This window comes from Micromonospora sp. PTRAS2 (assembly GCF_054052245.1).
In genome coordinates this window covers 672917-784997 of sequence record NZ_JBSWBU010000003.1, presented here as the reverse complement: position 1 = coordinate 784997, position 112081 = coordinate 672917, and the positions used below count along the sequence as shown (strand labels likewise).

Genomic DNA, 112081 nt, shown 5'->3' with positions numbered 1-112081 from the left:
GATGCTCACGCAGACCGGCGAACCGCTGCCCACCGGCGCGCTGGCCGGCCTCCTCCCGGCGACGGGCCTCCGCCGTCAGCTCGTCGAGGAGGTCCAGCACGTACTCCCGGTCGGCGGCCATCCCCGCCGACCGCACCTGCGGCACCCAGGACCGGTCCCGCTCGGTCTGCAGGAACTCCGCGAACGACTCGCCGTCACCCAGGTCGGCCAGGTGCAGGACCAACTCGTCCGGGCCGTACCGGGCGGAGAGGCCGAGCAGCACGTTGCTGAGGAACGCGGCACGATCCGCCCCGGACCGCCCGCTGACCAGCCAGTGCGGGGTCAGCTCGGTGAACCCCACGGTCACCGGACGGCCACCCGCGTCGCCGACCGTGGTGGAGACGCCCTCCGCGGAGCCCACCGCCCACAGTGGCGCGGTCGGGTCGGGCAGCAGGTCGGCCAGGCTGAGCCGGGAACCGGCCTCGATCTCCGCGGCCAGCCGTCGGCACACGGCGTCGACCAGCTCCGACGGCGGATCGTCGTCGACGAAGACGGGGGAGTTCAGCCCGCCGGGTGGCTCCGCCCCCGGACCCGCCAGGGAACCACCCGGCGGGTCGCCCAGCAGTGCGTACGCGTTGCGCATTGCCAGCGGGGTGGCCTGCGGCAGGGGAGCCCGGGTCGCGTACGGGCCGGCCGGTGGCCAGCCGGCCACGATCAGGTGCAGGCCGGCAGCCCGACCCCGCGCCGCCAGCGCCTCGACCCGATCCAGATCGGCCGGATCCGTCGCCTCCGGCCACCCGGCCACGACCAGCAGCAGCGTACGGTCGTGCCGGCGCGGCCGGCCACTGCCCGGCGACACCCACTGCTCCGCCTCGGTGAGCACGGCCCGCAGCCCGGCGACGTCCGTGGCCGGCGGGGGCAGCAGGCCGGCGTCCGCGAGCCCGGCGAACGGGGCGAACGTGCCAGCCGGTGGTGCGGCCCGTCCGGTGCCGGTGCAGCTGGTGTCGGTGGTCGTGGCCGGGCTCGCGCCTGCGTTCGTGGCCGTGGCCGTGGCCGTGCGTGCGGCGGTGGCGGTGCTCGGTCCTGCGCCGGGCACAGTGTCCGTTCGCGCGCCGGTCGCGGTGCCGACGGTGGTGGTGCTGATGCTTGCGGTGCCGGTCCCGTCGACGACGCGGACCAGCAGGCAACCGGCGGGCGTCGCCGCCAGCAGGCGCAGCAGCACGGCCCGGAGCAGCCCTGCCACTCGTGGATCCCGGGCGTCGCTGTCGATCGTCAGATGGCCGGTGCCGAGCAGCGGCACGAGGGCGGGGAAGCGTGCGTCGTCCAGCGGCGCCGCCATGCCCACCCGGACGAACGGCGGTGGACCCTCGCCCGAAAGGGCCGCCACGGTGAGCGTCTCCAGTGACGCCCCCGCCCAGCCCGGTGCGAGCAGAGCCGCCGTGGACCGCAGCCGGTCCGCCAACTCGTACTGCCGGCGCTGGTCGGCTGGCGCGGGCCGGATCTCGTCGAGGATGGCGGCCGCCGCGGCGGCCGTCGCCTCCGCCCTGCGGTGCAGGGCAGCGGCGCGGTTGGTGCGTGTCCTCGGACCGAACACCGCGTCCACCCCCTCGTCCCGAGGTTGGGAACCCCTCCCCGAGCAGTGACGGTATCCCAGGTCCCGCCCGTCCTCAGGGATGCGGCACGGCGGGTGCGCCGGAGATGTCCGTGACCGGTCGGATTCTCACCGCTGGGGGTCGTCCTGTCACGATCCGCTGCATCCTGGGCATTGGGTACGAGGCGTCCAGCCGATAGCCTCAAGGGGTGGAATCAGTGCAGCCCCCCGCCGGTTCCCAGGTCTCCCGCGTACCGGCGCAGCGGACCCCGCCGGAGCAGTTGGTGCCCCCGTCGGGGACACCGACGCCAGCACGTCGGCCGGGGCGGGTGCGGACCATCATCACGGTGGTGGCCGGGGTGCTCGGGTTGCTGCTCGTCGGCGGCGGTATCACCGCCTTCGTGCTGTACGACCGCGCGACCAGACCGGATCGCAGCGCCCCGGACGTGGTGGTCGTCAACTACCTGCAAGCATTGCTGGTCAAGCGAGAGCAGAGCAGAGCGGTTCTCTTCAGCTGTGGTGATCGACTCCCTGAGATAGAGGCGTTTCGCGACCAAATGATGGCGAAGGAACGAGAACTCGGCGTCTCAATCTCAGTCAACATCGAAAACGTGCGTGTCGAAAGGAGCGGCTCCTCGAGCGCAACTGTGCATGCAGTGATCAGGAGAAGTGCTCAAGTCGATGGGGTTCAGCAGAGCCTGACAGATGACTGGCGCTTCGACCTGTCCGACCGAGAAGGATGGCGTGTTTGCGCAGCCCAGCCAGGTTGACCTCTACTCGATCCAGAGGAGATGGACCGGCACCTCCAAGGTGGTGGGCGGCTGACCTCGCCAGGCCCAGCGATACCACTCCAGTTCCGGCGTGACCCGAACGCAGATGTCCCCCTCGGCCCCCGAGTAGGTCTCGGTCACCGCGCGGAGGTCCCGCTGCTCACCGGAATCGGCTACGTGCACGACCCGGCGTCCCGTGACGGCGCCGGCCTCGAAGACGGGAGTCGGCGCCCGATGAGTCGGCGCGTCCAGGGAGACCAGGTTGACGCTGGAGACCCCGACCGGCGGGACGCTCGGCCGGTTTCCCAGGGTTTCCACCCACACCCGTTCGACCGGCACCAGCGGGGCAAAGACCTCGACCTGCTCGGACTCCGCGCGGTACCACTCCTGCTCGGGAATGACCGGCACGTAGGTTCGGCTGTTCTGCACGACGCGTTCGTCGGCGCGCAGGTCGCCGCGCCAGCCGAGACCAGGCAGCCCGACCAGCACCCGCCGTCCCCGCAGTTCGACCCGTCCGGTCGCGGGCACGATCTCGACCGGCCTGGGTGGCTGGGGCGCCCAGTCAGGCTGGTCGGCGAAGGGGTCGGGAAGTGGCCCGGTCATGCGTACCGGAGCCCTACGCCTTGCCGTTCAGCGGCGCGCCCCGGTCCCGCATGAAGGGCACCGGGTTTACGGCACCACGACTGGACCGGTCCCCGTCGAGGTGCACCTCGAAGTGCAGGTGCGGGCCGGACGAGTTTCCGCTGCTCCCGACCTCACCGATCACCTCGCCGGCCTTGACCAGTTGGCCGGGGACCACCCGAGGCTTGACGATCATGTGGCAGTACCGGGTCACGTAGCCGCCGGCGTGCAGCACGTCGACGAACCAGCCACACCCACCCTTGCCCGGATAGCCGTCCACATCGCAGCTCAGCTGGCCGTTGTTGGCAGGGTCGCAGCGGGCGACCAGCACCCGGCCCGTTGCCGCCACGCGGATCAGGGTGCGCTTCGGCGCAGCGATGTCCACCCCGTTGTGCCGGGGGCGACTGGCCGTCCGGAATCCGGAGCCGACGCCCCCCGGAATCGGCGCCGTCCAACCCGAGGCGGCGATCTGGCCGCGGGAGGCGGCATTACAGATGCTGCGCTGAGCCACCTGCACCGTGCGGGCCGCCCCGCCGGCGAGCGCGTCGACGATCTTGCTGGCCAGTTCCTCGTGCTTCGCGTAGGCGTCGGGGAACGCGCTCACCTGCACCCGTTGCGCGGCCCGGGTCAGCGAGAGCTGCTCCCATCCCGGGACCTTCACCAGCTTCTCGTAGAACTTGCGTGACGAGTAGGACGGATCCTGCAACTGCTCGGGAGACCCCCAGCCCTGGCTGGGACGCTGCTGGAACAGACCCACCGAGTCGTGGTCGTTGCGGCTGCCCAGGTGGGGAAGGTTACGTAGGCCGGACTCCTGCATGGCGGTCGCGACGGCGATCACCCACCCGCGAGGCGGGACCTTCATGTCCGAGCCGACCTTGATGATGACCGCGGCGTTGCGGATCTGGCTCTCCCCGTACTGTGCGAAGCGAGGCATCTTGCCGGAGACCTTGACCTGGTGGGACGAGCCGCAGGCGGACTGGGTCTCTGGGGAGAGATCGTCGCTGCCGCCGCTCAGTTCGGTGAGGAAGAAGGCCGCGGTCCCTCCGGTGCAACAGAGCAGCGCGAGCGTGGCGGTCAGTGCTACGGCCAGCGCGCCGAGCCGCAGCTTGCGCCGCGGGCTGTCGCCGTCTCCCATGTGCTCGCTCATGTCCGCTCCCAGTCCACGGCGTCGACCAGCCACTGCCCCTCGGGGGCCACCAGTTCCAGGCGTAGCCGCCCGGTGTCGAGCGGAACCAACACCTCGACGAAGCGTTCCGTCCGCGGGCGGAGGCTCGCTTCGCCGGCCGTTCGTTCCGCCGGAACACCCGCCGGATCGGCGCCCGAGAGCTTCTCGGTGAGCTCCGGGGTGGAGAGCGGGCGCAGGGCCTCGTGCCACTCGTCCGCGCTGTTCCCGCGGCCACCGAGCCACGCGGCGACGAACCGGTCCGCGATCTGCTCGGGGGTCGGTGCGCCGGGGCGGGTCACCGGCGTCGGGGGCGCGGTGCCGCCGAGTACACCGTCGTCACCTGAGGTCGGGTCGACGGTGGTGATCGGCTGCCGGGGCCGATTGCTCAGCCCTGCCGCCGGGTCCCCCGGACCGGACACCAGCCGGGCGGCACCGATCACACCGAAGACCAGAATCCCGATGGCCAGCGCGATGCCCAAGCGGGACCGCAACACCCGAGTGAAGAGATACTCCACCGCTCGTCGCATGGCCCTCACCGCGCTTCGGTGCGGATCCGCGGTGCGGAAGGCCGGGGCGTGGCCGGCTCGGCGGCGCCGGGCCGGTAGATGACGAAGGACGGGTTCTCCGCCGGAACGTCCGGCTCGGTCCAGGTCGAAGGCTGGCGGCGTCGTGGCCGGGGCGCGGCGGGCCGCGCGGGGCTGCGCTGTTCCGGCACGGTGGCCTCGTCGGGACGTTCGCGTCCGTCGGGCCGCTGCCGCTCCGCGGCGTTCGCGTTGCCGACGGCGGCGTGGCTCGGGTCCTCGTGCCGGGCCTCGGGCCGCAGAGTCGTCCGCTCGACCGTTGCGCCGCGCTTCCGGGCCACGGCCGGCTCGTTCGTGCCACCAGGCTCGGCCACGTCGAGCCTCGCAGCGGTGCGCATGTCCCGGAAGAACCGTCGGTGCCACGATCCCGCCGAGCTGACGGCCTCGCTGCTGTCCTTGCCGCCGAGTTGGGTGATCCGCCGGTACGGCCGCAGCAGCAGCCAACCGACCACCCCGCAGAGCCAGACGAGCACCACCTGGAGCCAGCCCGCCAGGGTCGCCGTGCTCATGATCAGGTCCACGGCGAAGAGGTAGATGGCGGCTCCGGTGCCGAAGATGGCGATGTTGAACACGGCGGCGACGACGGCGTTGGCCAGCCGGCGCAGCCCGGCGCTCGCCGGGCGCATCAGCCCGATCGTGCCGAGGATCGGCGCCGCGATCACCGCCCACCGGAAGATGAGGAAGCCCAGCAGCACCAGCAGCGACGCGGTGAGGTCGAACATCGCGAAGAGCAGCGCGGCGAGCACGGCGATGAAGCCGGAGCCGACCCGGTCCATGTCCCGGATGCCTTGGAGATACTCGTAGGCCTCCGGGTCTTCGACTCGGATCTGTTCGGCTACCTTCATCCATTGCTGCTTCTTGGCCTCGTTGGTGGCCGGCCTAGTGGCAGGATTGGCGCGCATTGACTGCGCCTCTCCCCAGGTGAGGGCGCGTGCATCGTAGAGAGCTGGGCCGTACTTCTTGGCCGTCTCGCTGTCGGCAGACCCCAGGACACCTCGTAGCCAATTGCGGTACAGCATGGTCTCGGTCGCAGTGTCGCTGGCTCGTACTGCGGGCGATCGGTTATCTTTGCAACGCTCAGGCGAGTCTATGCAACGACCTGGTGCCGGTTCCTTGGCTTGGGGTCCGACAGCGTCGTGTACCACTCCAAGAGTCGTGATCAATGTTCCGTCTGCCAGGTTGGCCGACTTGACGGGCCACGCAGCTAGTGCAGTTACGCTCACCATCACCAGGAGCGCCCAGCCCGCCGTGGTCATCGCATTGCTCATGTCTGACTGCCGCGAGCGCCAAAGTAGGTAGAGCCCCACTACGCAGAGCGTGATGATGCCAAAGACGCTGAACACCTTCTGGTAGACGGCTTTAGTGGCCTGATCCACGAGAGGGTCTGCCCAGCCCCACATGGACCGAGGGTCCCAGGCGCGTTCCCGCATCGCGTTCGAAGCGCCTATGATCGCGGTGGCGATCATGAATTCACCGTTGGCTACCGTCGTCGTGAATTTGTAGTCGGGATGGAGGACCGTGGAGGCACAGCCGCCGGGTATGTCGTAGGTGGTATAGCCGTAGCCGCCATATCCGTAGAGGCTGTACTGGCCAGTGACGCCGCTAGAGGCCTCCTTGGTTGGAGCGCTAGCAAACCATCCCGCCAAGCCGGAGTCGGGCGCACTTGGTGTCGGCGCCTCTAGACATTGGGCACGTTCAGCCGAAACGTCCTGCAATTTGCCGACGCAGGCTCGGAAGTCCGCCTGCCATTCCTGGGTGCTGCACAGGTCAGCCTTGGCCTGCGCGGTCGGCAGGGCGGCGTACGCGGCGTCGCCGCCCACGACCGGCCAGGAGACCGTGGCGCCGGCGAGTACGCCGAGCGCGAGCAGGAACGCCGCTATTCGGGCCCGGCCCCTCGCCATGTCACGCCTCCAGGTCCGCGATGGTCGGCAGTTGGCCCGCTGCCGCGGCGACCGCGGCGGGGGTGGTGTCCAGGTGGTCCAGCAGCCCGTCGACGTACGACACGTCCACCCGGACCTTCTGCACCCGCCCGTCGACGTCGCGCATGACGAACTCGCGGAAGCCGAGCCGGGTGGCGGAGGTGGCGTCCGCTGTGGACAGGGAGGCCAGTGTCGCCTCGTACCCGTCGTTGACGGGGACGCGGAGCAGCCGCAGCGCCTCGGAGGCGATCTCGGTGTCCTCGGCGATGCGGCCGACGAACACGGTGGAGACGAGGTTCTGCACGTCGAGGCCGAGGATGTCGCGCGGGTTCTGCGATGCCACCAGCGCGGCGAGGTTCCATTTGCGGGAGTCGCGGGCGAGGCGCACGAGGAACGACCGGCCGGAGCGCCAGCCCTCCATGAAGTGCGCCTCGTCCAGGCCGACCAGCTTCCTGGAGGACATCGACCCGCCGTAGCAGCGCCGCACCGCGAGCCGGTGGGCGGTGTGCAGCATGGGCAGCGCGAGCGCCTCCTCGGCCGACCAGTACTCGCGTTCGATCTTGAGGTCGGGCAGTCGCAGCCCGGCCATGGTGATCACGGTCAGTGCCGCGTCGGCGCCGAGCAGCCCCTCCGGCGGGCGGCCGAAGAAGAGCATGGCCAGCGGCATCTCGGCGGTGTCGAGCAGCAGGTTCGCCAGTTCCTTGCCGGCGTCGTCGTCGAGTTGACCGAGGCAGGCGACCACGTCGTCCAGCGTGGACGTCTCCTCGGCCGGCACCTGCCGGACCGCGTGCCGGAACAGGGTGGCGGTGGACGCCTCGCGGGCCACCTGCGGCGGCACGAGCATCATGCAGATGTCCTGCACCAGCATGCGCCGCTCGGCGCGGGCGTTGGAGACCGCGATCTCGAACTCCCGGTCGCCGGCCGCACCGGCGCTGAACTCGCTGCGCAGCGGCGTCGGGATGAGCGCGTACGGCGCCAGCGTCCCCTGCTCGGACCCGGTGAGGTTGAGCACCCGCGAGTATGGCCGCAGCTCCGGCATGCTGCACAGCCGGGCCAGCGGGCCGGACGGGTCGAGCAGGGTCACCTGCACCCCGCGCCGGGCGGCCAGGTAGCCCAGTGCGCCGAGCAAGGTCGACTTGCCGCCGCCGGGCTCGGCGACGAAGACCGCGAGCCCGGAGCGTTCCCGCACCTCCATCGGGAAGTGCAGGTCGAGGAAGACCGGCCGGCGGCAGGTGCCGGCGGTACGCCCGATCAGGTCGCCCCGCCGGTCGCCGACGGTGGACGCGGCCTGCGGCAGCGCGGCGGCGAGCAGGTTGACCGGCATCCGCCGGACGTAGCCGGTGTTGGCGATCGGCTCGCCGGGGATGAACTCGCGGGCCAGCCAGTCCTGGTTCTTCGGGTGCTGCAACGACACGCGCAGTTCCCGGGAGTAGAGCTGGATCAGCCGGCGGGCCCGCTCCAGGCACTCCTCGCGGGTGCGGCCGCCGACGGCGATGCGGTGCCAGCCGTGGGCCCGGGCGGAGTCGACCGGCAGACCGGTGGTCATCTCGTCGCCGATGACCAGCGCCCGCTTGGCCAGCCGCTCCAGCTCGGGCGGGGCGTCGATGCCGTGCTCGGCGTAGTCGAGCTGCTGGGAGCGGATCATCCGCAGCCGGTGTTCGAGGTTGCGGAAGGAGTCACCGGAGCCGAGGATGTCGACCCGGGTGGAGATCTCCATCGGCCAGGGCAGCCGCTCGTGGAAGTGCAGCCAGGGCTCGTGTCGCTCGGGGATCTCCAGCGGCTCCATCCGGCCGACGGCGAGCACGGCCACGTGCCGCTCCTCGCCGGTCATCCGGTTGACCAGCTTGACCGTCGACCCGTACGGGGTGCGGTACCGCTCCACCTGCTCGGTGAGGGCGAGCAGGTCGCCGCGTTCCCACCGGCCGTTGGTGACGGGGGAGAGGGCCCCGGGCGGGGCCATGCAGAGCGCCACCGAGCGGTAGAGCAGCCACTCCAGCTCCTGGGCCGTGACCCGCCGGCCGCGCATGCCGAACGCGCCCAGCACCTCGTCGAACTGCTCGACGGTGCGGCCGAGCTTGCGGCGTTCGCCCTCGGCGACGCCGCGGCCGAAGGTGCGCAGGAGCCGTTCGGTGAGCGAGTCGCCGAGGGAGCGCCGGGCGAAGGTCACCCCGAGGTACGTCTGCCCCTCGGCGTGGTTGACGGACAGCAGGTGCCGCTGGGCGGCCACCAGGTGGTCGCCCCAGCCGGTGGTGCCCGCCACGTCCGGCAGCGGGGACGCGGTGTGCGCGTCGATGGTGCGGGCCCACTCGTCGGCCGGGAACGGGCGGGTGGTGCGGCGCAGGTGCAGCCGGAAGCCGGCGAGGCCGGCGTACTGCTCCGAGATCGCGGCGAGCAGGGCCTCCCGCTCGGCGTCGGGCCGGAACGCCCAGCGCACCTCGGGCAGCCAGTACCACGCCGTGACGGTGTTGGGGGTGAAGGTCAGGTGGCCGGCGATCTCGGTGATGGCCAGCTCGACCGACGGGTCACGGTCCCCGAACTTGATCTTCGGCGGCTTCACCTGCCGCGCGGGGCGGGCGGGCTTCGCGGGCTTGGCCGGCTTGGCGGGTTTGCCGGCCCGCTCCCGCCGTTCGGCCGTCCGCTGCCGGGGTGCCGTCACCTCGCGGCCGGCCGGGGGCTGCGCCGGCTCCGCCGCCGGGCGTGCCGGTCGGTCCGGTTCCCGGCCCCGGGGCGGGGCCTCGGCGTTGCGCTGGGGCGACGAGAGGGAACCGCGCTGCGGGGCCGGCGTGGCACCGCGCTGCGGTGCGTGCCCGGCCTCCCGCCGTGCCGACGCCTCGGCGTCCCGCTGCGGGGACCGCTCGGGCTCCCGGCGCACGGGCGGCTCGGGGTCCTGCCAGCCGTACGTCTCGTCGTCGGGGTCGGTGGGCGGGGCGACCGCGACCGGGGGCGGCGGCAGGTCGGGCGCGGGCACCGGTCGCGCCGCCGGCAGCCGCTCGACGTGCTGCTGGGGGACCCGGGGCCGGCCGTGCGGCGTGGGGGCGGCGGGGGGCCGTTCGGCGGGGGCCGGCGGGATCTCGGCCCGCGCGGGCGGGGCCGCGACGGCCGGCGGCTGGTGCGGGATCGGGGGGTGCTCGCGGGCCGTGGGTCGGGGCGGCGCGGGCAGCGCAGGCCGGGGCACCGGGTGGGCGCCGCCGAAGAGGTCGAGGAACGGCGAGTCGATGTCGGCACTGTCGGCGACCATCGGCGGGCTCGGCTCGGGGCCGGCCGGCGCGGGACGCCCGGGCGTGGGTCGGGGTGCCTGGAAGACGCCGACGCGGCCGTGGCCGGGGGTGGTGGCCAGGGCGGGGTCGAGGGCGACCTCGTCCAGATCCTCGTCCGGAGGGTAGTCGAATGAGCGCGCACGGTTACCGTGCGTGGCCGCGTGACGTCCTGCCGGGGAACCCGGCGTGGAAGAGCGACTCATGCCACCGCCTCATCCGCGTGCTGCTTCGGCCCGATCGGCGTACGCCCGGTCATGCCAGTTCCTCCCGGATCCTGATCCGGCTCGCCACCAGGCGCGGGTCGCGCTGCTCGGCGGCCGACTCCCGGGTGCGCCGCCAGTCGGTCAGCGCGGTGCGGATCACCATGCGCGCGGGCCGGTCGGGGTCGACGTACCGGAAGATGAACGAGGTGCTCACGATGGCGAGCGCGATCTCCCAGGCGGGAAAGAGCTCGACCTGCAACGTGAACAGCCAGTGGATGAACATGTAGAGGGGTACGAGCAGCATGAACACGCCGTACTGGGCGTACGGCAGGTGGACGGGCAGGGTGTAGCCGGGCGGCCCGAGGTAGACCAGGCGGGCCCGGTAGATGTCGTCGTCGGTGCGCAGCCGCATCTGCCCGCGCCTATTCGAAGATCAGGTCGATCAGGTAATCACCGACGAAGAAGAGTGTGGCCGCTCCGGCGATGAAGGCCAGCCCGACGATCGCGATGGCGGAGCTGGTCAGGACCTTGGAGATCTCGCCGCGGCTGGCCCGGCCGATGAAGATGACGCCGAGCACGGCCAGCAGGATCGGCGCGATCTTGCTGGCGAAGAACGTGACGACGCCGTTGGTGTCGATGCCCTTGGGTGCCGGCTCGGCGAGTGGAGTCGACGCCAGGGTGTGGAGCGCGTGGGTGACGCCGGACGACGTCGCCTCCATGAGCTCGATGGCGATCACTGGAACCTCCCCTGTTGCGGCCGGCGGAGCCGCGGCGGTGCGGTGGTCAAGCCTGGCGGGATGGTGCTCACTCTGCGCAGTGTCGGCGACCCTGCGTTCGTCACCCACCACGCGGAGTAGTGAGCTTTGGGGGGATTTTTCCCGCTTCGGCCCTCCCTCCAGGCTTCGCCGTCTCGCTGCTGGGCAATTCCAAAGGGTACGGGCCGCCCCCCTTTGCGACAAGCCGCGAAGAGTCGGCCCGGAACGACCCGGACGACCGATCGTACACTCGTTCTAATTGGCATGTCAGGGGTGTCGCGGGCGGGGTGCACCGGGCTGCCGGAGCCCGCCGCCACGACCGGTACCGTGCAGTCGTGACCGATCTGGTACGGACTCGGACCCCGGTGGTGATGGGCGTCCTCAACGTCACGCCCGACTCCTTCTCGGACGGCGGCCGATACGCCGATCTCGACGCCGCCGTCGCACACGGGGTGCGACTGAAGGAGGAGGGCGCGCACCTGGTCGACGTCGGCGGCGAGTCCACCCGTCCGGGGGCCGACCGGGTGGACGCCGCCACCGAGGCAGCCCGGGTGCTGCCGGTGGTCCGGGAACTCGCCGCCGCCGGCATCGCGGTCAGCATCGACACCAGCCGGGCCCGGGTGGCCGAGGCCGCCCTCGCGGCCGGGGCGGCGGTGGTCAACGACGTGTCCGGCGGCCTGGCCGACCCGGACATGGCCCGGGTGGTCCGCGACGCCGGCTGCCCCTGGGTGCTCATGCACTGGCGCGGGCACTCGCGCGGCATGAGTGCGCTGGCCCACTACACCGACGTGGTGACCGACGTGCGGGCCGAGCTGGCCGAGCGGGTCGACGCGGCCCTGGCCGCCGGGGTGGCCGCCGACCGCATCGTCATCGACCCCGGGCTCGGCTTCGCCAAGACCGCCGAGCACAACTGGCAGCTCACCGCCCGCCTGCCCGAGCTGCTGGAGCTCGGCCTCCCGCTGCTGTTCGGGGCGAGCCGCAAGTCGTACCTGGGCCGGCTGCTCGCCGCCGCCGACGGCACCCCCCGGCCGACCGCCGGCCGGGAGACCGCCACCGCCGCGACCAGCCTGCTCGCGGTCGCGGCCGGGGCCTGGGGGGTACGCGTGCACGACGTGCTCGGCACCGTCGACGCCCTGGCGGTCTGGCGGGCCAGCGGCAGTCCGCGCCTCGCGCCCGCCCGCGAGGGTGGGCGGGCGGCCGGTGGGGGCCCGCGGGCGACGGCAGGAGTCGGAAGTCCGACGGAGGGGGAACGGTGACCGACCGGATCACGCTGACGGGCCTGCGGGCGCACGGCCGGCACGGCGTCTACGACTTCGAGCGGGAGCGGGGGCAGGAGTTCGTCGTTGACGCCGTCCTCGAACTCGACCTCGCGCCCGCCGCCCGTACCGACGAGGTGACCGACACGGTGCACTACGGGGAGCTGGCCGACCGGCTGGTCGCGGTGCTGACCGGCGAGCCGGTGAACCTGATCGAGACGCTCGCCGACCGGCTGCTCGCGATCTGCCTGGCCGACGACCGGGTGACGCGCGCGACGGTGACCGTGCACAAGCCGGAGGCGCCCGTGCCGCACGCCTTCACCGACGTCGCCGTCACCATGTCCAGGACGCGGACCGACCCCCCACCGGCCGGACCCGACGGGGGCGTCGCGTGACCCGCGCCCTGCTCTCCCTCGGCAGCAACCTCGGCGACCGGGCGGCCCACCTGCGCTCGGCGGTCGACTCCCTCGGCGAGGCGGTGCTGCTGGTCTCGGGCGTCTACGAGACCCCGCCGTGGGGCGACGCGGACCAGCCCGCGTACCTCAACGCGGTGGTGCTGGCCGAGGACCCGGCGGCGGCCCCCCGGGACTGGCTGGCGCGGGCCCGGGACGCCGAGCGGCGCGCCGGCCGCGAGCGCGACCCGGCGCGCCGCTTCGGCCCCCGCACCCTCGACGTCGACGTCGTCGCCGTCTGGGACGACGCCGGCGAGCCGGTGGTCAGCGACGACCCGGAGCTGACCCTCCCGCACCCCCGGGCCCACCTGCGGGCGTTCGTGCTCCGGCCGTGGATCGACATCCAGCCGTACGGGCGGCTGCCCGGGCACGGCTGGCTGACCGACCTGCTCAACGCCGAACCGGTGGCCGGCGACGCCCTGGAACTGAGCCCCCGACCGGATCTGGCGTTAGAGTCGTCGGCATGAGCCAGTGGAGCCGGCCGGCATGACCCAGGCGCAGTCCCGACCGCCGGGCGGGCCGGACCCCGACCGCTCCAGGATGGGCCCCACCCGGATCTCCACCCTGGTCGTCGCCGGCCTGGCCGCCGCGGCGGTGGCCTGGCTGCTGATCAGCACCCTCTACGGCGGCTTCCCGCGGCTGCCCTGGCTGCCGGTGGTCACGCTGGCCGCGTTGGCGGTGCTGGAGGCGTACGCGGCGGTCAACACCCGCAGCCGGATCGAGCGCCGGCCGGGGCGCGACCCGGTCAATCCGCTGCTGGTGGCCCGGTTCGTGGTGCTGGCGAAGGCGTCCGCCCTGGCCGGGGCGATCTTCGCCGGCTGGTGCGCCGGGCTGACCGGGTGGCTCTTCGTCGAGCCCACCCGGGCCGCCGCAGAGGACCGCCCGGCCGCCGGTGCCGGCCTGCTCGCGGCACTCGCCCTGGTGGCCGCCGCGCTGTGGCTGGAGCGGTCCTGCCGGGTGCCGGAGCGGCCCGAGGACGAGCGTGACGCCGACCGGCGGGAGGGCGGCCCGGGTCAGCGCTGAACACGGGGGGTTACGCCCGGAGCGGCGCGCAGGTACCGTGCCTGGCGACCGGAGAGCAACGGCCGCCCCGGTCCGCCCGGGTCGGACCCTGCGGCCGTGACCTGGGGAGGGCACGCGTCATGGGGCACGAGGATCCGGGCCGGCACCACCCCGTGGAGCCCTCGTCGGGCGTGCCCGCGTCGGTGCTGGAGAACGTCTTCGACGACCCGGCCCACGGCGAGCCGGGCCGCGACCGCGTCGCCGTGCACGTCGTCTGGGAACTGCTGCTGGCCGCCGCCCTCGCCGTACTGACCTGGCTGCTGTGGCAGGCGGAGCCGGCCGCGCTGCGTGACGACGGGCTGCGGTCCCTGCTGGTCGACGTGGTGGCGCTGGGGCTGCTCGTGCTGGCGGCCGGGCTGACCCTGCGGACCTCGGCCGTGAACCTGGCGGTCGGCCCGGTGGCGGTCGCCGCCGCCCTGCACGTCGCCGAGCAGGGCGACCGCGGGGTCGAGGTCGCGCTGGGCCACGCCGTGGCGGTGGCCGCCGTCGGCGGGCTGGCCGTGGGGCTCGCCGTGGTGCTGCTGCACGTGCCCGGCTGGGCGGCGAGCCTGGCCGGCGCGGCCGGCGTGGTGGTCTACATCCAGCAGCGCCCCGCGCCGGTGCTGGTGCAGGGCGGGTACGACCCCCGGGACACCGCGTTCTACCTCTTCGCCGGCTTCGCCGCCGTGGCCGTCCTCGGCGGACTGTTCGGGGCCATCCGCCCGGTGCGCCGCCTGGTCGGCCGGTTCCGCCCGGTGGCCGACCCGGCCCGCCGCCGGGGCGGGGTGGCGGCCACCATCGTCGTGTTCGCCTTCGTCCTCTCCACGGTGTTCGCCGCGCTCGCCGGCATCCTGTTCGCCAGCAACGGCGACGGGCCCGTCGTCCCCACCGAAGGGCTGGGCTGGACGACGCTCGCCGTCGGCATCGCGCTGCTCGGCGGCACGAGCGCGTACGGCCGGCGGGGCGCGATCTTCGGCACGCTGCTCGCCGTCAGCCTCGTCGTGGTCCTGCGGGCCTGGCTGGACGCCGAGGGCTGGATCGTGAGCCGGTGGGCCGTCGGCGGGGTGGCCCTCGGCGTCGGGCTGGTGGTCACCCGGCTGGTCGAGACGTACGGGCGGCCCCGGACGGTGGGTGCGGACCCGGAGCCGGTCCCCCGGGGCGACGGCACGATCAGCTCCGGCTGGTCGGTGCCCCGGCCGGCGCCGGTGGGCGACTGGCCCCCGGCCCTGCCCACCCGCACCGACGACACCCCGACCGACCCCTGGGACGCGTCGCGCTGGGACGACCGCCCGCCGCGCTGGGACGCCGGCGACCGCTGACCTGCACGAGTCGGGGGCGGCGGCGCGCCACCGGTGATCTCGCCGGTTAGGCTCGGCGGCATGACCGAGACACCTTCCACCGGCACCGGCGGGCACACGTTCGACGAGTTGGACGCGCTCTCCACGGAGGAGCTGCGGGAGCGGGCGTTCGCGACGGCCCGGGAGCGGCGCGACGTCGGGTTCTTCTGGTCGGTGCTGCGCCACCTGCCGAACGCCGACGAGGCCGCCGCGCTGGACGGCGCGCCGAACTCCGTCGGCCCGACCATCGACGAGGCGGCGGCGCTGTGGCGGGAGCTCACCGGGCACGGCTACGAGGAGTCCGCGCCGCTGCTGCGGGCCAAGTTCATCGACTACCTGATGAAGCACTGACCGGAGCGCGGTCACCGTGGTCCGCAGGTTTGCCCGCCGGGGCGCGCCGGGAACTGGTCGCCTCATGGCCGCCATCAACCGCTCGGGTGTCACCGGCCGGTCGGGCCCCGTCAGCCGGTACGGGACCGCGGCCGGCACCGGCACCCTCGCGGTGCTGCTGCTCGTCGCGGTCTGCGGCAGCCCGCTGTACGTCGGCTGGGCCGAGGACCACACCGACCCCGAGTCGGCAGGCGGCTGGTTCCTGCGGCTGCTGGCCTGGCCGGCGTGGCGGTTCGGCTCCGGCGACTCGGGGCAGGGCGTGCTCGCCACCGACCTGCGCGCCATCCTGCTGGTGGTCCTGGCGGCGGCCCTGCTCTACCTGCTGCCCGCGTCCCAGGTGGCCCGGGTGCAGGGGTCGGTGAGCCAGTTCTTCTCCGGCTGGGGCGCGTACGTGCTGGCCGCCGGCCTGGCCGCGCTGCTGAGCACGCTGCTGGGGCCGGCCCCGTCGCTGCTCGCCGCGTTGCAGGCCGCCGGCACCGGGGCCGGGTACGGCTTCCTCTCCGGCTGGATCATCGGCATGGCGAGCCTCGGCGGCCGGGCCTGACCGCCACCGTGCCGCCCCGCCGCCCCGCCTGACTCAGGCCGCCTCCCGGCCGGCGCCCAGCGCGCGTTCCCGGGTGAGCACGCCGGCCGGCCCGCCGTCGGCGGTCACCAGCACCCGGTCCGCGCCGGAGGTCAGCATCACCGCGAGCGCGTCGTACGCCGAGGTGCCCAGCGCGACCTGCGGCAGCCCGGCCGGGTCGGCGGGGGCCGGCTCCAGCGCCTCCCGGGTGACCGGGGTGACCGCCAGCGCCCGGATGCCCCGGTCCGCGCCGACGAAGTCCCGGACGAACTCGGAGGCGGGCGCGGCGAGCAGGGCCGCCGGGGTGTCGTACTGCTCCAGCCGGCCGCCCTGGGAGAGCACGGCGATCCGGTCGCCGAGCCGGACGGCCTCGTCGAGGTCGTGGGTGACCAGCACGATGGTCTTGCGCACCTCGGCCTGCAGGCGCAGGAACTCCTCCTGCAGCCGGGTCCGCACGATCGGGTCGACCGCCGAGAACGGCTCGTCCATCAGCAGCACCACCGGGTCGGCGGCGAGCGCGCGGGCCACCCCGACCCGCTGCCGCTGCCCGCCGGAGAGCTCGTGCGGGTAGCGCCGGCCGAACCGGCCCGGGTCGAGCCCCACCAGCTCCAGCAGCTCCTCGCTGCGGCGGCGGATCCGGTCGGAGGGCCAGCCGAGCAGCCGGGGGACGGTGCCGACGTTGGCCACGACCGTCTGGTGGGGGAACAGGCCCACGTTCTGGATGACGTACCCGATGCGGCGGCGCAGCGCGACCGGGTCGACGCGGGTCACGTCCTCGTCGCCGAGCAGGATCCGGCCGGCGGTCGGCTCGATCAGCCGGTTGATCATGCGCAGCACGGTCGACTTGCCGCAGCCGGACGGCCCGATCAGCACCACCAGCTCGCCGGCCGGCACCCGCAGGCTCAGCTCGCGGACCGCCTCGGTGCCGTCCGGGTACCGCTTGCCGATGCCCTCCAGCGCGATGGCCGCCGCGGGGGTTCCGGCCGCCTCGGGTCCGGCGCCGCTCCGGGTGTTCGGGGTAACGTCCACGCATGTCCTTCCGCCTGAGCTACCGGGCCGACCCGGGTAACCCGTGGTTCTCCTGGCAGTACGTGCGGGACAACTCTGACACGATCGTCGCCGCGCTGCGCGACCACGCCTCCCTGACCGCCCGGGCCGTGCTGATCGCCGCCCTGGTGGCCCTGCCGCTCGCGGTGGCGGCCCACTGGTTCCGCCCCCTCGCCGGCCCGATCCTCGCGTTCACCGGGGTGCTCTACACGATCCCGTCGCTGGCCCTGTTCGCGTTCCTCGCGCCCTACCTGGGGATCGGGGCGGTGACGGTGCTCAGCGTGGTGGTGCTGTACGCGCTGCTGGTCATCGTCCGCAACGCCGTCGCCGGGCTGAGCCAGGTGCCGCCCGAGGTCCGCGAGGCGGCGGAGGGGATGGGGTACGGCCGGTGGGGCCGGCTGCTGCGGATCGAGCTGCCGCTGGCGCTGCCCGGCATCCTCACCGGCCTGCGGCTGGCCACCGTGTCGACCGTGGCGCTGGTGACCGTCGGCGTGGTGGTCGGCCGGGGCGGGCTGGGCCAGCTCATCTTCGCCGGCTTCCAGAACAACTTCTACAAGGCCGAGATCATGACCGGCACGCTGCTCTGCGTCCTGCTCGCCCTGGTGCTGGACCTGGTCCTCGCCGGGCTCGGCCGGGCGGTCACCCCCTGGCTGCGCGGGCGGGCCCGGTGAGCAACCCGGTCGGCCAGGCGGTGCTCTGGCTCAACGACCCGCTGAACTGGACCAACCCGGGCGGCATCCTCGACCGGCTCGGCGAGCACCTCGGCATGTCGGCCGCGGCCGTGCTGCTCGGCTGCCTGGTGGCCTGGCCGGTCGGGCTGTGGCTCGGGCACACCGGTCGGGGCGGCGGGCTGGTCGTGCTGGTGTCCAACGTCACTTTGGCGATCCCCACCCTGGCTCTGCTGACCATCCTGCCGCTGACCTTCCTCGGGTTCGGCCGGCCCGCCGTGGTGGTCGCGCTGGCCGTGTTCGCGGTGCCGCCGCTGCTGGCCAACGCGTACACGGGGGTGCGGCAGACCGACCCGGAGGCCCGGGACGCGGCGCGCGGGATGGGGCTGTCGGGCGGGCAGGTGCTGCGCCGGGTGGAGCTGCCGCTGGCGGTGCCGTACCTGGCCGCCGGGTTCCGCACGGCGGCGGTGCAGGTGGTGGCGACGGCCGCGCTGGCCTCGTTCGTCAACGGCGGCGGGCTGGGCCAGATCATCCGGGCCGGCTTCGGCCTGGACATCGCCGCCGGTGGCGGGCAGATCATCGCGGGCGGCCTGCTGGTGGCGGGGCTGGCGATGCTGGTCGAGCTGGTGTTGGCCCTGGTCGAGCGGCTGGTCACCCCGCGCCCGCTGCGTCCGGCGCGGCGGCGGGCCAACCGCCGGGCCGCCGACGCCGTCGCCGGGAGCTGACGGCCCGGGTCACGCTCGGGTGACGATCCGGTGACGAACCTCGCCTCGGGTTGTCGGTCCCGGCGGGCAGGATGTTGGGTGGAAGATCGCGGGCGACGACAGGAGATCGTCCGTCGGACACGCGGCCGGCCCGAGGGCCGCGCCGGGACACGGAAGGCGGGCTTGATGCGCGCACGTACACGGCTGGCCATCGGCGCGGTCGGCGCCCTCGCGGCGGCCGGTTTCCTCACCGGCTGCGGCGACGCCGGCTCCTCCGGCACCGAGGCCCCGCAGCAGGGGGCGTCGGGGGCGGGGTGCGCCCCGGTCGCCGGTGACCAGCTCGTCGTCCTCGCCGACGACAAGAAGCTCCAGAACACCGACAATGTCATCCCGGCGGTCAACGCCAAGGCGGCCACCCCGGAGCTGCTCGCGGCGCTGGACAAGGTCTCGGCCGCGCTGGACACGCCGAAGCTGATCGCGCTCAACAAGGCCGTCGACGTCGACCGCAAGACCAGCAAGGTCGCCGCCGAGGAGTTCGTCACGGCCAACAACGTCACCCAGGGCATCGCCAAGGGGCCGGGCGGCACGATCGTCGTCGGCGCCGGCAACTTCACCGAGAGCCAGACCATCGCCGAGCTGTACCGCATCGCGCTCACCGCCGCCGGCTACCAGGTCAAGGTGCAGCAGATCGGCAACCGGGAGCTCTACGAGCCGGCCCTGGAGAAGGGCGAGATCCAGGTCGTCCCGGAGTACGCGGCGACCATGGCCGAGTTCCTCAACACGAAGGCCAACGGCAAGGACGCCCAGCCGGTCTCCTCGCCGGATCTGGACAAGACCGTCGCCGCCCTCAAGGCCGCCGGCGAGAAGGCCGGCATCGCCTTCGGCACGCCGTCCGCCGCCCAGGACCAGAACGCGTTCGCCGTCACCAAGGCGTTCGCCGACAAGTACGGGGTGGGCACGCTGTCCGACCTGGCGGCGAAGTGCTCCGGCAGCGCGACCGTGCTGGCCGGCCCGCCGGAGTGCCCGCAGCGCCCGAAGTGCCAGGCGGGCCTGGTGGAGGTCTACGACTTCAAGGCCGGCTCGTTCAGCTCGCTGGACGCGGGTGGCCCGCAGACCAAGAACGCCCTGAAGACGGGGAGCGCCAGCGTCGGCCTCGTCTTCTCGTCCGACGGGGCGCTCGCGGCCAGCTGACCCGCCCACCGGTCGCCGGTCTCCCCACCGGGCCCGGCGACCGGTGCTGGCAGGGCGTTCCCAGTAGGCGGAACTCTCGGTAGGCTGCACATCCATGCCCGCCCCGGTTGCCGCCACCGACAGGCGTGATCCCCGACTGCTGCCCGTGCTGTTCTGGATCGGCGTGGCGCTGGCCCCCGTCGCGGCGCTGATCCTGCTGGTCGCCGACGGCAACGGCCCGCTGCGGTTCGCCGCCGTGCTGGCGATCCTCGCCGTGGTGCTGATCGGCCTGTCGATCGCGCTGCGCGCAGACGGCGAGGGCGGGCACGGCGAGGCCGAGGAGCTGCGCGACGAGATCGACCAGCTGCGCCGGGAGTTGCGTGGCGAGATCGTGGCTGCCGCCCAGCGCGGCAACCAGGCGCTCGACGCGTCCCAGCGGGCCCAGGAGCAGGTCGGCGCGCTGCGTCGCCGGCTCGACGCCGCGGCGGCCGGGATCGCCGCCGACCCCGAGCCGCCGGCTGTGCAGCCGGCGGGCACGCAGCCGGCGGGAGCGGGCCGGGCCCGGGTCGCGCCCGCCGAGACGTACGCCGACGCCGGCCCGCCCGGCGACGCCGAGGCGGCCCCCGTGGCCCCGCTCCATGCGTCCGCCCGCCCGGACGACGCGTCCCCCGGCCACCGCCCCCGGCCCACTCCACGTCACGGCGCGGACGGCCCGCCCCGACCGGGCGTCTACGGCGGCGACCGTCCGGCCCAGCCGGGCGTCTACGGCGGCGACCGTCCCGCCCAGCCGGGCGTCTACGGCGCGTCGGCCCGCCCGGCCGAGCCGGGCATCCGGGTGCCGCAGCCGGCCACCCCCGACCCCGCTCCGGCCCCCGCCCCGGCCCCGCGCCCGGTCGGCATGGTCCGGCACACGGAGACCGTGCACGTCACCACCCGGCACACCGTCGTCGACGGGCCGGACCCGGCAACGGGCGGCTACGGCGGCTACGGCGGGGAGCGCTGGTCCCCGGCCCCCGGAGGCTACGGCGACGGGTGGTCCCCGGCTGCGGACGACCGGTGGTCACCGCCTACCCCGGAGCGGTCGTGGGCCGGCGGCCAACGACCGGCGACCGGCGAACCGGAGGGCCGGTCGTGGGCCGGGCACGCCGACCCGGCCGCCCACGTGCGGGGTGCCGACGCCCACCGGGACCCTGCCCCGGTCGACCCGGAGCCGTTCGACGATCGCGCCTGGGCGCGGCAGCAGCCCTCCCGGGACGAGCCGGCTCCCGCCCCCCGCCCCCAGGCTTGGGGCGTGCCCGTGCAGCCGGAGGCGCGGGGCGGCTACGGCGGTGTGCCGGCCGGCGGCGGCGCGGCGGGTAGGTACGAGGCGGACCGCGCACCCGCGTACCCGCCCGCGCCCGCCGCTTCCGGTCAGTGGTCCGAGGCGGCGGCCGGCGACCGGTGGGCGGAGGTACGCGACGACGACCGGGGCCGGGAGGTCCGGGTGGGTGAGCGCCGGGCCGCGGCGCACGCCGACGCGACCGGCAGCGGATACCGGGTGGAGGACCGCTGGGCGGCGGTCCGCCACGGCGACCCCCACCCGGAGGGCGGCCCGGCGGACCGCTGGTGGGACGCCGCCGCTGCCGGACCGGGGACCGACCGGTCGGGCGGTTGGCCGGACGCGGACCGCAGCGGCGCGGGCCCGGACGGTCGGCCCGGCCGCGCGGAGCCGGGCAGCGGCACGGACTGGGACCGCGGGACATGGTCCGAGCCGGCCTCTCCGGCGCTGCCGGCGGGCGGCGTGCCGGTGCCGGCGCAGTGGCGTCCGCCGGCCCCACGCGAGGCACCGTCGGCGGAGCAGTGGGGCGCGGCGGAGCAGTGGGGCGCGGCGGAACCCGAGCCGGCCCGGCCCAGCCGGCACCAGCGCGCCGACGGGCAGCGGTACGGGTATCCGCCCCGCGACGAGACGCCCCGCGCCGGCGCTGCCCGCCCGGCCGACCACTGGCGCTGACCGGCGGCACGGGCCGGTCAGGACCGGGAACCCGTTACTTGTCGATGTCTCCCACCACGAAGAACATCGAGCCGAGGATCGCGATCAGGTCCGGCACCAGGCACCCGGGCAGCAGGGTGGCCAGCGCCTGCACGTTCGCGTACGACGCGGTGCGCAGCTTCAGCCGCCACGGCGTCTTCTCGCCCCGCGACACCAGGTAGTAGCCGTTGATGCCGAGCGGGTTCTCCGTCCACGCGTACGTGTGCCCCTCGGGGGCCTTCACCACCTTCGGCAGCCGGGTGTTCACCGGCCCGGTGAGCCGGTCGACCCGCTCCAGGCACTGCTCGGCGAGGTCGAGCGAGACGTACACCTGGTCGAGCAGCACCTCGAACCGGGCGTGGCAGTCCCCGGCGGTCTTCGTCACCACCGGCACGTCGAGCTGGTCGTAGGCCAGGTACGGCTCGTCGCGGCGCAGGTCCAGGTCGAGCCCGGAGGCGCGGGCGACGGGCCCGGACGCGCCGAACGCGGCGGCGTCGGCGGCCGACAGCACGCCCACCCCGACGGTGCGGGCCAGGAAGATCTCGTTGTGCCGGATCAGGTTGTCCAGGTCCGGCAGGCGGCGGCGCACCTCGCCGATGGCGGCGCGGGCCCGGCCGGTCCAGCCCGCCGGCACCTCCTCCTTGAGCCCGCCGACCCGGTTGAACATGTAGTGGATGCGGCCGCCGGAGACCTCCTCCATGACCGCCTGGATGGTCTCCCGCTCCCGGAACGCGTAGAAGACCGGGGTGATCGCGCCGATCTCCAGCGGGTAGGACCCGAGGAACATCAGGTGGTTGAGCACCCGGTTCAGCTCGGCCAGGGCCATCCGCAGCCAGGTGGCCCGCTCGGGCACCTCCATGCCCATGAGCCGCTCGACGGCGAGCACCACGCCCAGCTCGTTGGAGAACGCCGACAGCCAGTCGTGCCGGTTGGCGAGCACGATGATCTGCCGGTAGTCGCGCACCTCGAACAGCTTCTCCGCGCCCCGGTGCATGTACCCGACGATCGGCTCGGCGGCGACCACCCGCTCCCCGTCGAGGACGAGTTTGAGCCGCAGCACGCCGTGCGTGGAGGGGTGCTGCGGGCCGATGTTGAGCACCATGTCGGTGCCGAGCTGCTCCCCGCCGGCCCCGGTGCCGACGGTCAGCTCGCGCAGGTCACCGGTGTCCGTGGTCATGCCCGTCATCGTGCCATGAGCGCATCGACGGCGACGCCGACCGGCTGGAGCAGCCACCAGTGCCCGCCGAGCCCGGCCGGATCGGTCAGCTCGGCCACCGCCGACGCGGCGGCGAGCGCCCGTACGTAGCCGGCCGGGTCGGTGCCGGCCAGGCTCAGCGGCGGTCGCCCGCCGTCGGCCCCGAGCGCGAGCAGCGCCTCCCGCTGAGACACCAGGGTGTACGCGCACCGGGCGACCCGCTCCCCGGCGGAGGCGACGGAGTCCATGGCCACGTGGGCGGTGACGTCGCACGACCCGTCCGGCACCGGTGGCACCTGCCGTCCGCCCCGGTATCCGGTCAGCGTCCCGCCCACCGGCCGCGCCTGACGCAGGTGCCCGTAGTCGACGGCAACAGCCACCCCCCGCCGCAGACACCCCACCACCCCGGCCCAGGCCAGATCCCGCCCCCGCCCCACCTCCACCCGCCCCCCGGGGCCGGAGGTGGGGTGCCAGCGGGTCAGCCAGGTGTGGTCCTCTGTGGTCAGTGGGGGGCCTGGGGCCTCCTCGCCCGTGCTCGGGTTCACCAACACGTAGCGCCAGCCGGTTTCGGTGGGGACGGCCACGTCGACGGGGACGTTGTCCAGCCATTCGGTGGCCAACAGCAGGCCGGTGATTCCCGTCGGGGTCTCGGTCGTCCAGTCGATGGCCGGAGGCAGGTCCGGCGGGCGGGGGGCCAGTTCCACGGCCGTGAGGCGGAGGCGGCTGCTGAGGGACCCGGCCGCCTCGTCGGCCAGGGTGGCCAGGGCGCGCAGCAGCTCGCCCCGGCCGGCACCCACGTCCACGATGTCGAACGGCGTGGGGAAGCCGAGGCCGGCGTCGAGCCGCGTGACGAGCCGGAACACCGCGGCCGCGAACGCCGGGGAGGCGTGCGCGCTCGTGCGGAAGTGACCGGCCGGGCCCGCCCCGGCGACGAAGAAACCCGCCGGCCCGTACAGGGCCCGGTCCATCGCGTCCCGCCAGCGCAGCGCCGTGGAGTTCATCCCGCGTTCAGGGTCCGTCACCGTGCCGACCCTACGGTCTGCGGGCATGAGACGAATCGCGATCCCCGCGCTGGTGGCCGTACCGCTGCTGCTGGCCGCCTCCGGTGCCGCCGCCGCGCCCGCCCGGGACGACGCGCCGCGCGCCGTGCGGGCGGTGGCCGAGACCCCCAGCCTGTACGACGACGAAGCCGGCGGCGACGCCGACGCCGACGACCCGGCGATCTGGGTGCACCCGACCGACCGGGCCGGCAGCCTGGTGATCGCCACCGCCAAGAACGGCGGCCTGCGGGTCTACGACCTGGCCGCCCGCGAGCGGCAGGCGATCGCCACCCCGCCCGCCCCGGGCCCCGACGACGAGTCCGGCCGGTTCAACAACGTCGACCTGGTGGCCGGGTTCCGGCTCGCCGGGCAGCGGGTCGACCTGGCGGTGGTCACCGACCGGGGGCGCGACCAGCTCCGGTTCTACCGGATCGACCCGGCCACCCGGCTGCTCACCGACGTGACCGCGCCGGGCGTGCCGTTCGCGTTCAGCCGGGACCAGGGCGAGGTCGACGAGCAGCGCACCGCGTACGGGCTGGGCACCTACGTCGACCCCGCCGGGGCCGCGTACGCGGTGGTGAGCCGGCGCAGCACCCCGGAGGTGGGGGTGTTCCGGCTGGTCGAGCGCGCCGGGCGGGTCACCTACCGGCCGGTGGACCGGCTGACGCTGCCGTCGGCGTTCACCCTGCCCGACGGCACCGCCTGGTCGCCGTGCACCGACCCGGGCGACGGCCCGCAGGTGGAGGGGACCGTGGTGGACCCGGACACCGGCGTGGTGCACCTGGCGCAGGAGAAGGTGGGCCTGTGGCGGACCCGGCTCGCGGGCGGCCGGTTCGCCGGCGCCCCGAAGCTGGTCGAGCGGGTCCGCGAGTACGGCGTGCCGGCCGCGTTCGACCCGGCGGAGGACGACTGCGTGACCGACTACCCTGCCGATCCCGGGTTCGGCGGCCGGATCGCGCAGGACGTGGAGGGGCTGACGATCTACCGGACGGGCCGCCTGACCGGCACCCTGGTCGTTTCCGCGCAGGGCGACGACACGTTCCACACGTACGACCGGCGCACCGGCCGCCCGACGGGCCGCTTCGCGGTGGTCGACGGCGCGGTGGACGGCTCCCAGGAGTGCGACGGCGCGGCGGTGACCGCCACCCCGCTGCCGGGTTTCCCCGGCGGGCTGCTGGTGGTGCACGACGGCCGGAACACCCCGGACACCCCCGGCGGGGACGGCGAGGCACGCCCGGACACCGACTTCAAGTTCGTCGACGCCGGCTTCCTGGGCGGCCGGTGACCGTGGCCGGGCCGGGCCGCCGTGGCACCCTGCGGCGGCCCGGCCCGCGTCGGCGGTGAAGGTTTTCACACCTTCTTGTTGCGACCTCTTCACCGCGGCGCATACTTGCCATCGACCGGTACCCCCTTCGAGGACTGGATCGTTGCCATGAGCGCACCGCTGCGCCCGCGTCCGGCTGCCCCCGCGCGGGCCGCCGCACCCTCGGGCGGCGCCACACTCTCCTTTCCCCGCGTGCTGACCGTCGGCGTCCTCGGCGCCGGCCGGGTCGGTGCCGTGCTGGGCGCGGCGCTCGCCGCCGCCGGGCACCGGGTGGTCGCCGCCTCCGGCGTCTCCGGGGCGACCAAGGCCCGCATCGCCCTGCTGCTGCCCGACGCCGCCAACCGTTCCGCCACCTCCGTGGCGCACGCCGCGACCGACCTGCTGCTGGTCGCCGTGCCCGACGACGAGCTCGCGGCGGTGGTGGCCGGCCTCGCCGAGACCGGGGCGCTGCGCCCTGGCCAGGTGGTCGCGCACACCTCGGGCGCGCACGGGCTGGGCGTCCTCGCCCCCGCCGCCGCCGTGGCCCGCCCGCTGGCCCTGCACCCGGCGATGACCTTCACCGGTACGCCCGACGACCTCGGCCGGCTCGCCGGCATCTCGTACGGCGTGACCGCGCCGGCCGAGCTGCGCCCGCTGGCCGCCCGGCTGGTGGCCGACCTCGGCGGGGTGCCCGAGTGGGTGGGGGAGGCCGACCGGCCGCTCTACCACGCGGCGCTGGCGCACGGCGCCAACCACCTGGTGACCCTGGTCAACGAGGCGGCCGACCGGCTGCGCGACGCCGGGGTGGGCCAGCCGGAGAAGGTGCTCGCCCCGCTGCTGCGGGCGGCGCTGGAGAACGCCCTGAGCCTCGGCGACGACGCGCTGACCGGCCCGGTGTCCCGGGGCGACGCCGGCACCGTACGCCGACACCTGGAGCGGCTGGCGTCGACCGCGCCCGACTCGGTCGCGGCCTACCTGGCCCTGGCCCGGCGCACGGCGGACCGGGCCATCGCGTCGGGCCGGCTGCGCCCGGCGGACGCCGCGCCGCTGCTCGACGTACTCGGCGGGACCCGACGAGAGGTGAGGCACGCATGACGGAGCTGGTGCGGACCCGCGCGGAGCTGGCGAAGGCGCGCGCCGCCCTGACCGGCACCGTCGGCGTGGTGATGACCATGGGCGCGCTGCACGCCGGCCACGAGACGCTGCTGCGCGCCGCCCGGGAGCGGGCCGACCACGTGCTGGTGACGATCTTCGTGAACCCGCTCCAGTTCGGGCCGAACGAGGACTTCGACCGCTACCCGCGCACCCTGGAGGCGGACCTGGAGGTCTGCCGGCGGGCCGGTGCCGACGTGGTCTTCGCGCCGGACCGGGGCGAGGTGTATCCGGACGGCGAGCCCCTGGTGCGGGTGGACCCGGGGCGGCTCGCCGCCGACCTGGAGGGCCTGAGCCGGCCCGGCTTCTTCCACGGGGTGCTCACCGTGGTGCTGAAGCTGTTCCAGCTGACTCGCCCCGACCTGGCGTTCTTCGGCGAGAAGGACTACCAGCAGCTCACCCTGGTGCGGCGGATGGCCCGGGACTTCGACGTGCCCGTCGAGGTGGTCGGCGTGCCGACCGTGCGGGAGCCGGACGGGCTGGCCCTGTCCAGCCGCAACCGCTACCTCTCGCCCGCGCAGCGGGAGGCCGCGCTGACCCTGTCCGCCGCGCTGCGGGCCGGCGCGGCGGCCGCCGACCGGGGCGAGCCCGGCGGCGAGGTGCTGGCGGCCGTGCACCGGGCGCTGGGCGACGGCCCGCCCGGGGTCGAGGTCGACTACGTGGCGCTCACCGACGCCGACCTGGAACCCGGGCCGCCCCCGGGGCCGGCCCGGCTGCTGATCGCGGCCAAGGTCGGCACCACCCGCCTGATCGACAACGTGGCGATCCGGCTCGCCCCCCGACCCTGACCCGTCCTCCCGCCCGCGAAAGGCAAGGCACCCCGATGTTCCGCACCATGCTCAAGTCGAAGATCCACCGGGCCACGGTGACCCAGGCCGACCTGCACTACGTGGGCTCGGTGACCGTGGACGAGGACCTGCTCGACGCGGCCGACCTGCTCCCCGGCGAGCAGGTGGCGATCGTGGACGTCACCAACGGCGCCCGGCTGGAGACGTACGTGATCCCCGGCGAGCGGGGCAGCGGCGTGATCGGCATCAACGGCGCCGCCGCCCACCTCGTGCACCCGGGCGACCTGGTCATCCTGATCTCGTACGGGCAGTTCGACGACGCCGAGGCGCGGGCGTACCGGCCCCGGGTGGTGCACGTCGACGCCGCCAACCGGGTGGTCGAGCTGGGGGCCGACCCGGCCGCGGCGGCCCCGGGCACCGCCGGCGACCCGGTCCCGAGCCCGCTGGCCGTCGTCGGCTGACCTGGGCCGCTCGCGCTGCGGCCTGCGCCTCAGACCGGCTGGCCGATCGGCCGGACCACCACCGTGTTCACGTCGACCCCGGCGGGCTGGCAGACCGCCCACGTGACGGAGTCGGCGATCTGGTCGGCGGTGAGCAGGTGGCCGTCGGGCAGCGCGCCCAGCCCGTCCCAGAACGGGGTCTCCACGCGGCCGGGGGCGATCAGGGTGACGCCGACCCCGTCGGCGGTGACCTGTCGGCGGGTGTTCTCGGCGAGGCCGGTGACGGCCCACTTGGTCGCGCCGTAGAGATTGCCGGGGGTGTTGACCAGCCCGGCGACGCTGCCGACCAGCACGATCCGGCCCCGGGTGGCCCGCAGCGCGGGCAGGGCGGCGTTGATCAGCAGCGCCGGGCCGAGCACGTTGGTGAGCACCATGTCCCGCCAGGCGGCCGGGTCGCCGTCGGCCACCGAGTCGTGGTTGGCGTAGCCCGCGTTCGCGACGGCCACGTCCAGCCGCCCGTACGCCTCGACGGTGGCGGCCACCGCAGCGGCCACCGCCTCGTGGTCGGCGGCGTCGCCGGGGAGCGTCAGCAGCTCCTTCGGCTCGCCGAGGGACGCCGCGAACCGGCCCAACCGGTCGGTGTTCCGGCCGGTCACGGCCACCCGGTGGCCCCGGCCGAGCAGTTGGCGGGCGACGGCGGCGCCGATGCCGGTCGAGCCGCCGGTGACGAGGGTTACGGGAGATTCGGTCATGCCGCGACGCTAGGTGTTCGAGTGCACTCCAGGTCAACCTCGAATGTCTGCCCGTACGCGGTATGTCACCGATGGTCATCCCTGGCTACTCTTGGGTCCCGTCGCGAGCTGGTGGTTGGGGAGGCCCGATGCGTCGTGCGTTGACGAGCGTGTGCGCCGCCCTGGTGACGGCGGTCGTGCTGGCCGGCTGTGGGGGCCCGGCGGGCCTCGACGGCGACCTCACCGACGACTGGGCCGCCCCGGGGCCGGCGGGTCCGTTCACCCCGGCCGCCGAGGTCTGCCAGGTCGCCGACTTCGTCGACGTGCTGCCCCTGTCGGCGTACGCGCCGGTCGACTGCGCGCTCCCGCACCGGGTGGAGACCGTGCACGTCGGCGCGTTCCCGGCCGACCGGGCCGCCCCGCCCGGCAGCGGCTCGCCCGAGCTGCGCGCCCCGTTCGCCGACTGCGACACGAAGGCCACCGCGTACGTGGGGGACGACTGGCGGGCCGGCCGGCTCCGGCTGGCCGTGGCGGTGCCGTCGAAGACGGGCTGGACGTCCGGGGCCCGCTGGTACCGCTGCGACCTGACCGAGGTCAGCACCGCCGAGGCGGGCGCGACGCCGGTCACCCGCACCGGCAGCCTGCGGGGCGCCCTGAAGGGGCCCTCCCCGCTGCGGCTGGGCTGCCAGCGCAGCGAGAACGTCGGGCGGCGCGGCGCGCAGGTGCTGAAGCCGGTGGAGTGCGCCACCCGGCACGACGCCGAGTTCGTCGGGGTGTGGAAGGCGCCGGACAAGCCGTATCCGGCCCGGGACGCCGACTGGCTTCCCTTCTACACCGGCTGCCGCACGGTCCTGGCCCGGTACGTGGGGGTGCCGGACGACGACGACCTGCGCTTCCGCAGCGGCCTGGTGGTGCGCCCGCCGGGCGCGGGGCGCTGGCGGGTCGGCGACCGGGGGGTCCGCTGCTACCTGTGGCTCAGCGACCGCACGGTGACCGCCTCCCTGAAGGGCGCGGGCCCGGCCGGCCTCCCGGTCCGGACGAAGTGACCGCCGCCCCGGCGGCCGGGCGCGGCGCCGCCGCCCCGCCCGACCCGGACGCAGGGCACGCCGGCGGCCCGGGGTAGCCCAAACCACTCGTCCCGCCCCCGCCGCCCGAGGTGAACGGCGTTCGGGTTGACTGTGCTCATGGACCTACCGACCGTCGACCTGCCCGTCCTGCCGACGCTGCTGGCCGCGCCCGCGCCCGGCTGGGTGGAGACCACCGACGTGATCGTGGTCGGCTCCGGGGTGGCCGGGCTGACCGCCGCGCTGCACCTGCGCGAGGCCGGCCTGCACGTCACCGTGGTCACCAAGGTCAACATTGACGACGGCTCGACCCGCTGGGCCCAGGGCGGCATCGCCGCCGTGCTCGACCCGGCGGACACCCCGTCCGCGCACGCCTTCGACACCGAGGTCGCCGGGGTGGGGCTGTGCGACCCCGCCGCCGTGCGGGTGCTGGTGGAGGAGGGGCCGACCCGGCTGCGGGAGCTGATGCGCATCGGCGCGGAGTTCGACCGCCACCCCGACGGCTCGCTCATGCTCACCCGGGAGGGCGGGCACCGGGCCGACCGGATCGTGCACGCCGGCGGGGACGCCACCGGCGCGGAGGTGCAGCGCGCCCTGCACGCGGCGGTCCGCCGCGACCCCTGGATCCGGCTGGTCGAACACGCCCTCGTGCTCGACCTGCTGCGCGCGCCCGGCGACGGGCCCGGCGGGCTCGGCCCGGCCTGCGGGATCACCCTGCACGTGCTCGGCGAGGGCAGCGAGGACGGCGTCGGCGCGCTGCTGGCCCGCGCGGTGGTGCTCGCCACCGGCGGGATGGGGCAGGTCTTCTCCGCCACCACCAATCCGGCCGTCTCCACCGGCGACGGCGTGGCGCTGGCCATGCGGGCCGGCGCGGCGGTCACCGACGTGGAGTTCGTCCAGTTCCACCCCACGGCGTTGATCACCCCGGCCGGCGCCGGCGTGCCGGGGGCCGGCCGGGCGCAGCAGCCGCTGGTCTCCGAGGCGCTGCGCGGCGAGGGCGCGCACCTCGTCGACGGCGACGGCAAGCGGTTCATGGTCGGCCAGCACGAGCTGGCGGAGCTGGCCCCCCGGGACGTGGTGGCCAAGGGCATCCACCGGGTCATGCTGGCCACCGGCGCCGACCACGTCTACCTCGACGCCCGACACCTCGGCGGCGACTTCCTGGCCGGGCGCTTCCCGACCATCGTCGCCTCCTGCCTGGCCATCGGCGTCGACCCGGCCACCGACCTGATCCCGGTCGCCCCGGCCGCCCACTACGCCTCGGGCGGCGTCCGCACGGACCTGCGCGGCCGCACCTCCATCCCCGGCCTGTACGCCTGCGGCGAGGTGGCCTGCACGGGCGTGCACGGCGCGAACCGGCTGGCCAGCAACTCGCTGCTGGAGGGGCTGGTGTTCTCCCGCCGGATCGCCGAGGACATCGCCGCCGGCCTGCCCGAGCAGGCCCGGCCCGCCGAGGGCGGCGCGTGGGCCGGCGGGGGCGGCTGGGTGGTGCCCGCCGAGGGGACGCCCGCGCTGCAACGGGCGATGACCCGGGGCGCCGGGGTGCTGCGCTCGGCGGGCACGCTCGCCGCCACGGCCACGGAGCTGGGCGAGCTGGGTTCCGGCCGGGGCACCCCGCGCACCGCCGACTGGGAGGCCACGAACCTGATCACGGTGGCGTCGGCGCTGGTCGCCGCCGCGTACGCCCGCCAGGAGACCCGGGGTTGCCACTGGCGGGAGGACCACCCGACGGCGGACGAGCGGTGGCGGGGCCACCTGGTCGCCGAGGTCGGGGCGCAGGGCAGGCTGACGTCTCGCTGGGAGGCTGGAGAGCGATGAGGGACACGACGGAGCAGGCGCTGCGGGCGGCCGGGCTGGACCCGGCCGAGGTACGGCGGGTGCTCGTCACCGCGTTCGCCGAGGACCTCGGCCCGGACTTCCTCGACGTCACCAGCGTCGCCACGATCCCGGCGACCCAGACCGACACGGCCGACCTGGTGGCCCGCGCCGACGGGGTGGTCGCGGGGCTGGCCGTGGCGGCCGCCGCGTTCGAGCTGGCCGCCGAGGTGACCGGCTTCCCGGCCGGCCCCGGTGCCGGGCCGGCTGCCGGCGCGAAGGCGGGCGGTGGCCGTACCGTCGAGGTGTCGGTCGTGGCCCACGACGGGCAGCGGGTGTCGCGCGGCGACGTGCTGGCCACGGTGGCCGGGCCGACCCGGCTGCTGCTCACCGCCGAGCGCACGGCGCTCAACCTGCTCTGCCGGATGTCCGGGGTGGCCACCCACACCCGGGCCTGGGCGGACGCGCTGGCCGGCACGAAGGCGACGGTGCTGGACACCCGCAAGACGACCCCGGGCCTGCGGGCGCTGGAGAAGTACGCGGTGCGGGCCGGCGGCGGCACCAACAAGCGGATGGGCCTGTACGACGTCGCCATGATCAAGGACAACCACAAGTTCGCGGCCGGCGGCGTCGCGGCGGCCTACCGCCGGGTCCGGGAGGTCTTCCCCGGTGTGGCGGTGCAGGTGGAGGTGGACACCCTCGCCGAGGCGCTGGAGGCCGTCGAGGCGGGTGCCGACTTCCTGCTGCTGGACAACATGACCCCGGCGACGCTGCGCGAGGTGGTGGCCGCCGTGGGGGACCGGGCGGAGCTGGAGGCGACCGGCGGGCTGACCCTCGACGTCGTGGCGGAGTACGGGGCGACCGGCGTGGACTACCTCTCGGTCGGCGCGCTGACGCACTCCTCGCCGATCCTGGACGTGGCGCTGGACCTGCGCCCCCGGTGAACCTCCGCGCGTCTAGGCTGCGTGCGTGCTGCTCTGCATCGACATCGGAAACACCAACACCGTGCTGGCGACCTTCGACGGCGACAAGCTGGTGCACTCCTGGCGGATCAAGACCGACGCCCGTTCCACGGCGGACGAGCTCGGGCTGATGTTCCGGGGGCTGCTCGCCGGTGACGCCGTGGAGATCACCGGGGTGGCCGCCTGCTCGACGGTGCCGGCCGCGCTGCGCTCGCTGCGGACGATGCTCGCCCGCTACTACGCCGACCTGCCGAGCGTCATCGTCGAGCCGGGGGTACGCACCGGGGTGCAACTGGCGATCGACAACCCGAAGGAGGTCGGCTCCGACCGGGTGGTCAACACGCTCGCGGCGTACACCCTGTTCGGCGGGCCGTCGATCGTGGTCGACTTCGGCACCACCACCAACTTCGACGTGATCAGCGGCCGGGGCGAGTTCCTCGGCGGCGCGTTCGCCCCCGGCATCGAGATTTCCTTCGACGCGCTCGCGGCCCGCGCCGCCCAGCTGCGCAAGGTGGAGGCGGCCAAGCCCCGCTCGGTGATCGGCAAGAACACCGTCGAGTGTCTCCAGTCGGGGCTCTACTTCGGCTTCGCCGGGCAGGTCGACCGGATCGTCGAGCGGATGACCGAGGAGCTGGGCGAGGTGCGGGCGGTGATCGCCACCGGCGGGCTGGCGTCGGTGGTGATCGGCGAGTGCCGCACCATCACCCACCACGAGCCGATGATCACCCTCATCGGCCTGCGCATGGTCTACGACCGCAACGTGTGAGGTGCAAGGAAGGGCCCCCTGTTAACGCTTTCGGTAGAGAAGGGCACCCCTCTCACCCCGTACCCGATGGGACGGCGGCCGTGCCGAGCGACCCGGCCGCCGTGGGGTCGGTCATGGCGGGAGGTCATCCCGCAACGACCGCCAGAGCCCTTGAGTACGCTCGGCCCTGACCCCGCCGAAACTCCTTAGCTGAGGAAGCGTGCCGTGACCGAGCAGAACGCCGTGCCAGTCGACCCCGCCGACGACCTTCCGGAGCAGATGAAGGTCCGCCGGGAGAAGCGGGACCGGATGCTCGCCGAGGGCGTCGAGCCGTACCCCGTCGGGTTCGCCCGGACCGACACCCTGGCCGAGGTCCGCGCGCGCTACGCCGACCTGCCCACCGACACCGCCACGGGCGACCGGGTCTCGGTCACCGGCCGGGTGATCTTCGTACGGAACACCGGCAAGCTCTGCTTCGCGACGTTGCGGGACGGCGACGGCACCGAACTCCAGGCGATGCTCTCCCTCGACCGGGTGGGGGCGGAGCGGCTGGACGACTGGAAGCGCCTCGTCGACCTGGGCGACCACGTCGGGGTGACCGGTGAGGTGATCACCAGCCGGCGCGGCGAGCTGTCGGTGCTGGCCGAGCAGTGGGCGATCACCGCGAAGGCGCTGCGCCCGCTGCCGGTGGCGCACAAGCCGCTCAGCGAGGAGGCCCGGGTCCGCCAGCGCTACGTCGACCTGATCGTCCGCCCGCAGGCGCGGCAGATGGTGCGTACGCGGGCCGCTGCCGTGCGGAGCCTGCGCGACTGCCTCCACGGGCAGGGCTTCGTCGAGGTGGAGACGCCGATGCTCCAGTTGCTGCACGGCGGTGCGGCGGCCCGGCCATTCGTGACCCACAGCAATGCGTTGAGCACCGATCTGTATCTGCGAATCGCGCCGGAACTGTTTCTCAAGCGCGCCGTGGTCGGCGGGGTCGATCGGGTGTTCGAGATCAACCGTAACTTCCGTAATGAGGGCGTCGACTCTTCGCACTCGCCCGAGTTCGCGATGCTGGAGGCCTACGAGGCGTACGGCGACTACGACACGATGGCGTCGCTGACCCGTAATCTGGTGCAGGAGGCCGCGATCGCGGTCGGCGGCTCGACCGTGGTGACGCACGCGGATGGCCGCGAGTTCGATCTGGGCGGCGAGTGGCGCTCCGTGACCCTCTTCGGGGTGCTTTCGGAGGCGCTCGGCGAAGAGGTCACCGTCCGCACCGAGCGGGCCCGCCTCGTCGAGTACGCCGACAAGGTCGGCCTGGCCGTCGACCCGAAGTGGGGGCCGGGCAAGCTCGCCGAGGAGCTGTTCGAGGAACTGGTCGTGCCGGGGCTCCAGGCGCCGACGTTCGTGCGGGACTACCCGGAGGAGACCAGCCCGCTGACCCGGGCCCACCGCAGCGAGCCGGGGCTGGCCGAGAAGTGGGACCTCTACGTCCTCGGGTTCGAGCTGGGCACCGCGTACTCGGAGCTGGTCGACCCGGTCGTGCAGCGGGAGCGGCTCGTCGCCCAGGCCCAGCTCGCGGCGCGCGGCGACGACGAGGCCATGCGGCTCGACGAGGACTTTCTCCGGGCCATGGAGTACGGAATGCCCCCGGCCGGCGGCATGGGAATGGGAATCGACCGGCTGTTGATGGCGCTGACGGGCCTGGGAATTCGGGAAACCATCCTCTTCCCGTTGGTCCGCGCGGAGTAGCCGACCGGCCACACCGCTAGGGGCAGTTACCGCATCCTATTGACGAGGCAAGCATCGGGCGGGTTATTGTGCTCTCAGTTTGCAGGATCACCCTGCTCGAAAGGAATGTGGGACGTGGCCAAGCAGATCATTCACAAGCTGGTCGATGACCTGGACGGCGGGGACGCTGACGAGACCGTCAAGTTCGCGCTCGACGGGGTTCAGTACGAGATCGACCTGTCCGCCACGAACGCCGAGAAATTGCGGGAGGTTTTCTCGCCCTACGTCGCCAACGGCACCAAGGTGGGCCGGGGCGGCGTGGTGGTCGGCGGGCGGGCTGCGCGCGGCCGGGGCGGCGCCACCGCCGACCGTGAGCAGAACAAGGCGATCCGGGCGTGGGCCAAGCGGGAGGGCAAGGAGATCTCCGACCGGGGGCGCATCCCCCAGGAGATCGTCGACGAGTTCCACGCGAAGCGCTGAGCGCCGAGGCGGTCCCGGGTGACCGCCGCAGTCGCCGGGTGCGACAAGGCCCTCGGCGGGACATCCCCGACACGGGCGACACCGACGCCGGACCGGAGCACACCTCCGGGCCGGCGTCGCCGTGTCACCCGCCGGGAAGAACCCGCTCCGCCGCGGCGTTGTCCACAACCGGTGGAAAACTCGTCCACAGCCTGTGGACAACCGGCCGTCGGCCTGGTCCGCTCGTCGGCCCGGCCGAACCGCCGCCCGACCCGGGTCGCCGGAGGGCGGCTGCGGGCCCGCGGGGAGGCCCGCAGCCGGGTCCCACCGGCCGTCCGAATTTCGCTCTGCGCGTACACGCGGAGACCCCGGAACACGCCCTGAGCGCGGACGGTTGGCTAAAACGACGCGTACCGGACCCCCGTGGAGGACACACGACCTCAGCGGAGTCGGTCCGCGGCGATAGAGTAATGAGGCAAGGACGCCCGTCCCGGACGTCCGCGCACCGGCCCCGCCGAGATCTGACCATCAAGGCGCACGGCACGTGAGGAGCACGAGGGCATGTTCGAGCGGTTCACCGACCGAGCGCGACGGGTTGTCGTCCTGGCCCAGGAAGAGGCCCGGATGCTCAACCACAACTACATCGGTACGGAGCACATCCTGCTGGGCCTGATCCACGAGGGTGAGGGTGTCGCGGCGAAGGCCCTGGAGAGTCTGGGGATCTCGCTGGAGGGTGTGCGTCAGCAGGTCGAGGAGATCATCGGTCAGGGCCAGCAGGCGCCGAGCGGGCACATCCCGTTCACGCCGCGGGCGAAGAAGGTCCTGGAGCTGTCGCTGCGCGAGGCGCTGCAGCTCGGCCACAACTACATCGGCACGGAGCACATCCTGCTCGGCCTGATCCGCGAGGGCGAGGGCGTCGCCGCCCAGGTCCTGGTGAAGCTCGGGGCCGACCTCAACCGGGTCCGCCAGCAGGTGATCCAGCTCCTCTCCGGCTACCAGGGCAAGGAGCCCGCGGCGGCCGGCACGACGACGGGCGAGGCCGCGCCGTCGACCAGCCTGGTGCTGGACCAGTTCGGTCGGAACCTGACCCAGGCTGCCCGCGAGGGCAAGCTCGACCCGGTCATCGGGCGGGAGAAGGAGATCGAGCGGGTCATGCAGGTGCTGTCCCGCCGCACCAAGAACAACCCGGTGCTGATCGGTGAGCCCGGCGTCGGCAAGACCGCCGTCGTGGAGGGCCTGTCCCAGAAGATCATCAAGGGCGAGGTCCCGGAGACGCTGAAGGACAAGCAGCTCTACACCCTCGACCTGGGCGCGCTGGTCGCCGGCTCCCGCTACCGGGGTGACTTCGAGGAGCGCCTGAAGAAGGTGCTCAAGGAGATCCGCACCCGGGGCGACATCATCCTGTTCATCGACGAGATCCACACCCTCGTCGGCGCGGGCGCGGCGGAGGGCGCGATCGACGCGGCGTCGATCCTCAAGCCGATGCTGGCCCGTGGCGAGCTGCAGACCATCGGTGCCACGACGCTCGACGAATACCGCAAGCACCTGGAGAAGGACGCCGCCCTGGAGCGGCGGTTCCAGCCGATCCAGGTGGGTGAGCCGTCCCTGGCGCACACGATCGAGATTCTGAAGGGCCTGCGCGACCGGTACGAGGCGCACCACCGCGTCTCGATCACCGACGCCGCCCTCGTGGCCGCCGCGACCCTGGCCGATCGATACATCTCCGACCGCTTCCTGCCGGACAAGGCGATCGACCTGATCGACGAGGCGGGCGCGCGGATGCGGATCCGCCGGATGACCGCGCCGCCGGACCTGCGGGACTTCGACGAGCGCATCGCGCAGGTGCGCCGCGACAAGGAGTCCGCGATCGACGCGCAGGACTTCGAGCGCGCCGCGCAGCTCCGCGACAAGGAGAAGCAGCTGCTGGGCCAGAAGGCGCAGCGGGAGAAGGAGTGGAAGGCCGGCGACCTCGACGTCGTCAGCGAGGTCGACGACGAGCAGATCGCCGAGGTCCTGGGCAACTGGACCGGCATCCCGGTCTACAAGCTGACCGAGGAGGAGACCTCCCGCCTGCTGCGCATGGAGGACGAGCTGCACAAGCGCGTCATCGGCCAGGAGGACGCGGTCAAGGCCGTCTCGAAGGCCATCCGGCGCACCCGGGCCGGCCTGAAGGACCCGAAGCGCCCGTCCGGCTCGTTCATCTTCGCCGGCCCGTCCGGCGTGGGTAAGACCGAGCTGTCCAAGGCGCTCGCGGAGTTCCTGTTCGGCAGCGAGGACGCCCTCATCCAGCTCGACATGTCCGAGTTCCACGACCGGTACACGGTGTCCCGGCTCGTCGGTGCCCCTCCCGGCTACGTCGGGTACGACGAGGGCGGGCAGCTGACCGAGAAGGTGCGGCGTCGGCCGTTCTCCGTGGTCCTCTTCGACGAGATCGAGAAGGCCCACCCGGACGTGTTCAACACCCTCCTGCAGATCCTGGAGGACGGGCGGCTGACCGACGGCCAGGGCCGGATCGTGGACTTCAAGAACACGGTCATCATCCTGACCACCAACCTCGGCACCCGGGACGTCGCCAAGGCTGTCTCGCTGGGCTTCCAGGCGTCGGAGGACTCGGAGTCCAACTACGACCGGATGAAGCAGAAGGTCAACGACGAGCTGAAGCAGCACTTCCGGCCGGAGTTCCTCAACCGGATCGACGACACCATCGTGTTCCACCAGCTGCGGCAGACCGAGATCCTCTCGATCGTGGACATCATGATCGCCCGGATCGAGACCCAGCTGCGCAACAAGGACATGGGGCTGGAGCTGACCGACAACGCCAAGAAGTACCTGGCGAAGAAGGGCTTCGACCCGGTCCTGGGCGCGCGGCCGCTGCGGCGCACGATCCAGCGCGACATCGAGGACAACCTGTCCGAGCGGATCCTGTTCAACGAGTTGATTCCCGGCCAGATCGTCGTGGTCGACTGCGAGGGCGACCCGGAGGACATCGACAAGTCCAAGCTGGTGTTCCGCGGCTCGGACCGACCTGCCGAGGTCCCCGACGCGGTGCCCGCCGAGCTGGGCGGCACCGAGGCCGCCTGAGCCGAGGCGCACGACGACAGAACGGGCGACGGCCCGGCGGCGAGAGCCGCCGGGCCGTCGCCCGTTCCTGCCTGGGTGGATGCCGGGGAGGCGCGGAAACCGCCATGTCGCCGACATGGCGTCCCCGCGCCGAGGGCTGGGCGTGACCCGGGCGGGCCCGGCTGGGTGGGACCCGGCCCGGCCCGGGGCGGGTCAGGCGTCCAGGGCCGGGGCCGGTATCGCCGGGCCGTCACCCGCGAGACGGAACGACTCCCCACCGGCCGGTTCCACCAGACCGTCGGTGACCAGCCCCGCCAACGCCCGGGAGCGCTGCACGTCGTCGGTCCAGACCTGGTCCAGCCGTTGGCGCGGCACGGGGCCGCTGGACTCCCGCAGCACCGCCAGCAGCAGCCCGCGGACCTGGCGGTCCGTGCCCGCGTACCGCTGGGGACGCCGCGTCGGGCCGGCCGGCGCCGCCTGACCGGAGGCCCGCCAGGCGCAGATCGACTCCACCGGGCAGACCGCGCACCGGGGCGACCGGGCGGTGCAGACGACGGCCCCCAGCTCCATGAACGCGGCGCTGGCGAGGGCGGCCTCGGCTGGCTCCGCCGGCAGCAGTTCCTCGGTGGCCACCAGGTCGGCGGGGCGGGTGGCCGGGCCGGCGTCCGGCTCCCCGGCGACCGCCCGGCTCACCACCCGCCGCACGTTGGTGTCCACCACCGGGTGCCGCTGCCCGTACGCGAAGGCGGCCACCGCCCGCGCCGTGTACGTGCCGACCCCGGGCAGGGCGAGCAGCTGCTCCAGCCGGTCCGGCACCTCGCCGCCGTGCCGCTCGACGATCGCCACCGCGCAGTCGTGCAGCCGCATCGCCCGGCGCGGGTAGCCCAGCCTCCCCCACATCCGGATCGCCTCGGCGGGCGGGTCGGCGGCGAGCGCGGCGGGTGTGGGCCAGCGGGCCAGCCACGCCTCGTACGCCGGCAGCACCCGCACCACGGGCGTCTGCTGGAGCATGACCTCGCTGACCAGGATCGCCCACGCGCCCACGCCGGGCACCCGCCACGGCAGGTCGCGGGCGTTGCGCTCGTACCACCGGCTGACGAGGGTGGCGAAAGTGTGCTCGGACATCGCGCCGTCGATCATGTCACGGGCCGCCTTCCCGCAGGTTGGGCGGGCCGGGCGGGGCGACGCGGAGGCCGCCCCCCGATCGGGCAGAATGCCCGGATGAGCGAGCTCGCGATCACCGTCATCGGCCGGGACCGGCCCGGCATCGTGGCCGACGTCGCCGAGGTGCTCGCCCGGCTGGGCGCGAACCTCACCGACTCCACCATGACCCGGCTGCGGGGCCATTTCGCGATGACCCTGATCTGTGTGGGCCCGGCCGCCGCCGACGTCGAGGCCGCGCTGGCCCCGCTCGCCGCCGACGGCCAGCTCCTGGCCACCGTACGGGCGGTCGCCCCCGACGGCGCGGCCGCGCCGACCGGTGAGCCGTACGTGCTGGCGGTGCACGGCGCGGACCGGATGGGCATCGTCGCGGCGATGACGCGGGTGCTGACCGACGCGGGCGGCAACGTCACCGACTTGAGCACCCGGCTGACCGGCTCCCTCTACGTGGTGGTCGCGGAGGTGGACCTGCCGCCGGGCACCTTCGACGAGGTGGCCGGCCGGTTGGCGCTGGCCGCGGCGGAGTTGGGCGTGGGGGTCAGCCTCCGCCCGGCGGACACGGACCTGCTGTGACGACGGAGTACGCGGGCCTGGCCGGCTGGACACCGGCGGCGCTGCCGGTGCCGGGGGAGGTGCGCCCGGTGGTGTCCGCCCCCGACCCGGTGCTCAGCCGGCCGGGGCCGGAGGTGGATCCGACCTCGGACGAGGTGGTCCGCCTGGCCGCCGACCTGATCGCCACGATGCGGGTCTCGCCGGGTTGCGTGGGCCTCGCCGCCCCGCAGGTCGGCGTGAGCGCGCAGGTGTTCGCGGTGGACGTCACCGGTCACCCGAAGGCGCTCACCGTGCACGGCACGTTCGTCCTGTGCAACGCCCGGGTGGTGGAGGCGACCCGGTGGAAGAGCGGCCGGGAGGGCTGCATGTCGGTGCCCGACCTCACCGGCGACGTCAAGCGGGCCAGCCGCCTGGTCGTCGAGGGGCTGCTGCCGGGCACCGGGGCGCCGGTGCGGCTGGTCACCGACGGCTTCGAGGCCCGCGCCCTGCAGCACGAGATCGACCACTGTCTCGGCCTGCTCTTCCTGGACCGGGTGGCCGGGGCGCACGCGATCTACCAGCGCAAGGTCTACCAGTGACCGGTCCCGGCACCGCCGGGCCGGGTGCCGCTGCGGGCGGGACCGTCGTCCCCGGCGGGGTGTCGCTGTCGTGAGTGGAGGGTCGTCACGGTGAGCCGAGGGTGCTCCGGCGCGTCGCGCCCGGCGACGGTGCGTCGCGCCGCTACGGTGGGGGCATCATGCGTCTGACGGTCGGCCCCCTGCCACCCGCCGTGTACTGGCGGCGTCGCGCCGTCGTACTTGGAGCGGGCCTTCTCTTCCTGATTGTCCTGCTCTATTCCTGTAATGGCGCGGGCAACACCGGCACCACGCCGCAGTCGAAGTCGACTCCGACCCCGACGGCAACCCCGGGTGCGGGCGACCCGTCGGCGGTGCCCGACCCGAGCGGCTCGGTGCTGACGCCGCAGACCGGCCTGCCGCCCGGCGGGTCGGACGACCCGGGCAGCGACCCGGGCTCGTCGGGGGGCGACGAGGGCGGGGCGAGCGGCGGTCCCTCCGGCGGCGACGGCGCTCCGGCCGGGCCCGGTGCGGACGCCGGGACGTGCACCGACGCGGAGATCTCGGTGACGCCGGTGGTGCTGCCGACGTCGGCGCAGCAGGGCACCGTGGTCAGCCTCCAGCTCAAGATCAAGAACAAGTCGGACCGCACCTGCAGCCGCGACGTGGGCGCGGACTTCCAGGAGCTGTTCGTCAAGTCGGGCGCGGAGAAGGTCTGGTCCTCCGACACCTGCGGCAACGTCAAGGGCTCCGACGTGCAGTCGTTCACGCCCGGCTTCGAGCGGTCGTACCAGGTGGACTGGAACGGGCGGGACACCAGCCGCTGCAAGGACGGGCTCGCCAACGGCCCGTTCCCGCCGGCCGGGGCGTACCAGGTCTTCGGGCGGCTCGACACCAAGCTCAGCTCGCCGGTGAAGCTCACCATCACCGGCTGACGACCGCCCGCCGCCGAGGCGGCTCCGACGCCCGGCACCCGGCGGCTTGGTCCCGCTGCCGCCGGGCGTCGGGCGCGTCAGACGTAGCGTTCGAGGATGGAGGCCTCGGCGAGCCGGGACAGCCCCTCCCGGACGCCGCGGGCGCGGGCGTCGCCGACGCCCTCGACGGCCTGCAGATCCTCCACGGTGGCCCCGAGCAGGCGCTGGAGGCTGCCGAAGTGCAGCACCAGCCGGTCGACGATGGCCACCGGCAGCCGGGGGACCTTCGCCAGCAGCCGGAAGCCGCGCGGGCTGACCGCCGCGTCCAGCGCGTCGGAGGCGGCCGGGTAGCCGATGGCCTTGGCCACCGCGACCAGGTCGATCAGCTCGGTGGCGCCCAGCAGGTCCAGCTCCACCAGCGCCTCGTCGAGGGTGCGGGACTTGCGGCCGGCGGGCAGGTAGTCGCGGATGACCAGGGTGCGGTCGGCGTCCACGCCGGCCATCAGCTCGTCGAGCTGCAGCGCCAGGAGGCGACCGTCGGTGCCGAGCTCCACCACGTAGCCGGCGATCTCGTCGGCGATCCGGCGGACCATCTCCAGCCGCTGCACCACCGCCACCGCGTCCCGGACCGTCACCAGGTCCTCGATCTCCAGGGCGGAGAGGGTGCCGGAAACCTCGTCGAGACGCAGCTTGTAGCGCTCCAGGGTGGCCAGGGCCTGGTTGGCCCGGGACAGGATGGCCGCCGAGTCGTCCAGCACGTGCCGCTGGCCGTTGACGTAGAGGCTGATGATCCGCATCGACTGGCTGACGGAGATGACCGGGTAGCCGGTCTGCCGGGCCACCCGCTCGGCGGTGCGGTGCCGGGTGCCGGACTCCTCGGTCGGGATCGACGGGTCCGGCATCAGGTGCACCGCCGCCCGGACGATGCGGGTGCCGTCGCTGGACAGCACCACCGCGCCGTCCATCTTGCACAGCTCCCGCACCCGGGTCGCCGAGAACTCCACGTCCAGCGGGAAGCCGCCGGTGCACAGCCCCTCGACGACCTTGTCGTAGCCCAGGACGATCAGCGCGCCCGTGCGGCCGCGCAGGATCCGCTCCAGGCCGTCACGCAGCGCGGTGCCGGGGGCCATGAGGGCGAGATTGGCCCGCAGCGGATCACCGCTTGCGCCGCCGACACTCCCGGTCACGCTGACGCTGATCGGACGGGCGGGCGAGCCCACGGCACCGGTGCGGGCGTGGGGTGTCGCGCCGGCGGTTTTGCTGGCATCGCGGTCGATCGGCACGCGCACAGTCTACGGACTGGCGTGCGGTGGGTGCTGTCGTGGTTACTGTGATGTGTCACGATGCCCCCTGTCGACCGGGTCGGGAGGCCCGCCGCGCTTGTCCGGAATCGCACCGGCGGTCCGACCCGACGGCCACCGTCGGTCACTCCGCCGATGCGCGGGCGGCACACTGGAGCGCCGAGCGCACGTCGGTGACCTCCATCACGCGCATGTTCTCGGGGCCAGCCCCGGCGCTCTCCGGGCCGCATCCCGGCGGCACGAGGGCCACCCGGAAGCCGAGCCTCGCCGCCTCGGCGAGCCGGCGGGGCACCGCGCCGACCCGGCGCACCTCGCCGGTGAGGCCCACCTCGCCGATCGCCACCAGGTGGGGGTTGATGGCGAGGTTGAGGCCGCCGGAGGCGACCGCGAGGGCCACGGCCAGGTCGGCGGCCGGCTCCACCACCCGGATGCCCCCGACGGTGGCCGCGAAGACCTCCCGGTCGTGCAGGGTCAGCCGCTCGGCGCGGCGCTGGAGCACCGCCAGCACCATCGCCAGCCGGGCCCCGTCCAGACCCGACACGGTGCGCCGGGGCGAACCCGCCACGGTCGCCCCGATCAGCGCCTGGACCTCGGTGACCAGGGCCCGCCGCCCCTCCATCGCCACGGTGACGCAGGTGCCCGGCACCGGCTCCGAGTAGCGGGTGAGGAACAGCCCGGACGGGTCGGCGAGGCTGCTGATGCCGCCCTCGTGCATCTCGAAGCAGCCGACCTCGTCGGCGGCGCCGAACCGGTTCTTCACGCCGCGCACCATCCGCAGCGAGGAGTGCTTGTCGCCCTCGAAGTGCAGCACCACGTCGACCAGGTGCTCCAGCACCCGGGGCCCGGCCACCTGGCCGTCCTTGGTGACGTGGCCGACCAGGACGGTGGCGACCCCCCGCTCCTTCGCCACGGCGACCAGGGCGGCCGTGACCGCCCGCACCTGGGTCACCCCGCCGGGCACCCCCTCGGTGCCGGCGGTGGAGATGGTCTGCACCGAGTCGAGCACCAGCAGCCCCGGCTTCACCGCGTCGAGGTGGCCGAGGACCGCGCCGAGGTCGCTCTCGGCGGCCAGCCAGAGCTGGTCGTGCAGGGCGTTCATCCGCTCGGCGCGCAGCCGCACCTGGCTGACCGACTCCTCGCCGCTGACCACCAGCGACGGGCTGCCGGCGGTGGCCGCCCACTGCTGGGCGACGTCGAGCAGCAACGTGGACTTGCCGACCCCCGGCTCGCCGGCGAGCAGCACCACCGCGCCGGGCACCAGGCCGCCGCCGAGCACCCGGTCGAGCTCGCTCACGCCGGTGGGGCGGGCCTTGGCCGGTGCGGCGCTGATGGTGGCGATCGGCCGGGCCGGCTCGGCCGGCATCCGGGAGCTGACCACCCGCCCGGAGACGGTCGGGCCGGTCACCGTGCACTCGACCACCGAGCCCCACTCGCCGCACTCGGGGCAGCGCCCCACCCACTTGGGCGGCTGGTGGCCGCAGGCGTCGCACTCGTAGGCGGGACGGGGCTCACGGGCGGCCCGGCCGCGCGGGGTCGCCCTGGAGGGTGTCGATCGGGGCGTCGTCACACCGGAACGTTAGTCCCCCCGTACGACGAAGCACCGCCGGCGTGGCGGGTGCCACGCCGGCGGTGCGGTCGAGCTGTTGGCGGTCGGCGGTCAGCCGCCGTGGCCGGAGCCCTCGGTGCCGCCCTCCGCGCCGTGCGCGCCCTCGCGCTGCACGATCTGGGACGGCTGCGGGAGCGGGGTCAGCGGGACGCCGACCGGGGCCGGGGTGCTGACGGTGTTGCCGTTGCCGAAGTCGAAGGTCAGGTTGACCTGCTGGCCGGCGAGCAGCGCCTGGTTGAGGCCGACGAGCTGGAGCGACCGGCCACCCTGCACGTTGAGCTGGACGTAGCCGAGGGCGGGAATCTCGAACCGGGCCGGCTCCCCGGCCGGGGCCGACGGGCTCGGCGAGGCGGACGGGCTCTCCGACGCGCCCTCGGACGGGCTGGCCGACCCGGAACCCGACGGCGACGCGGACCCGGACGGCGACGCGCTCTCCGACGGCGACTCGCTGGCCGACGCCGACGGGCTCGCCGAGGCGGACGCGCCGCCGCTGATCACGATCTCCCGCGCGCTGTCCGTGGTGACGGTCACCGTCACCGGGCTCTGCGTGTCGTTGTAGAGCACCGCGTTGACGGCGGCGTTCGCGCCGGCCTGGTAGCCACCGGCGCCCGGGTATTCCACGTAGAGCCCGCGCACCTTGTAGGCGTTGTCCGAGGTCTGGATGTTGACGCCCTGGACCGACGGCTCCTTGTTGGCGGTCTCGGCCACCTGGCCGGCGCCGCAGCCGGTCGCCAGCAGGCCGGTCGCCGCCGCCACGCCGGACAGCAGCAGGGCCGCCCGCCGGGAACCCCTGATCGAGCGCGTCACGTCGGTCCTCCTCGTCACGATCCCCACCCGGCCGTCGCCGGGCACGGTGGCCATACCCGCGCAGACCGGCTTCAGGGTAGTTGGGGCTGATCGAGAGCCGCACGCCGACCCGGCACCACCACCTTCCCGGGGCGCTCAGAGCACCCGCCCGCCGGTGACCAGCAGCACCACGTCGATCAGGGCCACCAGCAGCACCGCCCGGAACGCGGCCACCCCCCGGTCGCCGGAGCGGCGGGCGTTGCGGCCGGCGTACCACGTCAAGGGCGGGACCAGCGCGGCGGTCGCGACCGCCGACAGCCCGAACCACGACGGCGGCCCGGGCGGCCCGGCGACCAGGGTGACGGTCGCGGCGAGCAGCAGCGCGGCGGCGGCCACCCGGCTGCCGGCCGCGCCGAGCCGGTGCGGCAGCCCCCGCACCCCGGTCCGGGCGTCGTCGGCCAGGTCGGGCAGCACGTTGGCGAAGTGCGCGCCGGCCCCCAGCAGGGCGGCGGCGGCCACCAGCCAGGCCGGCGGGCCGGGGGCGCCGGGCAGCGCGAGCACCACGAAGGCGGGCAGCGCGCCGAACGACACCGCGTAGGGCAGCACGGAGAACGGCGTCGACTTCAGCGGCCAGTTGTAGGCCAGGGCGGAGACCAGGGCCACGGTCGCCCAGACCGCCGCCGTGCGGTTGGTCGTCGCCGCCGCGAGCAGCACCGTGGCCAGGGTCGCGGCCCGCGTCGCCAGCCCCACCGCGCGCCGGCTCACCGCGCCGGCGGCGACCGGCTTGTCGGTACGCCCCACCGCCGCGTCCCGGTCGGCGTCCAGGTGGTCGTTGGACCAGCCGACGGCGAGCTGGCTGGCGAGCACCGTGAGCGCCACCGCGGCGACCCCGGACGCGTGGTGCCCCACCCCCACGGCGAGCAGCCCCGCCACCACGGTCACCGCCGCGGCCGGCTCCGGGTGACTTGCCCTGAGCAGCCCTAACACCGTCGTCGCCATATGGGAAGTCTGGTCGTTACCGTCCGGTCGTGCCACGCTCGGTGCCATGCGTGACGGATCGTCCTCCGTGTCCGACCGGCCGCGCGTGCTGCCGCCGAACGATCCCCGGCAGTACGACGACCTGGCCGACGAGTGGTGGCGTCCCGACGGGGCGTTCGCCATGCTGCACTGGCTCGCCCGCGCCCGGGCGGCCCTGGTGCCGCCGGCCACCCGGCCCGACGCCCTCCTGGTCGACCTGGGCTGCGGCGCCGGCCTGCTCGCCCCGCACCTGGCGGGCAAGGGCTACCGGCACGTCGGCGTCGACCTCACCCGCTCCGCCCTGACCCAGGCCGCCGCGCACGGGGTGACCCCGGTCAACGGCGACGCCACCGCCGTTCCGCTGGCCGACGGCTGCGCCGACGTGGTGGCCGCCGGTGAGCTGCTGGAACACGTGCCGGACTGGCGGGCCGCCGTGGCGGAGGCGGGCCGGCTGCTGCGGCCGGGCGGCCTGCTGGTGCTGGACACGCTCAACGACACCGCGCTGAGCCGGCTGGTCGCGGTGGAGATCGGTGAGCGGCTGCCGACGGTGCCCCGGGGCATCCACGATCCACGGTTGTTCGTGGACGACCGGGAGTTGATCGCCGAGTGCGCCCGGCACGGCGTCGAGCTGCGGGTCCGGGGCGTCCGGCCGGAGCTGGGCGGCACCCTGCGCTGGTTGGTCCGCCGGCTGCGGGCCGCCCGCCGGCCGCCGGTGGGCGGCGGCCTGTCGCCGTCGGGCGGGCGGGAGCCCCGGATCAGGTCGACCTGGTCGACGGCGGTGCTCTACCAGGGGCGCGGCGTCCGGCGCGGATAGCCGGGCCCGCGCAGGGGTACAGGTGAGGCCGGACCGCGACAGCTCCGCCTCTCGTTGGTGACGACGTGGGGTACGCGAACGAGAGGTGGGGAACGTGGCCGTACCGGTGATCGCGGGTCTGGGCACGGCGCAGCCGCCGGGGGCCACGCAGGACGAACTCTGGTCGGGCTTCTTCGCCGGCCACTTCCCCGATGCCACCCGGGCGCTCGCGCAGCGGATCTTCGCCAACTCCGGCGTGACGCGGCGGCAGGCGGCGGTCAACCCGCTGCTGGAGGACGTCTCGGACTGGCCGACGGAGCGCCGGATGCGCCGCTACCAGGTCGAGGCGCTGCCGCTGGGCAAGGAGGCGGTCGGCCGGGCGCTCACCGCCGCCGGCCTGGACGCCGGGGACGTCGGCATGTTCATCGTCTGCTCGTGCACCGGGTACGCCACGCCCGGCCTGGACATCCTCCTCGCCCGGGACCTGGGCATGGCCCCGCACACCCAGCGGATGGTCGTCGGCCACATGGGCTGCTACGCGGCCCTGCCGGGGCTCGGCGCGGCCGGTGACTTCGTCACCGCCCGGCAGCGGCCGGCGCTGCTGCTCTGCGCGGAGCTGACCAGCCTGCACATCCAGCCCGCGACGGCCCGGCTGGACACCCAGCAGATCGTCTCCCACGCCCTCTTCTCGGACGCCGCCGTCGCCGCCGTGGTCGTCCCCGGCGGCCGGGGGTACGCGCTGCGCGAGGTGACCGCCATCACCGACACGTCCACGGCGGACCACATGACCTGGGACGTCACCGACACCGGCTTCCGGATGGGGCTGTCCCCGAAGGTCCCGCAGGTGCTCTCCCGCCACGTCCGGGGCCTGGTCGACGACCTGCTGGCCCGGCACGGCGCGACGCTGTCGGAGGTGGGCGGCTGGGCGGTGCACCCGGGCGGCCCGCGCATCCTGGACGTGGTGGAACGCGAGCTGGCGCTGCCGCCGCAGGCGCTGGACGCGGCCCGCGCCACCCTGGACGCCCACGGCAACTGCTCCTCGGCGACGGTGCTGCTGATCCTGGACCGGCTGCTCCGCGCGCAACGCCCGGCCGAGCGGATCCTGATGCTCGCCTTCGGCCCCGGCCTGACCCTCTACGCCGCCCTCCTGGACCACACCCCCTGACCCCCCACCCACCCCGCCCCCAGGTTCGTCCCGGTGATCAAGAGAAAAGCGTCAAAGTTGATCTCGACGATGACGCAAAGCTCTTGATCACCGAGCCGAGCGGGGGGTGGGGCGGGTTAGGCTCAGCGGTGTGGGTGGGGCGGGGGATGTCTGGGTTGATCGGCTGCGGGGCGGCGTGCTGACCGGGTTGGCCGTGCTCCTCGTGGTCGCCGGCGGCGCGTGGTGGCGGGGCGCGGCTCCCCGGATCGACCCGACGGGTGGGCCGGACCGTTCGTCCGCGGTGGATGCCGTGGATTCTGTAGACGCTGTGGACTCCGTGCCAACGGGTCGGGAAACGGGTCGGGTCGCGCCCGGTGACAGTCCCCATGTCGTCGTCGATCCGGCGAACGGTCGGGTGGTCTTCAGGTCCCCGCGCCGGGCCGTCGTCCTCGACGGACCCACCGGGCGGGTGCTGGCCGACGATGCCAGCGGGTCCGTCCCCTACGACCGGGGCGGCGACCTCGGTGGGTTCGGCACCCTGTGGCAGGCCCGGCTGACCCTGCGCCCCGGCCTGCCGCCGCAGCAGCGTGCCGTTCCCGCCGCCGGGTCCCGGCCCCACCTGCTCCAGGCCCGGTGCACCGGCCCGGGAGAGCTGGTGCTGGTGGCCTTCCCCTTCGGCCAGCGGGAGAGCCACCGGGTGGCGTGCGACGGCTCGTCCACCACCGTGCTGCTGGACGGCGGGAGGAAGCTCCGCTTCGTTCTCGCCGCGTCCGGCGACGCCCCGGTCGTGGTCGACGCCCGGCTGGCGGCGCTCGTCTTCTGAGCCGCAACGCAGGCCGGCTCAGGTGCCGAGGCGGGCCAGGTCGGCGCGGTAGTCCTCGGCGGAGCGCAGCTCCGCAACCACCCGGACCAGCACGCCGGCGCGGTCGACCAGCAGCGCGGTGGCCGCCCCGGGCTGCGCCGGCAGCCGCAGGAAGGTGCGCAGGCCGCCGGCCGGGTCGGCGAGCGGACGTACGGTCGCGGTGGCCGCCGTCGGGGTGGCGTGGACCGTGCGGCCACCCTCCACGGTGACCACGGTCACGCCGGGCGGGGCGAGCGCCGCGGCCTCGGCGACCCGCTCGGGGCAGGGGCAGGCATCCACCAGGATGATCACGGCGGGCGTCAGGCCGCGCAGCGAGACGGCCGAGTTCCCGGCGTCGACCAGGTCCAGCGCCGGCAGCGCCCGGCCGCTCAGGTCGGTCGCCGTCGGGTACGGCACGACGGTGGGGCGGTCGCCGCCCCGGGGCGACCGGGGCCAGGTGACGGCGAACAGGCCGGCGAGGGTGATCAGCAGCGTGACCAGCAGGACGAGCAGCGGCAGCCGCAGCGGTGGCCGGCCGTCGGGGCGGGGGAGCAGGCCGAGGCGGCGACGCCAGCGGGTCTGGTTGGCCTGGCGGCGCAGCTCGCGGCGGACCCGTGCCGCCTCCTCCGCGAGCGCGGACGGGTCGTCCGGCACGACGATGCGGCCCCACTCCGGTGGCAGGCCGGGGAGGCCGTCGGCGGAGCCCTGGCCCTCTGCGTCGGGCATGCCCATCGGACCCCCTGCAACCGTCTCGGCGCGCGGACAGTGTTGTGCCTCCAGGGTCCCGCACCGCCGGCTCCTCCCGCTACACCTGGGCGCGGCTGGCGCGACCGGGATACCATGGGAACAGCGCATAGCCCGAGAAATCCACGCTCCGATCACCCACGTCGGGGTGTCATCCGCCAATCACGGAGCGTGTTCAGACCATCGGTTTGGCCTCCTGTCAAGCTGAAGAAATACCTCTCACAGGGCCCCTGAGCTGCGCCAACGGTCAGGACAGCGGTGGGACATCGGTGCCTGAGCGTGTTACCCTAGACACAGCGAAAGGGGTTTCGAACCTATGGTTTTCAGTGTCGGCGAGACCGTTGTTTACCCCCACCACGGGGCCGCACTCATCGAGGCAATCGAGACTCGGGTCATCAAGGGCGAGCCCAAGCAGTACCTCGTCCTGAGGGTCGCGCAGGGTGACCTGACGGTCCGGGTGCCCGCTGAGAACGCCGAGATCGTGGGTGTGCGCGAGGTGGTCGGCGAAGAGGGCCTGGGCAAGGTCTTCGACGTCCTCCGGGCTCCACACACCGAGGAGCCGACCAACTGGTCGCGGCGTTACAAGGCGAATCTGGAGAAGCTGGCCTCCGGCAACCCGCTGAAGGTGGCCGAGGTCGTGCGCGACCTGTGGCGCCGGGAGCGGGAGCGGGGCCTGTCGGCGGGCGAGAAGCGCATGCTCGCCAAGGCGCGGGACATTCTCGTCGGCGAGGTCGCGCTGGCCGAGAAGAGCACCAAGGACGAGGCGGAGACGCTGCTCGACAAGGTGCTGACCGAGGCCTGATCCGCACCTGATCATCGACCACCCCGCAGCAGCAGAATCCGAGGACCGCGACGTGACCGCGCAGCTCAATCCGCGCGGTGACGTCGCGGTCCTCGTGCCTGCGGCCGGTGCCGGCGTACGCCTGGGCCCGGGCGCGCCCAAGGCCCTGCGTCCCCTTGCCGGTGAGCCGCTGCTCGTGCACGCCGTGCGCCGGATCGCCGCCGCCGCGTCCGTGCACACGATCGTGGTGGCCGCCCCGGCGGCCGAGGTCGACGCGGTCCGCGACCTGCTGACCCCGGTCGCCCCGGTGACGGTCGTCCCCGGCGGGGCGGAACGCCAGGCGTCCGTGGCCGCCGCGCTGGCCGCCGTCCCCGCCGGCCCGGAGATCATCCTGGTGCACGACGCGGCCCGCGCGCTCACCCCGCCCGAGCTGGTCGAGTCCGTCGCCGCGGCGGTCCGCTCCGGGCACGACGCGGTGATCCCCGTCCTGCCGGTCGTCGACACGATCAAGGAGGTCGGCCCGGGTGAGGTGGTCCTCGGCACGGTCGACCGGTCCGCCCTGCGCGCCGTGCAGACCCCGCAGGGCTTCCGCCGGGCGGTGCTGACCGCCGCCCACGAGGCGGCCGGCGACCCGCTCACCGACGACGCGGGCCTCGTCGAGAAGCAGGGCGTGCCGGTGGTCTGCGTCCCCGGCTCCGAGCACGCCCTCAAGGTCACCCGCCCGTTCGACCTCGCGCTGGCCGAGCACCTGCTGGCCGGCGGCGCGTGACGCGTACCCTCGGTTCATGATCGTTCCTCGGGTGGCCATCGGCACCGACGTGCACGCCTTCGAGGCGGGCCGACCCTGCTGGCTGGCCGGCCTGCTCTGGCCCGACCAGGACGGCCTGGCCGGGCACTCCGACGCCGACGTGGTCGCGCACGCCGCCTGCAACGCGCTGCTCTCCGCCGCCGGCCTCGGCGACCTCGGCGCCAACTTCGGCGTGGCCGAGCCCGAATGGGCGGGCGCGCCCGGGGTGGCGCTGCTCACCGAGACCGCCCGCCGGGTCCGGGCGGCCGGCTTCGAGATCGGCAACGTCTCCGTGCAGGTCGTCGGCAACCGGCCGAAGATCGGGCCGCGCCGCGCCGAGGCGGAGGCGGTGCTCTCCGAGGCGGTCGGCGCGCCGGTGACCGTCTCCGCCGCCACCACCGACGGGCTCGGCTTCACCGGGCGCGGCGAGGGGCTCGCCGGCATCGCGGTGGCCCTGGTCCACCCGGTCCCGCCCGCGTAGGGTCGCCCGATGTCGAGCGACGCCACCGCCGAGGGATACCTCCAGCGCGCCCAACTCCTGGCCGACCTCGGACGGTACGACGAGGCCGCCGGGGAGGTCGGCCTCGCCCTCGCCCTGGAGCCGGCGAACGCCGACGCGCTGACCACCCTCGCCCGGGTGCACCTGGCCGCCGGCCGCCCCGCCGAGGCGCGCGCCGCCGCCGAGGCGGCCCTGGCCCTCGCCCCGGACACGGTCGCCCCGCTGGTCGCCCGCGGGCTGGCCCTGGTCGAGCAGGGCGAGTACGCCGAGGCGGCCGGCACCGCGGGCCGGTTGCTCGCCGCCGCAGACGACGCGTACGCCCAGCGCAGCGCCGCCGCGATCCTGTCCGGCTCCCGCAACGGGCAGCCGGCCCTCAACGCCGCCTGGCGGGGCGTCGAGCTGGCCCCGGAGGAGTCCCAGGCGCACCTGGTGCTCGCCCTGGTCGCCGCCCGGCTGCGGCTGTACGACCTGGCCGAGCGGGCGTACCGGGAGGCGCTGCGGCTCGACCCGGAGCTGGACCGGGCCGGCGACGAGCCGGGAATCGTTCGGCTGGAACGACGCTGGTACGCGGCGGCGCTCGCGGAGCTGGCGGAGAGCGTGCCGGCCGTCCAGGCGGCCCCGGTCGCGCCCGACAGGCCCCGGGGCGTCGTCGACGACCTGCGCCGGCTCGTGCTGTACGGGGCGGGCTGGACCCTCGTGGGTGCCGTGCTGGTGGCGGTCGCGGCGGCCGGGACGTCGTCGTCCGGCCCGTCGAGGTTCCTCGCGGTGCTGGTGGCGGTGAGCGGGGCGGTGCTGGGCTGGCTGCTCGCGGCGCGGGTACCGGGGCTGACCCGTACGGTGCTGCCCGGGCTGCTGCGCTCGGACCGGTCGCTGGCCCTGGCGGTGTACGCGGTGGCCGCCGGGCCGGTGCTGTTGCTGGTCTACGCGGCGGTGGGGACGCCGTGGCCGCTCGTGGCGGCGATCGCGGTGGCGGCGGTGGCGGAGTTGGCGGTGTTCTCCCGGACGGTGCGCTGAGCGTTGTGCGCGGGGTGGGTTTCGCCGGGGCCCGCCCGCTCCGGGCGGTCCGGCTTGATCCCCGCGCGGGCGGTCCCCGGCGAACCCTGACGTGGTCGCCGTCCGTCGCGGCTAGCCCGTGGCGAGGGCGGTCAGGCGGTCTGTCGAGATGCAGGAGGTCAGGCAGCGTTCCTTGGCGTCGTTGGTGAGCTGGGCCGTCCAGGTGGTGAAGCCGCCGTCGCCGAGCTCGACGGACTCGCCGCCGGGCGTCGCGATGATCCGCAGCGCGGCGTCGACGTAGTAGCCCCGGCCTCGGGTGCGCTCGGGTTCCTCGGCGAGCGGCACGCCGCCGGCCGCGAGGGCGGGCCGGACCGTGTCGTCGAGGCGTTCCCGCAGCACGGGGGAGTCGAGGACGGTGAACCGCAGCGCCGGCGCGGCGGACGGCGCCAGGCGGGCGAGGACCCGCTGCCAGTAGCCGAGGTGCAGCGCCAGCAGCCGGGCCTGGGTGCGGCCCGAGCCGGTGTCGCGGGCGCTGGACACCAGCGCGAAGAGCCGGAAGTGTGCCTGCATCCCCGCGCCGAACCGCTGCGCCCGCAGCACCCGGTGGCTGGCCGCGAGGTGCACCGCGCCCCGCCCGTTCCCACGTCGTCGCCGGTCGGCGGCCTCGACGGCCAGCGCGTTGGTGGGGTCGCTGACGACCTCCACCGGGCGGATGGCCGTGACGATGCGGTCCTGGCTCCCCGGGCTGACCGCCGCGCAGGTGCCCAGTGGCGCGACGGGGGACAGCTCCACGCCCGCCACCTCGGCGGGCAGCAGCTCCCACAGCAGCGCCTGCACGGCGGCGCTCGCGCGCGGGTCGCCGTCGGCGGGGCGGACGAACCGGTCCTCCCGCCAGCGGCGCAGCACCTCGGCGGGCCGCACCCGCGCGGCCCGCGTCCGGGCCAGGGAGAGCAGGAGCGTGGTCAGGTCCGCCGCCGGCAGGGTTTCCAAGGTCTCGCGTACGTCGTCGGGCAGCGCCGCCCACACCCGCCGCTCGGCGTCCGACAATCCGTCCCCGCTCACCCGGTCACGATGGCCGATGGGGGCGGGCCGGTCCACCGAGTTACCCGGGCGGCCCGCCCGCCTCGGGCTCCTGCCGGGAACTGTCGTATGCCTGCCGGGAGCTGCGGACGTGGTCGTGGTGGCGCATCGACCAGTGCAGCAGGCCGGTGAGCGGGCCGGTGAGGCTGTGGCCCTCGTCGGTGAGGGCGTAGTCGACCCGGGGCGGCACGCACGGGTGCACGGTGCGGGTGACCAGGCCGTCGCGTTCCAGGTTGCGCAGGGTGTGGGTCAGCATCCGTCGGCTGATGCCCTCGGTGGCGCGCTGGAGATCGCTGAACCGGCGCGGGCCGCCGCGCAGCAGCACCACGACGATCACCGTCCAGCGATCGCCGATGCGGTCCAGGGTGTCGCGGAGCGGGCAGTGCTCGCGCATCGCCTCCGTTACCCGGACGTCGGGCGGGAGGGCCAGCTCCTGGGCCAGCCGGGCACCCGGCGGGGGCGTCGTCATCGGTTACTCCGGTGTGCCTGAGGCAGGCGGATGTGCCGTCTTCCGCGATCGATCCTCGCTGTCCAGGATGGGGGCGGCAACCGCCTTTCCCAAGACGGGCGAGGCCACGTTCGTGAGCAGAGCGGAGCGGGATCAGGTGATCGTTGGGGTGACGGGGGCGTCCGGCGGGCTCGGGGGCCGCACGGTGCGGATGCTGGCCGGGGCGGGGCACCGGGTCGTGGCGCTGACCCGCGATCCGGGCGCGGCCCTGGCCGGGGCGGGCCGGGCGGCACCGGAGCGCGTCGAGGCACGGCGGGTCGACTTCGACGAGCCGGCGGGTCTCCCGGCGGCCCTCGCCGGGATCGACCGACTGCTGATCGTGAGTACGGACGCGTGGGAGCCCGCGCGGCGGATCGCCCAGCACCGGGCGGCCACCGACGCGGCGGTGGCCGCCGGGGTGGGGCACGTCGTCTACACCTCCCTGGTGGCCTGCGACGGGCCGCCGGAGCTGCTCAACTCCGCCCACCGGGCCACCGAGGAACACCTCCGCGGCTGTGGGCTCCCGTGGACGATCCTGCGCAACGCGATCTACGCCTCGGGGGTCGCGGAGCTGCTGGCCCCCGCCGTGTCCACCGGTCGGCACGTGACGAACGCCGGGGACGGCGCGGTGGCGTACGTGGCCCGGGACGACTGCGCGGCCGTGGCCGCCGCCGTGCTGACCGCCGGGCCGGAGCCGGCCGGTGGCCTCGCGGGGCGGACGCTCGACGTGACCGGCCCCGAGGCCCTCACCGCCGCCCACCTGGCCGGGCTGCTCGGGGCGCGCCTCGGCCGGCCCGTCGAGGTCGTCCACGTCGACGACGACGCGTACCGGGATCGGCTGGTCGGGGCAGGGACACCGGCGCCGGTGGCCGCGGCGCTCGTCGCCCTCGGGCGGGCCGTCCGGTCGGGGCGGTACGGGCGGGTCTCGACGACGGTGCCGGAGCTGACCGGCGGGCCCGCCCGCCGGGTCGACGCCTCCGTGGTCGTGGCGTCCTAGCCGGCCGGAGGGGCAGCGGGTCGGGCCCAGGTCCAGGCGTACGCGGGGTCCTCGCACTCGTCCGCCGCGTCGCACAGGTCGAGGGGGCGGAACGTGTCGACCATGACGGCCAGCTCGTCGAAGAAGTCGACGCCGATCGAGCGCTCGGCCGCGCCGGGCTGGGGGCCGTGGGTGAAGCCGGACGGGTGCAGGGAGATGGAGCCCTGCCCGATGCCGGAGCCGCGCCGGGCCTCGTAGTTGCCGCCGGTGTAGAACAGCATCTCGTCGGAGTCGACGTTGTGGTGGTGGTAGGGCACCGGGATGGCGTCGGGGTGGTAGTCGACCTTGCGGGGCACGAACGAGCAGATCACGAAGTTGGGGCCCTGGAACGTCTGGTGCACGGGCGGCGGCTGGTGGATGCGGCCGGTGATCGGCTCGAAGTCGTGGATGGAGAACGCCCACGGGTAGAGGTGGCCGTCCCAGCCGACGACGTCGAACGGGTGGTGCGCGTAGACGTACCTCGTCCAACCGCGCCGGTGCCGGACCAGGACCTCGACGTCGGAGCCGTCGACGAGCAGCGGGGCGTCCGGCCCGCGGACGTCGCGCTCGCAGTAGGGCGAGTGCTCCAGGAACTGGCCGCGCACCGACAGGTAGCGCTTGGGCGGGCCGACGTGCCCGGCGGCCTCGATGGCCAGCAGCCGGGCCGGCTCGTCGCCGGTGGGGACGAGTCGGTGGATGGTCGACGTCGGGATGATCACGTAGTCGCCGGCCACCGCGTCGAGCGCGCCGAACGGTGACTCGACCCGCAGCGCCCCGGACTCCAGGTAGAGGCAGTGGTCGCCGGTGGCGTCACGGAACAGCGGGGACGGCCGGTCGGCCGACACGTACGCGATGCGCACGTCGTCGTTGGCGAGGAGGTAGCGCCGGCCGAGGATCGGGTCGGCCCCGGTGTGGTCGAGCTGGTGGGTGCGCAGGTGGCGGGGCTTGAGCGGCAGGTTGGGCACGCGGGTGACGGCCGGCGGGTCGTACGCCTCGGCGGCGACGATCGCGGTGGGGGCGTGCCGGTGGTAGAGCAGGGACGAGTCGGCGGAGAAGCCCTCCTGGCCCATCAGCTCCTCGGCGTAGAGGGTGCCGTCGGGCTGGCGGAACTGGGTGTGCCGCTTGCGGGGCACCTCGCCGACGCTGCGGTAGTACGGCATGTCGCCTCCCGATCGTCGCGTTCACCCGAGCATGGGCGCGTTCACCGGCCATCGTCCCGTTCACCGGCCGCTGACGTCCGATAGTCGGACGCTGTTGTCCGTTCCTTGTAGCGTCCCGTAAGTTCTTGTTCCGTGTCAACGCACGTGCCACACCTCCTCGCCGGCCTCGTCGACGACGCCGCCGTCTTCCCGCCCGGCAGTGCGGCGCTGCCCGACGCGCTCGCCGCGCACCGCCGGCACCGCGACTCCTGGTACGCCGACCTGGTCGGCCCGCTGCTCGTGCCCGCCTCGGCGGTCGTCTCCGGCGAGCTGGCCCGAGAACTGGTCGACGCGCCGGATGGCCCGGCCGGCCCCGCCGCGTCCGCCGGCGACAGCGCCGCAAACGGCCCCGGGGTCGGGTCGAGCCTCGTGGTCGGGCTGATCGGCGACACCGGGATCGACGGGCTGCCCGCCGCGCTGGCCGCCCTGCCGGCCGGCGTCACCGCCCGCCAGGTCGAGGTGGCCGTCGCCAAGCGCGGCGAGGACCCCCTGCCCGGCCTGACCGCGCTGCTGGGCCTGGCCGGGCGGTCCGGCGGGGTCGACGTCCACGCCGAGCTGCCGCTGACGTTCGGGCTGATGGGGGCGCTCGACGCGGTCGCCGCCGCCCGCGCCGACGGGGTGCCGGTCGCGGCGAAGTTCCGCACCGGCGGGCTGGCCGCCGAGCTGTTCCCCACCCCGGTCGAGCTGGCCGCCGTGATCTGCGCCTGCCGGGACCGGGCGCTGCCGTTCAAGCTGACCGCTGGGCTGCACCACGCCGTGCGGCACCGCGACCCGGAGACCGGCTTCACCCACCACGGCTTCGGCAACGTGCTCGCCGCGACCCTCGCCGCCGCCGACGGGGCCGAGGTGGACGAGGTGGCCGCCGTGCTCGCCACCACCGACCCGGTGCCGCTGGTCGAGCGGGCCCGGGCCGCCCGCGCCGCCGACCGGCCGCTGTGGGTGGGGTACGGCTCGTGCAGCATCACCGAACCACTGACCGACCTGATCCGGCTGGGCCTGGTCGACGCAGGACACGACGGGAGCGGGGGAGACGACGTGAACGCAGGACACGACGGTGACGGGGGACACGGGGCATGACCTGGGTGACGGGTGCCGAGGGCTCGGCGTACGGGGTGCGCAACCTGCCGTACGGGGTGTTCCGCACCGGCGGGGGCGACCCCCGTGTCGGCGTACGGATCGGGGAGTTCGTGCTCGACCTGGGCGCGGCCGAGGCGGCCGGGCTGGTGCTGGCCGCCGGCGCGCTGGGCCGGTCCACGCTCAACGCGTTCCTGGCGCTGGGGCGGCCGCAGTGGACCGCCGTCCGGCAGCGGGTGACCGAGCTGCTCACCGACCCCGCCCACCGGCCGGCCGTCGAGCCGCTGCTGGTGCCGCTGGCCGAGGCCGAGCTGCTGCTGCCGTTCGAGGTGGCCGACTACGTCGACTTCTACTCCTCCGAGCACCACGCGGGCAACGTCGGGCAGATCTTCCGCCCCGGCCAGCCGCCGCTGCTGCCCAACTGGAAGCACCTGCCGATCGGCTACCACGGCCGGGCCGGCACGGTGGTGGTGTCCGGCACGCCGGTCGTGCGCCCCACCGGGCAGCGGGCCACCCCGGACGGGCCGGTCTGCGGGCCGTCCGTGCGCCTCGACATCGAGGCCGAGGTGGGCTTCGTCGTCGGCGTGCCCAGCGTGCTCGGCGAGCCGGTCGGAGTGGCCGACTTCGCCGACCACGTCTTCGGGGTGGTGCTGGTCAACGACTGGTCGGCGCGGGACATCCAGGCCTGGGAGTACCAGCCGCTCGGCCCGTTCCTCGGCAAGTCCTTCGCCACCTCCGTGTCGGCCTGGGTGACCCCGCTGGACGCGCTCGCCGACGCGTTCGTGCCCGCCCCCGAGCAGGACCCGCCGGTCGCGGAGTACCTGCGGGACGTGCCGCACGTGGGGCTGGACCTGCGGCTGGCCGTGGAGTGGAACGGCGAGCGGGTCAGCGAGCCGCCGTTCGCCACCATGTACTGGACGCCCGCCCAGCAGTTGGCGCATCTCACCGTCAACGGCGCGTCCCTGCGCACCGGCGACCTGTACGCCTCCGGCACCGTCTCCGGCCCCCGGCGGGACCAGGTCGGCTCGTTCCTGGAGCTGACCTGGGGCGGCGCGGAGCCGGTCACGGTCGGCGGGGCGGAGCGCACCTTCCTGGCCGACGGCGACACGGTCACCGTCACCGCCACCGCGCCGGGCCCCGACGGCACCACGATCGCCCTCGGCGAGGTGACCGGCACGATCCGCCCCGCCCGCTGACCCCGTCAGCGCCCCGCCGTCCGTTCCGCCCGCCGACCCCGCCGCGCCCTTCGTCCGGGCCGTCCGGACCGGCGGCCTCCACCCGGTGACAGCCGGGGAACCGCGGTCGCACATCAGGTGCGACCGGTGCCTGACCCCGCTCGTTGATCGAGCCGGGTTCCCCGCGTGGCGGAACCCGGCCGGCGGCTCCGGGTGGTGCCGCCCGGCCGTCGTGGGACGTCCCAACGGAGTGGAGGCAATGAACATGATCGATCTTGCGGGTGCCGTCTGGCGCACCAGCAGCCGCTCGAACGACCAGGGGCTGTGCGTCGAGGTGGCGGACAACCTCGTCAGCAGCGCCGGAGTCGTCGCCGTACGCGACTCCAAGGACCCGGCGGGCCCGGCGCTGACCGTCAGCCCGCCGGGCTGGACCGCGTTCGTCGACGCGATCCGGGTCGGGCGTTTCCTGGCCTGACCCTGACCCCGGGGTGCCCGTCACCCCCGGATCGGCCACCAGCGGCGGAAGTTCCGCCGCTGGGGCCCCACCGCGCGCTCACCGGCCGTACCGTGGACGACACGGGAGGTGTCATGTCGACGGTCACGGTCACCGAGTTCATCGAGGCGCCCGCCGTCGACCTCTGGCGGCTCCTCGTCGACCTGCCGGTCCGCGCCGACTGGCTCCGCACGGTCGGCGGGGTCGAGCTGCTCACCCCCGGCCCGCTCGCCCCCGGCACGGCCTGGCGGGAGACCCGCACCCGGCCGGACGGGGGCACCCAGGCCGAGGAGTTCGTCGTGGTGGAGTGCGTTCCGCCCCGGCGGCTGGTGCTCGCCTCGCCGGGCATCGGCGTGTCCTACCGCACCACCTGGGTCCTGCGCACCGTCCAGCGCCGCCGCCGGGCCTGCACCGCCGTCACCGTCGCGCAGGAGGCGGTCGCCACGGCGCCGTACGGTCGGGTGCTGGCCCTGCTCTTCGGCGGCCTGGCCGCCCGCACGGTCGAGGGCACCTTCCGTCGCGACCTCGCCGACCTCTCCCGCGCCGCCCACCCACCGACCCAGGCCGAGGCGGCCTGAAAGCGCGCCGGGCCGGTGCGCCGGGCCGGGTGCCGGCCGGCACCGGGGCGGGCCGGCCTCGGTAGGGTGCCGGGCGGAGGTGCGGCATGACTGTGGCGAAGGGACGGCGGGGCGTCGCGATGACACTCGCGGCGCTGGTCGGCGTCGCGGCGGTCGCCTTCGTCGTCCACCGGGTGCTCGCGCCGGCCGAGGTGGAGACCCCCGCCCGCGCCGCCTACCCGGCCACGGCCACCCCGGCGATCGGCGTGGTGGGCCGGCTGCCGGCGGCCCCGCTGATCGTGGACGGCCGGCTCCGCGTCTACGCCGCCACCCGCCAGGTGTACGCCGACCAGCCCGCCGACTCCCGCAACCGGGTCACCCCGTACTGGTCGTACCGGCGCTGGCCGGCGGAGGTCAGCGGGGTGGTGGCGGATGCGACCACGGTCGTCAGCCGCTGGTCGGACGGGAAGCTGGTGGCGCTGGACGCGCGTACCGGACGGGTGGCCTGGCAGTCCGACGGCCCGGAGCCCGCCGCCGGCTGGACCGCCCGCCGCACCGGGGCCGGCACCGTGTGGGCCCCGCCGGGGCTGTTCCTCGCCCGCGCCGCCGACGGCCGGCCCGTGCTGGTGGTCGCCGGCCCGGAGCGGGTCGCCGGCTTCGCGCTCGCCGACGGCCGGCGGCTCTGGTCGGTCGACGTGGACGGCGGATGCCGCGACGACGTGGCCACCACGTCGGCGGGGCAGCTCGTCGCCGTCGACCGGTGCGCCGCCCCGGTGGCCGTCGAGTTCCGCGACGTGGCCACCGGCACGCCGACGGTGCGCCTGACGCCGACCGGGGCCACCGCCGACCTCACCGTCACCCCGGTCGGCTGCGTGAGCCCCCGCTCCCGGTGCCGGGGCCTGCACACCGAGGGCTTCGCCGACGGGGCGGGCCGCGGCTGGCTGGTCGGCACCGCCGACCCGGTCGCCGCCCCGGGCCTGGACGTGGCCGGCACGGAGCTGGACGGCGAGCGCGCCGTCGGCACGGCCGGCGGGGTGGTGACCGCGCGGTCGGCCCGCACCGGCGAGGAGCTGTGGCGGCGCGCCGACCTCGGCCCGGCCCGGATCCTGGCCGTCCAGCCCGGCCGGGTGCACCTGCTCACCGAGACCCGGGACCTGGTCACCCTCGACCCGAGGACCGGCGCGCAGCGCTCCCGCTTCCGGCTGGAGGTGGGCCGCGACGGAATCGGCTGGGCCGCCGGCCTGGCGTACGCGGGCGGCGGCTACGTGGCGGTGGAGCGGCTGCGCGAGCCGGTTGCCCCGGACGCCGACGACCAGCGCTACTTCCTGATGTCCGAGCCGGTGCTGCTCGCCGCCACCTGACGGCCCCGGTGAACGGCCGGTTCGACGACCGCCCGCCGCCGCCGACGGAGCCGGCGGACCAGCAGGGCGACTCCGGCAATCGCCGCCGCCGCGGCGACGAGGGCCCCGGCACGGAGCCACCAGCTCCGGGCGAGGCGGTCGAACAGGGGGGCCCGCCTGCCGGCCTGGCCGGGCTCGGGAAAGGTGATCGTGCCGCTGGCGCTGCGTCTGACCTTGCCGCTCTCCAGGTCCAGGGCGATCCGCCACGGGCCGTCGGCCAGCTCCGCGGGGAAGAGCACCCGCACGCTGCCGGCCTCGCCCGCGGCCAGCGTCGTGCCCTGGACGACGTCGAACGGGCCGGCCCGGACCCCGCCCGGGCCGTCGGAGAGCGTGGCACTGCCACCCATGTCCAGGGCGCGCCCGCCGGTGTTGCGGACCGCGACGTCGACGGAGGGCCGGCCCTCGCCGTCCCGGGCCGGCACGACGTCGCCGATGGTGAAGTCGGACGGCGGCTCGCCGCCCGCCCCCACGTCGAGGTAGATCCGGACACCGACCCGGTGGACGATGTTGACGTTGGCCGAGGTGTCCCGGGCGGGAACCGTGGACGCCCAGACGACCCCGTAGCGCTCGCCGGCCGACGCCTCCCGGGGCACCCGCACGGTCGCGGTGAACCGGGCGCTCTCCTGCGGGTCGAGGGTGACCGAGCCCTCGTCGAGGGTGATCCAGCCGCTCAGCTCGTTGGCCGTGCGGCCCTCGGCGAACCGGAACTTGCCGTCGGCGACGTCAGCGCCGGCCGCGTACAGGTCGAGGCGGCGGCGCTCGGCGGAGTGGTTGACGACGCTGATCTTCCGCTTGATCGTGCTGCCGGGGGGCAGGTGGTCGACGATGTAGCGCAACGCCCGGGGGTCGTCGTGCCGGGCAACGGGTGCCTCCAGCAGTTGGATCCCGATCGCGCGACTGTCGGGCTCCGCGGCCGGCGCGCCGGCCCGGGCAGGGACGCCCGGACCGGCGGCGCAGAGCAGCACCGCGGCCGACCAGGCCGCGAGGCGGATCAGCGGCTCAGGCGACCGAATGTGTCACCGTCCCGGTGTAGGTGCCGGACTGGTTGGCCGACGGCACGTTGACCTCGAGGGTCGGGTTCCAGGAGGCCGAGTTGATGCCGGTGCCGCCGGTGTGGGTGAACGCGGTGACCGGTGTGGTGTTGTCCAGCGGCACGGCGTTGCCGGAGGCGGTCTGCCCCTCGGTGAAGGTGCCGGTGCCGCTGGTGGCCGTCGCCGGGCCCGACCAGTAGTCGACGGCGGTGGCGGGGACGGTCTCGGTGGCGGTGGCGGTGCCGGTGGTGAAGTCGGTCGAGGTCACCGACGCCGTCCACGAGGCGTCGGCGCCCGTGGCCCGGGTGTCGGACACGGTCACGGTGCCGAGCTGCCCGGTGATCGTGGTGCCCGGCGCGCCGGAGCCGAGGTTGGCCGTGGCGGGCGCGTCGATGTCGAGGGTTCCGGCGAGGACGTCGAAGGTGACAGTGGTGGTGTCGGTCGGCGCGGCCAGCGCCGGCGAGGCGACCAGGGCGGCGGTGGCGGCCGCGGCGGTCGCGGCCAGGATCGTGCGAGTACGCATGCTCTCTCATCCCTTGCTCGGTTGGTGCGGACCGTCGTGGTCGAGGGCCCACGAGCCAGGATGGACGTTAGCGACAAGAGTGTCTTAAGGGTTTGAAACGGGACAAAAGCCTGGAGTTGGTCGTCCATAGCCGGACTACGGGCGGGTGGGCTTCCGCGAACCCTCATCGCTGCCGGCGTCGGAAGGGTTACCTTCCCCCCATGCCCGGCCATATCGGCTCCGCAGCCGCACCGCGAGTCCTGGGCGGCGCCTTGGCTGCCCTGCTGGTGGCCGCCCTCGCCGGTGCCGGCCAGTCGGCGGACGGCGCGCCCGAAGCGCTGCCCCGGGCCGTGCCCGTCGCCGCGGCCCCGCCGCAACCGCCCCCCGGACCGTCCGCCGGCACCGTGGTCGGCTTCCAGGTGCTCCCGGGCCCGACGCAGCCCACCGTGCCGCCGCCGACGGGCACCCCCACGGGCGGGCCGACCTCGCCGCAGCCGGGACCGTCGCCCAGCGGGACCGGGCCGGCCCCGTCAGGGCAGCCAGCCCCCTCGCGGCCGGGCCGGCTGCCGGTCACCGGCGGAGCGTGGGGGGCGGCGTGGCCGCTGGCCGTCGGCGCGGCCAGCGTGCTCCTGGGCCTGGCCCTGACCCTCGCCCGCCGACGCCGCCCCCGGGGGGCATGAGATCCCCGCCGCCACCCTGATCGGGCGGCTCGGTTCGGGCCGGGGCGGCTCAGGCCAGGGCGGACTCCGCGGCGGCGAGGAACGCGTCGTTCTCGGCCGGGGTGCCGATGGTGACCCGCACCCCGTCGCCCGGGAACGGCCGGACGATCACGCCGCGCGCCTCGCACGCCTTGCCGAACCCGACCGCCCGGTCGCCCAGCGGCAGCCACACGAAGTTGGCCTGGCTGGCCGGCACGTCCGGGACGAACTTGCGCAGCGCCTCGGTGACCCGGTCCCGCTCGGCGACGACCAGCGCGCAGCGCCGCTGCACCTCGTCGGCCTGCGCGAGGGCGGCGAGCGCGCCGGCCTGGGCGGCCATGCTGGTGGAGAACGGGGTGACCACCTTGCGCACGGCGGCGGCCACCTCGGGCGCGGCGACGAGGAAGCCGATCCGCAGGCCCGCCAGCCCCCACGCCTTCGACAGGGTGCGCAGCACCACCACGTTCGGCCGGTCGAGGTAGGTCAGGCCGTCCGGCACCTCGGCGTCGGTGACGAACTCCCGGTACGCCTCGTCGATGACCACCAGCACGTCCTCGCCGACGGCGTCGAGGAACCGGTCCAGCTCCGCCTTGCGTACGGCGGTGCCGGTCGGGTTGTTGGGGTTGCAGACCAGCACCATCCTGGTCCGGTCGGTCACCGCCGCGGCCATCGCGTCGAGGTCGTGCCCGTGCCCGGCGTCGTTGGGCACCCGCACGCTGGTCGCGCCGCTGGTGGCCGCGATGATCGGGTACGCCTCGAACGACCGCCACGAGTAGAGCAGTTCGTCGCCGGGCAGGCAGGTGGCCCGCACCAGGTGCTCGGCCAGCGCCACCGACCCGCAGCCGGTGGCGATCCGGTCGGGGTGCACCCCGTGCCGCTCGGCGAGCGCCTGGCGCAGCGCCACCACGCCCATGTCCGGGTACCGGTGCGAGCCGGCGACCGCCTCGGCGACCGCCTCCACCACGCCGGGCAGCGGCCCGTACGGCACCTCGTTGCTGGCCAGCTTGATCGCCTCCGGCAGGCCCAGCTCGCGGGCCAGGTCGGCGGGGCTGCGGCCGGGCACGTAGTTGGGCAGCGCGTCGAGGTCGGCGCGGGTCAGCCGCAGCGGTGGCTCGTGACGTCCGGTGTCGGTCATGGCTTGTCTCCCGAAGGGGTGGCGGGGGTGGTGGGGTCGTCGGCCGGCTCGGCGGGACCGCCCGACGGGGCGCCGCCGCCGGCGGCGGGGGTGCGCGGCGGCAGCCGGACCACCACGGTCTGCGCGCGCTTGTCGTGCAGCGCCTGCCGCAGCGGGTGGTCGAACAGCGGCGACACGGCGTCGACGAGCTGGAGCAGCAGGCCGAAGCCGCAGCAGTACCACAGCAGGGTGGGCAGGCCCAGCGTGCTCCACCGGCGCAGCGCCCGCCCGAAGCCGAGCGGCTGGTCGGCCTCGACCGGCACGGCCCGTACGCCGAGCAGCCGCTTGCCGAGGGTCTGCCCGTTGCCGGCCATCGCCGGCACCTCGTACGCGAACCAGAGGGCGGTGGCGATCAGCAGGATGGCGACCTGGAGCCCGCCGGCCTGCTCGCCGGGCTGCGGCAGCCCATCGGTGGACGTGTCGCCGGCCATGCTCCGGCGCAGCACCTCGCGGAAGTAGGGGGTGACCTCCTCGACGTACCGGTAGACGAACCAGCCGTTGACGACGGCGTTGAGCAGGAACACCGCGCCGAAGTCGATCAGCCGGGCGACGAACCGGGCACCGAAGGAGGCCAGCGGCAGCCCGTGCGGGCGGGGCACGGGCGGACGCCCCGGCCACCCCGGGTACGCCCACCCGGGCGGGTACCCCTGCCCGGGTGCCCCCGGCTGGCCGGGGATCCCGCCGGGCGGGCCGTACGGCGGGCCGCCGACGGGGCCCGGCTGCTGGCCGGGGTGCGGCTGCGGGCCGGGCTGCCCGGGGAACGGGGGCTGGCCGGTCCCCGGCCAGCCGGGGAACGGGCCCGGGGCGGGCGGCGCGCCGGGCCCACCGGCCGGAGCGGGGACACTGCCGGTGGTCGTCGGCGCGGCCGGGCCGCCCTGGCCGGCGGCGGGGCTGGCCGGCGGCGGGGGCTCGACCGGGGGCGGCCCCTCCGGCGGGGTGGCGTCGACGGGGATCGGCGCGCCGATCCAGCCCTCACCGTCCCAGTACCTCCTGGTGTCGGGATCGGCGGGGTCGACGTACCAGCCTGGTTGCACGCTCACGGAGCAACCTTAACGACGACCGTCGCGGCGAACTTGTCGTGGAGGCACTGCTGCCAGGGCTTGTCCCCGAGCTGCCAGAACCCGTCGAGGTAGTTGAACCCGGGCACCACCGTGGCGGCGACGAACTGCACGAGGTAGCGCCGCCCGGCCATGCCGCGGTCGAGCGTCCGGGTCGGGTCGAGCGGGACGACCCGGAGCTTCATCACCTTCTTGCCCAGCGTCTGCCCGGACCGGAGCAGGTATTCGACGTGGTAGAGCCAGTAGAGCCCGAGCATCAGCACGACCAGCCCCAGCTCGGCCAGGAGCAGCGGCAGCATGAGGTCGGTCAGGAACGATTTGGGGTGGTATCCCAGGAGCCTGTCGACCGGCTCGGTCCGGGTGAACTGGTCGAACACGGTGAACCAGACGTACATCATTGCCGGCAGGAACAGCGTCAGGCCGACCACACCGGCGACGGCGCTGTCGATCAGGAAGGCCAGCAGGCGGTCGCCGAAGCTGGCCAGCGGCTGCCCGCCGGGGCCGACCGGCACCGGCGGGTGCCCGGGGCGCGGCGGGGCCCACCCGGCCGGTGGTGGGGCGTAACCGCCCGGCGGGGTCCACGCTCCCGGCGGGGCCCAACCGCCGGGCGGGGCGTAGCCGGTGGGGCCGGGCTGCGCCGGGACGGCGTACCCCGGCGGAACCGGGGCGGCGGGCGGCGCGACGCCACCGGCGGGCGGCTGCCCGCCGGCCGGCGGCGTCGGGTACGTCGGAGGCTGGGTCACGCTCGACAGTGTCGCAGGTGGCTACAGGTTTCCCCGCTTCTCCTGCTCCCGCTCGATGGCCTCGAACAGGGCCTTGAAGTTGCCCTTGCCGAAGCCGAGCGAGCCGTGCCGCTCGATCAGCTCGAAGAACACGGTCGGGCGGTCCTGCACCGGCTTGGTGAAGATCTGCAGCAGGTAGCCGTCCTCGTCCCGGTCGACCAGGATCTTGCGGGCCTTCAGCTCCTCGATCGGCACCCGCACCCGGCCGATCCGGGCGCGCAGCTCCGGGTCGTCGTAGTACGAGTCCGGGGTGTCCAGGAACTCGACGCCGGCCGCGCGCATCGCGTCGACGCTGGCCACGATGTCGTTGGTGGCCACGGCGATGTGCTGGGCCCCCGGGCCCTGGTAGAACTCCAGGTACTCGTCGATCTGCGACTTCTTGCGGGCCACGGCCGGCTCGTTGAGCGGGAACTTGACCTTGCGGGTGCCGTTGGCGACGACCTTGCTCATCAGCGCCGAGTAGTCGGTGGCGATGTCGTCGCCGACGAACTCCGCCATGTTGGAGAAGCCCATCACCCGCTTGTAGAAGTCGACCCACTCGTCCATCCGGCCCAGCTCCACGTTGCCGACCACGTGGTCGACGGCCTGGAAGAAGCGCTTCGGCTGGAGGCCGGCGTCGATCATCGGCTGCCGGTCCACGATCGGGCCCCGGGCCACGAAGCCGGGCAGGAACGGCCCGGTGTAGCGGGACCGGTCGACCAGGGTGTGCCGGGTGTCGCCGTACGCGGCGATGGTCGCCATCCGCACGGTGCCGTGGGAGTCGCCGACGTCGTGCGGCTCGACCAGGCCGGTCGCGCCCTGGGCGACGGCGTGGGCGTACGCGGCGTCGACGTCGGGCACCTCCAGCGCGAGGTCCACCACGCCGTCGCTGTGCTTCGTCACGTGCTCGGCGCCGGGGGCGTCGGGCCGCACCGCGCCGGTCAGCACGAACCGGGCCGAACCGCTGGTCAGCACGTACTCGGCGTAGTCGCGGAAGCCCTGCTCCGGCCCCCGGTACGCCACGCAGGTCATGCCGAACGCCGTCGAGTAGTAGTGCGCCGCCTGCTTGGCGTTGCCGACCATGAAGTGCACGTAGTCGAGCGCCTTCACCGGGAACGGGTCGCGGCTGATGTCGTGGTCGACGGCGCCGACGAGCCGGTCGACGTCGATCTCCTCGGTGGGCTTGGGTCGGTCGATCGCCTGGGTCACGGTGGCCTCCCTCGCGTACCGGCCGGCCTCGTGGGCCGCCGTGGGCTGGTTGTCCAGGAAGCATCGCCGGAGCGGATTCGGTTGGGCAACAGTTGCGCTTGTCCCTGGTCAGGTTGCGCATTCGGTATGGTCGTCACCCGTGACCGCTGTGCAGGATGTCCAGCTCGACGAGCTGGACGCGCGACTGATCGAACTCTTCGCCGAGGAACCCCGGATCGGGGTGCTGGAGTGCTCCCGGCGGCTCGGGGTGGCCCGGGGCACCGTCCAGGCCCGCCTCGACAAGCTCGTCGACCGGGGGGTGATCGGCGGTTTCGGGCCGGACATCTCCCCGGCCGCGATCGGCTTCGCGGTGACCAGCTTCGTCACCCTGGAGATCAGCCAGCGGCTCGGGCACGACCCGGTGACCGCCCACCTCGCGGCGATCCCCGAGGTGCTGGAGGCGCACACCATCACCGGCTCCAGCGACCTGCTCTGCCGGATCGTCGCCCGCTCCAACGCCGACCTCCAGCGGGTCATCGACCAGATCGTGGCGTACGAGGGGATCCGGCGGGCGTCGACGATCATCGCGCTCGCCCAGCAGATCCCGTACCGGACGCTCCCCCTGGTCCGCTCCGCCGCCCGGGGAGAAGGAAGGGCCCCCTCCTAACGCCTTTTGTCGAGGAAGGGCCCCCTTTTAACACGCCGGTCACCGAGAAAGCGCCGCGACACGGCCGCACCGGCACTCGGGGCGGCGGTGATCGTCGTTACCGTGTCCGGTGTGGCGAAGGTGGGCGGCCTCAGGATGCGTGGCTGGTTCCTGCTCGGCCTCGTCACGGTGGTCGTCCTCGCCGTGGCCGGCGTGTGGAACCCGTGGCCGGGCGTGTGGGACTGGGTCGACCGCAGCGAGCCCATCTCCGAGCCCGACGTCATCTGGCAGCAGCGCGTAGGCGGCACCCCGAAGAGCGTCACCATCGCCGGCGACACCGTGATCGTCGAGCAACGCACCCGGGTCGAGGCGCGCAGCCTCGCCACCGGCGCGCAGCTGTGGGACCGCAAGGCCGACTGGGCCGCCGTGGCCGGCGGGGACCGCGACCCCGTCGTCGCCGTGGGCAAGCTCCTGGTCAAGGGGTACGAGGTGCTCGACCCCACCACCGGCGCGACCCGCCGCCGCGACGGCGACGCGGTGGCCGTGTGGACGTACCGGAACCTGCTGCTCGACGCCCACTGCGTCGAGGCGACCGACTGCACGCTCAGCGCCTGGGACCCGCGCGGCACCGCGCCGCTGTGGACGGCGTTCCTGCCCGGCGTCAGCACCGGCCTCTTCGCCGACAACCCCGACCTGCTCGGCACCCGCCGGCTCACCGCCAACCGGATCGACGCCGGGGCGGCCGGGCCGGAGCCGGTCCCGCCGCTGCTCGGCTTCCCCGTCGACGGCCGGGTGCACGTGGTGGACACCGCCACCGGCCGGGTGCTCCAGAACGTCGAGCCCGGCCGCGACGAGCGGCTCGCCGTGGTCGGCGGCCGGATGCTGCGGATCAGCGCGGTCGGCCGGGACGGCGCGTGCGCGTTCACCCTCACCGCGCACGACCCGACCACGGGCAAGCAGGTGTGGCGGCGCACCGGGATCAACCTGCGCACCGCCGACAGCGCCGGCTGTGTGCAGCGGGAGGACCCGCAGGGCGCGCGGAACGTGCTGATCGGCGTGGCCCCGGACGGCCGCGAGGCGGTCATCGACGGGTACGACGGGCGGCTGCTCCAGGTCAACGACGAGGGGCAGAAGCTGATCGCCGTCGACGACCGGTACGCGCTGCTGCGTACCGCCGACAAGCGCTCCATCGTCGCCCGGGAGTTGGGCGCGGACCGCACCCGGTGGACCCGGGCGACCGGCGAGAAGAACGGCGCGACGCTCACCCCGTACGCGGCGGTGCTCACGCAGGAGAAGCCGAACCGGCTGATCGCGCTGGACCCGCGTACCGGAAAGGAGCTGTTGGTGCTGCGGACCTCGGCCAACGCCCTGGCCGTGGGCCCGGCGGGCATGGTCATCGGCGAGGGCCGCGAGATCGGGTACGTCCGCTTCGGCGCGGGCGGCAGCGGGACCGCGCCCGGCGGCGACGCCGGGGTGCCCGGCCCCGGCAGCAGCGGCGGCGACCCCGGCGGCGACGCGCCGGGCGGCGGCGACGGGCCGGCCGACGAGGACCGCTGCGGCCCGAAGCGCGAGCTGTGCTGAGCGGCGTGGAGCCGGGCCGTTGAGCGCGGTCCGGCCGGGGTGCTGAGAGCGAGGTCCCTTCAGGCCCCCGTCGGGTGCGAGCGATCGACCGGTCTGCCCTAGGCTTTCCGCTCATGAGCAGTGCCGCCGCGTTCTCCTACGCTCCCTTGCTGCCGACCGGTCCCGACCAGACCGAGTATCGCCTGGTCACCGACGAGGGTGTCGACGTCGTCAACGGTCCGGGCGGGCGCCGGTTCCTCACCGTGGAGCCGGCCGCGCTGACCGCGCTGACCGCCGAGGCGATGCACGACATCGCCCACTTCCTGCGCCCCGCCCACCTGGCCCAGCTCCGGGCGATCATCGACGACCCGGCGGCCTCGCCGAACGACCGGTTCGTCGCGCTGGACCTGCTGCGCAACGCGAACATCGCGGCCGGCGGGGTGCTGCCGATGTGCCAGGACACCGGCACCGCCATCGTGATGGGCAAGCGCGGCCGGCACGTGCTCACCGACGGCGGCGACGCCGAGGCGATCTCCCGGGGCGTCTACCAGGCGTACACGAAGCTCAACCTGCGCTACTCGCAGCTCGCCCCGCTGACGATGTGGGAGGAGCGCAACACGGGCAGCAACCTGCCGGCGCAGGTGGAGCTCTACGCCGAGGACCCGGACGGGCACCCCGACGCGTACAAGTTCCTGTTCATGGCCAAGGGCGGCGGGTCGGCCAACAAGTCGTACCTCTACCAGGAGACCAAGGCGCTGCTGAACCCGACGCGGATGATGCAGTTCCTGGAGGAGAAGCTGCGGCTCATCGGCACCGCCGCCTGCCCGCCCTACCACCTGGCGATCGTCATCGGCGGCACCAGCGCCGAGTACGCCCTCAAGACCGCCAAGTACGCCTCCGCGAAGTACCTGGACGCCCTGCCCACGCAGGGCTCGATGACCGCGCACGGCTTCCGCGACCTGGAGCTGGAGGCGGAGGTGCTGGAGCTGACCCGCAACTTCGGCATCGGGGCGCAGTTCGGCGGGCGCTACTTCTGCCACGACGTGCGGGTCGTCCGGCTGCCCCGGCACGGCGCGTCGTGCCCGGTGGCGGTCGCCGTGTCCTGCTCCGCCGACCGGCAGGCCGTCGCCAAGATCACCCCGTCGGGCGTGTGGCTGGAGCGCCTGGAGACCGACCCGGCGCGCTACCTGCCCGACGTCACCGACGAGACCCTCGACGCCGAGCAGGTGGTGCGCGTCGACCTCAACCGGCCGATGGCCGAGATCCGCGCCGAGCTGTCGAAATACCCGGTGAAGACCCGACTGTCGCTGACCGGCCCGCTCGTCGTCGCCCGGGACATCGCGCACGCCAAGATCGCCGAGCGGCTCGACGCGGGCGAGCCGATGCCGCAGTACCTGCGCGACCACGCCGTCTACTACGCCGGCCCCGCCAAGACCCCCGAGGGGTACGCCTCCGGCTCGTTCGGCCCGACCACCGCCGGCCGGATGGACGCGTACGTGGAGAAGTTCCAGGCGGCCGGCGGCTCGATGGTGATGCTCGCCAAGGGCAACCGGTCAGCCCAGGTGACCCGCTCCTGCCAGCAGCACGGCGGCTTCTACCTCGGCTCCATCGGCGGCCCCGCCGCCCGCCTCGCGCAGGACTGCATCCGGCACGTCGAGGTCCTCGAATACGCGGAGCTGGGCATGGAGGCGGTCTGGAAGATCGAGGTGGAGGACTTCCCGGCCTTCATCGTCGTCGACGACAAGGGCAACGACTTCTTCGCCGAGGTCACCAAGCCGGTCCTCACCGTCGGCCGCCGCTGACCGCTCCCCGACCGGCCGCGCGCGCCTGCTCTCGCCGATCTTGCACTTTGGGCCCCCTGGATGGGTGCTTCGCCCCTTTTGTCGGGGCCGCAACTGCAAGATCGCGGAAGTGGGTGCGCGGGATGACGAAGGGGGCGCCGGGCGTGAGCCCGGCGCCCCTTCGGCGTACGGCGTGGGTCAGCTCGGGTCGATGAAGATGCTGTAGTACGCCGAGCCGGAGACGATCCCCGCCGCCGTGCGGCTGCGCACCGTCAGGCTGTGGCCGTACGGCGAGTCCGCCGCCCAGCTCACCCGGGCCGTGCCGGCCGCGCCCGCCGCCACGGTGACCTCCGCCCCGTCGTCGAACGAGTAGACGAACTCCGTGGTGCCCGGCAACTGGGCGGTGAACACGAACTCGCCCGTCTGCCCGACCACGGCACCGCCCTGCCAGCCGAACACGTCCGAGGTGACCAGCGGGCTCTCCGGGTCGACCCGGAACGAGTAGTACTGCGCGTCCGTGGTCACCCCGGCGGCCGTGCGCGCCCGTACCCGCAGCTCCACCCAGCCGCCGTAGGTGTTGTCGTACGCCGACGGCGTCCACTCGACGCTGGCGGTGCCGTCCGCGTTCGCCGCCACGGTCTGCTCCGGCTCGTCGCGGAACTGGTAGACGTACGAGGTGACGCCGGTGACCGAGGGGTGCGGGGCGAAGGTGAAGGTGCCGGGCACGCCCGGTCCGCCGCCGGTCATGTTGCGCGGGTACGCCTCGGACGCCACCGTCGGCGCGACCGAGGCGGGATAGAACGCCAGGCCGATCGGGTCGGACTCCACCCCGGCGCTGGTCCGGCTGAACACCTCGATCGTGTGGTGACTCGCATCGGCCGGCGTGTACGAGATGGTCGCGCTGCCGTCCGCGCCCGCGGCGACGGTGTGCGGGTCGCCGTAGTCGAACGCGTAGACGTACTCGGTGACGTCGGCCATCGCCGGCTTGAAGGTGAAGCTGCCCTCGGTGCCGGCCGGCGCGCCCGGCGTTCCGTCGAACGGCCAGTCCCCGGAGGTGACGAATGGGGCGGTGCGCACGGAGAACGTGAAGCCGGCGTCGCCGGAGAGCACCCCGTCGCGGGTGCGGCTGCGCACGTGCACCGTGTTGCGCACCACCGTCGGCGTGACCGTCACCGTGGCCGCCCCGGCAGCGTCCGCCGCCACGGTCCGCTGGGTGCCGTCGTTGAGCGACCAGACGTACTCGACCACGTCCGTCATGTTCGGCGCGAACGTGAGCTCGCGCGGCTGCCCGAGCCAGCCGTCGGGGTTGCCGTCGGTGACGGTCGGGGCGGTGTTGCGCACCCAGAACTCGTAGCGGGTCTGCGGCGAGGGGTTGCCCGTGCGGTCCACGGCCTGCACGTAGAGCCAGTCCGGGCCGTACCGCTCGGGGGCGTAACTGACCGTGGCGGTGCCGCCTGGGCCGGCGGCGGCGTAGGTGGTGAGGCCGGAGCGGCCGTACCAGAATCCGGCGACGTCGTCGGCGGCGCTGGTGAAGGTGAAGTCACCGGCGATCCCCGGGCCGCCGTGGCCGGGGAAGCCCGGGTCGGCCGGGTAGTCGGCGGAGGCCACCGTGGGCGCGGGCGGGCGGACCGTGTCCACGGTGAACCGGCACTCCGGCGACCAGCCGGAGGCGGCGTGCTCGTCGGCGGCGCGGACCGCGAAGGCGTACGTGCCGCCGTCGACCAGCAGGCCGCCGGGCAGCGTATACGGGATCGTGGCCGGGGCGTACCAGACGGAGGAGGTCCACTCGGTCCGCTCGGCGGGCCGGTCGACCGGCCACCAGGCGAAGGTGGCCCGCACCTGATCCCCGGCGTACGGCTCCAGCCTGTCCGGGTCGGTCACCTCGGCGGTGAGGACCGGCGTGGTGGTGCCGACCAGCAGCCCGTCGGCGCAGGCCCGGCCCGAGACGCTCAGCTTGCCCGGCACGTCGGGCGCGCCGTTCGCCTGCAGCGAGACGCCCGGCTTCTCCATCCGCCGCCCGAAGTGCTTGTTGCCCTCGTGGTCGCCGGCGATCCGGGCCATCAGCGTGAGCGAGTCGCGGCCGTCGGCGACGGCCTGCCGGAACACGTCGGTGACGCCCAGCTCCAGGTAGCCGGCCGGGCAGGGCGCGGTGGGACCGACATCGCCGACCTTCTCGCGTACGGCGGGCGCGGTGTTCCAGGTGGGCGGGGCCGCCGGGGTGTCGGTGCGCCACAGCTCCAGCTCGCGCGGCTTCGTGCAGTCGGCGACCGAGGACTCCCCGGTGACGACCTGGGCGAAGATGACCTCCTTGCCCCGGTACGGGGTGAGGTCGAAGGTGAAGTAGGCCCGCGAGGTGTGCTTCACCCCGTCGGCCTGCCACGTGCCGACGGGCACGTCGGCGGCGGTAGTGGGGAAGGCGACGGTGGGCTGCCGGGCGTCGGTGTAGCTGACGCTGGTGGGCAGGACGTACCGGGTCACGCCGGCACTGGCCGGCGCGGCGGTCACGACCAGCGCGCCGGAGGCGGCGAGCAGGCCGGCGAGGCCGATGGTGGTCACGCGGCGCGGTGTGCGCCGCGGGCGTCCGGAACGAACGCCGGTGGAACCCCCGTTGAACTGCAAGTCACGCCCTTTCGTGGAAGGCAACGATTCCATGATCTTAATTACGTGACTGGCTCCGCGCCTTCGACTTTCGGCCCGCCCGTCCGCCTGGGCGGGCGATCATCTGCGGGCCGGCGGCGGGCGGGGCAGGATGGTGTGCGTGACGACTCCAGAAGCAGCGGGCTACCGGATCGAACGCGACTCGATGGGCGAGGTGGAGGTGCCCGCCGAGGCGCTGTGGCGGGCGCAGACCCAGCGCGCGGTGCAGAACTTCCCGATCTCCGGCCGGGGCATCGAGCCGGCCCAGATCAAGGCCCTGGCCCAGATCAAGGGCGCGGCGGCGCAGGTCAACGGCGAGCTGGGCGTGATCGACGCGGAGGTGGCCGCCGCGATCGCCACCGCCGCCGCGCACGTGGCCGACGGCGGCTACGACGACCAGTTCCCCATCGACGTGTTCCAGACCGGCTCGGGCACCTCGTCGAACATGAACACCAACGAGGTCATCGCCACCCTGGCCAGCCGGGAGCTGGGCCGGGACGTGCACCCCAACGACGACGTCAACGCCTCGCAGTCCAGCAACGACGTCTTCCCGTCCTCCATCCACCTGGCGGCGACGCAGTTCATCGTCGAGGACCTGCTGCCCTCCCTGACCCACCTCGCCGGTGCGCTGGAGACCAAGTCGGCCGAGTTCGAGACCGTGGTCAAGGCCGGCCGCACCCACCTGATGGACGCCACGCCCGTCACCCTCGGCCAGGAGTTCGGCGGGTACGCCGCCCAGGTCCGCTACGGCGTCGAGCGGCTGGAGACGGCGCTGCCCCGGCTGGCCGAGCTGCCGCTAGGTGGCACCGCCGTCGGCACCGGCATCAACACGCCGCTCGGCTTCGCAGCCGCCGTGATCGCCAAGCTGCGCGAGTCCACCGGCCTGCCCCTGAGCGAGGCGCGCAACCACTTCGAGGCGCAGGGCGCGCGGGACGCGCTGGTGGAGACGTCCGGGCAGCTCCGCACCATCGCCGTCGGCCTCTACAAGATCGCCAACGACATCCGGTGGATGGGCTCCGGCCCCCGCGCCGGCCTGCGCGAGCTGCGCATCCCCGACCTCCAGCCCGGCTCGTCGATCATGCCGGGCAAGGTGAACCCGGTCGTCGCCGAGGCCGTGCGGCAGGTCTGCGCCCAGGTCATCGGCAACGACGCGGCGGTGGCCTTCGCCGGCTCGCAGGGCGACTTCGAGCTGAACGTCATGCTCCCGGTGATGGCCCGCAACCTGCTGGAATCGATCAAGCTGCTGGCCGCGTCGAGTCGCCTGCTCGCCGACCGCTGCGTGGCCGGCCTGGTCGCGAACGCGGACGTCTGTCTCGCGTACGCCGAGGGCTCGCCGTCGATCGTCACCCCCCTCAACCGCCACCTCGGGTACGACGAGGCCGCCTCGATCGCCAAGGAGGCGCTGGCCAAGGAGATGGCGATCCGGGACGTGGTTATCGCCCGGGGGCACGTGGCCAACGGCAAGCTCACCGCCGAGCAGCTCGACGAGGCCCTCGACCTGCTCCGGATGACCCACCCCTGACGCTCACCGGTCGGGATGGTTGCCGGTGCCGGTGCCGGTGCCGGTGCCTGTGCTGGGGCCAGGGCGCGGCGCAGGCCCGGCACAGCCAGAGCGGCCGAAGCGCCGCGTGCGGGGTCGGCGGGGGTACGACTCGTCGGTCGCGCGCGGGCCGGGACATGGAGCGGCCTCCCTAGGGAGCTGAGTCATCTGCGTCATCGCGCCCTGGTCGGGGACGCCCGGCCGGGGGAGCGGGGCGGTCCCCGGGCGGGCGACGGGGCCGGGGGATAGGCCACTTTGGCCGTCCGCCCTTCACAGTCTGGTGATCGGGTCGCTACTTTCGGAAGCGTCTCCGGCCGTTGCGAGAGCCGGGGTGTTCCGGGCGTCTCCGCAGGTGGCGGCGCATCGGAGTGGATCACCGTGAGGGTGGAGGGCCCGCCCGCTCCCAAATGCCTGGAGCTGTTCGATGAGGCGCTCGACACCGGCGGCCTCTTCGGTCGCATGCTCGCCGGGCTGGTAACCCTCGGCAAGGCCCAGGTCTGGCTGCGCGGTTGGCGGGTGATCCTGGACCAGGCCCGCGCGCTGCGCTGGTTCGATCCGCTGCACGTGCCCGGCCTCTTCCAGACCGAGGCATACGCCCGCGCCGTCTTCGAAGCAGACGACCTGCTCGATGCCGAGGCGGTGCAGCGCCGGCTTGACGGTCGGATGGAGAGCCAGGCAGTCCTCTACGGAGACCGTCAGCCCCGTGTCGTCGCGGTGGTCGACGAGTCCGTGCTCCGGTGCCGCGTCCGCAGTCGCAAGATCATGTGTGACCAGGCGTCGCATCTTGCGTGGCTGGCCACGGAGCATCCGGGGGTGCGGGTACACGTGGTGCCCTGCACGGCCGAGGAGAATCCGGGCCTGAATGGACCGTTCATCCTCGCGACGCTGTCCGACGACGTCGAGTTGGCTTTCCTCAGTGGTCAGATCGGCGGGCAGGAACTGGACAAGCCCGAGGATCTGCGTCGTCTCCAGCGGACCTGGGAGGCTACCCTCGGCGCGGCGTTGCCCCCGCAGGAGTCGATCGATCGGTTGAGGAAAGTGGCGGAGTCATGGAGTTGATGGGTGCCCACTGGCGGAAGAGCAGCCGCAGCGGGTCGAACGACCAGTGTGTGGAGGTGGCGACGGATCTTCCCGGGGTGGTCGGGGTGCGGGACAGCAAGGACCGTTCGGGGCCGGCGCTGACCGTCGACGCGCACGCGTGGCGGGCCTTCGTCGCGGCGGTCCCCCGCTGACCGGCCAAGCGGTGCCCGGACCGGAGGTCCTGGACCGCCTCGCCCAGGAGCGGATCGTCTGGCTGTGCACGGTGCGGCCGAACGGCTCGCCGCACGTCACGCCGGTCTGGTTCCTGTTCCGAGGCGACGAGTGGTGGATCTGGACACAGGAGCGGAACCGCAAGGTCCGTAACATCATCGTCGATCCCCGGGTGTCGCTGGCGCTGCCCGATGGCAAGTTCCCGGTCGTCGCCGAGGGTGCGGCCGTGATCGTGCGCCAGCCGTTCCCCGAGTGGGTCGACGACGGGTTCCGCCGCAAGTACGACTGGGACGTCACCGCCCCGGCCGGGCCCGCCGGGGAGAACGTCCTGATCCGGGTCCCCGTCACCCGCTGGCTGATGGCCGGCAGCGCCTCGTGACCGCCGGTCGGCCGGTTGATCGACTTCATGTCGGCGACATGGCGGTATCGGGCGGGTCGGGATACCGCCACCCGCCCGACATGATCTTCAGCGTGAAGGGGGTGGCGGGGATGACGGGGGTCGACGGGTCCGGGGCGGTCCTGCTGGAGACGGGGCGGCTGCGGCTGCGCCGGTTCACGGAGGCCGATGCCGACGCCCTGACGGAGCTGGACTCGGACCCGGAGGTCATGCGCTACCTGACCGGTGGCCAGCCGACCCCGGCCGACGTGGTCCGGGGCGAGCTGCTGCCCCGCCTCCTGGCCGGGTACGACCGGTGCCCCGGCCTGGGCCGGTGGGCCGCCGTCGACCGGGCGACGGGGACGTTCCTGGGCTGGTTCGCCCTGGACGCCCCGGCGGCGGAGCCCTCGCCCGGGGCCGCCGCCCCGCAGGCAGGCGTGCGGCCCGAGGCAGGTCCCCCGGCGGCGGAGCCCGTGCCCGGGGCCGCCCCGCAGGCAGGCCTGTGGCCCGGGGCGGGTGCCCCGGAAGCGGAGCCCGTGCCCGGGGCGGATGCCCCGCAGGCAGGTCCCCTGCCCGGGCCGGCAGCGGGGGCAGCACCACCGGCGGCTGCACCACCGGCGGGGGCGCAACCGGCGGCGGCGCAACCGGTGACGCAGGCCGAGTTGGGGTACCGGCTGCGGCGGGCGGCGTGGGGGCGCGGCCTGGCCACCGAGGGGTCCCGTGCCCTGCTCCGGTACGCGTTCGCCACCGTCGGCCTGGCCCGGGTGTGGGCGCAGACGATGGCGGTCAACACGCCCTCCCGGCGGGTGATGGAGAAGGCCGGACTGCGGTACGTGCGCACGTTCCACCTCGACTGGGACGACCCGATCGAGGGCACCGAGCACGGCGAGGTCGAGTACGAGCTGCTCCGCGCGGAGTGGGCGGCGCGCGAGGCCGGTTGATCGACTTCATGGCGGGCAGGTGGCGGTATCCAGCGGCCGGGATACCACCACCCGCCCGACATGATGTTCAGCCCAGCCGGGGCCGGGCGGCGGCCCGGCGGGCCCGGTAGGCGGTGACCGCCGCGCGGTTGCCGCACCCGGCGTCGCAGTACCGGCGGGACCGGTTCTTGGACAGGTCCACCAGCACGTTGTCGCAGTCGGGGTGATCGCACACGCGCAGCCGGCTCAGCTCGTCGCCGCGTACGAGGTCGGCGAGGGCCATCGCGGCCTCGACGGCCATCCGGGTGGGCAGCGGCGCGTCCCTCGGCACGGCGTGCAGGTGATACGGCTCGTCGTCGTGGCGGATGAGCTGCGGCAGCGCCCCGGCGTCGCGCAGCAGCGCATTGACGGTGGCGACGACCTCGTCGGTGTCGGCGTACCAGATCCGGCGCAGCCGGGGGCGCAGGTCCCGGACGGCCCGCAGCTCCGCGTCGGTGCGTTCGTGCCGGCCGGTCCAGCCGTGCGTGGCGAGGAACGCGTCCAGGGCCGCCACGTCGGGCAGCGCCTCGCCGTGGCTGCCCCCGGTGTTGACCAGCGCGGCGGCGGCGATCAGCGCGGGCTCGGTGTCATGGGCGAAAAGCAATTTGACTCCTGTCGGCCGACCGACCTAGCGTCACGAGCATAAAGCTACTTGACTCATGACGTCCCGAGGAGAGTCGATGCGTCAACGACCCACCGGCGTCGGTCTCGGCCTGGCACTGCTGTCGGCCGTCACCTTCGCCACCTCGGGCACCTTCGCCCGGTCGCTGATCGAGGCCGGGTGGTCCGCGGAGGCCGTGGTGATCGCCCGGGTCGGCAGCGCCGCCGCCGTCCTCGCGGTGCCGGCGGTGCTGGCCCTGCGCGGCCGGTGGGACGTGCTGCGGCGCAACCTCGCCTCCGTGGGCGCGTTCGGGCTGCTCGCCGTCGCCCTGGCGCAGGCGTGCTTCTTCAACGCCGTGCGCTACCTCCCGGTCGGGGTGGCGCTGCTGCTGGAATATCTGGGCATCATCCTCGTGGTCGGCTGGATGTGGGCGGTCCACGGGCAGCGCCCCCGCCGGCTGACCGTGGCCGGGTCGGTGGCCGCGCTCGCCGGCCTCCCCGCCGTGCTGGACGTCACCGGCGGCGGTCGCCTCGACCCGGCCGGCGTGCTCTGGGGGCTGGGCGCGGCCGTCGGCCTCGCCGGCTACTTCGTGATCGCCGGGCGACTCGACGACGGCCTGCCTTCGGTGGCGATGGCCAGCGCCGGCATGGGCGTCGGCGCGGCGGCCCTGCTCGTGCTCGGCCTCGCCGGGGCGCTGCCGCTGCGGGCCACCTTCGGCGAGGTGACCTTCGCGGGGCAGCGCACGAGCTGGCTGGTGCCCATCGCCGGCCTCTCGCTGGTCGCGGCGGTCGTCGCGTACCTGACCGGGATCGCGGCGGCCCGGATCCTCGGGGCCCGGCTGTCGTCGTTCGTCGGGCTGACCGAGGTCATGTTCGCGGTGCTCATCGCCTGGCTGGTGCTGGGCGAGCTGCCGACCGTGGTGCAGCTGCTCGGCGGCGCCCTGATCGTCGCCGGGGTCGCCCTGGTCCGGATCGACGAACTGCGCGAGGCGCGGGCCCTCGGCCGGTCGCCCGCCCGCCCCGCCGAACCCGCCCTCGCGGCCGAGGCATGACCAGCCGCCATCGCGCCGTCCGGGCCGGCGGCCGGCACCCGGTCGGGGTCGGCCGGGCCCGTACCGGCACGCCCAGCCCGGGGGAACAGGGCCGACGTGGCCCGGGGCCCGGCTCGGTGGCACCCTTGCCGGCATGCTGACCCACGTCGTGTTCGACGCCGACGAGACCCTGCTCGACCTGCGCCCGGCGGTCACCGGCGGGCTGGAGGCCGTACTCGAGGAGATGCGGCGGCTGACCCCGGCGGCGGCCGAGGTCACCCTCGCGGACCTGGAGTCGGACTGGGGTGCGGTCTTCGGGGCGCTGAGCGCCGCGCCGGTCAACGAGATCCGGCGGGCCGCGCTGGCCCGGTCGCTCGCCCGGGCCGGCCTCGACGCGCACCTCGACGACCTCGCGGCGCTCTTCTTCGCCCGGCGCTTCGCGCTCACCCGGCCGTTCCCCGACGCGCTGCCCGCGCTCGCCGCCCTGCGCCCGCGCTACACCCTGGGCTACGCCACCAACGGCAACAGCCGCGCCGAACGCTGCGGGCTCACCGGCGAGTTCACCTTCGAGGTGTACGCGCACGAGAACGGCCTGCCGAAGAAGCCCGCCCCCGAGTTCTTCGCCGCCGTGGTCGAGGCCGCCGGGGTGCCCCCGCGCCAGATCGTGTACGTCGGCGACTCGCCGAGCCACGACGTCGTCGCGCCCCTGCGGGCCGGGATGCGGGCGGTGTGGCTCAACCGCGGTGGGCTGCCCCGCCCGGAGGGCGTGCCGGCCGACGCGGAGGTGTCCACGCTGGCCGCCCTGCCGGACGTCCTCGACCGGTACGCCCGGGTCGAACTGAGCGGCGCGTAGGCCGCCCGGCCGGCGGGCCGCGAGCCCGCCCCGCCGGCCGGCCCGTCGACGTTGGATGACAGCGGGCCGACGAAAGCCTGATTGCCGTGTAATACGGACTCCCATCTAGCGGAACGCTCCCCGGTGGTATGGGATGGCTGCCACGTCCCTCAACGAGAGGATCTGATGTGGTGAGCAAGCGCTTCACCGCCGGTGCCGTCGCAACCGCAACGGCGTTGGCACTCACGGTGACCGGCGTGGTGGGCCCGGCCAATGCCGAGCCGACCGTGACCCGGGAGTTCACCGTCGTGGCGGAGTCCGGCGTCTCCGCCGACGCGGCGATCGCCGCGATCAAGGCCGCCGGTGGCACGGTCGTGTCCCGCACCGACGAGGTCGGCCTGTACCAGGTCACCAGCGACCGCGCCGACTTCGCCAGCCGGGCCGCCGCGAACGCCGCCCTGCTCGGCGCGGCCGAGAAGAAGGCCATCGGCCGCAAGCCGAAGCTCGACCGGGTCGAGCAGGAGAACCTCCTCGCCCAGGCCAAGGCCAAGGCGAAGGGTGCCCCCGCCAAGCGGGGCGCGAAGCTGGACCCACTGGACGACAAGCTCTGGGGCCTGGGCATGATCCGGGCCGACAAGGCGCGCAAGGTGGAGCCGGGCGACCGTCGGGTCACCGTCGGCGTCCTCGACACCGGCCTCGACGCCAGCAACCCCGACCTGGCGGCGAACTTCAGCTGGTCACTGTCGCGCAACTTCGCCCCCGACATCCCCGAGGTCGACGGCGAGTGCGAGGTGGCGAGCTGCCTCGACCCGGTCGGCACCGACGACGGCGGGCACGGCACCCACGTCGCCGGGACCATCGGCGCCGCCGCCGACGGCTTCGGCCTCTCCGGCGTCGCCCCGAACGTGACCCTGGTCGAGCTCAAGGGCGGTCAGGACTCCGGCTACTTCTTCCTCGACCCGGTCGTCAACGCCCTGGTCCACGCCGGCAAGGTCGGCCTCGACGTGGTCAACATGTCGTTCTACGTCGACCCGTGGCTCTACAACTGCACGGCCAACCCGGCCGACTCGCCGGAGGCCCAGGCCGAGCAGCGGGCGACCATCGAGGCCATGACGCGGGCGCTCAACTATGCGCACCGCAAGGGCGTCACCCTGGTCGGCTCGCTCGGCAACAACCACGAGGACCTGGGCGCCCCGCGCACCGACTTCTCCAGCCCCGACTACGGCGCCGACCCGTACGAGCGGCCGATCGACAACGCCAGCTGCTGGGACTTCCCGGTGGAGGGCCCGCACGTGATCGGCGTGTCGGCGGTCGGCCCGTCCGGCAAGAAGGCCGACTACTCGAACTACGGCACCGAGCAGATCGCCGTCGCCGCGCCGGGTGGCTGGTACCGCGACGGCTACGGCACCGACACCTACCGCCTCGACTCCAACATGATCCTCTCCGCGTACCCGAAGCACGTCCTCCAGGAGGAGGGCTCCGTCGACGAGAACGGCAACATCGTCGCCGGCTTCGAGGAGTCGGTGTTCAAGGAGTGCAAGGCCAACGGCGACTGCGGCTACTACACCTACCTGCAGGGCACCTCGATGGCGTCGCCGCACGTCAGCGGCGTCGCCGCGCTGATCGTCAGCAAGTACGGCAAGAAGGTCAAGGGCGGTCTGGGCATGGACCCGGACAAGGTGGAGCGGCAGCTCTACCGCACCGCCGCCGAGCGCGCCTGCCCGGAGCCCCGGCTGCAGACCTACACCAACGAGGGCCGTCCGGCCGAGTTCGACGCCTTCTGCGCCGGTAGCTCGACGTTCAACGGCTTCTACGGTCACGGCATCATCGACGCGTACGCCGCGGTGACGACCCGCATGTGACATCCCGGATCCTCTCCGGCTGGGCCCGGGTGACCACGGTCGCCCGGGCCCTCGCGCGTTTCCGGCCGCGGGCTTAGCTGGCGTCGCTGGCGTCGCTGGCGTCGCGCCATGTCGGCGACATGGCGGGGTCCAGGGGCCTGAGATGGCGCGATGTCGCCGACATGGCGGCGCAACCCGCCGCCCCGCCCCGCCCCGCCCCGTCGCGCCCCAGCTCAGGCCCAGGCACCGGCCCGTTTGGGGCCAGGTTGCCGGGTTGGGGGGCGGGTCATCGCCGCCAGCCTCGGGACACCAGGGCGGCGCGCACCTCGCGGACCACCGCCGGGAAGTCCCGGTGGAGGCGGCGGCTGGTCACGTGCAGCACGACCCAGCCCGCCCCGACGAGGTGGTTGAGCCGCTGGCGGTCGCGGTGCAGCTGCTCGGCGTCGGCGTGCCAGTGCCCGTCGTACTCGACGGCGACCCGGAAGGCCGGCCAGGCCAGGTCTGGGTGCAGGACCAGGCCCGACGCCAGCCGAACCGGGTGCTGGGTCACCGGGCGGGGCAGGCCGGCGAGCACCAGCCGCAACCGCAGCTGTGACTCCGGTGGCGACTGCGCGCCGCCGTCGGCGAGCCCGAACACCCAGCGGGCGCGCCGCCCGCCCGGCCGGTCGGCGTTGTGCTCGGTGACCGCCGTCAGGTCATCCCAGGTGACCAGCCCTCGGCCGAGCAGGCTGTCGACGATCGGCACCGCCTGGAACGGCTCCAGCCACACCGCCGTCTCCCATGCGGCCTGGGCCGGCTGCGTCCACCGCAGGGCCCCGACACCGGCGGCGGTCCCGTCGATGATGCCCAGCCCGGCGGCGGTCCGGTTGACGGTGCCCGGTTCGGCTGCGGTCCTGTCGGCGGCAGCCAGGTCGGCGGCGGTCGCGTCGATGATGCCCAGCCCGGCGGCGGTCCTTTCGACGGCTCCCTGGCCGGCGGTGGCGGGACCGAAGGCCGGGTCTGCGGCTGCGCCCGCCGCACCCGTCCGGCTCCCGGCTGGGTGGTCGTCGAGTGTCCGGCCGCCGCCCGCCCGGTCGTCGAGTGTCCGGCCGCCGCCCGCCTGGGTGGCTGGGCCGCCACCCACTGGCAAGAGCGCCGGAGCAGCGCCGAGAGTGTGCACCCGGATGCCGGGCTGTGAGTCGATCCGGGCCGACCGGGGGACGAGCACATGCACGTCGTCGGTGAACGAGGCGGCGTGTTCGACGCCGAGCAGGTAGGCCGCCGACGGGCCGGCGAGCACCGCCTCGGGCGGCAACCGCAGCACGGCGGCGCGGCAGGCCAGGCCGTGGTCTCGGTGGAGTCGGGCGTCGGCGTACACGTCCTGACGCAGGCGCAGCCAGGACGCGCCGCGGAGCTGGTGCCGGCTGAGCAGCCCGAGCCGGACGGCCTCCGAGCCGCGGAAGACCTGCCGGGCCAGGGCAGCGGGGCGGGAAGGTTGTGGGGGCATGTCGACCAGCGTCACCGTCCCGGTACGCCTGGCGACACCCCTGTGGACAACCGGCCACCTCGCCGGCTCCCCACCCTGTGGATAACCGCCCAACCCGCCCTCGGATGTGCTAGCGGGGACGCAGTGTCGGCGACGTGGGGGTATCCGGCGGCTGGGATGCCGCCATGTCGCCGACATGCCGGGCCCAACCAGCCCCACCGGCCCGGCCAAACCAGCCCTGCCCGGTCCCCGCCCTGCCCAGCCTGGTCCGCCCCCTGCCCTGGCCGGCTCGCGTCAGGGGGCCAGCGCCGCGCTGATCGCCGCCGCTGCCGCGAGCACCTGCTCGCCGACCGACTCCGGGTCCAGCGGGGCCAGCGCCACCACGCCGACGCTCGCCTCCAGCCCCGGCACGCCGAGCACCGGCGCGGCCACGCCGTACGCCCCGGGCTGCAACTCGCCGCTGGTGCTCACCGGGCCGGCGGATCCCGCGCGGGCGGCGAGGATGGCCCGCCCGGCCGCCCCCCGTTCCAGCGGATGCCGCGTCCCGGTCCGGTACGCCACGTGCAGCGACGTCCAGCTCGGCTCCACCACCGCCAGGGCGACCCCCTCGCCGCCCTCGACGACGGTCAGGTGCGCGGTCGCGCCGGCCTGCTCGGCGAGCCGCCGCAGGGCGGGCAGCGCCCCCTCGGCGAGCAGCGGCTGGGCCCTCCTCGCCAGGTGCAGCACGCCCGCGCCGAGCCGCAGCCGGCCGTCGCCGTCGCGGCGCACCATGCCGTGCCCGCTGAGCGCCCCGACCAGCCGGTAGACGGCCGCCCGGCCGATGCCCAGCCGGTTGGCCGCCTCGGTGACGGTCAGCCCGCCCGGCGCGTCGGCGACCAGGTGCAGCAGCCGCAGCCCCCGGTCCAGCGTCTGAGCTGTCTCACCACCGCGCTCACCACCGCGCGTGCCGTCGTCGGTCCGGGTCGTCGTGCGCTCCTGCCGCGCCGCCTCATCCACGAGGGGCAGCGTACGACCCGGCACGGGACGAACCGGGAACGCGGGGCGGCGGACGACCCGGCGCGGGGCGAACCGGCAACGTGTGGACGGCTACCCTGGAGCCGTGACGCTACGCCTGTATGACACCGCCACCCGATCGGTGCGGGACTTCGTCCCGCGGGAAGCCGGCAAGGTGGGGGTCTACCTGTGTGGTCTCACGCTCCAGGGTCCTCCGCACATCGGCCACCTCCGCTCCGGCGTCAACTACGACGTGCTGCGCCGCTGGCTGCTGGCCCGGGGCTTCGAGGTGCGGTTCATCCGCAACCTGACCGACATCGACGACAAGATCCTGGTGAAGGCCTGCGAGCAGGACCGGCCGTTCTGGTCGATCGCGTACGCCAACGAGCGGGCGCTGACCGCCGCCTACCGGTCACTGAACGTGCTGCCGCCGACGTACGAGCCGCGGGCCACCGGGCACATCCCCGAGATGCACGAGCTGATCGCGAAGCTGATCGACACCGGGCACGCCTACCCGGCCACCGACGGCTCGGGCGACGTCTACTTCGACGTGGCGTCCTGGCCGGCCTATGGCGCGCTGTCCGGGCAGTCGCCCGACGCGATGCAGGCCGCCGACGACGCCCCGGAGCGGGGCAAGCGCGACCCGCGCGACTTCGCCCTGTGGAAGGGCGCGAAGCCCGACGAGCCGGCCGACGCCTACTGGCCGTCGCCGTGGGGGCGGGGGCGGCCCGGCTGGCACATCGAGTGCTCGGCGATGTGCTGGCGTTACCTGGGCGAGGAGTTCGACATCCACGGCGGCGGGCTCGACCTGACCTTCCCGCACCACGAGAACGAGATCGCCCAGTCGCAGGCGGCGGGCCTGCCGTTCGCCCGCTACTGGGTGCACCACGGGCTGCTCGGCATCGGCGGGGCGAAGATGGGCAAGTCGCTCGGCAACGCCCTCGACCTGGCGTACGTCGCCTCGCTCGGGGTGCGCCCGATCGAGCTGCGCTACTACTACGCGGCGGCGCACTACCGGTCGCACATCGACTACACCGAGGACTCGCTGCGCGAGTGGGCCAGCGGGTTCCGGCGGATCGAGGGGTTCGTCCAGCGGGCCGCCGAGCGGGTCGGCCCCGGCGGGCTCGGCGAGCTGCCGGCCGGCTTCGTCGCGGCGATGGACGACGACCTGAACACCTCGGCCGCGCTCGCGGTGCTCCAGGAGGTGCTCCGGGAGGGCAACACCGCCCTGGCGACCGGCGACGATGTGACCGTCCGCACGGCGCTCGGCTCCGCGCGGGCGATGCTGGATATCCTCGGGATCGACCCCCTCGACGAGGCCTGGACCGGCGGCGGTCGCGTGGACGACCTGCGCGGCGTGGTCGACTCACTGGTCGCGCTGGCCCTGGAACAGCGCGCGCAGGCCCGCAGCCGCAAGGACTGGGCGGCCGCGGACGCCGTCCGCGACCAGCTCAAGCTGGCCGGCGTGGTGGTCGAGGACACCCCCCAGGGCCCCCGTTGGACTATTGGAGAGCAGGACTGATGGCCGGCAACTCGCAGCGCCGTGGCCGGCGACTGACGTCGAAGGCGGGTGCCCCCAAGGGCTCCGGCGGCAAGAACAAGGACTCTCTCGCGGGCCGGGGCAAGACCCTGCCCGCCGACGAGCGCCCCTGGCACAAGGCATACTCGGGCACCGAGAAGCTGCCCCAGCGCACCGCCTGGAAGCAGGACAAGGAGCGCCGGGCGGCGGCCGAGGAGGGGCGCACCCCGAAGGTCGGCAAGCCGGGCACCAAGGACACCACCTGGGGCCGGGGCGGCGGCCGGGGGGTGCCGACCCTGCGGGGCGGCGCCGGCGGCCGGGGCGGCAAGCCGGCCGGGCGCACCGGGCCCCGGGTCGCGCCGGGCCGCAAGTCCAACCCGGCGAAGGACAGCCCGGAGCTGCTGGTCGGGCGGAACCCGGTGCTGGAGTCGCTGCGCGCCCAGGTGCCGGCCACCGCGCTCTACACGGCCCACGGCATCGAGATCGACGACCGGGTCACCGAGATCGTCCGCACCGCCGCCGACCGGGGCATCGCCATCCTGGAGATCAGCCGGGCCGAGCTGGACCGGATGACCGGCGGCGTGCTGCACCAGGGCATCGGCCTGCAGGTGCCGCCGTTCGCGTACGAGCCGTTCGAGGATCTGGTGGCGGCGGCGCTGGAGCAGACGGCCCCGCTGCTGGTGGCCCTCGACGGGGTCACCGACCCGCGCAACCTCGGCGCGGTGATCCGGTCCGCCGCCGCGTTCGGCGCGCAGGGCGTGTTCGTGCCGGAGCGGCGGGCCGCCGGGATCACCGCGACGGCCTGGCGCACCAGCGCGGGCGCGGCGGCGCGGGTGCCCGTCGCCCAGGTCACCAACCTGACCCGGTCGCTGAAGGCGTGCCAGGACGCCGGGTTCATGGTCGTCGGCCTGGACGCCGACGGCGACACCGACCTGTACGACCTGGAGGCGGCCGTCGGCCCGCTGGTCGTGGTCGTCGGCTCCGAGGGGCGCGGGCTGTCCCGGCTGGTCGGCGAGACCTGCGACCTGACGGTGAGCATCCCGATGGTCTCCGAGGTGGAGTCGCTCAACGCCAGCGTCGCCGCGGCGGTCACCCTCGCCGAGGTGGCCCGCCGCCGGGCCGCGGAGTCCTGACCCGCCGCACCCGACCGACGCGCCGGGCCGTCCCCGCACCAGGGGGCGGCCCGTCGTGCGTCCGGCTCCGGCAGGCGTACGCGAAAGGGGCGGCCCGCCACCCGGCGGACCGCCCCTTTCGTGCTGCTGCGTCAGATCCGCTTGCCGGTGGCGGCGTTGAAGACGTGGGTACGCCCGGCGCGCGGCTTGACGAACACGGTGTCACCCATGTTCGGCATGGTGCGCCGGTCGGTGCGGACCACGAAGCGCTCGTTGTGGCCCTCCAGCGCGGCGTGGCCGTAAACGTTCGCGTCGGAGCCCAGGTCCTCGACCAGCTCGACCACGACGGGCATGCCGCCCTCGGTGGGGCTGACCAGGTCGCAGTCCTCCGGGCGGAACCCGACGGTGACCTTGTTGTTGCCGCCCTCGGCGCGGGCCGCCTCGGCCTGCTCGCGGGTCAGCGGGATGTTCATCTCGGCGAACGCCGCGCCCCGCTCGCTGAACGGGACGGTCTTGATGTTCATGGCGGGGGAGCCCATGAAGCCGGCGACGAAGACGTTGGCCGGGGTGTCGTAGAGCGCCCGGGGGGTGTCCACCTGCTGGAGGACGCCGTCGAGCATGACCGCCACCCGGTGACCCATGGTCATGGCCTCGACCTGGTCGTGGGTGACGTAGACGGTGGTGATGCCGAGCTTCGCCTGCAGCGACGCGATCTGGGTGCGGGTCTGCACCCGGAGCTTGGCGTCGAGGTTCGACAGCGGCTCGTCCATGAGGAAGACCTGCGGCTCGCGGACGATCGCCCGGCCCATCGCGACCCGCTGGCGCTGACCGCCGGAGAGGGCCTTCGGCTTGCGGCTGAGGTACTCCTCCAGCTGGAGCAGCCCGGCCGCCTCCTTCACCCGCCGGTCGATCTCGTCCTTGGGGGTCTTGCGCAGCTTGAGCGCGAACGCCATGTTCTCGTACACCGACATGTGCGGGTAGAGGGCGTAGTTCTGGAAGACCATCGCGATGTCGCGGGCCTTCGGCGGCAGGTGGGTGACGTCGCGGTCGTCGATGTAGATCGCGCCGTCGTCGACGTCCTCCAGGCCGGCGAGCATGCGCAGGCTGGTGGACTTGCCGCAACCGGAGGGGCCGACCAGGACCAGGAACTCGCCGTCCCCGATCTGGAGGTCGAGCTGGTTCACTGCGGGACGCTCGGTGCCCGCGTAGATGCGGGACGCCTTCGCGTAGGTGACCGTAGCCATGCTGGAGCGCTTCCTTTCACCGGCAGGAACGTGCCGGACGATCCGAGTGAAGGAGCGACCGGCGTCGTGTGACGCCGGCCATCGGGCGACACGCCGGGCAGCCGGGGCCGCCGGAAGTGTCATCCGTGTCACTGCACGGTAAACGCCTTTTCGTATCCTGCCAAGACATGAAGCATCGGGTGGGACGGACGGCATACGCATTCCGGTCAGTCGGGCACAGCCGGGCATCAATCTCCGCACGGTTTCGCCGGGCCGGCGACGAACTGTCGCCTCCCGGTTCGGAAAGATTGCGTTTTCCGTGCTCGGAGGGGCTGCCGAGGGGGATGTTCGCAGGTCTGTCGCTTATGCTGACCACGCACGATGCGCCCCTGTAGCTCAGCTGGCCAGAGCACTCGCCTTGTAAGCGAGATGTCGCCGGTTCGATCCCGGCCGGGGGCTCCAGTCCCACAAGGCGGTTCCGGCGTCCTGCCGGGCCGTCCCGGTGGCGTGACAGCAGCGGCGACCGTAGCGCGACGGGGGTGGGATGAGCCGCGCCGTGGAGGAGTCCAACCGGGCGATGCTGCGCGCCCGCGACGCCATGGACCGGTCGTACGCCCAGCCGTTGGACATTCCCGCCCTGGCGCGGATCGCGCACGTCTCGCCGGCGCATTTCATCCGCACCTTCCGGGCCACCTTCGGCGAGACCCCGCACCGCTACCTGCAACGTCGTCGGGTCGAGCGGGCCATGTACCTGCTGACCCAGACCGACCGGGACGTCACCGACGTCTGCTTCGCGGTGGGGTTCGCCAGCCTCGGGACGTTCAGCCGGACGTTCCACCGGATCGTGGGCGAGCCGCCGACGGCGTACCGGCGGGGCCGGGCCCCGGTGGACGTGCCCGCCTGCTTCGCCAAGGCCTGGACGCGACCCAGCAGTTTTGGATAAGCGGCAGGTCAGGGCGGTCGCATAGCGTTCCGGGCATGACGATGAACGCGATCAGCCGCTCCCAGATCTACGTGCTCGACCAGGACGAGGCGCTCGACTTCTATGTGGGCAAGCTCGGCCTGGAGGTCAACACCGACGCCGATCTCGGCTTCATGCGCTGGCTGACGGTCAACCTGCCGGGCGACCCGGAGCGGGAGATCCTGCTGGAGAAGCCGGGGCCGCCGGCCCTCGACCCGGCGACGGCCGAGCAGGTGCGGGAGCTGCTCACCAAGGGTGCGCTGGGCGGCTACCTCTTCATGACCACCGACGACGCGCAGAAGACGTACGAGGACCTGGTCGGCAAGGGCGTGGAGGTCACCGACGAGCCGACCGAGCGCCCGTACGGCATCGACTTCGGCATCCGGGACCCGTTCGGCAACAAGATCCGTATCGGGCAGATGTTCCCGCGCGGCTGAGCCCGTTCCCGTGTCGGCCGGGCCGGCGGGCGGCGGGGGCGCGGGTTAGCATCGCGCCTCCCGACCGGTGAGGTGACGATGGCGAGCCGCCTGCTCTTCCTGGCCCGGCACGGCGAGCAGGACCGGCCCGCCGACGGGCAGGACGGGCCCGACGGCGCTGCGGGCGACCCGCCGGAGGTCGGCCTCTCCGCCCGGGGCCGGCGGCAGGCGGAGCTGCTCGGCGAGCGGCTGCGCGGGGTGCCGTTCGCCGCCGTCCACCACGGGCCGCTGCCCCGGGCCGCGCAGACCGCCGGGCTGGTCGCCCGGTCGCTGCCCGGTGTCCCGGTGTACGCCACCGAGCTGGCCGGCGACCACCTGCCGCACGACACCGACCCGGCGGGCCTGCCCCCGGCGTACGCGAGGCTCCTGGCCGCCTACTCGCCGGCCGAGCGGGTCGACGGGCCGCGGCTGACGGCGGCGGCCGTGGCCCGGTTCGCCGCCGTGCCGGCCGACGGCGACGACCGGGTCCTGGTGGTCACCCACACCTTCCTGATCGCCTGGCTGGTGCGGCACGCGCTGGACGCGCCGCCGGGGCGCTGGCTCGGGCTGGGCCACCACAACGCCGGCCTGACCGTGATCCGTTACCACTCGGGCGGCCCGGCGACCCTGGTCGCGGTCAACGACGTGTCCCACCTGCCGCCGGACCTGCGGGCCACCGGCCTCCCGGCGGCCTACCGCTTCTGATCCCCCGGCGGGGCGTCGTCGCTGGCGATGGCCTCCACCCGGGTCAGCGGGCGGCCGTGAGCACGAACTCGGCCAGCGCCGACGCGGCCGGCGGCGGCGTGCCCGCGACCGGGCAGTCGGTCCAGTCGACCGTGGTGCCGCCGACGCTGACCCGGTATTCGAAGGCGTCGCCGCAACGACCGTCCCCGTCGTCGGTGCCGCCCTCGGCGATCCGGGGGGCGGCGGCGAGCTGCCGCAGCCGGTCGAGGTCGGCCCCGGTGAACCGGCCGGTCCGCCGTGCGCCGGCCCGGTCGACGGCCGTCCACCGGCCGTCCGGCTCGACGGTGACGGTGTCGTCCAGCCCCCCGTAGCCGCCGGAGCGCCGCACGACCACGCGGTCGGCGTCCACCGGGGCGGCGGTGCCGGTGGTCGCCGGGCCTCCGGTGGGCACCGCCGGGCCGGTGGTCGGCGCGCCCGGGGCGGGCGTCGGCCCGGTGACGCCGGAGGGGGCCGACGTGGGGGTGCCCGGGTCGCCGGCGGAGCATCCGACCGACGCCAGCGACGCGGTGACGGCGGCGGCGACGAGGACGGCGCGGAGGAGAGTCGATCTCATATTGGTGGGACGTGTCCGGACTCGACCCGGTTCCGTCACCTGCCGTTACTCATCCGTTCGGCCAGTGTTGGTGTCTGATAGCGCTCCCGCCCTTCCCCTCCTGTTCATGTGTCTCTATATCTACATGCGTGACTACCCCCGTCACATCTTCTTGCCAGGAGGGCACGTGAAGAAAACCCTCGCCGCTGCGAGCGCAGCGCTGCTGACCGGCGGCCTGCTCGCCTGCGTCACCACCACGGCGCAAGCGGCACCCCCCGCCGCCCCCACCCCGGACGCCGCCGCCGCGGCCCGTGCCGACTCGGTCCTGCGCGCCAACCCCGGTGCCGTGCAGGGGACCGGCGCGGAGGCCTACCAGGTCGTCCGCACCAAGGTGGACGGCAGCGGTGCCTCACACACCCGCTACACCCGCACCTACCACGGCCTGCGTGTCTACGGCGGTGACTTCGTCATCCACGCCACCGCGAACGGCCAGTACGCCGGGGCCTCGGTGGGCCTCGCCGCCCCGCTGACCCTCGGCACCAGCCCGAAGGTCACCTCCGCCAAGGCCAAGGCGGCCGCGCGCAAGGAGTTCTCCGGCTCGCTCACCGCCGTGGGCACCCCGGAGCTCTTCGTCGACGCCAGCTCCGGCAAGGGCCGCCTGGCCTGGGAGACCGTCGTCACCGGCTGGAAGGCCGACAAGCAGACCCCGTCGAAGCTGCACGTGATCACCGACGCCGTCACCGGCGCGCTCATCGGCTCGTACGACGAGATCGAGTCGGTCGCCGGCAGCGGAACCGGCATCTACACCGGCGCGGTCGCCATCGACACCACGCTCTCCGGCAGCACCTACCAGATGATCGACCCGGTGCGCGGCAACGGCACCACCTGCGACATGAACAACGGCACGTCGACCTGCACCACCTTCACCGACGCCGACAACGTCTGGGGCACCGGCGCCAACAGCAACCGGCAGTCGGCCGCCGTCGACGCCCACTTCGGGGCCGCCAAGACGTTCGACTACTTCAAGAACGTGCACGGCCGCAACGGCATCTTCGGCAACGGAGCGGGCGTGCCGAGCCGGGTGCACTACGGCAACAACTACGTCAACGCCTTCTGGGACGGCTCCCGGATGACCTACGGCGACGGCTCCAGCAACTCCCGCCCGCTGGTCTCCCTCGACGTGGCCGGCCACGAGATGAGCCACGGCGTCACCGAGGCCGTCGCCGGCCTGGTCTACTCCGGCGAGTCCGGCGGCCTCAACGAGGCCACCAGCGACATCTTCGGCAACATGGTGGAGTTCTACGCCAACGCGCCGAGCGACCCGGGCGACTACCAGGTCGGTGAGAAGATCAACATCAACGGCAACGGCACGCCGCTGCGCTACATGTACAACCCGTCGCTGGACGGCTCGTCCGACTCGTGCTGGTCGACCAGCACCAAGAACAAGGACGTGCACTACTCCTCCGGCGTCGGCAACCACTTCTACTTCAACCTCGCCGAGGGCACCGGCGCGACCGCGTACGGCACCTCGCCCGTCTGCGGCTCCGCCCCGGCGGTCACCGGCATCGGCCGGGCCAAGGCGGAGAAGATCTGGTTCCGCGCGCTCGACGTGTACTTCACCTCCAACACGTCGTACGTCAACACCAGCAACCCGGCGAACACCGCGCGGGCGTACAGCCTCAAGGCGGCCACCGACCTCTACGGCAGCTGCTCCACCGAGTACAAGGCCGTCCAGGCGGCGTGGACCGCGGTGAACGTGGCCGGCAGCGACGCGCCCTGCTCGTCGACCGGCAACGACTTCTCCGTCACGCTCTCGCCGACCTCCGGCTCGGTCACCGCCGGCGGCTCCGCCAGCACCAGCGTGGCCACCGCCACCACCAGCGGCACCGCGCAGACCGTCGCGCTCTCCGCGTCCGGCCTGCCCTCCGGCGCGACCGCGTCGTTCAGCCCGGCCTCGGTGACCTCAGGCGCGTCGTCCACCCTCACCATCGCCACCGGTGCCAGCACCCCGGCGGGCACCTACACCGTCACGGTGACCGGCACCGGCACCTCGGTGAACCACACGGCCACCTACACGCTGACGGTCGGCGGCGTCGGCGGCTGCACCGGCGCGGGTCAGAAGCTCGGCAACGCCGGCTTCGAGTCCGGCAACACGGTGTGGACGGCCTCCTCCGGCGTCATCGCCCAGCACGGCACCAGCCAGCCGGCCCGCACCGGCACCTACAGCGCCTGGCTCAACGGGCGCGCCACCAGCAACACCGAGACGCTGTCCCAGTCGGTGAGCCTGCCGGCGGGCTGCAGCTCGTACAACTTCAGCTTCTGGCTGCACATCGACTCGAACGAGAGCACCACGAGCACCCAGTACGACAAGCTCTCCGTGCAGGTGCTCAACTCGTCCGGGACGGTGCTGGCGACCCTGGCCACGTACTCGAACCTGAACAAGGCCACCGGTTACTCGCTGAAGTCCTTCTCGCTGGCCTCGTACGCCGGCCAGACCGTCACCCTGAAGTTCACCGGCACCGAGGACTTCTCGCTCCAGACGTCCTTCGTCGTCGACGACACCGCGGTCGACGTCGCCTGACGTAGCCGTACCTCTCCCGGCCCGGCGGCCACCCCACTCGGGTGGTCGCCGGGCCCACGTCGTTATCGTCGAGGGGTGGTGGCGGTGCCGGACGCGGAGCTGACCGTCGGGACGACCGGCCCGGTGGCCACGATCGTGATCTCCAACCCGGGGCGGCGCAACGCGATGACCCCGGCGATGTGGCGGCGGCTGCCGGTGCTGCTGGACCGGTTGGAGGCCGACGAGCGGATCCGCGCGCTGGTGCTCACCGGCGCGGCCGGCACGTTCTGCGCCGGGGCCGACCTCGGTGAGCTCGACGAACTGCTCGACGCCGGTGACGCCAGCATCGCCGTGGCCGCCGAGGAGCGGCTCGCCGCCTTCGCCCGGCCGACCGTCGCCGCGATCGAGGGTGCCTGCGTCGGGGGCGGCTGCCAGCTCGCGGTGGCCTGCGACCTGCGGCTCGCCGCCGCCGACGCCCGGTTCGGGGTGCCGCCGGCCCGGCTCGGCCTGGTCTATCCCGCGCCCACCACCCGCCGGCTTGCCCGGCTGGTCGGCCCGTCGGCCGCGAAGCACCTGCTCTTCACCGCCGAGCTGATCGACGCCGAGCGGGCCCTGCGGATCGGGCTGGTCGACGAGGTGCTGCCGCCGGCCGGGCTCGCCGCCCGGGTGGCGGCGCTCACCGCCACGATCGCCGAGCGCTCCCGGCTCACCGTCGCCGCCGCGAAGGAGATCGTCGACGACCGGGCCGACGCGGAACGGATCGCCTGGTGGCACGGGCAGGTCCGGGACAGCGGGGAGGCCCGGGAGGGGGTGGCGGCCGCCAACGGGCGCCGGGCGCCCCGGTTCGGCTGGGCCCCGCCCGCCGCCCACGGACCGTCCACACCGGAACGCCCGGCACCCGGGCCCTGACCTGCCCGATCGGGTTTTCTCGATGATCGGTTGGTGTGACGGGGCCCATACTGGCACGCTGTGCCGGTGCAGATCGATCAATTCCTCAACGGCCGGTACCGCCTGGGAGATCGCATCGGCAAGGGCGGCACGGCGGTGGTCCACCGGGCGTACGACGAGCTGCTGGAACGCGAGGTGGCGGTCAAGGTGCTGCTCGGTTCGGACCGGGCCGCCCGCCGACGCATCCGCGCCGAGGCGAAGGCCGCCGCCCGGCTCTCGCACCCGAACGTCACCAACGTCTACGACTACGGCGAGGCGCTGACCCACACCGGAGAGCCCGCGCCGTACGTGGTGATGGAGCTGCTGCCCGGTCCCACCCTGGCCCGGCGGCTCGACGACGGACCGCTGCCGGCGGTGGAGGGGCTGCGGATCTGCGCGGAGGTCGCCGCCGCGCTCGCCGCGGCGCACGCGCGGGGTCTGGTGCACCGCGACGTCAAGCCGGCCAACGTCGTGCTCACGCCGTCCGGGGCGAAGGTGGTCGACTTCGGCACGGCTGCCGCCGTCGGCCAGCCGGAGATCGACTTCGACGGCAAGCTGCTGGGCACCCCCTCCTACCTGGCGCCGGAGCGGCTCGACGCCGGGGAGGTGGTGCCCGCCTCCGACGTCTACGCGCTCGGGCTGCTCGTCCACCTCGTGCTCACCGACGAGCTGCCCTGGGAGACCGACACCCCCACCCAGATGCTGCGGGCCCACGTCTACGTCGAGCCGAGGCCCCTGCCGCCGGTCGACGGCGTTCCCGCCGAGGTGGCCGAGCTGTGCCGGCGTTGCCTCGCCAAGGACCCGGCCGCCCGGCCGTCCGCCGAGGAGGCGGCGGCGCGGCTGGCGGCGGTGGTCACCCGGATGCGGGCCGCCGAGGCGGCCCGGCCCGAGCCGACCGCGGTCGCCGCCGGTGACGGCCCGGCCGGCGGGGGTGCCGCCCGGTCCGGCGGTGCCGACATGTCCGGTGCTGCGGGCGGGGGCGGGGCGGAGGCCGGCTCTGGCGACGCGCCGCGCGGGCCGGCACCGCGCCCCGCGCCCCGTCGGGATCCGGCCCGGCGGCGGTACCGGGCCCTGCTCGTGGTCGCCGCCGCGCTGGTCATCGCCGTGGCGACCGCCGGCTCGCTCGCCGACTCGTCCCGCCCGCACCGGTCCGGCGCGGCCGGTCCGACCGGGTCGCCGGTGCCCTCCGCCGACGAGGTCGTCGCCCCCGTCGGCGAGGTCCGACCCACCGGCGACGTCGGCGTCCCCGCCGGGGACGCCGGCTCGCCGCGCCCCGGCGACCCCGCACTCAGCCCCGCCCCGGGCGGCGGGGCCCCGGGCCCGTCGGCCCCCGGCGGGTCGGGCAGGTCGCCGTCGGCGGCCCCGTCCCCCTCCACCTCCGCGTCGCCGTCCGCCCCGGACTCCGGCGAGGACCCGGCCGAGCCGGCCCCCGCCGAGCCGCCGACGGTCGCGGTGCGCGCGAGCGGCGGCATCGTCCGGGTGTCCTGCACGGGCCAGAGTGCGGCGGTGACGTCGACCGTGCCGGCGGACGGCTACCAGGTCGAGGAGTACGTGCCGGGCCCCACCCGGGAGGTCCGCGTCGTGCTCGGCTCCGCCGCCCACGCCAGCGACGTCCGGGCGAGCTGCGCCAACGGCATGGTGGTGCCGAGGGTACGGGAGATCGAGCGCTGACCCGGCCCGCGGTGGCACGGCCTGCGGTTGCCCGGCCGGGGCCGGCGGGTGCCGCGCCGGGGCGTACCCCCGACGCGGCCCCCCGTTCCCGCCGGCCGGCCGGTCACCGCCCCGCCAGCGACGCCCAGCTCGGTACGGCCGGCTCGTGCCGCAGCGGCATGCCCGCCTCGGCCGGCGTCCGGTCGCCCTTGCGCTGGTTGCACGCGTTGCAGGCGGCGGTGGTGTTGCGCCAGGTGTTGCGGCCGCCGCGCGAGCGGGGCAGGACGTGGTCGACGGTGCTGGCCGGTCCGCCGCAGTAGGCGCAGCACCGGTCGTCGCGGCGCAGCACACCCGCCCGGGACCAGGCCGGGCCAGCGCTGAACCGCCAGCGGGTCACCACGTACCGGACGAGGCGGACCACCCGGGGGACCGGGAAGATCCCGATCACCCGGTCCGGCTCGGCCTCGTGGATCTCGGCGACCCGGCGGCAGAGCATCCGGATCGCGTGCTGGACGGTGACCCGGTGCAGCGGGCCGAGGTCGGCGTTGATGACGAGGACGGCGTCCACCGGGTCTCCTTCCAGGGGCGACGGTGGGTCGGGCCGGACAGCGAAGAGCCGCCCGGGTCCGGCGGGGACGGGCGGCTCGACGCACGCGGACGCGCGTCAGCCGGGCCGCCCTTCCCGGGGCGCGGCGAATCGGCAACCGTCGACGGGTAGCGCCGACGACACGCCTCTGACGTGCGACAACGACATGACCGTCTCCCGGCTGGCTGGTTGACCTGGCGCGATCACGGTAGGTCGGCGGGGGTGAGGCCGGCAACGTATTTCGATCCACCGGGGACCTGGTCCGGGTGGCGTGGCCGTCGGGTCCGGGCGGCGGCCCGCGCGTCGGCCAGCGGCCCGTCGACCCGGCCGGCCATCCGCACGGTCAGCTCCCCCTCCAGCAGCGGCCGGTTGACCTCCCCGGCGACGGCGAGGGTCGGCCCGGACACCGTCCGCCAGATGGCGGTCAGCCCGGCGCCGAGCCCGACCAGGGCGACGGCCGCGCGGGTGGTGGGGGAGCCGGCCGCCGCGGCGGCGCTGACCCCGACCACCGCGAACAGCACCACGAGCAGGGGTACGAGCACGGGCCAGAAGATCCCCCGGGCCGCCTGCACGACCAGCTTCCGGTCCCGAATGATCACGTTCCGGGCGACGACCGCGTAGTCCTCCTCGTCGAGCAGGTCGCGTGGGTGCAGCCCTCCGGTCAGCACGTTGCGCCAGCGGTCGCCCTGGTTGCGCAGCTCGCGGGCCAACTCGTCGAGGCCGGCCTCGGCCGGGTCGCCCACCCGGGCCCGGGTGACCGCGTCGGCCCACGCCCGTAGCGACCGGCGCACGACGGCGGCCGAGTACGGCGGCAGCACGCTGGCCAGTTCGTCGAGCCACCGGCTGATCTCGTGCTGCCGGCCGGCGAAGCGCCACGGCACCTGCTCGGCCTCGCCGTGCCGGACGGTGTCGGCCAGCGACCGGCCGAGGCGGTAGGCCAGCCCGATCCGGGGGTTGGCGGCCATGGCCCAGCGCAGCACGTCCACGTTGAGGTCGTCCAGGGCGAGCAGCAGCGCCGCCGTCGCCTCGCCCACCGGGGCCGGTGTCGTCTCGGCCGGCAGGGCCGCTGTCGCCTCCGCCGTCGTCGTGCCGGTCGGCGTGGCTGCTGTCGCCTCCGCCGTCGTCGTGCCGGTCGGCGTGGCCGCCCGGGCGGCGGCGGTGGACGGCGCGGTGCCGCCGGTGCCGGTCAGCGCGGCGATCTGGGCCAGCGCGACGTCGATCCCGTCGAGGTACATCCGCAGCCGCCGCCGGCCGGACATCTCGGTGAGGTTGGTCAGCTTCACCGGCGGCCCGCCCGGGCGTCGCTGCGGCGCCGACAGGTCGGCCGTCTGCGCGTGGTGGTACGCGTCGGCCATCCACCAGCCCAGCCGCAGGGCCGTCACGACGCAGCCCCGCTCGTCCCGGAGCCGCCCGGCCGCGTCGTCGCCCCGGCGGCCGAACGGGTCGACGGTCGACCCGCCGTGCGCGTCGCCGTCCCGGCCGCCGTAGGCGTCACCGGGCGGCGGCCCGTCGGCCGCGTCGCCAGTGGCCGGTTCGCGTCCCGCGCCCCGCCGGTGCACCGTCGACACCCGTCGACACCCCCGTCCGACCTCCCGGGCGGGCCCTGCCGGCCGCCCGGGCACCCCTTCGAGCATATGCACCAATAGCTTGCCTTGTGGTGAATTGGGGTGCGGGGTCGGGACCTTCGGCGGTGCCGGAGGGGCCCTTCCGCACCACCGTCGGGATCGCCGGCGATCGATGCTGAAGGTGACCGAAGAAGCCGCGACCGCCGAGGTGTGACAGATGAAGGCCGAACCGAGGACCGCCCCGTCGACCGAGCTCGACGCCATGGTCGACGCCCTCGTCTCCGACGGGCTCAAGGCCCTGGCCGAGTACGACCGGTTCACCCAGGAGGAGATCGACCGGATCGTCCGCAAGGCGTCCGTGGCCGCCCTGGACCGGCACGCCGAACTCGCCCGGCTCGCCGTGACGGAGACCGGCCGGGGGGTCTTCGAGGACAAGGCCGTGAAGAACATCTTCGCCTGCGAGCACGTCACCCACAGCATGGCGCGGGTGCGGACCGTCGGGATCATCAGCCGCGACGAGATCGACGGCATCGTGGAGATCGCCGACCCGGTCGGCGTCGTCGCCGGCATCACCCCGGTCACCAACCCCACCTCGACCACCATCTTCAAGGCCCTGCTGGCGCTGAAGACCCGCAACCCGATCGTCTTCGCGTTCCACCCGTCGGCGCAGCGGTGCAGCGTGGAGGCGGCCCGCACGGTCCGCGACGCGGCCGTCGCGGCGGGCGCGCCCGAGCACTGCGTCCAGTGGATCGAGCAGCCGTCGGTCGAGGCGACCACCGCGCTCATGCACCACCCCGGCATCGCCACCATCCTCGCCACCGGCGGCAACGCGATGGTCCGCGCCGCGTACTCGGCGGGCAAGCCGGCGCTCGGCGTCGGTGCGGGCAACGTGCCCGCGTACGTCGAGGCCAGCGCGAAGCTCAAGCGCGCCGTCAACGACATCGTGCTGTCCAAGGCGTTCGACAACGGCATGATCTGCGCCTCGGAGCAGGCGGTGATCCTCGACGAGGCCGTCGCCGACGCCGCGCTCGACGAGTTCCGGGCCCTGCACGCGTACGTGGCGTCGGCGCAGGACAAGGCGAAGCTGGAGGCGCTCCTGTTCCCCGCCGGCCGGCTCAACCCGGACGTCGTCGGGCGGCCGGCGGAGTGGATCGCCGAGCGGGCCGGCATCACCGTGCCGCCGCGTACCTCGATCATCCTGGCGGAGGTCGACCGCGTCGGCCCGGACGAGCCGCTGACCCGGGAGAAGCTCTGCCCGGTCCTCGCGGTGCTGCGCGCCCCGACCCGCGAGCAGGGCCTGCGGTATGCCGAGGAGATGGTCGAGTTCCACGGCCTCGGCCACAGCGCGGTGATCCACACCGAGGACGAGGCGCTGGTCGAGGAGTTCGGGCAGCGGGTCAAGGCCGTCCGGATCATCTGGAACTCGCCGGCCTCCCAGGGCGGCATCGGCGACATGTACAACGCCTTCCTGCCGTCGCTGACCCTCGGCTGCGGCAGCTACGGCCGCAACTCGGTGTCGAACAACGTCTCGGCGGTCAACCTGGTCAACATCAAGCGGATCGGCCGGCGGACCAACAACATGCAGTGGTTCAAGGTCCCGTCGAAGATCTACTTCGAGCCGAACGCGCTGCGGTACCTCGCCGAGATGCCCGACGTGCACCGGGTCACCGTCGTCACCGACGCCACCATGACCCGCCTCGGCTTCGTCGACCGGGTCAACCGGATCCTCCAGCGCCGCCCCGGCCACATCGCGCTCCAGATCATCGACGACGTCGAGCCCGAGCCCAGCGTGGAGACCGTCGACCGGGGCGCCGCCCTGATGCGCTCCTTCCAACCGGACACGATCATCGCCCTCGGCGGCGGCTCGGCGATGGACGCCGCCAAGGTGATGTGGCTGCGCTACGAGCACCCCGAGGTGGTCTTCGACGACCTGCGGGAGAAGTTCTTCGACATCCGCAAGCGCGCCTTCGCCTTCCCCACCCTCGGCGAGAAGGCCCGGCTGGTCTGCGTGCCGACCACCTCGGGCACCGGGGCGGAGGTGACCCCGTTCGCGGTCATCACCGACCGCCGCACCGGCAAGAAGTACCCCCTCGCGGACTACGCGCTTACCCCGACCGTGGCGATCGTCGACCCGGTGCTGACCGCCAGCATGCCGCGCGCCATCGCCGCCGACAGCGGCTTCGACGCGCTCACCCACGCCATCGAGGCGTACGTGTCGGTCTACGCCAACGACTTCACCGACGGCCTGGCCCTGCACGCGATCCGGCTGATCTTCGCCAACCTGGAGTGCTCGGTGACCGGCGGCTCCTCGACCGCCGGTGCCTCCTCGGCGGCGGGCGGCGACGCCGAGGCGCGGGAACGGATGCACAACGCCGGCACCATCGCCGGGATGGCGTTCGGCAGCGCGTTCCTCGGCATCGTGCACGCCATGTCGCACACCCTCGGGGCGACCTTCCACATCGCCCACGGGCGCACCAACGCGGTGCTGCTGCCGCACGTCATCCGCTACAACGGCACCGTCCCGTCGAAGTTGTCCGGCTGGCCCAAGTACGAGAGCTACCGCGCGCCGGAGCGGTTCGCCGAGATCGCCCGGACGCTGGGCCTGCCGGCGGCGACCCCGGCCGAGGGCGTCGAGTCGCTGGCGGCGGCCGTGGAACGGCTGCGCGACGCGGTCGGCATCGAGCCGTCGTTCGCCGCGATCGGCGTGGACGAGGCGGCGTTCGAGGCGGCCCTGCCGCAGCAGGCGCTCAACGCCTACGAGGACCAGTGCGCGCCGGCCAACCCGAGGATGCCGATGCTCGACGACATGCAGCAGCTCATGCGGGCGGCGTACCACGGCACGCGCTGGGCCGCCGCCTGACGCAGGTGTTAGGAGGGGGCCCTTCCTATGCAGAAAGCGTTAACAAGGTGCCCTTCCTTACCTCCCAGCGAGGAGGCCGCGGGGGCGGATCGAGCGGACCGGTTCGGCCGCCCCGCCCTCGGCGCGCAGGATGTGGTTCGCGGCGACGATCCCCGTCGCCGCGGACCGCTCCATCAGGGCGCTCGGGAAGTCGGTGCGGATGCCGTCGCCGGCCAGGTAGAGCCCGTCGGCGTCGGTGCGCACCCCCGGCCGCCGGGCGTGACCGCCCGGGGTGAACGCGGGGGCCTGCGCCTCGACCCGGGCCCGCAGCTCGCGCACCCGCAGCCGGGCCGCCTCCGGCCAGAGCGCCACCAGCTCGGCGCGCATCCGCTCGGCCAGCTCCTCGGCCGGCACGCCCGGCTCGCAGGCGTACGCGTGCAGCTCCAGCACCGAGCCGCCGGTGCGCTCCGCCCAGCGGCGCGACTCGTTCTCCAGCCGGTGGTAGAGCGTCACCGAGTCCAGGGTGGGCTGGCGGGACACCCCGCTGAACACCGCCCGCCCGGCGTCGACGTCCCCGTCGCACCAGTAGCGGGCCACCGCGTACGGCGGGCCGGGGGTGCCGAACGCGGGCATCGCCGCGACCAGCTCCGGTGCGGCTCCCGTCAGCACCGGCGAGGCGGCGACGAGGGCGGCCAGGGCCGGCGGGTCGACGGCGAGCACCACGTGCCCGGCCGGGTACGCCGTGCCGTCGGCGGCGCTCACCCGCCAGCCGTCGGGGGTGCGGTCCAGCCGGGTCGCGGCGACGCCGGTGCGTACCCGCCCGCCGTGGCGCTCGACGTGCCGGGCCAGCGGCTGCCAGATGGCGGTGCCGTAGTCCTCGTCGGGACAGTCGAACGCCAGCCCCTCCGGGTTGCCGAGCAGATAGAAGTGGAACTGGGCGATCATCTCGGCCGCCGACATCTCCGCCTCGTGGTTGAAGAACGAGTGGGAGAAGACCTCGAACAGCATCGCGCGGGCCCGGTCGGGCAGCCGCAGCGAGTTCAGCAGCTCGTCGGCGGTCCTGCCGTCGAACTCGGCGTACGTGCGCACCGGGTCGTAGGTGAGCAGCGGCAGCGCGGCGTCCCGGTCCATCGCCCGCAGGTCGGCCAGCCGCAGGCTGGGACTGCGCAGCAGCAGGGCGAGCAGGTTGGCCGGCGGGGCCGGCGGGAGCCGCCCGAACTCCTCCGTGGGCCAGTCGGCGCTCAGGATCGGATAGCCGGGGACCGGCTTGAGGAACCGCAGCTCCGGGTCGACCCGACGCAGGATCGACCGCCAGTTGTAGTACTGCCGGAAGAACGCGTGGAAGCCGTGCTCGTTGGCCTGGACGCCGTCGGCCAGCTCCTGCGGCCACGCGCCGAGCCGGCCGCCGAGGGTCGGGGCGGCCTCCAGCACGGTCACCCGCACCCCGCGCTCGGCGAGCACCACCGCCGCCGACATGCCGGCGATCCCGCCGCCGACGACCACGGCCTCCACCGGGCGCGGCACGCGGTGGGCGCCACCGCCGCCCGGGTCCACCACGTGCTGCCGTACGCCGATCAGCCGGCCCACCACCTGAGACAGTGCCATGCGCCCAGTCTGCCCGAGGTGCAAGGAAGGGCCCCCTGTTAACGCCTGCGGTCGAGAAGGGTCCCCTTCTTGCGCCTCGCAGCGCCTCAGGGCGCGGGGCAGCGGCGCTCGCGGTCGGAGGCGGGCCAGACGTACTCCAGGCCCGGGTCGACGTCGCCGAAGATCGGGCGGTAGTGGTCCGGGTCCTTGCGCAGCAGCGACGAGCGGTGGCTGCGGTGCAGGTCGTCGCGGCCCAGCCACGGCGGCAGCTCACCGGCGTCGGCCAGCTCCGCCTGGGTGCGTACGGTGGTCACGCCGCAGGCGGCGGCGAGGTCGGCGACCAGCGTCGCCGCGCAGGTGTCGGCCCGCCCCGGCCCGCACCACACCGCGCAGACGTCCAGGCCGTAGCGGACCAGCGCCTCCTCGTACCCGGCCCACATCTTCACCGCCGGGTGGTTGCGCCAGCCGTACCCGGGCCGGGTCAGCCCGCGCAGCACCTGGATGGCCTCCACCCGCTGCTTGCCGAGCCGCCGGGTGTCCAGCGCCCGCGCGCTGGCCAGGAAGTCCGGGTACGGCAGGAACGTCTGCATGCCCCGCTCTACCCGTCCCCGGGCGCGACAATCGTTCCCGATGATCGTTCATGATCACGGGGCTGCGCGGGCTCCGCGCCGCTGACTACGATTCGGCGCATGGCGGAGCCCCTGCGCGACCGCGCGCGCCGCGCGACCGGCTGGCGGCTGCGGGTCAACGGGGAGACCCGCCCGCACTACGTCGTCTGCGGGTCGGATCCGCTGGCCTACTGGGTGGTGCGGGCGCTGCTCGCCACCGAGCTGGACTCCGGCCGGGCGCGGATCACCCTGGTGGTGCCGGAGCGCCGCCGCTCCGACGGCCCCGACGGGCGCGACCTTCCCGGCCTCCACGTCGTCCGCGCCGACCGGCTCGACGAGGTGACGTTCCGGCGGGCCGGCCTGACGGGTGCGGACGGGCTGGCGCTGCTGCACCAGGACGACGTCGGCAACATGCACGCCGCGCTCTGCGCGCAGGAGGTGGAGCCCCGGCTGCGGCTGGTGGTACGCATGTTCAACACCAGCCTCGCCAACGGGCTGCGGCAGCTCTTCCCCGACTCGGCGGTGCTCTCCGACGCGTCGATGGCCGCCCCCGCGTTCGTGGCCGCCGCGCTCGGCGAGGTCGCCCCGACGCACTTCCGGCACGGCGGGCGCACCCTCTACGTGGCGCGTCGCGCCGACGTACGCGAGAAGGACGTCGTGTGCGGGGTGGCCGACACCCGGGATGCGGCCCGGCCGCGCCTCCTGCCCGCCGACGAGTCGACGGCCGACGTGGTGCTGGCCGAGGCGACCGGGCAGCCGCCCGGCACGGAGCTGGCCGCCCGCCGGCTGGTCCGGGCCCGCCGCCGGCGGCGGCCCGTCGCCGTGCTGCTGCGTGCGGTCCGCAGCTTCGCCACCCGCAAGATCGGGATCGCGGTGCTGGTGCTGCTGGCCGTCATCGCCGCGCTGGGCTGGCTCAACGCCCGGGCCGCGCACGTGGGCTGGGCCGACGCGCTCTACCTCACCCTGGTCACCACGCTCACCGGCGAGGACCCGGACGTCGCCAAGCCCGTCGCCGCACAGGTCATGCAGGTGGTGCTCAACCTGGCCGGGCTGGCGCTGATCCCGCTGATCACGGCCGTGGTCGTCGACGGGATCGTCAACGCCCGGCTGGCCCTGCACACCGGCCGGATCCAGCCCGCCCGGTCCGGGCACGTCGTGGTCGTCGGGCTGGGCAACATCGGCACCCGCGTCATGGCCCAGCTCAACGACTTCGGCGTCGAGGTGGTCGCCATCGACAAGGACCCGGAAGCCCGGGGCGCGTCGCTGGCGCACCGGCTCGGCGTGCCGATGGTGGTCGGCGACGCCGGTCGGGAGGAGACGCTGCGGTCGGCGTCCGTCGAGACCTGCCAGGCCCTCGTGGTGGTCTCCACCGACGACGACGTCAACCTGCGGGCCGCGCTGAACGCGCGGGGGCTCACCCCCGACCTGCGGGTGGTGCTGCGCCTGTTCGACGGCGACTTCGCCGAGCGAGTCCAGAAGGCGTTCGGCATCGGCATCTCGCGCAGCGTGTCGTATCTCGCCGCGCCGTCGTTCGCCGCCGCCCTGCTGGACCGGGCGGTGATCGCCACCATCCCGGTGGGCCGGCACGCCCTGCTGGTCACCGAGGTCCAGGTGGTCGCCGGGTCGCCGCTGGACGGCAGCCCGCTGTCCGCCGTGGCCCAGCCCGGCGCGGTACGCCTGCTCGCGCACGCCCGCCCCGGCCAGAAGGCGGACTGGTCGGCCGACCCCCGCCTGGTGATCACGGCCGGGGACCGGCTGACCGTGGTGGCCCGCCGGGCGGGGCTGACCGCCCTGCTGCGCGAGACCACCCCGCCCGCCCCGGAGCCCCCGCCCGCCCCGGCCGGCCCACCCCCGCCCAGGACGAGTGAAGAGTAGTGGCGCGTCCGGCCACCTACTCCCCACGACTTCCACGGTACTGTGGAAGTCGTGACGGCTGTATACGAAGAACTCCCGTTCAGCGAGTTCCTGCACAGGCCGGCGGCTGTGGCCGATCGGTTGGACTCCGTACGTGCTCTGCGGCTGCGGCGGCGCGGCGCCGGGGACCTGGCGTTGACCCGCGCCGACCAGTTGGAACAGGACGCTGTCGTCATCGATTTCACCGCGCGTCTGCTGGCCGGCCTCGTTCGTACCCAGTCCCCGGAGGCCGTGCGTCGAGTGCTGGGCGAGGCACTGCCCTGGGTGTCCTTCCTGCCTGAGGACGACGTCGACCAGTTGCTGGGCGAGTTGATCGAGGTGGCGCAGGGCGCGGCGTCACTGGAGAACCTGTCGCCGGTGGCGGTGCTGCTGGCCCAGTGGCGGCACACCGCCGAGATCCATGCCGACCCGACGCTGCTGGAGATCCTGACCCGAGAGCCGACCGGTGATCTCGGCCCGGTGCCCGCCCCCGAGGTTCGCCAGTGAGTCCGAAGCGGGGAGATCGGGCGGCCCCGCCCGCCGTCGGCACCGAGTTCGAGCTGCGGTTCGCCGACTCTGCGGCGGCCGACGGCTGGGAGCAGCTTGCCCGGCAGGTGCCGGCCAACCTCCGGCGCGCCTACGAGGTCCTACGAGCCGATCCCAGGTCGAGGACGGCACCCGAGAGGCAGCACCGCCTCAAGGGCGCGCTCGCCTCGGCGGCCTGGAAGGGGGAGCAGTTCGAGCGCTGGCAGTACGAGGTGACCGGTGGCGGGCGGATCTGGTATCTGATCGACGACGAACGGCGTACGGTCTGGCTCACCTATGCAGGCGCCGGACATCCCCGCGAGACGGACTGATCGGCGCACTTCTTCAGGCTTGCCGAGGGCGGAGGGCGTACCAGGCGGCGCCGAGGGCGAGCACGCCGAACCCGGCGAGCACGCTGGCCAGCGGCAGGCTGACCGCGAGCGCCACGCAGCCGACCAGCCCCAGCACGGCGAGCAGCCGCACCGGCAGCCGGCGGCCCGGGTCGCGGCCCAGGGTGAGCGCCGAGGCGTTGGTGATGGCGTAATAGACCAGCACCGTGCAGCTGGAGAAGCCGATCGCCCCGCGTACGTCGCCGACGAGCACCACGACCGTCACCACGGCGGCCACCGCCAGCTCGGCCCGGTGCGGCACCCGGCGCACGGGGTGCACGGCGGCCAGGCCGTGCGGCACGTCCCGGCGGCGGGCCATCGCCAGCAGGGTCCGGCCCACCCCGGCGACCAGCGACAGCAGCACCCCGGTCACCGCCACGGTCGCCCCGGCCCGCACCACCCAGGCCAGGCCGGGCAGCCCGGCGGCCGTCACCACGTCGGCCAGGGGCGCGGCGGACGCGGCGAGCCGCCCGGGGCCGAGCACCCCGAGCGCCACCACCGCCAGCACGAGGTAGATCGCCAGCACCACGCCGAGCGCCAGCGGCACCGCCCGGGGGATCGTCCGCTCCGGGTCGCGCACCTCCTCGCCGAGGGTGGCGATCCGGGCGTACCCGGCGAAGGCGAAGAAGAGCAGCCCGGCGGCGGCCAGCACGCCGTGCGTGCCGGGGCTGCTGGAGGCGCCGGGCCCGGCGATCCGGCCCGCGTCGAAGCCGCCGCCGAGCAGGCCGGCCCCCGCGACCAGGGCCAGCACCGCCAGCACCACGCCCACCAGGGCCTTCGTGGCCGTCGCGGTCTTGCCGATGCCGCGCAGGTTGACGGCGGTCACCGCCGCGACGGCGGCGACGGCGACGAACCGGGCGCGCCCCGGCCAGAGGTACGCCCCGATGGTCAACGCCATCGCCGCGCAGCTCGCCGTCTTGCCGACCACGAAGCCCCAGCCCGCCACGAAACCGGCGAACGGGCCCAGCCGCTCCCGCCCGTAGACGTACGTGCCGCCGGACTCGGGATAGCGGGCGGCCAGCCGGGCCGAGCTGGTCGCGTTGCAGAACGCCACGAACCCGGCGAGGGCCAGCGCCACCAGCAGGCCCGCGCCGCCGGCCGACGCCGCCGCCGGGGCGAAGACCACGAAGACGCCCGCGCCGAGCATCGACCCCAGACCGATGACCACCGCATCGGGTACGCCCAAACGCCGCGCCAGCCGCTCCATGACCCGGACCCTAGGGGGTCGAGGTGAACAGCGCGGGACGATCCCAGCCGCCCAGCAACCGCCGGGGCAGCGGCACGTCGTCCCACGGCACCCGGTGCAGCAGCCGGTCCAGGAGGAGCCCCAGCAGCAGCCCGGCCACCGAGTCGGTCAACCAGTGCCAGCCCAGGTACGTGGTGGTGCAGAGCACGACGGCCGGCGGAACCAGCCGGACGAGCGTGACCAGCCGGGGCGGAACGGCCCGGCCGAAGCTGGCCAGCAGCGGCGTCAGCAGCAGCGCGATGACCCCGTACCAGACGATCGCGTTGGCGACGTGGCCCGACGGATAGGACTGGGCGAACCGCACCGGCAGGTCGTGCTGGAACAGCGGCAGGGTCGCCTCGGGGGGCAGGAACGGCTCCTTGACGCTGGCGCTCGGCGCGGGCCGGGCGGTCCACACCTTCAGCGGACCGATGGTGAAGAGGGTGAACACGAAGGCGAGCACCGGCGGCAGCACCGGGCGCACCGAGCGCACCCGGGCGGCCAGCAACACCCCCATACCCAGCGCGATCAGGGTCAGCGGGGTGCCTTGGCCCAGATAGTTGAGCACCACCGCCACCCAGTACGCCGCCGCGGGCCGGTGCGCCTCCGCCCAGTCGGCGATCGCGCGGTCGACGCCGAAAAGCCGGTCGGCGGCGAGCGCGACCGTCAACCCGACCAGTCCGGCGAGCAGGAGTGCGTCGCACCACCAGCCGGCCGGGCGTACGGGCCTGAGCTGCACTTTCCGCCGTACCGTCTGGGTTTCGCGCACCCGACCACGCTACCGGGCCGCCGCCCGCCCGCTGTGGGGCGAGGCACGATGGGGTGCGCTTCGGCGGGGTGACGCGTCATGCTGGTCGGCGTGCGGATCACCTCTGCCCTCGTGGACCCGGCGCTGCTCGACCTCCCGTGGTCGACCCCGCTGGAGGAGTGGCCTGCCGAGCACCTGGTGGCGTTGCCACAGGGCATCTCCCGGCACATCGTGCGCTTCGTCCGCCTCGGCGGGTACGTCTACGCGGTCAAGGAGACCGGCGAGCGGGTCGCCGAGCGGGAGTACGACCTGCTGCGGGCGCTGGAGCGGATCGACTTCCCGTCGGTGGAGGCGGTGGCGATCGTCGCCGACCGGCAGACCGACGACGGGGAGCCGCTGGACCCGGTGCTGATCACCCGGCACCTCCAGTTCTCGCTGCCCTACCGGGCGTTGTTCTCGCACACGCTGCGCCCCGAGACGATGGGCCGGCTGCTCGACGCGCTGGCCGCCCTGATCGTCCGGATGCACCTCACCGGCTTCTTCTGGGGCGACTGCTCGCTGTCGAACACGCTGTTCCGCCGGGACGCGGGCGCGTTCGCCGCGTACCTGGTGGACGCCGAGACGGGGGCCCTGCACAGCTCGCTGTCCAACGGCCAGCGCGGCGAGGACTTGGAGATCGCCCGGGTCAACATCTTCGGCGAGGCGCTCGACCTCCAGGCCGCGGGCCTGCTGCACGAGTCGATCGACCCGGAGGTGGTGTGCGAGGAGGTCGTGCAGCGCTACGAGCGGCTCTGGCACGAGATCACCTACGAGCAGCAGGTCGAGCGGGAGGCCCGGCACGACATCGAGCGCCGGATCCGCCGCCTCAACGAGCTGGGCTTCGACGTGGCCGAGGTGGCCCTGTCCACCATCCCCGGCGGGCGGTACCTGGTGCGGCCGAAGGTGGTCGACGCGGGCTACCATCACCGCCGGCTGCTCCGCCTCACCGGGCTGGACGCCGAGGAGAACCAGGCCCGCAAGCTGCTCAACGACCTCGACGCGTACCGGGCGGAGAGCGACCTGACCGACGAGCAGCAGGCCTCGCACCGCTGGCTCACCGAGGTCTTCGAGCCGGTGGTGCGGGCGGTGCCGGCGCACCTGCGGCGCAAGCTGGAGCCGCAGGAGCTGTTCGCGCAGATCATCGAGCACAAGTGGCTGCTCTCCGAGCGCGCCGGCCGGGACGTCGGCATGCGGCACGCGGTGCAGTCGTACCTGGCCGACGTGCTGGTGCACCGCCCCGACGAGCAGGCCGTCCTCGGCGTCGAGGTCGACGCCCTGCCCTGACCCGGCCGCCCTGCCCGGCAATGCCTCCTGCCGACGCTAGCGAGCTGATGTCGTGGATGGATCGGGTGGCCGTCGGTGGCCGTCGGTGGTCATCGGAAGCCGTCGGGGCCGCAGGCGTGCGTCGTGCGGGGGTGCGAACATGCGTTGTCCGGGGCCGCAGGCGCGCGTTGTCCGGGGTTGCGAGTGCGGTCGGGTCGGAAGCGCGCGTCGTCGGGTGCGTGATGTCGTAGACGATTCAGCTCCCTAGCGCGCGTGGTGCGCCTGTCGGGTCGGCAGCGTCACCGCGCCGACGGGGGTCACCGTGCCGTCGGGCGTCACTCCACCCAGGAGCCGCCGCGCATCACCCGGACCACGTTCAGGTCGTCGTCGAGGACGACCAGGTCGGCGCGGAGGCCGACCTGGAGCGCGCCGACCCGGTCGCCGAGGCCGATGGCGCGGGCCGGGGTGGTGGCCACCATCCGGCAGGCGTCCGCCATCGGCACGCCCCCGTGCACGGCGTGCCGCAGGGCGGCGTCCATGGTGAGGGTGCTGCCGGCGATCGCCCCGTCGGCGGCCAGCCGGGCCACCCCGTCAGCGACGGTGACGGCCTGGCCGCCCAGCTCGTACTCGCCGTCGGGCATGCCGGCGGCGGACATCGCGTCGGTGATCAGCGCGGCCCGTTCGGGGCCGGCGGTGGCGGTGACGAAGGTGAGCATCCCGTCGTGCAGGTGCACCCCGTCGGCGACCAGCTCGCAGACCACGTTCGGGGCGTCCAGCAGGGCCACGACGGGGCCTGGCTCGCGGTGGTGCACCGGGCGCATGCCGTTGAACAGGTGAGTGCCGACGCTCGCGCCGGCACCCACGGCGGCCCTGGTCTGGTCGTACGTCGCGTCGGTGTGGCCTACGGCGGCGACCACCCGGTGGGCGGTGAGCAGCTTGATCGCCTCCAGCGCCCCGTCCCGTTCGGGGGCCAGGGTGACCATCCGCACCGCGCCCCCGCCCAGCTCGATCAGCTCGGTCAGCTCGGCGACGGACGGGTCGCGGAGGAACTGCGGGTTCTGCGCGCCGCACCGGGCCGCCGACAGGTACGGCCCCTCGAAGTGGACGCCGGCCAGCGTGCCCTCCTCGACGAGCGGCCGGTATGCGGCGGTCGCCGCCCGCATCAGCTCGAACGGCGAGCTGACCAGGCTGGCCAGCAGGGTGGTGGTGCCGTGCCCCAGGTGGAAGGCCGCCGCCTGGCGGGCGGATTCGGCGTCGCCGGTGGTGAACGTGTGCCCGCCGCCGCCGTGGGTGTGCATGTCCACGAAGCCGGGGACGATCCAGTGCCCGTCGCGCACCGACGGGTACTCGGCGACGGCGGTGATCCGGTCGCCGTCGAGTTCCACGCAGCCCTGCCGGATCACGCCGGTCGGGGTCACCACCTTGCCGTTCACCCGCAGGGTCATCGCTTCTCCAGATGTGTGAGGCGTGCCGGTACAGATCAGCGGGCGTCGAGCGCCAGCAGGGCGGCGCCGAGGCAGCCGGCCTCGTCGCCGAGGGCCGCCGCGACCAGGCGCGGCCGGCGGTGGAACGTCATCCGCTCGTGCAGCGCGGCGCGCAGCGGGTCGAACAGGCGGGGACCGGCCTGGGCGAGGCCGCCGCCGACCACGATGCTCTCCACGTCGTACAGGGACTGGCCGGTGGCGAGCCCGTCGGCCAGCGCCTCGACCGCCTCCGCCCACACTCCGGCGGCGGCGGGCTCCCCGGCGGCGGCCCGGTCGGCCACGTCGGCGGCGCTCGCGGGCGTGCCGGCCAACCCACCGCCGGTGGCCTCCGCGTAGTGGCGGGCGATCGCCGAGGCGGAGGCGACGGCCTCCAGGCAGCCGTCGCGCCCGCAGCCGCAGCGCGGGCCGCCGGGGCGGACGAGGATGTGGCCGATCTCCCCGGCGGCACCGTGCGCGCCGGTGGCGGCCACGCCGTCGACGACGTGGGCGGCGGCGATGCCGGTGCCGATCGCGACGAAGAGCACGTGCCCGGTGCCCCGGCCCGCGCCGAGCCTGGCCTCAGCGAGGCCGCCGACGCGCACGTCGTGGCCGAGCGCCGTGGGCAGCCCGAGCCGTGCCGCCGCCAGCTCCCGCAGGGGTACGTCCCGGAAGCCCACGTTCGCCGACCAGACCGCCACCCCGGCGGCCTCGTCGACGACGCCGGGCACGGCGATGCCCAGCGCGACAGGGTCGAGCCCGTCGGCGCGGGCCTTGCCGGCCAGCCCTTCGGCGACGTCGAGGATCGTCTCGACGACCGCGTCGGGGCCCCGGCCCGCGTCGGTGGGGTGCCG

At 74.4% G+C, this 112081-nt stretch carries 103 protein-coding genes, 1 tRNA gene and 3 pseudogenes (2 of these 107 cut by a window edge); 66 read left to right on the top strand and 41 right to left on the bottom strand.

Annotated features, from left to right (window positions below):
* Positions 1 to 943 (bottom strand): annotated as a pseudogene (locus ACVMYR_RS14445) (FtsK/SpoIIIE domain-containing protein); its annotated part reaches 1265 nt to the left of the window's first position; the annotation flags it as partial.
* Positions 944 to 1920: 977 nt separating this feature from the next.
* Between ACVMYR_RS14445 and ACVMYR_RS14440 the strand changes: the two are divergent.
* Entirely contained in the window at positions 1921 to 2340 is a 420-nt protein-coding gene (locus tag ACVMYR_RS14440) for a hypothetical protein (RefSeq protein ID WP_457121990.1), read from the top strand.
* A 3-nt stretch (positions 2341 to 2343) separates the two neighbouring features.
* Here the strand turns inward: ACVMYR_RS14440 and ACVMYR_RS14435 are convergent, their stop codons facing one another.
* From ACVMYR_RS14435 to ACVMYR_RS14405, 7 genes are read right to left on the bottom strand one after another with little or no spacing between them, the layout of a single operon-like run.
* Positions 2344 to 2943 carry a hypothetical protein gene (locus tag ACVMYR_RS14435; protein ID WP_043964990.1) on the bottom strand — a complete coding sequence of 200 codons (600 nt, stop codon included), beginning with the start codon at positions 2941 to 2943 and terminating at the stop codon, positions 2344 to 2346.
* 13 nt (positions 2944 to 2956) lie between these two features.
* The gene (locus ACVMYR_RS14430) at positions 2957 to 4096 is read right to left on the bottom strand and encodes a M23 family metallopeptidase (RefSeq protein WP_457122057.1); all 1140 of its coding nucleotides are present in this window, start codon (positions 4094 to 4096) and stop codon (positions 2957 to 2959) included.
* 8 nt (positions 4097 to 4104) lie between these two features.
* Positions 4105 to 4662 (bottom strand): hypothetical protein, encoded by a 558-nt coding sequence (locus ACVMYR_RS14425; RefSeq protein WP_396789612.1) that lies wholly within the window; start codon positions 4660 to 4662, stop codon positions 4105 to 4107.
* The gene (locus ACVMYR_RS14420) at positions 4659 to 6608 is read right to left on the bottom strand and encodes an MFS transporter (RefSeq protein ID WP_457121989.1); all 1950 of its coding nucleotides are present in this window, start codon (positions 6606 to 6608) and stop codon (positions 4659 to 4661) included. The genes ACVMYR_RS14425 and ACVMYR_RS14420 overlap by 4 nt, the downstream gene beginning before the upstream one ends.
* 1 nt (position 6609) lies before the next feature.
* Positions 6610 to 10086, bottom strand: a complete 3477-nt coding sequence (locus ACVMYR_RS14415; RefSeq protein ID WP_457121988.1) for an ATP-binding protein — start codon at positions 10084 to 10086, stop codon at positions 6610 to 6612.
* Between the two features lie 49 nt (positions 10087 to 10135).
* A complete protein-coding gene (locus tag ACVMYR_RS14410) occupies positions 10136 to 10498 on the bottom strand; it encodes a hypothetical protein (RefSeq protein ID WP_043965000.1) in 363 nt (120 codons plus the stop codon).
* Between the two features lie 10 nt (positions 10499 to 10508).
* Positions 10509 to 10823 (bottom strand): hypothetical protein, encoded by a 315-nt coding sequence (locus ACVMYR_RS14405; protein WP_077938023.1) that lies wholly within the window; start codon positions 10821 to 10823, stop codon positions 10509 to 10511.
* A 353-nt stretch (positions 10824 to 11176) separates the two neighbouring features.
* Between ACVMYR_RS14405 and folP the strand changes: the two genes are divergently transcribed.
* From folP to ACVMYR_RS14370, 7 genes are all read left to right on the top strand, one after another.
* Positions 11177 to 12097 carry a dihydropteroate synthase gene (folP, locus tag ACVMYR_RS14400; protein ID WP_457121987.1) on the top strand — a complete coding sequence of 307 codons (921 nt, stop codon included), beginning with the start codon at positions 11177 to 11179 and terminating at the stop codon, positions 12095 to 12097.
* A complete protein-coding gene (gene folB / locus ACVMYR_RS14395) occupies positions 12094 to 12492 on the top strand; it encodes a dihydroneopterin aldolase (RefSeq protein ID WP_431892339.1) in 399 nt (132 codons plus the stop codon). Before folP ends, folB begins: the two co-directional genes overlap by 4 nt.
* Entirely contained in the window at positions 12489 to 13016 is a 528-nt protein-coding gene (gene folK, locus ACVMYR_RS14390; protein WP_457121986.1) for a 2-amino-4-hydroxy-6-hydroxymethyldihydropteridine diphosphokinase, read from the top strand. Before folB ends, folK begins: the two co-directional genes overlap by 4 nt.
* Positions 13017 to 13035: 19 nt before the next feature.
* Positions 13036 to 13572, top strand: a complete 537-nt coding sequence (locus tag ACVMYR_RS14385; protein ID WP_077938032.1) for a DUF3180 domain-containing protein — start codon at positions 13036 to 13038, stop codon at positions 13570 to 13572.
* 119 nt (positions 13573 to 13691) lie between these two features.
* Positions 13692 to 14909 (top strand): ABC transporter permease subunit, encoded by a 1218-nt coding sequence (locus ACVMYR_RS14380; RefSeq protein WP_077938027.1) that lies wholly within the window; start codon positions 13692 to 13694, stop codon positions 14907 to 14909.
* A gap of 60 nt (positions 14910 to 14969) precedes the next feature.
* On the top strand, positions 14970 to 15278 hold the full coding sequence (locus ACVMYR_RS14375; RefSeq protein WP_074472273.1) for a hypothetical protein: 309 nt from the start codon (positions 14970 to 14972) through the stop codon (positions 15276 to 15278).
* A 64-nt stretch (positions 15279 to 15342) separates the two neighbouring features.
* Positions 15343 to 15861 carry a hypothetical protein gene (locus tag ACVMYR_RS14370; RefSeq protein WP_457121985.1) on the top strand — a complete coding sequence of 173 codons (519 nt, stop codon included), beginning with the start codon at positions 15343 to 15345 and terminating at the stop codon, positions 15859 to 15861.
* A 33-nt stretch (positions 15862 to 15894) separates the two neighbouring features.
* Here ACVMYR_RS14370 and ACVMYR_RS14365 read toward each other — a convergent pair whose 3' ends face one another.
* A complete protein-coding gene (locus ACVMYR_RS14365; protein WP_091278030.1) occupies positions 15895 to 16908 on the bottom strand; it encodes an ABC transporter ATP-binding protein in 1014 nt (337 codons plus the stop codon).
* Positions 16909 to 16910: 2 nt separating this feature from the next.
* On the opposite strand from ACVMYR_RS14365, the gene ACVMYR_RS14360 reads away from it, so the two are divergent.
* From ACVMYR_RS14360 to ACVMYR_RS14345, 4 genes are all read left to right on the top strand, one after another.
* Positions 16911 to 17597, top strand: a complete 687-nt coding sequence (locus tag ACVMYR_RS14360; protein ID WP_043965016.1) for an ABC transporter permease — start codon at positions 16911 to 16913, stop codon at positions 17595 to 17597.
* On the top strand, positions 17573 to 18319 hold the full coding sequence (locus ACVMYR_RS14355; protein WP_043966392.1) for an ABC transporter permease: 747 nt from the start codon (positions 17573 to 17575) through the stop codon (positions 18317 to 18319). The genes ACVMYR_RS14360 and ACVMYR_RS14355 overlap by 25 nt, the downstream gene beginning before the upstream one ends.
* 165 nt (positions 18320 to 18484) lie before the next feature.
* Positions 18485 to 19489 carry a glycine betaine ABC transporter substrate-binding protein gene (locus ACVMYR_RS14350; protein WP_431892335.1) on the top strand — a complete coding sequence of 335 codons (1005 nt, stop codon included), beginning with the start codon at positions 18485 to 18487 and terminating at the stop codon, positions 19487 to 19489.
* A gap of 94 nt (positions 19490 to 19583) precedes the next feature.
* Positions 19584 to 21458, top strand: coding sequence for a hypothetical protein (locus ACVMYR_RS14345; protein WP_457121984.1), 1875 nt, complete (start codon positions 19584 to 19586; stop codon positions 21456 to 21458).
* 34 nt (positions 21459 to 21492) lie between these two features.
* Here ACVMYR_RS14345 and ACVMYR_RS14340 read toward each other — a convergent pair whose 3' ends face one another.
* Both ACVMYR_RS14340 and ACVMYR_RS14335 read right to left on the bottom strand, forming a co-directional pair.
* Positions 21493 to 22662 (bottom strand): NADH-quinone oxidoreductase subunit D, encoded by a 1170-nt coding sequence (locus ACVMYR_RS14340; protein WP_457121983.1) that lies wholly within the window; start codon positions 22660 to 22662, stop codon positions 21493 to 21495.
* Positions 22659 to 23672: an SAM-dependent methyltransferase gene (locus ACVMYR_RS14335; RefSeq protein ID WP_457122056.1), complete on the bottom strand. Its 1014-nt coding sequence runs from the start codon at positions 23670 to 23672 to the stop codon at positions 22659 to 22661. Before ACVMYR_RS14335 ends, ACVMYR_RS14340 begins: the two co-directional genes overlap by 4 nt.
* A gap of 46 nt (positions 23673 to 23718) precedes the next feature.
* Here ACVMYR_RS14335 and ACVMYR_RS14330 point away from each other — a divergent pair, with 46 nt between their 5' ends.
* From ACVMYR_RS14330 to panD, 4 genes are all read left to right on the top strand, one after another.
* On the top strand, positions 23719 to 24996 hold the full coding sequence (locus ACVMYR_RS14330) for a phytase (protein ID WP_457121982.1): 1278 nt from the start codon (positions 23719 to 23721) through the stop codon (positions 24994 to 24996).
* 147 nt (positions 24997 to 25143) lie between these two features.
* Positions 25144 to 26109, top strand: a complete 966-nt coding sequence (locus ACVMYR_RS14325) for a Rossmann-like and DUF2520 domain-containing protein (RefSeq protein ID WP_457121981.1) — start codon at positions 25144 to 25146, stop codon at positions 26107 to 26109.
* Positions 26106 to 26954 (top strand): pantoate--beta-alanine ligase, encoded by an 849-nt coding sequence (panC, locus tag ACVMYR_RS14320; RefSeq protein WP_077938036.1) that lies wholly within the window; start codon positions 26106 to 26108, stop codon positions 26952 to 26954. Before ACVMYR_RS14325 ends, panC begins: the two co-directional genes overlap by 4 nt.
* Before the next feature lie 35 nt (positions 26955 to 26989).
* Positions 26990 to 27415: an aspartate 1-decarboxylase gene (gene panD / locus ACVMYR_RS14315; protein ID WP_043965029.1), complete on the top strand. Its 426-nt coding sequence runs from the start codon at positions 26990 to 26992 to the stop codon at positions 27413 to 27415.
* A gap of 29 nt (positions 27416 to 27444) precedes the next feature.
* Here panD and ACVMYR_RS14310 read toward each other — a convergent pair whose 3' ends face one another.
* Positions 27445 to 28146, bottom strand: coding sequence for an SDR family oxidoreductase (locus tag ACVMYR_RS14310; protein ID WP_077938037.1), 702 nt, complete (start codon positions 28144 to 28146; stop codon positions 27445 to 27447).
* Between the two features lie 128 nt (positions 28147 to 28274).
* On the opposite strand from ACVMYR_RS14310, the gene ACVMYR_RS14305 reads away from it, so the two are divergent.
* The 7 genes from ACVMYR_RS14305 to ACVMYR_RS14275 all read left to right on the top strand — a co-directional run bounded on the left by ACVMYR_RS14305 (position 28275) and on the right by ACVMYR_RS14275 (position 37964).
* The gene (locus ACVMYR_RS14305) at positions 28275 to 29171 is read left to right on the top strand and encodes a septum formation family protein (protein ID WP_457121980.1); all 897 of its coding nucleotides are present in this window, start codon (positions 28275 to 28277) and stop codon (positions 29169 to 29171) included.
* A 138-nt stretch (positions 29172 to 29309) separates the two neighbouring features.
* Positions 29310 to 31007: an L-aspartate oxidase gene (locus ACVMYR_RS14300; protein ID WP_396789623.1), complete on the top strand. Its 1698-nt coding sequence runs from the start codon at positions 29310 to 29312 to the stop codon at positions 31005 to 31007.
* Positions 31004 to 31948 (top strand): carboxylating nicotinate-nucleotide diphosphorylase, encoded by a 945-nt coding sequence (gene nadC, locus ACVMYR_RS14295; RefSeq protein ID WP_363631553.1) that lies wholly within the window; start codon positions 31004 to 31006, stop codon positions 31946 to 31948. The genes ACVMYR_RS14300 and nadC overlap by 4 nt, the downstream gene beginning before the upstream one ends.
* Before the next feature lie 25 nt (positions 31949 to 31973).
* Positions 31974 to 32732 carry a type III pantothenate kinase gene (locus tag ACVMYR_RS14290; protein ID WP_043965037.1) on the top strand — a complete coding sequence of 253 codons (759 nt, stop codon included), beginning with the start codon at positions 31974 to 31976 and terminating at the stop codon, positions 32730 to 32732.
* A gap of 204 nt (positions 32733 to 32936) precedes the next feature.
* Positions 32937 to 34445 (top strand): lysine--tRNA ligase, encoded by a 1509-nt coding sequence (gene lysS / locus ACVMYR_RS14285; protein ID WP_043965039.1) that lies wholly within the window; start codon positions 32937 to 32939, stop codon positions 34443 to 34445.
* A gap of 114 nt (positions 34446 to 34559) precedes the next feature.
* On the top strand, positions 34560 to 34904 hold the full coding sequence (locus tag ACVMYR_RS14280) for a histone-like nucleoid-structuring protein Lsr2 (protein WP_198956599.1): 345 nt from the start codon (positions 34560 to 34562) through the stop codon (positions 34902 to 34904).
* Between the two features lie 540 nt (positions 34905 to 35444).
* Positions 35445 to 37964 carry an ATP-dependent Clp protease ATP-binding subunit gene (locus ACVMYR_RS14275; protein WP_077938041.1) on the top strand — a complete coding sequence of 840 codons (2520 nt, stop codon included), beginning with the start codon at positions 35445 to 35447 and terminating at the stop codon, positions 37962 to 37964.
* Positions 37965 to 38156: 192 nt separating this feature from the next.
* Here the strand turns inward: ACVMYR_RS14275 and ACVMYR_RS14270 are convergent, their stop codons facing one another.
* Entirely contained in the window at positions 38157 to 39068 is a 912-nt protein-coding gene (locus ACVMYR_RS14270; protein WP_229404930.1) for an HhH-GPD family protein, read from the bottom strand.
* A gap of 96 nt (positions 39069 to 39164) precedes the next feature.
* On the opposite strand from ACVMYR_RS14270, the gene ACVMYR_RS14265 reads away from it, so the two are divergent.
* From ACVMYR_RS14265 to ACVMYR_RS14255, 3 genes are all read left to right on the top strand, one after another.
* Positions 39165 to 39677: a glycine cleavage system protein R gene (locus ACVMYR_RS14265; protein ID WP_077938046.1), complete on the top strand. Its 513-nt coding sequence runs from the start codon at positions 39165 to 39167 to the stop codon at positions 39675 to 39677.
* Positions 39674 to 40234 carry a peptide deformylase gene (locus ACVMYR_RS14260; protein WP_077938043.1) on the top strand — a complete coding sequence of 187 codons (561 nt, stop codon included), beginning with the start codon at positions 39674 to 39676 and terminating at the stop codon, positions 40232 to 40234. Before ACVMYR_RS14265 ends, ACVMYR_RS14260 begins: the two co-directional genes overlap by 4 nt.
* A gap of 158 nt (positions 40235 to 40392) precedes the next feature.
* Positions 40393 to 41145: a hypothetical protein gene (locus tag ACVMYR_RS14255; protein WP_457121979.1), complete on the top strand. Its 753-nt coding sequence runs from the start codon at positions 40393 to 40395 to the stop codon at positions 41143 to 41145.
* 77 nt (positions 41146 to 41222) lie between these two features.
* Here the strand turns inward: ACVMYR_RS14255 and disA are convergent, their stop codons facing one another.
* The 4 genes from disA to ACVMYR_RS14235 form a co-directional block, all read right to left on the bottom strand.
* Positions 41223 to 42407, bottom strand: coding sequence for a DNA integrity scanning diadenylate cyclase DisA (disA, locus tag ACVMYR_RS14250; RefSeq protein WP_074472796.1), 1185 nt, complete (start codon positions 42405 to 42407; stop codon positions 41223 to 41225).
* A 142-nt stretch (positions 42408 to 42549) separates the two neighbouring features.
* Complete coding sequence (gene radA / locus ACVMYR_RS14245; protein WP_043965049.1) at positions 42550 to 43992, bottom strand: DNA repair protein RadA; 1443 nt, start codon at positions 43990 to 43992, stop codon at positions 42550 to 42552.
* A 90-nt stretch (positions 43993 to 44082) separates the two neighbouring features.
* The gene (locus tag ACVMYR_RS14240) at positions 44083 to 44838 is read right to left on the bottom strand and encodes a copper chaperone PCu(A)C (RefSeq protein ID WP_431892322.1); all 756 of its coding nucleotides are present in this window, start codon (positions 44836 to 44838) and stop codon (positions 44083 to 44085) included.
* A 135-nt stretch (positions 44839 to 44973) separates the two neighbouring features.
* Positions 44974 to 45816, bottom strand: coding sequence for a UbiA family prenyltransferase (locus ACVMYR_RS14235; protein WP_096761660.1), 843 nt, complete (start codon positions 45814 to 45816; stop codon positions 44974 to 44976).
* A 46-nt stretch (positions 45817 to 45862) separates the two neighbouring features.
* On the opposite strand from ACVMYR_RS14235, the gene ACVMYR_RS14230 reads away from it, so the two are divergent.
* The 3 genes from ACVMYR_RS14230 to ACVMYR_RS14220 all read left to right on the top strand — a co-directional run bounded on the left by ACVMYR_RS14230 (position 45863) and on the right by ACVMYR_RS14220 (position 48594).
* The gene (locus ACVMYR_RS14230; RefSeq protein ID WP_457121978.1) at positions 45863 to 46648 is read left to right on the top strand and encodes a methyltransferase domain-containing protein; all 786 of its coding nucleotides are present in this window, start codon (positions 45863 to 45865) and stop codon (positions 46646 to 46648) included.
* A 94-nt stretch (positions 46649 to 46742) separates the two neighbouring features.
* Complete coding sequence (locus ACVMYR_RS14225) at positions 46743 to 47792, top strand: type III polyketide synthase (protein WP_228986996.1); 1050 nt, start codon at positions 46743 to 46745, stop codon at positions 47790 to 47792.
* A gap of 394 nt (positions 47793 to 48186) precedes the next feature.
* Entirely contained in the window at positions 48187 to 48594 is a 408-nt protein-coding gene (locus tag ACVMYR_RS14220) for a hypothetical protein (protein ID WP_457121977.1), read from the top strand.
* An 18-nt stretch (positions 48595 to 48612) separates the two neighbouring features.
* Here ACVMYR_RS14220 and ACVMYR_RS14215 read toward each other — a convergent pair whose 3' ends face one another.
* Positions 48613 to 49344, bottom strand: coding sequence for a hypothetical protein (locus ACVMYR_RS14215; protein WP_457121976.1), 732 nt, complete (start codon positions 49342 to 49344; stop codon positions 48613 to 48615).
* Between the two features lie 328 nt (positions 49345 to 49672).
* Between ACVMYR_RS14215 and ACVMYR_RS14210 the strand changes: the two genes are divergently transcribed.
* From ACVMYR_RS14210 to ACVMYR_RS14195, 4 genes are read left to right on the top strand one after another with little or no spacing between them, the layout of a single operon-like run.
* Positions 49673 to 50158, top strand: coding sequence for a CarD family transcriptional regulator (locus tag ACVMYR_RS14210; protein ID WP_007073334.1), 486 nt, complete (start codon positions 49673 to 49675; stop codon positions 50156 to 50158).
* Positions 50159 to 50210: 52 nt separating this feature from the next.
* Complete coding sequence (gene ispD, locus ACVMYR_RS14205) at positions 50211 to 50906, top strand: 2-C-methyl-D-erythritol 4-phosphate cytidylyltransferase (RefSeq protein ID WP_043965062.1); 696 nt, start codon at positions 50211 to 50213, stop codon at positions 50904 to 50906.
* Positions 50907 to 50922: 16 nt separating this feature from the next.
* Positions 50923 to 51405 carry a 2-C-methyl-D-erythritol 2,4-cyclodiphosphate synthase gene (gene ispF / locus ACVMYR_RS14200; protein ID WP_043965064.1) on the top strand — a complete coding sequence of 161 codons (483 nt, stop codon included), beginning with the start codon at positions 50923 to 50925 and terminating at the stop codon, positions 51403 to 51405.
* A gap of 9 nt (positions 51406 to 51414) precedes the next feature.
* The gene (locus ACVMYR_RS14195; protein ID WP_396789630.1) at positions 51415 to 52437 is read left to right on the top strand and encodes a tetratricopeptide repeat protein; all 1023 of its coding nucleotides are present in this window, start codon (positions 51415 to 51417) and stop codon (positions 52435 to 52437) included.
* A 111-nt stretch (positions 52438 to 52548) separates the two neighbouring features.
* Here ACVMYR_RS14195 and ACVMYR_RS14190 read toward each other — a convergent pair whose 3' ends face one another.
* Positions 52549 to 53478: a hypothetical protein gene (locus ACVMYR_RS14190; RefSeq protein WP_457121975.1), complete on the bottom strand. Its 930-nt coding sequence runs from the start codon at positions 53476 to 53478 to the stop codon at positions 52549 to 52551.
* A gap of 40 nt (positions 53479 to 53518) precedes the next feature.
* Positions 53519 to 53965: a winged helix-turn-helix transcriptional regulator gene (locus ACVMYR_RS14185; protein WP_228986994.1), complete on the bottom strand. Its 447-nt coding sequence runs from the start codon at positions 53963 to 53965 to the stop codon at positions 53519 to 53521.
* A gap of 136 nt (positions 53966 to 54101) precedes the next feature.
* On the opposite strand from ACVMYR_RS14185, the gene ACVMYR_RS14180 reads away from it, so the two are divergent.
* Entirely contained in the window at positions 54102 to 54980 is an 879-nt protein-coding gene (locus tag ACVMYR_RS14180) for an NAD(P)H-binding protein (RefSeq protein ID WP_457121974.1), read from the top strand.
* Here ACVMYR_RS14180 and ACVMYR_RS14175 read toward each other — a convergent pair.
* Positions 54977 to 56158 carry a homogentisate 1,2-dioxygenase domain-containing protein gene (locus tag ACVMYR_RS14175; protein ID WP_457121973.1) on the bottom strand — a complete coding sequence of 394 codons (1182 nt, stop codon included), beginning with the start codon at positions 56156 to 56158 and terminating at the stop codon, positions 54977 to 54979. The genes ACVMYR_RS14180 and ACVMYR_RS14175 overlap by 4 nt on opposite strands.
* Before the next feature lie 132 nt (positions 56159 to 56290).
* Between ACVMYR_RS14175 and ACVMYR_RS14170 the strand changes: the two genes are divergently transcribed.
* The 5 genes from ACVMYR_RS14170 to ACVMYR_RS14150 all read left to right on the top strand — a co-directional run bounded on the left by ACVMYR_RS14170 (position 56291) and on the right by ACVMYR_RS14150 (position 60857).
* Entirely contained in the window at positions 56291 to 57274 is a 984-nt protein-coding gene (locus tag ACVMYR_RS14170) for a hypothetical protein (protein ID WP_431892307.1), read from the top strand.
* On the top strand, positions 57271 to 58467 hold the full coding sequence (fahA, locus tag ACVMYR_RS14165; protein ID WP_431892305.1) for a fumarylacetoacetase: 1197 nt from the start codon (positions 57271 to 57273) through the stop codon (positions 58465 to 58467). The genes ACVMYR_RS14170 and fahA overlap by 4 nt, the downstream gene beginning before the upstream one ends.
* A 244-nt stretch (positions 58468 to 58711) precedes the next feature.
* Positions 58712 to 58921, top strand: coding sequence for a DUF397 domain-containing protein (locus ACVMYR_RS14160; RefSeq protein ID WP_043966409.1), 210 nt, complete (start codon positions 58712 to 58714; stop codon positions 58919 to 58921).
* 113 nt (positions 58922 to 59034) lie between these two features.
* Entirely contained in the window at positions 59035 to 59517 is a 483-nt protein-coding gene (locus tag ACVMYR_RS14155) for an SRPBCC family protein (RefSeq protein ID WP_077938059.1), read from the top strand.
* 86 nt (positions 59518 to 59603) lie between these two features.
* Positions 59604 to 60857: an outer membrane protein assembly factor BamB family protein gene (locus ACVMYR_RS14150; protein ID WP_457121972.1), complete on the top strand. Its 1254-nt coding sequence runs from the start codon at positions 59604 to 59606 to the stop codon at positions 60855 to 60857.
* On the opposite strand, the gene ACVMYR_RS14145 is transcribed toward ACVMYR_RS14150, so the two are convergent.
* Positions 60815 to 61861: a COG1470 family protein gene (locus ACVMYR_RS14145; RefSeq protein ID WP_457121971.1), complete on the bottom strand. Its 1047-nt coding sequence runs from the start codon at positions 61859 to 61861 to the stop codon at positions 60815 to 60817. The two genes, ACVMYR_RS14150 and ACVMYR_RS14145, sit on opposite strands and share 43 nt — an antisense overlap.
* Before the next feature lie 34 nt (positions 61862 to 61895).
* Positions 61896 to 62450 carry a hypothetical protein gene (locus ACVMYR_RS14140; protein ID WP_077938061.1) on the bottom strand — a complete coding sequence of 185 codons (555 nt, stop codon included), beginning with the start codon at positions 62448 to 62450 and terminating at the stop codon, positions 61896 to 61898.
* Between the two features lie 200 nt (positions 62451 to 62650).
* Here ACVMYR_RS14140 and ACVMYR_RS14135 point away from each other — a divergent pair, with 200 nt between their 5' ends.
* A complete protein-coding gene (locus tag ACVMYR_RS14135; RefSeq protein WP_228986992.1) occupies positions 62651 to 63109 on the top strand; it encodes a hypothetical protein in 459 nt (152 codons plus the stop codon).
* 49 nt (positions 63110 to 63158) lie between these two features.
* On the opposite strand, the gene hisC is transcribed toward ACVMYR_RS14135, so the two are convergent.
* The 4 genes from hisC to hppD are packed head-to-tail and all read right to left on the bottom strand — an operon-like array spanning position 63159 to position 67329.
* On the bottom strand, positions 63159 to 64262 hold the full coding sequence (gene hisC / locus ACVMYR_RS14130; protein ID WP_353900404.1) for a histidinol-phosphate transaminase: 1104 nt from the start codon (positions 64260 to 64262) through the stop codon (positions 63159 to 63161).
* Positions 64259 to 65341, bottom strand: a complete 1083-nt coding sequence (locus ACVMYR_RS14125) for an RDD family protein (protein ID WP_457121970.1) — start codon at positions 65339 to 65341, stop codon at positions 64259 to 64261. Before ACVMYR_RS14125 ends, hisC begins: the two co-directional genes overlap by 4 nt.
* Positions 65338 to 66102, bottom strand: a complete 765-nt coding sequence (locus ACVMYR_RS14120) for an RDD family protein (RefSeq protein WP_457121969.1) — start codon at positions 66100 to 66102, stop codon at positions 65338 to 65340. The genes ACVMYR_RS14125 and ACVMYR_RS14120 overlap by 4 nt, the downstream gene beginning before the upstream one ends.
* A 21-nt stretch (positions 66103 to 66123) precedes the next feature.
* The gene (hppD, locus tag ACVMYR_RS14115) at positions 66124 to 67329 is read right to left on the bottom strand and encodes a 4-hydroxyphenylpyruvate dioxygenase (RefSeq protein ID WP_457121968.1); all 1206 of its coding nucleotides are present in this window, start codon (positions 67327 to 67329) and stop codon (positions 66124 to 66126) included.
* Between the two features lie 139 nt (positions 67330 to 67468).
* On the opposite strand from hppD, the gene ACVMYR_RS14110 reads away from it, so the two are divergent.
* From ACVMYR_RS14110 to ACVMYR_RS14100, 3 genes are all read left to right on the top strand, one after another.
* On the top strand, positions 67469 to 67975 hold the full coding sequence (locus tag ACVMYR_RS14110; RefSeq protein WP_043965086.1) for an Lrp/AsnC family transcriptional regulator: 507 nt from the start codon (positions 67469 to 67471) through the stop codon (positions 67973 to 67975).
* Between the two features lie 135 nt (positions 67976 to 68110).
* Entirely contained in the window at positions 68111 to 69535 is a 1425-nt protein-coding gene (locus ACVMYR_RS14105) for a hypothetical protein (RefSeq protein ID WP_396789698.1), read from the top strand.
* Between the two features lie 113 nt (positions 69536 to 69648).
* Positions 69649 to 71316 carry a fumarate hydratase gene (locus tag ACVMYR_RS14100; protein ID WP_396789641.1) on the top strand — a complete coding sequence of 556 codons (1668 nt, stop codon included), beginning with the start codon at positions 69649 to 69651 and terminating at the stop codon, positions 71314 to 71316.
* Positions 71317 to 71493: 177 nt separating this feature from the next.
* On the opposite strand, the gene ACVMYR_RS14095 is transcribed toward ACVMYR_RS14100, so the two are convergent.
* The gene (locus tag ACVMYR_RS14095) at positions 71494 to 73851 is read right to left on the bottom strand and encodes a hypothetical protein (protein ID WP_457121967.1); all 2358 of its coding nucleotides are present in this window, start codon (positions 73849 to 73851) and stop codon (positions 71494 to 71496) included.
* 193 nt (positions 73852 to 74044) lie between these two features.
* Here ACVMYR_RS14095 and ACVMYR_RS14090 point away from each other — a divergent pair, with 193 nt between their 5' ends.
* From ACVMYR_RS14090 to ACVMYR_RS14065, 6 genes and pseudogenes are all read left to right on the top strand, one after another.
* Positions 74045 to 75454: a class II fumarate hydratase gene (locus tag ACVMYR_RS14090; RefSeq protein ID WP_198956603.1), complete on the top strand. Its 1410-nt coding sequence runs from the start codon at positions 74045 to 74047 to the stop codon at positions 75452 to 75454.
* A gap of 396 nt (positions 75455 to 75850) precedes the next feature.
* Positions 75851 to 76531 (top strand): DUF5753 domain-containing protein, encoded by a 681-nt coding sequence (locus ACVMYR_RS14085; RefSeq protein ID WP_457121966.1) that lies wholly within the window; start codon positions 75851 to 75853, stop codon positions 76529 to 76531.
* Positions 76522 to 76704, top strand: a complete 183-nt coding sequence (locus ACVMYR_RS14080; RefSeq protein ID WP_457121965.1) for a DUF397 domain-containing protein — start codon at positions 76522 to 76524, stop codon at positions 76702 to 76704. Before ACVMYR_RS14085 ends, ACVMYR_RS14080 begins: the two co-directional genes overlap by 10 nt.
* Positions 76705 to 76715: 11 nt before the next feature.
* A complete protein-coding gene (locus ACVMYR_RS14075; protein ID WP_457121964.1) occupies positions 76716 to 77102 on the top strand; it encodes a pyridoxamine 5'-phosphate oxidase family protein in 387 nt (128 codons plus the stop codon).
* A 38-nt stretch (positions 77103 to 77140) separates the two neighbouring features.
* Positions 77141 to 77491, top strand: a pseudogene (locus ACVMYR_RS14070) (GNAT family N-acetyltransferase); the annotation flags it as partial.
* A 264-nt stretch (positions 77492 to 77755) separates the two neighbouring features.
* Positions 77756 to 78040: pseudogene (locus ACVMYR_RS14065) on the top strand (GNAT family N-acetyltransferase); the annotation flags it as partial.
* Positions 78041 to 78107: 67 nt separating this feature from the next.
* On the opposite strand, the gene ACVMYR_RS14060 reads toward ACVMYR_RS14065, so the two are convergent.
* Positions 78108 to 78662 carry a CGNR zinc finger domain-containing protein gene (locus ACVMYR_RS14060; protein WP_396789646.1) on the bottom strand — a complete coding sequence of 185 codons (555 nt, stop codon included), beginning with the start codon at positions 78660 to 78662 and terminating at the stop codon, positions 78108 to 78110.
* 76 nt (positions 78663 to 78738) lie between these two features.
* Between ACVMYR_RS14060 and ACVMYR_RS14055 the strand changes: the two genes are divergently transcribed.
* The 3 genes from ACVMYR_RS14055 to ACVMYR_RS14045 all read left to right on the top strand — a co-directional run bounded on the left by ACVMYR_RS14055 (position 78739) and on the right by ACVMYR_RS14045 (position 82383).
* Complete coding sequence (locus tag ACVMYR_RS14055) at positions 78739 to 79710, top strand: EamA family transporter (protein ID WP_077938077.1); 972 nt, start codon at positions 78739 to 78741, stop codon at positions 79708 to 79710.
* A gap of 133 nt (positions 79711 to 79843) precedes the next feature.
* On the top strand, positions 79844 to 80542 hold the full coding sequence (locus tag ACVMYR_RS14050; protein ID WP_229404821.1) for an HAD family hydrolase: 699 nt from the start codon (positions 79844 to 79846) through the stop codon (positions 80540 to 80542).
* Positions 80543 to 80712: 170 nt separating this feature from the next.
* The gene (locus ACVMYR_RS14045) at positions 80713 to 82383 is read left to right on the top strand and encodes a S8 family serine peptidase (protein ID WP_396789649.1); all 1671 of its coding nucleotides are present in this window, start codon (positions 80713 to 80715) and stop codon (positions 82381 to 82383) included.
* A 265-nt stretch (positions 82384 to 82648) separates the two neighbouring features.
* On the opposite strand, the gene ACVMYR_RS14040 is transcribed toward ACVMYR_RS14045, so the two are convergent.
* Together ACVMYR_RS14040 and ACVMYR_RS14035 are read right to left on the bottom strand one after the other, a co-directional pair.
* Positions 82649 to 83848 carry a hypothetical protein gene (locus ACVMYR_RS14040; RefSeq protein ID WP_457121963.1) on the bottom strand — a complete coding sequence of 400 codons (1200 nt, stop codon included), beginning with the start codon at positions 83846 to 83848 and terminating at the stop codon, positions 82649 to 82651.
* A 273-nt stretch (positions 83849 to 84121) separates the two neighbouring features.
* Positions 84122 to 84733 carry an IclR family transcriptional regulator gene (locus ACVMYR_RS14035; RefSeq protein ID WP_255705232.1) on the bottom strand — a complete coding sequence of 204 codons (612 nt, stop codon included), beginning with the start codon at positions 84731 to 84733 and terminating at the stop codon, positions 84122 to 84124.
* Positions 84734 to 84926: 193 nt separating this feature from the next.
* Here ACVMYR_RS14035 and cysS point away from each other — a divergent pair, with 193 nt between their 5' ends.
* Together cysS and rlmB are read left to right on the top strand one after the other, a co-directional pair.
* Complete coding sequence (gene cysS / locus ACVMYR_RS14030; protein ID WP_091277942.1) at positions 84927 to 86342, top strand: cysteine--tRNA ligase; 1416 nt, start codon at positions 84927 to 84929, stop codon at positions 86340 to 86342.
* On the top strand, positions 86342 to 87472 hold the full coding sequence (gene rlmB, locus ACVMYR_RS14025; protein ID WP_077938083.1) for a 23S rRNA (guanosine(2251)-2'-O)-methyltransferase RlmB: 1131 nt from the start codon (positions 86342 to 86344) through the stop codon (positions 87470 to 87472). The genes cysS and rlmB overlap by 1 nt, the downstream gene beginning before the upstream one ends.
* A gap of 131 nt (positions 87473 to 87603) precedes the next feature.
* Here rlmB and ACVMYR_RS14020 read toward each other — a convergent pair whose 3' ends face one another.
* Entirely contained in the window at positions 87604 to 88695 is a 1092-nt protein-coding gene (locus ACVMYR_RS14020; RefSeq protein WP_091277939.1) for an ABC transporter ATP-binding protein, read from the bottom strand.
* Positions 88696 to 89059: 364 nt separating this feature from the next.
* On the opposite strand from ACVMYR_RS14020, the gene ACVMYR_RS14015 reads away from it, so the two are divergent.
* From ACVMYR_RS14015 to ACVMYR_RS14000, 4 genes are all read left to right on the top strand, one after another.
* Positions 89060 to 89136 (top strand) — tRNA-Thr (locus ACVMYR_RS14015).
* Between the two features lie 82 nt (positions 89137 to 89218).
* Positions 89219 to 89617, top strand: a complete 399-nt coding sequence (locus ACVMYR_RS14010; RefSeq protein WP_091277938.1) for a helix-turn-helix domain-containing protein — start codon at positions 89219 to 89221, stop codon at positions 89615 to 89617.
* A 35-nt stretch (positions 89618 to 89652) separates the two neighbouring features.
* Positions 89653 to 90072: a VOC family protein gene (locus tag ACVMYR_RS14005; RefSeq protein ID WP_091277935.1), complete on the top strand. Its 420-nt coding sequence runs from the start codon at positions 89653 to 89655 to the stop codon at positions 90070 to 90072.
* 78 nt (positions 90073 to 90150) lie between these two features.
* Entirely contained in the window at positions 90151 to 90795 is a 645-nt protein-coding gene (locus tag ACVMYR_RS14000) for a histidine phosphatase family protein (RefSeq protein ID WP_457121962.1), read from the top strand.
* A 43-nt stretch (positions 90796 to 90838) separates the two neighbouring features.
* Here the strand turns inward: ACVMYR_RS14000 and ACVMYR_RS13995 are convergent, their stop codons facing one another.
* Complete coding sequence (locus ACVMYR_RS13995) at positions 90839 to 91387, bottom strand: hypothetical protein (RefSeq protein ID WP_457121961.1); 549 nt, start codon at positions 91385 to 91387, stop codon at positions 90839 to 90841.
* A 166-nt stretch (positions 91388 to 91553) separates the two neighbouring features.
* Here ACVMYR_RS13995 and ACVMYR_RS13990 point away from each other — a divergent pair, with 166 nt between their 5' ends.
* The 3 genes from ACVMYR_RS13990 (at position 91554) to ACVMYR_RS13980 (ending at position 96524) form a co-directional block, all read left to right on the top strand.
* A complete protein-coding gene (locus ACVMYR_RS13990; protein WP_457121960.1) occupies positions 91554 to 93947 on the top strand; it encodes a M4 family metallopeptidase in 2394 nt (797 codons plus the stop codon).
* A gap of 78 nt (positions 93948 to 94025) precedes the next feature.
* Positions 94026 to 94835, top strand: a complete 810-nt coding sequence (locus tag ACVMYR_RS13985) for an enoyl-CoA hydratase/isomerase family protein (protein ID WP_457122055.1) — start codon at positions 94026 to 94028, stop codon at positions 94833 to 94835.
* Between the two features lie 66 nt (positions 94836 to 94901).
* A complete protein-coding gene (locus ACVMYR_RS13980; protein ID WP_457121959.1) occupies positions 94902 to 96524 on the top strand; it encodes a serine/threonine-protein kinase in 1623 nt (540 codons plus the stop codon).
* Positions 96525 to 96627: 103 nt separating this feature from the next.
* Here ACVMYR_RS13980 and ACVMYR_RS13975 read toward each other — a convergent pair whose 3' ends face one another.
* Together ACVMYR_RS13975 and ACVMYR_RS13970 are read right to left on the bottom strand one after the other, a co-directional pair.
* Positions 96628 to 97071 (bottom strand): HNH endonuclease, encoded by a 444-nt coding sequence (locus ACVMYR_RS13975; RefSeq protein WP_457121958.1) that lies wholly within the window; start codon positions 97069 to 97071, stop codon positions 96628 to 96630.
* Positions 97072 to 97292: 221 nt separating this feature from the next.
* Positions 97293 to 98657, bottom strand: coding sequence for a hypothetical protein (locus tag ACVMYR_RS13970; RefSeq protein ID WP_457121957.1), 1365 nt, complete (start codon positions 98655 to 98657; stop codon positions 97293 to 97295).
* Between the two features lie 214 nt (positions 98658 to 98871).
* Between ACVMYR_RS13970 and adhE the strand changes: the two genes are divergently transcribed.
* Entirely contained in the window at positions 98872 to 101514 is a 2643-nt protein-coding gene (gene adhE / locus ACVMYR_RS13965) for a bifunctional acetaldehyde-CoA/alcohol dehydrogenase (RefSeq protein WP_457121956.1), read from the top strand.
* 57 nt (positions 101515 to 101571) lie between these two features.
* Here adhE and ACVMYR_RS13960 read toward each other — a convergent pair whose 3' ends face one another.
* On the bottom strand, positions 101572 to 103098 hold the full coding sequence (locus ACVMYR_RS13960; protein WP_077938091.1) for an FAD-dependent oxidoreductase: 1527 nt from the start codon (positions 103096 to 103098) through the stop codon (positions 101572 to 101574).
* 86 nt (positions 103099 to 103184) lie between these two features.
* Positions 103185 to 103667, bottom strand: coding sequence for an MSMEG_6728 family protein (locus tag ACVMYR_RS13955; RefSeq protein WP_353900425.1), 483 nt, complete (start codon positions 103665 to 103667; stop codon positions 103185 to 103187).
* A gap of 99 nt (positions 103668 to 103766) precedes the next feature.
* Here ACVMYR_RS13955 and ACVMYR_RS13950 point away from each other — a divergent pair, with 99 nt between their 5' ends.
* From ACVMYR_RS13950 to ACVMYR_RS13940, 3 genes are read left to right on the top strand one after another with little or no spacing between them, the layout of a single operon-like run.
* Positions 103767 to 105560, top strand: coding sequence for an NAD-binding protein (locus tag ACVMYR_RS13950; protein WP_457121955.1), 1794 nt, complete (start codon positions 103767 to 103769; stop codon positions 105558 to 105560).
* 42 nt (positions 105561 to 105602) lie between these two features.
* Positions 105603 to 106085: a hypothetical protein gene (locus ACVMYR_RS13945; RefSeq protein WP_077938111.1), complete on the top strand. Its 483-nt coding sequence runs from the start codon at positions 105603 to 105605 to the stop codon at positions 106083 to 106085.
* Complete coding sequence (locus ACVMYR_RS13940; RefSeq protein ID WP_077938096.1) at positions 106082 to 106435, top strand: hypothetical protein; 354 nt, start codon at positions 106082 to 106084, stop codon at positions 106433 to 106435. Before ACVMYR_RS13945 ends, ACVMYR_RS13940 begins: the two co-directional genes overlap by 4 nt.
* Positions 106436 to 106448: 13 nt before the next feature.
* Here the strand turns inward: ACVMYR_RS13940 and ACVMYR_RS13935 are convergent, their stop codons facing one another.
* The gene (locus ACVMYR_RS13935) at positions 106449 to 107699 is read right to left on the bottom strand and encodes an APC family permease (protein WP_457121954.1); all 1251 of its coding nucleotides are present in this window, start codon (positions 107697 to 107699) and stop codon (positions 106449 to 106451) included.
* A 10-nt stretch (positions 107700 to 107709) separates the two neighbouring features.
* Entirely contained in the window at positions 107710 to 108486 is a 777-nt protein-coding gene (locus ACVMYR_RS13930; protein ID WP_431892265.1) for a phosphatase PAP2 family protein, read from the bottom strand.
* Positions 108487 to 108564: 78 nt separating this feature from the next.
* Here ACVMYR_RS13930 and ACVMYR_RS13925 point away from each other — a divergent pair, with 78 nt between their 5' ends.
* A complete protein-coding gene (locus ACVMYR_RS13925) occupies positions 108565 to 109788 on the top strand; it encodes a DUF4032 domain-containing protein (protein WP_176734161.1) in 1224 nt (407 codons plus the stop codon).
* A 314-nt stretch (positions 109789 to 110102) separates the two neighbouring features.
* Here ACVMYR_RS13925 and nagA read toward each other — a convergent pair whose 3' ends face one another.
* Positions 110103 to 111212, bottom strand: coding sequence for an N-acetylglucosamine-6-phosphate deacetylase (gene nagA / locus ACVMYR_RS13920; protein WP_431892263.1), 1110 nt, complete (start codon positions 111210 to 111212; stop codon positions 110103 to 110105).
* 35 nt (positions 111213 to 111247) lie between these two features.
* Positions 111248 to 112081 carry the 3' portion of an ROK family protein gene (locus ACVMYR_RS13915; protein WP_457121953.1) on the bottom strand. It continues 114 nt past the right edge of the window, so only the last 834 of its 948 coding nucleotides appear in the window; its start codon lies off the right edge, out of view; the stop codon is at positions 111248 to 111250.

What these genes read in the sequence shown, in the direction of transcription:
- ACVMYR_RS14435 (WP_043964990.1), bottom strand. Translation starts at nt 2,943, where the DNA reads ATGACCGGGCCACTTCCCGACCCCTTCGCCGACCAGCCTGACTGGGCG.
- ACVMYR_RS14430 (WP_457122057.1), bottom strand. Translation starts at nt 4,096, where the DNA reads ATGGGAGACGGCGACAGCCCGCGGCGCAAGCTGCGGCTCGGCGCGCTG.
- ACVMYR_RS14420 (WP_457121989.1), bottom strand. Translation starts at nt 6,608, where the DNA reads ATGGCGAGGGGCCGGGCCCGAATAGCGGCGTTCCTGCTCGCGCTCGGC.
- ACVMYR_RS14415 (WP_457121988.1), bottom strand. Translation starts at nt 10,086, where the DNA reads ATGAGTCGCTCTTCCACGCCGGGTTCCCCGGCAGGACGTCACGCGGCC.
- ACVMYR_RS14410 (WP_043965000.1), bottom strand. Translation starts at nt 10,498, where the DNA reads ATGCGGCTGCGCACCGACGACGACATCTACCGGGCCCGCCTGGTCTAC.
- ACVMYR_RS14385 (WP_077938032.1), top strand. Translation starts at nt 13,036, where the DNA reads ATGACCCAGGCGCAGTCCCGACCGCCGGGCGGGCCGGACCCCGACCGC.
- ACVMYR_RS14380 (WP_077938027.1), top strand. Translation starts at nt 13,692, where the DNA reads ATGGGGCACGAGGATCCGGGCCGGCACCACCCCGTGGAGCCCTCGTCG.
- ACVMYR_RS14375 (WP_074472273.1), top strand. Translation starts at nt 14,970, where the DNA reads ATGACCGAGACACCTTCCACCGGCACCGGCGGGCACACGTTCGACGAG.
- ACVMYR_RS14370 (WP_457121985.1), top strand. Translation starts at nt 15,343, where the DNA reads ATGGCCGCCATCAACCGCTCGGGTGTCACCGGCCGGTCGGGCCCCGTC.
- ACVMYR_RS14360 (WP_043965016.1), top strand. Translation starts at nt 16,911, where the DNA reads ATGTCCTTCCGCCTGAGCTACCGGGCCGACCCGGGTAACCCGTGGTTC.
- ACVMYR_RS14350 (WP_431892335.1), top strand. Translation starts at nt 18,485, where the DNA reads ATGCGCGCACGTACACGGCTGGCCATCGGCGCGGTCGGCGCCCTCGCG.
- ACVMYR_RS14345 (WP_457121984.1), top strand. Translation starts at nt 19,584, where the DNA reads ATGCCCGCCCCGGTTGCCGCCACCGACAGGCGTGATCCCCGACTGCTG.
- ACVMYR_RS14340 (WP_457121983.1), bottom strand. Translation starts at nt 22,662, where the DNA reads ATGACGGGCATGACCACGGACACCGGTGACCTGCGCGAGCTGACCGTC.
- ACVMYR_RS14335 (WP_457122056.1), bottom strand. Translation starts at nt 23,672, where the DNA reads ATGAACTCCACGGCGCTGCGCTGGCGGGACGCGATGGACCGGGCCCTG.
- ACVMYR_RS14330 (WP_457121982.1), top strand. Translation starts at nt 23,719, where the DNA reads ATGAGACGAATCGCGATCCCCGCGCTGGTGGCCGTACCGCTGCTGCTG.
- ACVMYR_RS14325 (WP_457121981.1), top strand. Translation starts at nt 25,144, where the DNA reads ATGAGCGCACCGCTGCGCCCGCGTCCGGCTGCCCCCGCGCGGGCCGCC.
- panC (WP_077938036.1), top strand. Translation starts at nt 26,106, where the DNA reads ATGACGGAGCTGGTGCGGACCCGCGCGGAGCTGGCGAAGGCGCGCGCC.
- panD (WP_043965029.1), top strand. Translation starts at nt 26,990, where the DNA reads ATGTTCCGCACCATGCTCAAGTCGAAGATCCACCGGGCCACGGTGACC.
- ACVMYR_RS14310 (WP_077938037.1), bottom strand. Translation starts at nt 28,146, where the DNA reads ATGACCGAATCTCCCGTAACCCTCGTCACCGGCGGCTCGACCGGCATC.
- ACVMYR_RS14305 (WP_457121980.1), top strand. Translation starts at nt 28,275, where the DNA reads ATGCGTCGTGCGTTGACGAGCGTGTGCGCCGCCCTGGTGACGGCGGTC.
- ACVMYR_RS14300 (WP_396789623.1), top strand. Translation starts at nt 29,310, where the DNA reads ATGGACCTACCGACCGTCGACCTGCCCGTCCTGCCGACGCTGCTGGCC.
- nadC (WP_363631553.1), top strand. Translation starts at nt 31,004, where the DNA reads ATGAGGGACACGACGGAGCAGGCGCTGCGGGCGGCCGGGCTGGACCCG.
- ACVMYR_RS14275 (WP_077938041.1), top strand. Translation starts at nt 35,445, where the DNA reads ATGTTCGAGCGGTTCACCGACCGAGCGCGACGGGTTGTCGTCCTGGCC.
- ACVMYR_RS14270 (WP_229404930.1), bottom strand. Translation starts at nt 39,068, where the DNA reads ATGTCCGAGCACACTTTCGCCACCCTCGTCAGCCGGTGGTACGAGCGC.
- ACVMYR_RS14265 (WP_077938046.1), top strand. Translation starts at nt 39,165, where the DNA reads ATGAGCGAGCTCGCGATCACCGTCATCGGCCGGGACCGGCCCGGCATC.
- ACVMYR_RS14255 (WP_457121979.1), top strand. Translation starts at nt 40,393, where the DNA reads ATGCGTCTGACGGTCGGCCCCCTGCCACCCGCCGTGTACTGGCGGCGT.
- ACVMYR_RS14235 (WP_096761660.1), bottom strand. Translation starts at nt 45,816, where the DNA reads ATGGCGACGACGGTGTTAGGGCTGCTCAGGGCAAGTCACCCGGAGCCG.
- ACVMYR_RS14230 (WP_457121978.1), top strand. Translation starts at nt 45,863, where the DNA reads ATGCGTGACGGATCGTCCTCCGTGTCCGACCGGCCGCGCGTGCTGCCG.
- ACVMYR_RS14215 (WP_457121976.1), bottom strand. Translation starts at nt 49,344, where the DNA reads ATGGGCATGCCCGACGCAGAGGGCCAGGGCTCCGCCGACGGCCTCCCC.
- ACVMYR_RS14210 (WP_007073334.1), top strand. Translation starts at nt 49,673, where the DNA reads ATGGTTTTCAGTGTCGGCGAGACCGTTGTTTACCCCCACCACGGGGCC.
- ispF (WP_043965064.1), top strand. Translation starts at nt 50,923, where the DNA reads ATGATCGTTCCTCGGGTGGCCATCGGCACCGACGTGCACGCCTTCGAG.
- ACVMYR_RS14195 (WP_396789630.1), top strand. Translation starts at nt 51,415, where the DNA reads ATGTCGAGCGACGCCACCGCCGAGGGATACCTCCAGCGCGCCCAACTC.
- ACVMYR_RS14185 (WP_228986994.1), bottom strand. Translation starts at nt 53,965, where the DNA reads ATGACGACGCCCCCGCCGGGTGCCCGGCTGGCCCAGGAGCTGGCCCTC.
- ACVMYR_RS14175 (WP_457121973.1), bottom strand. Translation starts at nt 56,158, where the DNA reads ATGCCGTACTACCGCAGCGTCGGCGAGGTGCCCCGCAAGCGGCACACC.
- fahA (WP_431892305.1), top strand. Translation starts at nt 57,271, where the DNA reads ATGACCTGGGTGACGGGTGCCGAGGGCTCGGCGTACGGGGTGCGCAAC.
- ACVMYR_RS14160 (WP_043966409.1), top strand. Translation starts at nt 58,712, where the DNA reads ATGATCGATCTTGCGGGTGCCGTCTGGCGCACCAGCAGCCGCTCGAAC.
- ACVMYR_RS14155 (WP_077938059.1), top strand. Translation starts at nt 59,035, where the DNA reads ATGTCGACGGTCACGGTCACCGAGTTCATCGAGGCGCCCGCCGTCGAC.
- ACVMYR_RS14150 (WP_457121972.1), top strand. Translation starts at nt 59,604, where the DNA reads ATGACTGTGGCGAAGGGACGGCGGGGCGTCGCGATGACACTCGCGGCG.
- ACVMYR_RS14140 (WP_077938061.1), bottom strand. Translation starts at nt 62,450, where the DNA reads ATGCGTACTCGCACGATCCTGGCCGCGACCGCCGCGGCCGCCACCGCC.
- ACVMYR_RS14135 (WP_228986992.1), top strand. Translation starts at nt 62,651, where the DNA reads ATGCCCGGCCATATCGGCTCCGCAGCCGCACCGCGAGTCCTGGGCGGC.
- hisC (WP_353900404.1), bottom strand. Translation starts at nt 64,262, where the DNA reads ATGACCGACACCGGACGTCACGAGCCACCGCTGCGGCTGACCCGCGCC.
- ACVMYR_RS14105 (WP_396789698.1), top strand. Translation starts at nt 68,111, where the DNA reads ATGCGTGGCTGGTTCCTGCTCGGCCTCGTCACGGTGGTCGTCCTCGCC.
- ACVMYR_RS14100 (WP_396789641.1), top strand. Translation starts at nt 69,649, where the DNA reads ATGAGCAGTGCCGCCGCGTTCTCCTACGCTCCCTTGCTGCCGACCGGT.
- ACVMYR_RS14090 (WP_198956603.1), top strand. Translation starts at nt 74,045, where the DNA reads ATGGTGTGCGTGACGACTCCAGAAGCAGCGGGCTACCGGATCGAACGC.
- ACVMYR_RS14080 (WP_457121965.1), top strand. Translation starts at nt 76,522, where the DNA reads ATGGAGTTGATGGGTGCCCACTGGCGGAAGAGCAGCCGCAGCGGGTCG.
- ACVMYR_RS14055 (WP_077938077.1), top strand. Translation starts at nt 78,739, where the DNA reads ATGCGTCAACGACCCACCGGCGTCGGTCTCGGCCTGGCACTGCTGTCG.
- ACVMYR_RS14050 (WP_229404821.1), top strand. Translation starts at nt 79,844, where the DNA reads ATGCTGACCCACGTCGTGTTCGACGCCGACGAGACCCTGCTCGACCTG.
- ACVMYR_RS14040 (WP_457121963.1), bottom strand. Translation starts at nt 83,848, where the DNA reads ATGCCCCCACAACCTTCCCGCCCCGCTGCCCTGGCCCGGCAGGTCTTC.
- rlmB (WP_077938083.1), top strand. Translation starts at nt 86,342, where the DNA reads ATGGCCGGCAACTCGCAGCGCCGTGGCCGGCGACTGACGTCGAAGGCG.
- ACVMYR_RS14020 (WP_091277939.1), bottom strand. Translation starts at nt 88,695, where the DNA reads ATGGCTACGGTCACCTACGCGAAGGCGTCCCGCATCTACGCGGGCACC.
- ACVMYR_RS14010 (WP_091277938.1), top strand. Translation starts at nt 89,219, where the DNA reads ATGAGCCGCGCCGTGGAGGAGTCCAACCGGGCGATGCTGCGCGCCCGC.
- ACVMYR_RS14005 (WP_091277935.1), top strand. Translation starts at nt 89,653, where the DNA reads ATGACGATGAACGCGATCAGCCGCTCCCAGATCTACGTGCTCGACCAG.
- ACVMYR_RS14000 (WP_457121962.1), top strand. Translation starts at nt 90,151, where the DNA reads ATGGCGAGCCGCCTGCTCTTCCTGGCCCGGCACGGCGAGCAGGACCGG.
- ACVMYR_RS13995 (WP_457121961.1), bottom strand. Translation starts at nt 91,387, where the DNA reads ATGAGATCGACTCTCCTCCGCGCCGTCCTCGTCGCCGCCGCCGTCACC.
- adhE (WP_457121956.1), top strand. Translation starts at nt 98,872, where the DNA reads ATGAAGGCCGAACCGAGGACCGCCCCGTCGACCGAGCTCGACGCCATG.
- ACVMYR_RS13960 (WP_077938091.1), bottom strand. Translation starts at nt 103,098, where the DNA reads ATGGCACTGTCTCAGGTGGTGGGCCGGCTGATCGGCGTACGGCAGCAC.
- ACVMYR_RS13955 (WP_353900425.1), bottom strand. Translation starts at nt 103,667, where the DNA reads ATGCAGACGTTCCTGCCGTACCCGGACTTCCTGGCCAGCGCGCGGGCG.
- ACVMYR_RS13950 (WP_457121955.1), top strand. Translation starts at nt 103,767, where the DNA reads ATGGCGGAGCCCCTGCGCGACCGCGCGCGCCGCGCGACCGGCTGGCGG.
- ACVMYR_RS13935 (WP_457121954.1), bottom strand. Translation starts at nt 107,699, where the DNA reads ATGGAGCGGCTGGCGCGGCGTTTGGGCGTACCCGATGCGGTGGTCATC.
- ACVMYR_RS13925 (WP_176734161.1), top strand. Translation starts at nt 108,565, where the DNA reads ATGCTGGTCGGCGTGCGGATCACCTCTGCCCTCGTGGACCCGGCGCTG.
- nagA (WP_431892263.1), bottom strand. Translation starts at nt 111,212, where the DNA reads ATGACCCTGCGGGTGAACGGCAAGGTGGTGACCCCGACCGGCGTGATC.